Consider the following 115343-nt stretch of genomic DNA (forward strand, 5'->3'; position numbering starts at 1 on the left):
GTCTTTACCTGTTGTGGTGGGGACCATTTTTTTATGTAAAGGAGAGTTTTTGTTTTGGATGCGCAATTATTAATTGAGTATGGTTGGGTACTTCTTGTACTCGTTGGTTTAGAGGGGATTTTAGCAGCGGACAATGCTATGGTCTTGGCTATTATGGTGAAGCATTTACCTGAAGAAAAAAGAAAGAAAGCCCTATTCTACGGGTTGTTCGGGGCTTTTGTCCTTCGATTCGGTTCATTATTCGTCATCTCGTTCCTCGTAGATGTATGGCAAGTGCAAGCGCTCGGTGCCGCTTACTTGTTATTCATTTCGATCAAGCACTTATTCGATAAGTGGAGGGCGCGTGGTGAAGAGGAAGAAGAGGAAGAGGAAGAAGTAGTAGCGGCTAATGCTGAGCTAGGCAGAGGGAAAGGTTTCTGGGTAACTGTGTTAAAAGTCGAACTTGCGGACTTGGCTTTTGCAGTGGATTCGATTTTAGCAGCTGTTGCTCTCGCAGTAGCGCTACCAGAAACGCCGTTACCCGATGTCGGGAGTTTGGATGGTGGACAGTTTGCTGTCATCCTGACTGGAGGTATGATCGGAATCATCATTATGCGTTACGCTGCAACCGTATTTGTGAAATTGTTGAAGTCTCGCCCAGGACTTGAAATGGCAGCCTTTATCATCGTGGGATGGGTCGGGGTCAAGCTACTGGTATCCACACTCGCTCACCCGAGTATCCAAGTCATTGACGAACACTTTGCTCACTCAGCAATTTGGAAAGTCAGCTTCTACACGGTGCTTGTATTGATTGCCACACTAGGGTGGTTCTTGTCACCGAAAAAAGACATTAAAGAAGAAGATTTATAATTGTAAGTGGTTGGGTGGTCGTAATGATTATCCAACCACTTTAAGATTCACTACCATTCTTTTTGTAAGTATGGTAGTTTTTGTTTGGGAAAGACGGGGAAAATACAAGAAAGAGTAAATCAGAATAGGAGGAAATAATATGGGGAAAGCCGCTCAGCAACCTTCAGATCAGTTTCATTACATTAAAAATCGCATCCAAATGCTCAATCAAGTTGTTTCTACAATGGATCCAGAGGATGTCGATATGGATGATTTCAATCGCGTACTCGATATGATCGAACAGCTGCAAATGAAAATGGTACGCTTTAAAAAGGATTGGGAAGAAGAGTGAAGGTCAGGCGTCTGTCTTTCTTCATCGTCTGGCTTGCGTTTATTTTGTATGCCTTTGTTTTGGCGCCGAACGGTAATCAAGGTTATTTGAATCAATTGATTACGATGAATGACCCTGACCCGCTTTTGCTGACAGTGTTCAGCTTGTTGGGTGTATTCCCGACCGCTTTTGCCATTCTACTGTTGAATGAAGACGACAGTCGAGTTCCGGCCTGGCCCTTTGTACTTGGCTCATTTATGTTAGGTGCATTTGCCCTAATGCCTTATTTCTTCATTTCACGAGCTGAATCAACACGTACATTGCGTACGCCGATTTGGATTGGAAAGAGTCTGGACTCCATCTTGTTCAAGGCTTTGTTATTCACGGGAACGGTTGCCTTGATTGTATCTGGTCTGACACAAGGCAGCGCATCTTTGTATGGTCAGGCTTTTCGGCAATCACAGTTTGTCCATGTCATGACGATTGATTTCCTTGTTTTGACGGGAATCAGTATGTTCGTGATTTACTGGAGAGAACGTAAGCATGGGCGTTTCAATCAAATGTACTGGCTGGGCTGTGTACCTGTCGTTGGTTTTCTTGCTTATTTGCTTATAAAGGAGGGGAGTCATTGAACATTCAACGAATGAATCAAGAAGAAGCGGAGATTGTTGCGGATTGGACGTATCCTGAACCTTATCAGTTCTATGACATGAAAGCAGATGAAGAAGATTATGAAGAATTTATCTCTCCTGAGCAACGAAATCCGCATACATATAGCGTTTACGAAGGGGACGCCTTGATTGGGTTCTTTACTTTTACACCGGTGGAAGGGGAGGTCGATATCGGGCTTGGAATGCGCCCTGTTGATACAGGTCACGGCAAAGGGCAGGTATTTATCGAAAGAGGGCTGCAATTTGCTGAAGAGATGTATGCTCCTAAGGCGTTTACGTTATCGGTGGCCCAATTTAATACGCGGGCCATTTCTGTTTATGAAAAAATCGGGTTTGTGAAAGTCCGTGAGTTCATGCAACCGACCAACGGAGATGTCTATCCCTTTATACAGATGAAAAAGTCGTGATGAAGGACATCACGACTCTATTCTTTCGTAGTTCTGCAAATAGGTCAGGACTTCAAGCGTCAGCACACCCTGCCATTCTTGTTTGGCGACAGGCCAAACATCCTCATCACGATTCCAACTCCAAGGAGGAGTCACCTGTTTTTCATTTTCAAGTACATCCACAAAGTAATCCAAGTTTGCATCTATGTCTCCCTCTTTAACCCCTACCTCTAGTTCGCCAGGTGAAGGCTTGAATTTAAGAGGAAAAGGAACGTAATTGCTCCATTCTTCCTCATCTGTAACGACCACCTGTTGGACGGCTTTTTTCATTTGCGTTTGTAACGAATCGCTATAGTAAGATGGATGCATCGTGAAGAAACGCTGGTAGCAGTACAATTCATGTTCCGATTCAAAAGTCTCCAACGCCATGAAATGCTGGAGAGATTGGTCAACCAATCGATGGAAGTCTAATTGGTCGGTAAATGACGGGTATTTCAGCAGGTAGCCGATTAGCTCAGCGGATGGGTTTCCCCAATTATCATCAATCCATGACTTGCCGTTCTCATGAACAGACCACCAGAAAGCATGAGGGTATTCGTTCACTTCCTTTGGAACAGCGAACCAGCCTTGGCGCTCATGATCAAACGTTTGTTCAAGATAGGTGATGGCTCGCTGGATCATTTCTTCTACCTCTTTGTGTCTGTCCAAGGGTGCCAAATGCTGTAGAGCGACAGAAGTTGCAATTGCTGACGAATGAGGGAGGCGGATGTCAGATTCCAACCCATGTCCGAATCCACCGTCGTCGTTTTGATATTGTTTTAATGCATCAATAATGGCTTGATCATCCTTATTCAGATGGGCGACTTCTAAAGTGCGGGCTTCCTTCTCAATCGATTGCTTCACCACTTGATATGTACCTCTGGATAATTGTTTCAACAGTCATTCCTCCTCAAGTGTGTATTCGGCATCCAATAAGCGATATCCTTTCTGAAACAATATACTTCATTCCATCGGCATTCCTTAGTACAATAAAAAACGAACGTTATCATAAAGGAGTGAGAAAATGGCTCTTCATCATTTTCATTTAAAAGCGGATTGGCCAGGCGGTCGTGACAATGTCGGCTACATCGAATCAGATAAATTGAAAACGAAAATATCGATACCAAAAGAAATGAATGGACCCGATATAGGTACAAATCCAGACGAAATGCTGCTCGGAGCTGCAGCTACTTGTTATATCATCAGCTTAGCCGCTTTGATTGAACGTGCAGCCTTACCATTGAAAGAAATGGATATGCAATCAGAAGGAATCGTGGATGTCACGGATGGGGTATTCACCTATCAAACCATCATCCACAAACCTCGCGTCGTCCTAAAAGCCGATGCGACAGACAAGGATTTGAAGCAGCTCAATCGTTTAGTGGATAAAGCAGAAAAAAGCTGCATGATCTCAAAAGCGATTCAAGGCAACGTCGAACTCCAAATGCAAGCAGACACATCAATCGCTGCTGAATGAACGTAAAGAAAGCTCCTCATAGACTGAGGAGCTTTTTTAATACTATTGTTTTATTAAATAAACACGCGCTTCAAACGGTTTCAGCGTGAAGCTTTTCGCATCATCGTGCTGATCAACCGTCATATTCGTAAGGATCAATTGCTCACTTGATAGAGAGAAGTCCGAATCGAAGCGAGCTTTTTTGTCTGTTAGATTTGTAACAACTAAGGCTACATCACCATCCAACGTTCTCGTATACGCATAGACTTGTGGATCTTCTTCCAACAATAGATCATAGATTCCGTACGTGAAGATATCGTTCTCTTTCTTCAAGCGGATCATTTCTCTGTAAAAACTCAAAATGGAGTCTTCTTTATCCCATTGGTCCGCCACATTAATGTTTGTGTAGTTCGGATTGACCTTCATCCACGGGGTGCCGGAAGTGAACCCTGCTTGCGCTTCACCGCTCCATTGCATCGGAGTACGGCTATTATCACGGGAAGTGTTCCAAAGAATCTCCATAATATGGTCGTGATCTATGCCTTGGGCTTTTTTGTTGTTGTACAGGTTCTTGGCCGCGACATCGTCATAGTCTTCAATGGAAGGGAAGGCGACGTTGGTCATGCCGATTTCCTGACCTTGATAAATGAACGGCGTTCCTTGCATGAAGAAGTACATGGCTCCGATTGCCTTTGCACTCTCCTTCCAATACTCTTCGTCATCCCCCCAAGTGGAAACAACACGTGCCTTGTCATGGTTTTCTACGAATAAGGCATTCCAACCATCGCCTTCGAGAGCTTTCTGCCAGCGAGTCAACGCTTGTTTCAATCCAACGATATCAAGCTGCTGGTCACCATCGTTATCCCATAGATCCAAATGTTCAAATTGGAAGACCATGTCCATCTTTCCGTTGTCGCCAACCCAAAGGTCTGCTTCATCAGCGCTTACGCCGTTCGCTTCCCCAACGGTCATAACATCATAATTGCTGTACGTACGGTCTTTGAATTCTTGCAAAAATTCGTGGATGCCCTCTTGGTTCATGTGCATATCAAAGGAGGAGACATACTCTTCATTGTCCGGGTTCGGCATATCAGGGAATCCTGGACGCTTTTTAATATGACTGATGGCATCAATACGGAAACCGTCTATACCTTTTTCGAGCCACCAGTTGACCGTATCATAAAGTTCATCGCGTACTTCAGGGTTCTCCCAGTTTAAGTCCGGCTGCTTGGTAGAGAAGACGTGCAAGTAGTATTGATCTGTTTTTTCGTCATATTGCCACGCAGATCCTTCAAAAATACTTTCCCAGTTGTTCGGCTCTTTCCCGTCCTTGCCATCACGCCAAATATACCAGTCACGTTTCGGATTGTCTTTCGACTGACGAGATTCAATGAACCATGGATGCTCATCACTCGTATGGTTCAGGACAAGGTCGATGATCAATTTCATATCGCGCTTGTGTACTTCCTCCAAGAGTTGATCGAAGTCTTCCATTGTTCCGAACTCTTCCAAAATATCTTGGTAGTCGGAGATATCATAGCCATTATCATCTTTCGGAGATTTGTACATCGGACATATCCAAATAAAGTCGATTCCCAACTCCTTCAAATAATCCAAACGGTCAATCATGCCCTGTAAATCGCCGATTCCATCGCCATTCGAATCTTGAAAACTACGGGGATATACTTGGTACCCAACGGCCTCTTTCCACCAAACTCTCTCCATGTTCATTCCCACTTTCCCTGTTAGAGTAGCTGTTGCTTGTATAGTATCATAAATCATCAACATGCAATCGGTTGCACTTATTTTGAAAACTACTTCCCTCACTAATATATGAATAGTCAGGGTTATGTTTGCGTTAATTTAAAATTAATTGTGCAAGCGTTTTCTTCAATCGCTGATTTTATAGTAAACGATTTCTTCTCTTTTTACAATAGCTCTCTTAAGGTTGATGTTGTGATTTTGATTTTGAAAAATCATCATGGTCGTTCTATTAACACGTAGAGGGGAGGAGGCTTTCTGCGGTGCAAGCGGTGATCCTGCTCGAGAAATGATTCGGACAAATGAATTACGATATCGGACAACCGACCTGCACGATTCAGACAAGCAGCCTGCTATTTCGGACATTTGCTCTGTATTCGGACAGGACATGTAATTTATCGGACACCTGTTGAGTTTATTCGGACAAACGAGGCGCTTTTCCGGACATCCACTCTCCCCAAGCAGTACGCTTCCATATCGATCATAATATGTACCTACTCTTCCTTCCATAGAAGACCTAAGCGTCCCCAAATCAAGTCTTTCAGTTAAAGTATAGAAACAACTGAATCGAATGGATTGCGACAACGCTTAGAATCCTATATATTAGAAGTACAACAAAATATCGAATCCTTCGGGGTCGGGTGAAAATCCCAGCCGGCGGTAATGAACATGACGTTCCGAGCCCGCGACGGGGAAGCAGTGCCACGCACGTTTCCCCCTGATTTGGTGTAACTCCAAAGCCGACAGTTAAAGTCTGGATGGGAGAAGGATGTAGAACCGTAATTGGTACCACGATACGTGTGCCCAATTTTGCTGTACGCAAATATTTACGATACAAACCCCTGGAGACGTCTGTTTTCTTCAGGGTTTTTTTAATGTTCATTAAGTTTTGGAAGGAGGGATCAAGGGTGAATCGCGAGGAACGTTATATGTCATTAGCTATCCAAATGGCAAGAGAAACCGTTGGTCAAACCGCCCCGAACCCTTCCGTCGCAGCGGTTGTCGTAAAGGAGAATCAAGTGGTAGGAATCGGTGTCCACGTAAAGGCCGGAGAGCCTCATGCGGAGGTACACGCATTACGGATGGCTGGTGAGAAAGCAGAAGGAGCGGAAATATACGTTACGCTCGAGCCCTGCAGCCATTATGGTAGAACGCCACCGTGTGCCAAATCGATTGTCGAAGCGGGCATTTCACAAGTATATATCGCTTCGCATGACCCTAACCCGAAAGTCGCTGGTCAAGGCGTCGAATTGATGAAGAGTCATGGAGTGAAGGTCACAGAGGGGATTCTAAGGCAAGAAGCGGATGCGCTGAACGAATCGTTCTTCCATTTCATTCAGTCGAAGCGTCCCTATGTCCGATTGAAATCGGCTATGAGCTTAGATGGTAAAATCGCAACTTCTACAGGTGAGAGTCAGTGGATCACAGGTGAAGGAGCACGGCTCGATGGGCATGCTTACCGCCATCAATCAGATGCTATTCTGGTGGGCATCAATACGATCCTTGCTGATGATCCCACACTCACGACGCGTATCGAAGGTGGTGGGCGTCAGCCTGTTCGAATGGTGCTTGATTCTCATCTCCGAACACCGACTTCTTCAAAGCTGATTCAAAATCAAGAAGCCCCGACTTGGATTTTTGTTAATAACGAAGTAGAACAGGAACGAATCCGTGACTTTGACCCCTATACACATGTACGCATCGTTCAGCAAGCGGATCCACAAATCAACGTAGAGCAAGTTTTGGCATATGCGGGTGAACAGAAAATCACTTCCTTATTAGTCGAAGGCGGTGGAACAGTTGCCGACGCATTTGTTCGTACAGGGAATGTAGACGAAACGGTCACCTACATCGCACCGAAATTGATAGGTGGCAAGGATGCACTTACTCCTGTGAGTGGTAAGGGTATCGATCACCTTCAAGATGCCGAGTTGTTTGAAGTGAGCTCCACTGAAATGGTGGGTGGGGATGTCAAAATCGTTTCTAAGAAAAAGAGGGGATATTGAATGTTTACAGGAATTGTTGAGGAGATTGGATCGCTAAAGGCGGTCAAACAGAAGACAGAAGCATTAGAAATTCAGATTTCAGCAGAGAAAGTGCTGGAGGACGTGCAACTTGGGGATAGTATTTCGATCAATGGGGTTTGTTTGACGGTGACCGATTACACGAAGCAAACGGTCCATTTTGATATTATGCCAGAAACCTATAGAGCGACGACACTCAATGAACTTAAGCAAGGAAGTCCAGTCAACTTGGAACGGGCGATGGCTGCAGGTGGACGTTTCGGAGGGCACCTTGTATCCGGTCATATCGATGGTACAGGGAAAATCGTCTCGAAGAACCCAGAGTCGAATGCGGTGTATTACGAAATCGAACTGCCCGATGAGTTGGTTCACTATTTCGTCTATAAAGGCTCGATTGCCGTTGATGGAACTTCGCTTACCGTATACGGTGTCGATGATAATAAAGTGACGATCTCTTTGATTCCTCATACGATGGAACACACCGTACTTGGAGGGAAAGGTCCGGGAGATCATGTGAATATAGAATGCGATATGATTGGAAAATACGTCGCACATTTTTTAAAAGATCAACAATCTGAAAAGCCGAAGTCAGAGATGTCGATGAAGTTCCTTTCTGACAATGGCTTTGCATAAATAGAGGTGAAGAGCATGTTTGATTCGATTGAAAAAGCGGTTGAGCGCTTGAAGCAAGGGAAGGTCGTCATTGTTTGTGACGATGAAGATCGTGAGAATGAAGGGGATTTCATCGGTGTCGCTGAATATGCGGATGCTGACATGATCAACTTTATGATCAAGTACGGTCGAGGGTTGGTTTGTGCTCCGATTACCGGAGAGCTAGCGAATGACATGGATTTGAATCCGATGGTCGATCAAAATTCAGACCCTAACCAAACGGCCTTTACGGTCAGTGTCGACCACAAGGACACAACGACTGGAATATCAGCAGAAGAACGGGCGCTGACCATTAAGGAAATGCTGAATCCGAATACGACAGCAGCCGATTTCCAAAGACCTGGTCATATCTTCCCGTTAATTTCAAAACCAGGTGGCGTCTTACGCCGAGCGGGACACACCGAAGCGGCCGTTGATTTAGCAAGGTTAGCCGGTGCAAGACCTGCAGGCGTCATTTGTGAGATCATCAATGATGATGGAACGATGGCTCGTGTACCAGATTTGAGAAAAATGGCAGATGAATTTGATATTCCGATGATTACCATTGCGGATCTCATTCAATATCGCCATAACAACGAAAATCATGTACAGAAAGAAGTAGAAGTGAATTTACCGACGCCATTCGGTGACTTCAAAGCCGTTGCCTATAGCAATGATATCGATGGAAAAGACCATATCGCACTCGTGAAAGGGGATATTGACCCGAATGAGCCAACGCTTGTGCGCGTGCACTCGGAGTGTCTGACAGGCGATGTGTTCGGTTCATACCGTTGCGACTGTGGGCCTCAACTGCATAATGCTTTGAGACAGATTTCAGAGAATGGAAGCGGAGTGCTTCTCTACATGCGACAAGAAGGGCGTGGCATTGGGCTTGTGAATAAACTTCGTGCATACAAATTGCAGGAAGAAGGCTATGATACCGTCGAAGCCAATGAAAAGCTCGGGTTCGGACCAGATTTGCGTGATTATGGTGTAGGGGCACAAATTTTGAAGGATCTAGGTATAACGAAATTGAAGCTTCTCACTAATAATCCTAAGAAAATTTCCGGACTAGGTGGATATCAGCTTGAAGTCGTTGAACGCGTGCCGATTGAAATGGCATCACGTAAAGAAAACGAAAACTATTTAAAAACGAAACAATCCAAAATGGGGCACTTATTTCACTTTTAGAAAGGTTGATGAATGATGGTCAAAGTATGGGAAGGTAATTTAGTAGGCACAGGTTTGAAGGTCGGAATCGTTGTCGGACGCTTCAATGATTTCATTACAGGACGACTGTACGACGGGGCTATTGATGCCTTGAAGCGCCACGGCGTGAATATGGATGAAGTTGAAGTAGCGTATGTACCAGGAGCATTCGAAATTCCGCTTGTTGCGAACCAAATGGCGAAAACAGGCAAGTTCGATGCCGTAATCACTCTAGGGGCCGTGATCCGCGGTTCGACACCACACTTCGATTACGTGTGCAGCGAAGTCGCTAAAGGTGTTTCTCAAGCTTCACAACAAAGTGGCAAACCGGTTATTTTCGGTGTCATCACAACGGATACGATCGAGCAAGCGATTGAACGTGCAGGCACGAAAGCAGGAAATAAAGGTTGGGAAGCGGCAACAGGAGCAATTGAAATGGCTACCCTAATGAAAAACTTCGAATAAAACAGTAGGCCGGCTCACATGAGTCGGCTTTTGTATTTTGCCTGCGAAAGCCACTTTCGGTTCTTCCGAAATGAGAGTAACAGGTGGCGTGGAAACGACTCCCTTTCCTCAAGAGGCGGTGAGCTTCCTCGGATCGCTTTCGCGTCCTGCGGGATCTCACCCAAGCCTCAGGATCCTGCAGGAGTGTCGCCGTTTCCACGCCACCTTGCGAGAGCAAGTGTGAACCTCTTGAAATCACCTCCAAAGAGGGCTGGTGCGGATAAACGCAAAATGTTTGGCGAGGTTCTGTTCCCGCTATTTATCGCAAAGTGGGGTGGAAAACGGGGAGACTCCCGCGGGAGAAGGACCTAGGCGAGACCCCACAGAGAGTGTTAACGAACGAGGAGGCTTGCTGGCTCCCCCGCAGGAAAGCGAGTCGTTTTCCATCCCACGGTATTCCTATATGATGGAACAGAACCTCTCCACAGACTTCTGCAGGCAGCTGGCCTTTGGTTTATCTATTGATGAATTAAGGAATGATGGAATAGAGGTGGTGATAAGCATGACAACACGGGTAGTCTGGTTCAGGCGGGATTTGCGCTTGAATGACCATACAGCACTCGCTCAAGCTATCAATGATTCGGACAACGATGATCAACTACTTTTGTTATTTCATATTCATCCGGATTTAAATAAGGAGTTTAACGCAACTCATGATTACTTTTTCCAGACGTTACAGTCCTTAGTGACGGATGCTCAAGAAAAGAATATCCCTATTCATTTTATCGAGGGCACTGTGACCGATGCTTTTACGGAACTCCTAAACCATAGAAATGTTGACGCGATTTATTTCAATAAAGATGAATCAGGCTTCGGGAAACAGCGTGACGATGAATTCATGGAAGAAGTGAAGGATAAGGACGTGGAAGTCTGTTCGTTCATCGATCACCACATGCATGGAGCTGAAGAAATTTCGAAGAAAACGGGCGGGTATTATAAAGTATTTACACCTTACTATAAACAATGGAAACAATATCAGAAACCGAACATACAAAAGGTCGACCATGAAAAATTAACAAAGCTCGCCATTGATGAAACATCCTCTTTCAAAGACGGGAATAAAGCATATGATTCCCTAATTGACAAGACGGCGCGCGACTTTGACGCCGTAGGGGAAAAAGCGGCTTGGGATCGATTCGAAACGTTTGTCGAGGATGCCATCTATGATTATGAGGACGAACGAGATTTTCCGGCAGTGGATGGGACAAGCCAAATGTCCAGATTTTTACGGACGGGTGCCATTTCCATTCGATCGATGTACCACTATATTGACGATCAAGTAGATTATAGAAAAAATACCGAAGGCGTAGAAACGTATATATCTGAGCTTGCCTGGAGAGATTTCTATAATATGATTTACCACTTTTACCCTGAAGCGAAGAACAAGGAAATGGTGGAGAAGTATAGAGGACTTCCTTGGAACAACGATGACGAGCTGTTTGAAGCTTGGAAAAAGGGACAAACGGGCTTCCCTATTATTGATGCAGCGATGCGGCAGTTGAATGAGACGGGTTGGATGCACAACCGTCTTCGTATGGCCGTCGCTTCTTTTCTAACCAAGGATCTCTTGATGGATTGGCGAAAAGGAGAGCGCTACTTTGCCGAACAATTAATCGATTATGATCCGGCATCGAACATCGGAGGTTGGCAATGGGCAGCCTCGACAGGAACAGATCCAGTGCCTTATTTCCGTGTTTTCAATCCGACAAGGCAGTCGGAGCGTTTTGATCCACATGGGCGATTTATTAAAGAATGGGTTCCGGAGCTTGAGAACGTACCGAAAAAATCGATTCATGACCCAAGTCAACTATCGGAAGAAGACCAGAAGGAAGCAAAGTGTGTAATCGGGGAAGACTATCCAAAGCCTATCGTCGATCATAAAACGATGCGTGAGCGAGCCATAGAGATGTTCAAAGACCAGAAGGATGGATCTAGCTAGGCATAAACGACCGAATATGAAATAATTATTTTATACATCATACATGTTGGAGGTATTCATCTTGACACATTACCAGTCACAATTAGAAAAATATGCAGAACTTGCTTTAGTGAAGGGCGTAAACGTCCAAGAAGGACAGGGCCTGATTATTAACGCACCGATCGAAGCGGCAGATCTCGTCCGCACGATTTCCGCGAAAGCTTACGGGAAAGGGGCGAAAAACGTCCATGTCGAGTGGGGCGACGAAGTATTGACCTTTTTGAAGATGAAAAACGCACCGATGAGCGTTCTTGAAAACTTCCCGAAATGGAAAGCAGAAGGACTGGAAGAGATGGTGGCGGACGGGTATTCGTTGTTATCTATCTACGGGCCGAACCCGGATTTACTGAAAGATGTCGATTCTGAACGCGTAGCGAAAGCGAATAAAGCGAGTGCGGAAGCTTTAACATCTTATAGAGATTACATTATGAACGACAAAACGACGTGGTCGATTGTAGCGTATCCACAGCAGGCTTGGGCCGAGAAGGTCTTTCCGGATGCTTCTCCGAAAGAAGCGCAGGACAAGCTTTGGGAACAAATTTTCCAAATCACACGCGTTGACCAAGAGGATCCGATTCAAGCTTGGGATGAACACAATGAGCATCTGCGTCAAGCGCGTGAGTATTTAAATCAAAAACAATATAAGAAGCTTCATTATAAGGCACCTGGAACAGACTTATCGATCGAACTCGTACACGATCATATTTGGCACGGTGGATCGACAACATCAGAGGGTGGCGTCGAGTTCAACCCGAATATGCCGACAGAAGAAGTGTTCACAATGCCACACAAATACGGCGTCCAGGGAACCGTATCGAGTACGAAGCCGCTTAATTATGGGGGTAACTTGATCGAGAACTTCACCCTGACGTTTGAAAATGGAAAAGTGGTGGATTATTCAGCCGAGTCGGGAGAAGAGACACTGAAGCATTTGCTTGAAAGCGATGATGGAGCGAAACGTTTAGGCGAAGTCGCGCTTGTACCGAACGAATCGCCGATTTCACAGTCCGGCCATATCTTCTTCAACACCCTTTACGACGAGAACGCTTCTTGTCACTTGGCTTTAGGAAAAGCTTATCCGACCAATGTTGCAGGTGGATCATCGCTTGATAAAGACCAAATGGATGCACAAGGTGTGAACGACAGCCTTGTCCATGAAGACTTCATGATGGGTTCAGCCGAGATTGATATCGATGGAGAAACGAAAGATGGGAGCTTCGAACCGATTTTCCGCAAAGGCTCCTGGGCAATCGATTTTGCAAAAAGCACTTCGGACCAAGAGGATAACGAATAAAAAACATGTAGAAAAGTGCACGGGCTACCTAGCTCGTGCACTTTTCATGCTTTTGAAGAAGTCAGTGGAACGGTTCTGTTAGATCGTACAAGAGTACCGTGGGATGGAAAACGAGGGGGAGTCGTTTCCGCGCCACCGGCCCCTTCTCACCTTTGAAGAACCGAAACTAGCTTTAGCAGGCTCTTTTCTTATTACGTGAAAACTTACTTATTTTACATGTGCATTACAGATCATTTAAATTCGTATAAAACAGGACTCAAAAGGTGTGGTTTGTGGTAAATATAGGAGTGAGCAGCACACATACCATACGTTAAAGGGTGAGACAATCGATGAAACGTGATGCTTTTTTTGACAATGCGAAATTATTACTTATCTTCTTCGTTGTATTCGGTCATATGATCCAGCCCTTCACGGATGGATCAAGACCAATGTACACGGTATATATGTGGATTTATACATTCCATATGCCTGCCTTCATTTTCTTAGCTGGCTTCTTTGCTAAGGGAGCAGGGAGCAAAGATTATATCATCCAGCTGGCCAAAAAATTAATTCTGCCTTATTTGATTTTCCAATTGTTTTATACGGGATATTTCTTTTTCATCGGTCGAGACGGTTGGTTGAATGGACCCTTTACGCCTCACTGGTCATTATGGTTCCTGTTCAGCTTATTCTGTTGGCATGTATTGTTGGTTTGGTTCAAGAAAATGCCTCCCATTATCAGCTTGGCCATCGCAATCGAAATTGGAGTATTGGTCGGCTATGTCAGTGATATCGGTCATACGTTCAGTTTGTCTCGAACCTTTGTATTCTTTCCGTTCTTCTTAGCCGGTTATTGGTTAACAAAAGAACGTGTAAGGCAATTGCGAACGAGAAGAGTTCGGGAATTCGGGCTTGTCTTCATGGCCGTCATTGCCGGATTGATCGCGGCTTTTCCAGAATTCAGCTCAGGATGGTTCCTTGGATCGAAATCATATGAAGTATTAGGAAGCCCTGAATTCGGTGGGCTATTCCGTCTAGCTGTGTATATGCTGGCCGGATTGATGACCATCAGCGTTCTTTCCTGGGTCCCAGGAAGAGAATTCAAAATGACGTATTTAGGTGGTCAAACCCTATACGTGTATTTACTGCACGGATTCTTCATTCAGTTTTTCCGACAAGCAGGCTGGTTCAAAATTGACAATGTACTCGACTTCATAGGTTTAGCGATTGTATCATCTGCGATCGTGTATCTACTGTCATCTAGTATGATTCGTACGATTACGCAGCCGTTTATTGAAGGGCGTACTCAATTGTTCAAGCAATGGTGGACCCGAGCCTTCCAAAAAAATACACCGACTTCATAAAAGAGATGGTGTTTCCTGTTTCATGGGGACACCATCTTTTTTTGTTCGGTTTGAAAGAGGTGTAGTTGCTCATAATAAGAAATAGAACTTAACAGAAGGGCTTGATTGGATGACGAAAAAGATACTGATGGTCGTAACGAATGCCGACCAGTTGGATAAGGAACATCAAACGGGTCTATGGTTATCTGAATTTGTAGAGCCGGCAACCGAATTGAAAGAGGCAGGCTTTGAAGTGGTTGCGGCCAGTATGGAAGGTGGGAAGATTCCGATAGATCCCAACAGCTATAGCAATGAGTTGCCGCGTGTATGGGATGGTGTCATGGAGCCTATCCATGATACAGAGAAATTATCAGATTTGAATCCGAGCGATTTTGTGGGCATTTTCTTTTGTGGGGGTCACGGATCGATGGTGGATTTCCCGAACAATGAAACCATTCAACAAATTCTAAGACACTTCATATCTGAGAGGAAAATCATTGCCTCGGTATGTCATGGTCCAGCTGCTTTTGTAGGGGTCACGGACCACAATGAAAAAGCATTTGTGAAGGGGAGAACGATGACAGGTTTCACAAACGAGGAGGAGAAGCAAACAGGCTTGGAGCCTCTTATGCCTTTTTTATTGGAGGATCAGTTGAAGGAAGAAGGAGCAGACTTCATCGTCCATGATGCTTTTACGGATCATGTCGAAGTGGACGAAAACCTTGTAACGGGTCAAAATCACCATTCTAGTTTACGTACAGCACAAGCGATGATCAAGCAGTTGAAGGACCACTAAGTCGAATCTGACTTGGTGGTTTTTTCGATCCTCTAAGAGTAATGAAGGTGCCTGGATTCCGATACGTAATTGGAGGAAGGGGAATTGGAGAACGAGTCGCTTACTTGAATTCAGAATCAGGCAGGAATATTTGATATTTCCTCGAATGATTATTCAATGTATAGAAGTTGGGTGTATCGAATAGTGAACAGGGGTGTTCTGATGATTGAAATTACTTCAACAAGCTTATCTTCACGAGTTCGTGAGCTTTTTTCGTATGTTACAAGTACAAGAAAAACAGCGTCCCTATATCAAACATATGTAGCGGAAAAGGATTATCGGTTGTACGGAATGATCAGTGGTGGGGATGTCATAGGAATCGTGGGGGTACATAAATACGAGCAAGCAAGATATGAAATCAAGCATATTGCTCTTCTTCCTAGTGAAAGGGGGAAAGGTTACGGGAGAAAAATGATTAAAGCTGTGATGATGGAGAATCCAGCGGCTGGGATAGTAGCCGAGACAGATCGTGAGGCGATTCAGTTTTACGAAAAGTGTGGGTTTGAGGTTACGAGTTTAGGAGAGAAGTATCCAGGTGTAGAGCGATTTAAATGTGAATATCACTCAGGCGTTTAATGTAAAGGGAAGTCTGTAATGATAGAAATCCCCAGCATAGAGAATAGGCTCTATGCTGGGGATCTTAAGTTATTTCAAATTAGAACAATAGGTGAGCGACAAGTGTAATGATTGGCAATGTAATAAGGGTTCGCAGTAAGAAAATGATGAACAAGTCTTTCATGTTCACGGGAACTTTAGAACCAAGCAACAATCCACCGACCTCAGACATGTAAATCAGTTGTGTCACGGACAAGGAAGCAATAATGAAACGAGTCATTTCACTTGGAATAGCTTCTCCGATAATTGCCGGTAAGAACATATCCGCAAAACCAACCAAGATCGTTTCTGACGCTTCTTTTGCATAAGGAACTTGCATCAATTCGAGCAACGGAATGAATGGCATTCCGATCCATGAGAAGAACGGGGTGAATTCCGCGATAACTAATGCAATCGTTCCGAGTGCCATAACGATCGGGGCAACCCCCATCCACATATCTAGAATGTTCTGAGCTCCTTGTTTGAAGAAGTCTTTCAACCCTGAAGCCTTGCTTCCGCGTTTAACAGCTTTAGCATAACCATACGTAAATATATTGTGTTGGGAAGGCACTTCTTCTGAAATATCATCAGCCTTTCCACTGACGTACGTATTCTCTTTTCGAGAAAGCGGTGGAATACGAGGCATAATCAAGGCGGCTACGAACCCTGCAAGCGCAACCGTTAAATAGAAAGGAACAAACATGTCACCTAGTCCTACATATTCAATAACAACAATACTGAATGTAATAGACACGACAGAGAACGTTGTACCGATGACAGCAGCTTCCCGTTTCGTGTAATATCCTTCTTCATACTGCTTACTTGTGAGTAAAACACCAATCGTACCGTCTCCTAACCAAGAGGCAAGGGAATCGACGGATGATCGTCCTGGTAAACGGAACAAGGGGCGCATGACTTTCGTTAATACCACGCCAAATAATTCTAGTAATCCGTAATTTAATAAGAGCGGTAAGAATAGTCCTGCGAAAAGGAAAACGGCAAATAACGTACTGAGCAAACCTCCGGCACCCAACAATAATCCGCCTGTGACATCGGATATGATCGGTTCCGGGCCGACTTGGAAGTAGACCATCAAAGCGAAAATCATACCTAATACACGTGTAACGACCCATACGATGGGTACATTAAATAACGATTTGAAGAAAGGCGTACGGTCTAATTTATCAGGGCCTATCGCTTTGACGAATAGCGTACCGATGGCCGTTATTGTGATAATGATCGTCATGATCAAGGGAAGGGTTTGTTCCCATCCACTTTCAATCCAACCTGCCATAATGGCAATGGGAATCGTGATGGCCCCGTCATCCGTAACCGGGAACATGAATAGAAAGACTCCGATCAGCGATGGAATAATAAAACGTAAATGCGATGATGTACTAAAATCTTTTGCTTTCATCCAAACATCTCTCCTCAACAATCATTTTCTCTATATAAGTAAGGGAATAAATATGCAACGTTTTTTATTTTAATACGTTTCGACAAAAAAGCCAATAGGAAATTTGAATAATACTTTTACCATGTTTATTCGACTCGAAAATAAGGAACTCCTGCTTATACTTGAACTTATCTTGAAAGGGGGATGCTTGGTGAGAAATTTCCCAGTCCCAAGAGTAGTGGTCAGCCAGTGTTTAGAGTTTGGAGAAGTTCGTTACAATGGTGCTGTAATCCCTGATAAAACTGTGCAGAGGCTCAAACCCTTCGTTGAATTTATCCCGGTTTGTCCAGAGGTGGGCATAGGTCTTGGTGTACCGAGAGACGCAATCCGAATTGTAAACGATGGAGAAGAGCGCTTGGTCCAACCAAAGACAGGTAAGGATCTGACAGAAGATATGCAAAAGTATACAGCATCTTTTCTGTCCAGTTTGCCTGGCGTCGATGGGTTCCTATTGAAGAGCCGATCGCCGACTTGTGGCATGCAGGACGTGAAGGTGTATCAACATGAAGAGCACTCTCAGGTCATCGGTAAAACCACCGGAATGTTTTCTAAGGAAATCCTGAATCACTATGGAGGACTCGCCATAGAAGAAGAAGGGCGCATGAAGAACTTTACGCTCCGCAACCATTTCTTAACGAAACTCTTTACATTAGCTTCCTTTAGGGAAGTGAAAGAGAACCCGGAAGTGAAGCATGTGCAATCTTTTCATGAACATAATAAATACTTATTCATGGCTCATCACCCCGGAAGAGCGAAGCAAATGGGCCGCATCCTCGCCAATCATGATCGGCTTTCATTAGAGGAAGTGGCACATGCATATGAAGCGCAACTTCATGCATTGCTCGAACACCCTCCTGAGCCACAGTCTCATATCAATGTGTGCCAACATATTGCCGGATACTTCAAAAAGACTTTGAGTCAAAAAGAAAAGGCTGGCTTTCAGTCTTTACTCGAACAGTATAAAGAAGAAAAGATTCCTTTGAGCGCAGTCATGAGTGTTTTGCAGTCTTGGATCAATCGGTTTGAAGAGAACTACCTTGCTTGCCAAACCTATTTTGAACCGTTTCCGATTGATCTAGTTGAGATTTCGGATTCTGGAAAGGGAAGGGCTTACTCGTAAAGGGAGGATCACCCTATATATCTTTTGAGAATCCGGTCAACGCTCCCCCCGTAGATTTCTCCGAACATGTTCAAATGAACAAGTAAATAAAAGAGCTGGTACAAAGGTTTTTGATTTTCGTATTCTGCCGGTAAAGGGAGCACGTCTTCATAAGCCTTATAAAAAGCAGGGGAGAATCCCCCGAACAGTTCTGTGAATGCCATCTCGAAAGCGTGGTCGCCGTAAAGAACGGAAGGATCGATTAAATAGGGCTTTCCGTCCGCACCATTCATCCAGTTTCCGCCCCACAAATCACCGTGCAAAAGGGATGCGCTTGGGTGATGTGGAATCCATTCATCTAATCGTTCAAGTAACGCAGTCAGGGAATGATATCTGTCCCCAGTGATGGTTCCGGTGGATTGTCCATAGTCCAGTTGTCCCTTTAGCCGGAAGTCTCGATAGTATGTAAGCCATGAATCACTCCACGTATTTGGCTGATCCAGTTCTCCTACAAACGTGGGCGAATGAAACCCATACGCGTCTTTCGTATGTCGATGCATATGCGCTAACTGATGACCTAATGGTTCGGAGACATCTTTATGTCCGGTCTTGATCCAGTCCATGATGATGACCGCTTCCTGACCAGTTTCGGGCTCATCGTAATAATGGACACGAGGTACCGAAATCGTGTTTGTTTCTTGAATTTGGCGTAATCCTTCCGCTTCTGCTTTAAAGAAATGAGGTGGAACGTCCTGATTGCCTTTGATGAAGTATTCGCTGTTTTCGGTCTGTACATAGAAGGAGCGGTTGATGTCGCCGCCTCCAACCGTCTTCCATTGCTTGATTTTAGAGTGATCTCCAACCGATTGCAGTCCTTTTTGAACGGTTTCTTTCATTGTTATTCCTCCAATCATCCCGATGGAAGTCTATACCCTTTTTTAATAGAGTGAATCTAAGAAAATGGCTTCATCTTTGAGAATGATTTATAAAAAACCCAGGGAAGCGGTCCCTGGGTTTTGAGTGTATTAATGAATCGTTGTAGAGATTGTCGGGATGGTCGTCATCGATTTTTCATAGGCATAGATGGTATTGATTTCCCTGAATCCGATTTGTCGATATAGCTTTTCAGCTTGTGCGTTCTGGTTACGGACAGAAATGGTGACGACATCTAGATCCAAGGCATGAAACGCATAATGCAAGGCATATTCAATTAACGTCGAGCCGATCCCTTCTCCTTGATCATAATGGTCTACGTTAACGAAACAGATCTCTCCTTCGTGTCCTTCGATAATGGTTTCGAAATACAAGTAGCCTGTGATGTTCCCGTCCTTTTGAAATCCCCACAAATAGTTTTCAGGTTCTTTTGATAAACGAAGCATTTCTTCCGTTGTGTAGTAGGCAGCGGTAGGGTGAAGCTGATCCACTTGGTCGTGGTCATCTTCAAGGACATTGACGATCGAGCTGTGATCGGAGGTTGTCGGATCGAAAGTGTGGCGGTGCAGAGCCAGTGTTTTTTCAACGTTGTACAACTGAAAGTCATGACGCTCTGTGAAGCTGATCAACTCCTCATTCGAATCGAAGCAAGCGACTTTAGCCATGTCAAAATGCATGTGAATCGTGATAGAAGCCTTGTCCCATAGTTGTTCAATAACTTCCCGTTCATTTTCAAGAGCAAAAGGACCAAGCAGGCGGCACAGCTTTTGATCGAAGAAAGGAAGTAACCCTAAGAATCCGATGATGTTTTCTCCTTCCCATGCTACATAGGCAAGAGGATCTCGGAATTGGGTCAATGTCCAAATTTGTTCGAAAATCTCGTTAGGATCTGAAGCGAGCCAAGCTACGTAATGACTGTCTTGTTCGTTCATATGGTAAAGCCACTCGGCTACGTTATGTAATTCTTTCACTTCAAGTTCACGGATATGCATGAAAACCACCCTTTCGTTTTATCCCGCCGTAATAGAGTTTCTCTTTATACAAATCATTGCATAAAGGGAATGGAAAGCGCAAGCCTGCCTTCTTTGGAAAGAAAGAAGCCAACCAGAGTGAGCTCTGATTGGCTTAGAAAAGTGGTTATTTGTCTTTTTTCTTGTCTTTACCATTCTCTTTGTACTTCACTTCATATTCAAAAGAAACAGGATTCAAGCTTTCTTGAGGAGCTGCGAAATACGTCGTCATATACGTTTTTCCATTACGGAAAGCTTGTTTCAAATCGAGTGCTTCTTCGTCCGTAATATTGAAAGGATCCACTTCGATGACTTGGTATTTGCCATTGTTCTTCTCTTTGATGAATGTCACGCCATAATCGACATACTCGCCAAGAAGTTCCGCTTTGGACATGAATGGATCTTTCGTTGTTCCGTCAAAATCAAGTCCGATTTCTGGAACTTCAATGTTATCGATGAACCAGCCTTCGTCGTTATAGCCCCAGTCTGTTAAATAGCGGAAGGAAATGTGCACTTCTTGTCCGGCATATTCAGAAAGGTCGAAGGATTCGGATTGATAGTCTTCAAAGTGTCCTGTGAAACCTGGAACATTTTCTTTGATCTTCGGATATCCTTGTTCTACAACATCAGAACGTGTATTTTCATTCGATAGGGACGTCCACGTTTGACCATCGTCTGTGGATACTTGAACGACGCCATAATCCCACGCTTCTTCAATGTCAACATAGTGGTCAAAGTTCAGTGTAGCTTGGTCCACATCTGTAAGGTCTGCCTTGAAGATTAAGTTGTTATCCAACTCATCTCCTTCACCAGCCCAAAGGACGTCATTATTGGCGCCTAGTGGGTCTTGCGTGGATTCCCAAGTGTTCGCTTCAAAATCAGTTCCGTTAAAGTTCAGCGTATCTACCTTATCTTCACTAGTGAAGTTGAATTCTTTGAAGTCGGTACCCCATGCAGGAACTCCTTCTTTTTCATAGTCTTTCGCTTTTTCAAAGTTTACGGTAAATCCGCGTTCCCCGTCTTCGGTCGGAAGCTCACGAAGGTCGATGTTTTCGAAACCGTATTTTCCGCCTTTCCATTGGTCATCATCGACGACAAGAGCGGTAGAGAAATCTTGATATACGTCGTTGAACGTCACATCAAGTCCAAATTCTTTGTAAGCTTGTTCAAAGCTTTCGATACTATTCAACTCATCTTTTGCCACGTAACGGATGAATTCTTGTCCGAAGCGCTCGTAATTGTAAAGAGTGAATAGTTGTACTAATCCGTAGTCTGCAATGGTTTCAGGTCCCGTTTTTGCATCAACATGCTCATCCCAGTTTGTCAGAGAGTTTTCAGGATGATCAAGAAGGAAGTTGATAGAGCCTGTACCTAACCCATATCCTCCTAGGTATTCAGAGAAGGTGGACATTCCCTCGTTGAGCCATGATGTTTCGTCACCGTCGTTATCGGCATGAATCAAGTGTTGGAGCTCATGAATAGTTGTCCCGAAGAACGTGCTTTCTAGACGATTTCCCCAATCACTGGAATCGATCGTTACAATGTTGCGGTCCGTGTAATTTTCGATGGTCTGCCAGAAGAATCCGGCTACGAAGAATGGATATTCTGGGTCAGCATAGTTATCATCTTTGATGTTATTGACAAGAATCGTTACTTTGTCTCCATCTCCACTGTAGTAGCCCTCAGGTACAATGCCTAGGTCTTCAAGCTGTGCGTTCGATCCATCCAGTGAATCGGGCGTACCGAAAAATTCTGTTGCTTTCGGATAGATATTTTCGTCGAATTCCTTCGCCATTTTATCGACTTGCTCCTGATTGACGACGTGAGCATCACGTGGGTCTCCTTCGCCAAAGGATAGGTCATTCGCTACCCAAACTTCAACATTCTCGCCCACACTACGAAGTGTGAATTGTTGGAAGCTTAAATCTCGGTCCAAGAAACTTTTCGTCCCACCATCGTACGTGAAGTTTCCATCTGAAGATTCTGAGCTTGCTTCATCTTCGTTGAAGTTGGTGTTCTTAGCATTCTCTTTTATTTTCTGCAAGGCTTCTTTTTGGAAGCTTTCACTTTCTGATTGTTTCTGAAGTTTCTCATCGATATCGATGCGGTCACCATATCGTTCTACGTTCCAATTCTCGTAGGTAGAGCTTGATTCAGCGTGTGGTGTTGCAGCTGGGGCTAATAGGGACAGGGTAAGGGCCCCGGCTGATAATAAGGCCGTTAGTCGGTGTTTATTCAAATTATATTCCTCCTGATGAAATTTTTGTAAAAACTCTATGTCCTATTATGCCGAATAATTAGAAAATTTTGAATGGTAAATTCGATTGAATTATCTAATCTTTTCGTGCCGCGAAAGAACTAGGTAGGAGGACTATCATACTATTTAAAGAATTAAGGTTGAATTATAAGAGAAAGGGTAAAGTGAAAGAATAGTTATGAAGCAGAAAAACAGGAAGAAGGGGGGCTTTGATTATGAAAGAGCGACTAAAATACATATCCTTTTATCGAATCACGGTGATTGTCTGGATGTCGATCCGGTTCCTTGTTCAAATCTTCTGGTTTCAGAAGACGCACCGAGTTTGGGATCAGGAGACCCAGCGGAAGTGGGAGGCTATGCTTGAAAAACAAGCTGGTGAATACAGGAGGAAAGCGATTAAGCTTGGCGGTTTACTCATTAAGTTCGGTCAGTTCCTAAGTTCGCGTGGAGATTTGCTTCCACCATCGTTCATCAAAGAGTTAGAGGGACTGGTAGACCGGGTAAAACCTGTCCCATTCGAGAAATCAAAGGAAACAATGGAAGAAGACTGGCAAGGTCCTATAGAAGATTTCGTGGCCTCCATCGATGAAAAGCCCGTCGCTTCCGCCTCTATCGGGGAAGTGTATAAAGCAACATTGAAAAACGGGACAACTGCGGCGATTAAAGTACAAAGGTATCGCGTGAAAGAGATCTTTGGGATGGATTTCAAGGCGTTAAGAATTGTGTTCTGGTTGCTGGATCGCTTTACAAAATACGGGAGGAAGGCGGATTTGCCAGCCCTGTACCGTGAAGTGGTTCGCGTCATCAGCAATGAATTGGATTTTACAATGGAAATGAAGAATGGAAACCACTTTAAAAAGAGGTTCGAAGAATTTCCGAATGTGTATGTCCCTGAATACAATACCGACCTATCAACAAAACGCGTCCTCGTCATGGAATGGATTGAGGGAGCTAAAATAACAGATCTTGCTTTTATCAGAAAGCATCAAATCAAAAGGGAAGTCATTGCGAAGACCCTATTCGATCTCTGTGTCGAACAATTCTTATACACAGGGATGTTTCACTCCGACCCGCATCCGGGAAATTTAATGCTAAAGCCGGATGGCACCATTGTCGTCATTGATTTTGGTATGGTCGGCGAGATCAAAAAAGAAGACGCCAATTCAATACGAACGATGATCCAAGGCTTTATATTAGATGATTATGATCTGGTGATTCAAGCCCTTCAGGAAATGGAGTTTCTATTACCGGATGCCAATACTGAACAAGTGAAAAAAATCTTGAAACAGACGACAGACATGTATTTAGAGGGGAACTTCGACAAGCTTGATGCGAATACAATGAACGAGACACTCGAAGAAATTCAGCAGTTCATCAATGATCAGCCCATTCAACTGCCGGCCGATTATGCCTTTTTAGGGCGGGCCACAAGTATCATTGTCGGAGTGTTAAGTACGGTCTATCCACAGATCGATTTAATCGATTGGGGAAAACCGGTCATTAAAGAATGGATTTCTGGAGGAAAAGACAACTCGAGTTTTTCTATATATAAAGAAGTGGCAAAGGAATCGGCCCGACCCCTGTTATCACTGCCACGAGCTTTAGTGGAGTACTTGGAGGACGGGGATAAAGAGAGAGAGTGGAAAAGCGATAAGCAAAGGCATCACTTGTTTCACCAGTTTTATTTATTTTACGCATTCGTATCTTTACTCTTTATGGCTTCAGGGTCAGCAGCCCTTTACTGGACCTTAGTGGTCCCTGTTCTCCCGGCCGTGTGGATAGGCAGTGGACTATTGACGGCAGGGACGATTGGATTGGTAATCAGCTTCATTAAACATTGGAACATGATTCGGAAAATCCACTATAACAGGAGGAATGAATGATGAATGATTTATTGAAGAAAGGTTTTTATTTAGGACTTGGTGCAGCCGTTAGCGGGAAAGAAAAGTTCGAAAAAATGGTGAACGAAATGGTGAAGCGAGGCGAAATGAGTCCCTCACAAGCTAAATCCGTGATGAATGAATGGATTAGCAAAGGGGAGAGTTATGATAAGGAGTGGGGAAGTCAGGCGAAAGCTAAAATGCAAGATCGCATGAAGGACTTGGGCTTTGTTTCGAGAGAAGAATACGAGGTTCTGGAATCGCGTGTGAAACGTCTTGAAAATTATCATAACGGAGAGTAAAAGAAGACCCGCCTTTTATCTGAAGGCGGGTCTTTTCAGAGTGCCGCGAAACCCATTTTCGGTTCTTCTGATATGAGCAGAGGCCGGTGGCGTGGAAACGACTCCCTTTCCGCAGGCGGCGGTGAGCTTCCTCGCTCGCTTCGCGATCTGCGGGATCTCACCCAAGCCTCAGGATCCTGCAGGAGTGTCGCCGTTTCCACGCCACCTTGCGAGAGGAAGTGTGAACCTCTATAAATCACCTATAAGAAGGGTTGCTACGGATAAACGCAAAATGTTTGGCAAGGTTCTGTTTCTACTACTTGTAGCATAGTGGGGTGGAAAGCGAGTGGTTTTCCATCCCACGGGATTCATATCTGATCTAAAAAGAACCGTTCCACTAACTTCTTCAACAGTCTGAGAAGCCCCGCCTTGTAAGGCGGGGCTTCTGTCTACCTTGATGGTACATTTCTCGGAGATGTTATTTTTGTAACTTAAATTGTTTCACTAAATTGTTCAGCTGATCCGACATACCAGAAAGGTCATTGGCATGGTGAGAGACTTGTTCCATTGAACTATTTGTTTGCTGAATGGACGCAGTGGTTTGTTCTACCCCTGCCGCCGATTGTTGTGAGCTTGATGCCACACTCTCAATAGATCGGTTCATCGTAAGCGTACTCTCGGTGATGTCCTCTAGGTTATTCGAAATAGCATCTATTCCTTCAACCATCGTTCGGATGGAGGATTGAATTTCTTCGAATGTCCTGCCGGTCCTCTGGATCTGTCCCGTTCCTTTTTCGACTTTTTCATATCCTTCTTCGAGGGATTGGGAAACGTCTTTAGAGTCGCTTTGGATGTTCTCGACCATATGGGTGATTTCTCCGACAGAACGTGATACTTCTTCAGCTAATTTGCGGACTTCATCGGCCACAACGGCGAATCCTTTTCCGTGCTCGCCAGCTCTGGCAGCTTCAATCGCTGCGTTCAAAGCCAGAAGGTTCGTTTGTTCCGCTATATCTTGGATAACTTGAATCAACTTGGAGATCTCTCCGGATTGACGGTCCAATTGGTGGACTTTCTGAACGGCTTCTTCCATCACTTGATGAATATCGCTCATCTGCTCAACGGACAAATCCATTAATTGTTTTCCTTCATCACTCTGCGCCAACACTTGTTGTGATTGCTGGGCGACGGTTGATCCTGTTTGGTTAGAGGCTTCAATCTTTTGACCGAGCTGTTCCATCATTTCAGAAAGAGTGGACGCATCACCAGCTTGTTGTTCGGACCCAGAAGATAGTTCTTCCATCGTTGCGGCAACTTGTTGGGAAGCTTCCTGCACTTCGTGAGACGACTGCTGCAATTCACGGCTTTGGTCATTTACTTGATTAGATAAGCCGCCAATTTGTTCAATCAGTTGTTGAAGGTTCGTTTTCATTTGGTTCATAGAACGGCTGAGAGAACCGATTTCATCTTTGCTTTGGTCTTCCTTTATTTCGTGATACAATTCGCCATCTGAGATTTGATCAGCTAATGTCACAAGGGCATTCATTCTTGATTTTACTTGTCTATTGACGAACCACATGATGGCAATACCCACGACAAGCGCAATAGCTGCGGAGATGACCAACGTATAAATGGTGAATTGAATTTCAGATTTAGCTTCTGATGTTGAGTTGCTCATCGCTTGCTCTACCTCTGATTGGACAGCAGATAACTCATCTACGAGATCAGAACGCAATCTTTGTGTCGTATTACGAAGTTCTTCGATTTTACTCGTGTTACTCACATTCCCGACCATCTGTTCTAAGAAAATAGTGTTGATCTCCTCGTCAATTTGGCTGATCTTGTTCATTGACTCTTCTAATGTACCACCGCTGAATTGTTCCACATATGTTGCTTGAAGCTCGTTGAAGCGTTCACGTCTCTCTTCGAATTCATCCACGTAGAGCCCTCTTGGTTCACTTATGTAGTCGGCGATGCGAATATCTTTTGTCCTGGCTAGAGACGCCATTTCAGCTACTTCAATAGCTATGGTTCCCCGGTCATCAACGGTTTGTAAATTGTCGCGTGCCATACTCATTTGTACGTACACGACAACAATGGCAATAGCGAACAATAATAAAGTCGCGCCGAAAGCGGTTGCATATTTTGCGCCTATGCTCATGTTCCTCAACAAATTCATACCTTTTCTCCCCTTTACCTTAAAAATGATGTATGTAAGACTCGGACGCTATCTGTTAAGTATTATATCGGATAGAACGTTTCATTTGTTAGGAAATAGGCTATAAACCATTAATAGATTCGCCACTATTTTACAATAGTAAACAAAACTTACATAAGTGTCGAAAAAAAGTGTGAAGGTGGAGTCTTATGAAAAAAATGCTTTCCATTCTTCTGTTGCTCTTTCTTACAGCCTGTGATTTGAGGGTGTTGAATCCTGCGAGTGACTACGCTCGCACTCTCACAGACTTGATTTATTTAAGCTTCGGATTAATGATGCTTGTTTTCATCGTCGTTATGGTTCTGTTCGTTCAATTTATAAGGAAATTCAAGGAAACGCCAGACCGTTCTGACTTCATTCCCGGTGATGAAAAAGAAAATAAATGGTTGGAAATTACATGGACCGTACTGCCATTCATCATTTTAGCCGTTTTAGCTGTCCCCACCGTCAAAGCTACATACGAATTAACGTCAACGATTGGTCAAGGAACTAGTCAGGCAAATGAAGAGGCGATGGTTGTCGAAGTCGTCGGGCAACAGTATAACTGGGTCTTTACGTATGAAAATGGAAAAGAATCAGCTGATGAGTTAGTCGTGCCTGTTGATCGAGAAGTTCATTTTCGACTCACATCCAAAGACGTGATTCATTCTTTTTGGGTCCCTAAATTAGCAGGGAAAATTGATGTGATCCCTGGGAAAACAACGCGCCTTCAATTCACCCCAAGAAAAATTGGAACATTTCAAGGCAAATGTGCTGAATTTTGTGGAGCGGAGCACACATTGATGCGATTCGAAACACAAGTGGTGAGTGAGGGGGAGTTTCAACAGTGGTTGAATGACATTGAGGAAGAAGGGGGTTAAATCATGAATGTACCTTTTATAGGCGAAGTTCCGTCAGATATAGTCGTATCATGGATTTTCGTTTCTTTAATCGGAGTTCTGCTATTATGGTGGCTGACCAAAAAAGAGCAGTGGCCGACGATTTGGGAATATGCGAGAACCACGGATAACCGAAAAATAGGGACGATGTATATCCTATTTGCATTTCTATTCTTTATTCGTGGTGGAATGGACGCCATGTTCATACGTAGTCAATTAGCTGTCCCGGAGAGTGAGTTCTGGGTCTTTCAATCACAAAAATATAATGAAGTATTCACGACACATGGTACGGTGATGATCTTTTTTGTCGCCATGCCGTTGTTGATCGGACTCATGAATATTGCTGTACCTCTCCAGCTCGGCGCGAACGATTTGGCGTTCCCTTATTTGAATGCCATCAGTTTTTGGTTGTTTGTTTCAGGAGCGGTCATCTTTAATATGGCCTTTTTCTTCAATGCTGCACCTAATGCAGGATGGACAGCGTATGCGCCTTTATCAAGCGATACGTTTACGACGGGCCCCAATAATAATTACTACATATTCGGATTACAAATATCAGGAATGGGGACGATTTTGACAGCGATCAACATGATTGTGACTATCATTCGCCTCCGGGCACCTGGCATGAAACTGACGCGTATGCCGTTATTTCCCTGGGCGACTCTTGTCACATCGTTTTTGATTATCATTGCTTTTCCTGTATTGACTGTAGCGTTACTGCTACTGACGTTCGATCGTCTTTACGGCACATCCTTTTTCTTAGGAGAACTCGGTTCGCCTATCTACTACCAGCACTTATTCTGGATCTTCGGGCACCCGGAAGTCTATATTCTCATTTTACCTGCGTTCGGAATATTTTCTGATATTATTTCGACGTTTTCCAGGAAACGAATCTACGGATACCGTTCCATGGTCATCGCCATCGCACTGATCGGCCTGCTTGGCTTCATGGTATGGGCGCACCACATGTTTACGGTTGGACTTGGTGCACTCGCAAACTCGGTCTTTGCGATTACAACCATGCTCATTGCCGTACCGACAGGAATCAAGGTTTTCAACTGGTTATTTACCATGAGAAAAGGGGTCGTGCGCATTAAGACACCGATGTTATTTTCGCTTGGCTTTATCCCCACGTTCGTACTCGGTGGTGTGACGGGCGTCATGTTGGCTGTTGCAGCTGCCGATTACCAATACCATGACTCCTACTTCGTTGTAGCTCATTTCCACTACACCATGATCGGGGGGACGATATTAGGAGCCTTTGCGGGGATCTATTACTATTATCCGAAGATGACAGGGAAGGTGCTGGACGAAACATTGGGGCGCTGGCATTTCTGGTTATTCATCATCGGGTTCCATCTGACCTTCATGCCTCAGCATTTTGCAGGGCTTAACGGCATGCCTCGCCGTGTCTACACGTACTCTTGGGATGATGGGTTGTTCTTATTGAACTTTGTCAGTACCATCGGGGCGTTCGTGATGGGAGCAAGCATGTTATTTGTCGTGTGGAACTTATACAAAACGCACCGTTATGGTGAAAAAGTAGGGAAGGATCCTTGGGACGGCCGTACATTAGAATGGTCGGTTGACTCACCGGCACCTGAGCACCCGTTTGACCCAGTACCTCAAGTGAACAGCAGGGACGCGTTTTGGTATGCCAAAATCTCTGAAGAATCACTGCCGGCTGCCGAAAACCCAAGACCTTCACCGATTCCCGTTCAAACGATTCAGCCTGTCGTGCTTGCCGGCATCTTAGGTGTCATGAGTATCGGTTTCATTTATCAATGGGTATGGATGCAAGTGATCGGTGGAGTAGGGGTTCTAAGTTTCTTCATTCTCAGGTCGCTCACTGACGAACGCAAAAAAGCGTACAGGAAGGAGGAGGAATCATGAAACAGACGTCTGAAATATTGTTTCAAGATAAACGTTTAGGGTTCTTCCTTTACCTCGTCGTTGAGGCTTTAATGTTCGCGACGCTTTTCGCAACATATATCCTGTTTACACCAGCTTCCGTCGGGGCGGATCCATCAGAGGTATATGAGTTACGTACGGTCGTGTTGACATCTGTTTTCTTATTATCAAGTAGTGGAACGCTAATGATAGCAGAGAAGGGGCTCAAGACCTGGGATCGTAAGAAGATTTGGATCGGTCTTGGAACGACATTTCTACTCGGATCAATCTTTATGGGACTTGAGATACATGAGTTCTATAAATACGTACACGAAGGTTACACGATTACGATGAACAACTTTCTGTCTTCGTTCTATGTACTAGTTGGATTACACGCCTCTCACGTCGCTTTTGGTTTAGGGTGGATGATACTGTTGATGGGACAGTTCAAACAAAAGCTCCCACGCAGTTTGTTCATCGAAAAACATAAAATTTTCAACTACTATTGGCACTTCGTGGACGTCATCTGGGTCCTCATCATTCTCATCGTCTACGTACCTTACCTATTCTAATGACGTAGGTAAGGGGTGAGGAAGAGTCTAACTCGAGATCAAAGAGGTTCGTTGACGTATGTTGAGAGGGATGGCTTTGAAACAACTCGCTTTCCTGCGGGGGAGCCGGCAAGCCTCCTCGGTCGTAGAACTCCCTGTGGGGTCTTGCCTGAGTCCTTCTCCCGCGGGAGTCTCGCTGTTTCAAAGCCACCCCATTCGACATGGGGGGGTAACGAACCTTTACATAGGTCAGTACGTCTTAGCTAGTTAAAGAACAAATGACAATGGTCGCGCATGAGCGTTTTGATTACGCTAATCTCATATTTAAAGTTTCCGTTATCCTCTTCAGAGCAAGAAGGGCGGGAAATTGCGAGACTCCTGAGGGGTGTACATGATCGGTGTGATCCCGCAAGGCGGAGCCTGAGTAAGCTCAGCACATGCCATCGAAAAGCGAGTGATTTCCCGGCCCTTCGAACTTGAAATGTTGTAACGGAAACCGTATCAGTAGAAGTTACAATTCCTCTTTTATGGTGTGAATCGTTTTTCAATAAAACGGTAGATGATGACCATGATCGAAAATAGTGTGAGGGAAAGAATTCCTAGATTGATATAATACCAGACTCCATCCCCTAAATAATCCAGAGGCGTAGCGGCATCCGGTGGACCATCAAGAAACATGTAGTTCGATCCAAGTATAGAATTGATAGTCCCCACAATCACTCCGTATAGAATAAGCCATACATATGCTTTGATCATGGTCACCCAGGTCACTCGAACAGACGTCGTCACGATAAGAAATAAACTGGTCCAAATAATCGCCATGTGATGGATGAAGAATTTCCAAAAGCGGAAGTGTTGGTAATCGTACAATAAATCCGGCGTGACGAGTGCAATAAGTGCCGGGATGATACCGATGAAATAATTGAGTTTGATCAGTTTTGAATGATAAGTAGCTAGTGTAATCATTCCCAAAATTGATGCGATTCCACATAGATGAAGCGGTACGTAATAAGTCATGCTCCATACATCGTTTTTGATGGCCCAATATTGATAGCTTGCCTCAGAGATGAATAATAGGATAAACAATCCGACACGAATGAATAATACGACTCGTGGGCGAGCGGTGATCCAAGTAGCCGAAGCCAATAGGAAGACGGCACCGGTGAGAAAGATGATAAGAGCCAGGATATGACTGGTCGTGAAGAGTTCGAACGGATAAGAACTATATGTACTGAACCATTTTTCCAATGTCGTCACTTCCTAGTGAATCAGGATGAATTGTGCTATGATTCTACCATAATTATTATGTCAGAAAGAGGGGTTGTATGAAAAAAGTCAATTGTTTTCAGTGCAAGCATTTTCATACGACGTGGAACCCGAATTTCCCTAGAGCTTGCAAAGCTTATGGGTTTAAAACGAAAGAGATGCCATCTGCCCTTGTATTGAAAACGACCGGTACGGAATGTATGCAATTTGAGTCCAAGCATCCAGAAAGGTCTCAAAAGCCAAAAACAAAGACATCTAGATTTGATTTTTGGATGTAAATAATATGAAATTTCAGAATATATATTTACACACTCTCATTCTGTGGTATGCTGATGAATATTTATAAATTGGAGTGAGAGGAGTTGATTGTTTATGGCGAGAGAGAAATGGGGTACTAAACTCGGATTTATGCTGGCTGCAATGGGTTCAGCAGTAGGTCTGGGGAACATTTGGAGATTTTCCTTTGTAGCAGGAAACAATGGTGGAGGAGCTTTTTTGCTATTATATTTACTGTTTGTCCTTCTCATTGGTGTTCCTTTATTGCTGACAGAGGTTAGTATAGGAAGAAAATCAGAGAGTGATGTTGTCGGTGCCTTCAAGAAGCTTGCGCCGCGTACGCCTTGGTATTTGACCGGGTTCTTCGGAATTGCAAGTGCGTTCTTAATATTAAGTTTTTACGCCGTTGTGGCAGGTTGGGCGATCTTTTACTTATGGAACTATATCAATGGATCATTCTTCGCCGCACCTGAAGCGGGTTATGAAGGGGCATTTGGTCAATTTATCAGCCACTCATGGCATCCGATTGCATGGACGGCCTTCTTTATGATTTTAACGATCATCATCGTTTTAAGTGGAGTAAAAAAAGGGATCGAACTCGCAAACAGGATTTTCATGCCCTTGCTTGCGGTTCTTCTGATTGTTCTGGCCTTCTTCAGCCTTTCGTTAGACGGAGCGGCAGAAGGTATGAAGTTCTTATTTACGCCGGATTGGTCAGCGTTAAGTAATCCGTCGATCTATATTGCTGCACTTGGGCAAGCATTCTTCTCCTTGAGTCTAGGTATGGGAGCTATGTTGACGTACGGAAGTTATTTGAAGAAAGAAAACAAGTTGCCAAGCGCGACGCTTGGTATTGGTTTGATGGATACGTTCTTTGCGATTATTTCGGGGATTGTCATCTTCCCGGCTGTCTTCGCGTTTGGAATTGATCCGAGTTCAGGACCACCGCTTGTGTTCATCACATTGCCGAGCATTTTTGAACAAATGCCGTTTGGTGGAATTGTCGGCCTGATTTTCTTCTTCGCGTTGGTGTTAGCGTCTCTATCATCATCCGTATCCATCCTGGAAGTTCCGACGGCCTACTTCATGCGCGTGTTCAACTGGACTCGTTTCGCTACAAGTATCTTGATGGGATCGATCATGTTTGTGATGGGTATTGCGGTATCTCTAGGTTTCGGAATTTGGTCAGGTGTTACACCAATCGGTGATAAGGGCATCTTAGATTCTATGGACTATATCGCTTCGAACATCTTATTGCCGTTAGGTGGTCTATCGATGGCCTTGCTGGTCGGATGGTTCTTGAAAAAATCCGAAGCTCTCGAAGCTACAGATTTGACGAACTCCCCAATCGGATCTTTCTGGCACTTTATCGTGAAGTTCATAGCACCAATATTGATCATCATTATATTCTTGAATTCAACTGGAATCTTCCAGTTCTGATCAAACAAGCGCCCAGAGCCTAACCGCTCCTGGGCGTTTTTATATGGCTCAACAAATATAGTCCAACCCCCATAACTTCCTCAACCTTTAAAAGACGAAACAGTCCCCTATTGTGATGGATTTCGCAAAATCACGAGCCGAATAAGACAGAACCTGTCAGGACGTGTTAAACTACCACAGAATACAATTTTTAAAAAGCAAAAAGGAGTTTGACTACGATGGCGATTTCGAATCAAACCGTCTTAAAGAAAATGTCGAATGAAATACAAGAAGCGATGCTTCAGCATGGAAACGAAGAGAAAGTGAAAGAGCACGTCCGCTCCGTTCGTTTGCTGGCCGATCTATTGCTCGATCAAGATAACCAACAACGCTCAGTCATTGAGCCGACGAGTCAAGAAGTACAAGCCATGATGGGCGGGGGACAGACGAACTCAACCAAGGCAAAGCCTTCTACAGGTGAACCAACGCCTGATGAAATTCGAGCCATGATGGGCGGAGAGAACCCGAAATCATCACAGAACGAGCGAACAAAAGATGAGGACGATGCCAACGGTGCATCGATTTTTGATTTCTAGGAGAGGAAGGGAATACGATGAAACTGTTATTAATATTAGCCGTATTCAACGGTTTTTTAGCTGTTGCTCTTGGAGCGTTCGGAGCACACGGATTAGAAGGGAAAGTATCAGAGAAGGGGTTAGAGCAATGGGGGAAAGCGGTCGATTACCAAATGTTCCACACGATGGCTCTCTTTGTGACCGCCTTATTAATGAGCAAAATCCAGACCGGATTGATGACGGGAGCCGGGTGGTTTTTCTTCATAGGGATCATCCTGTTCTCTGGTAGTCTTTATATCTACGCACCTACAGGAATCAAGATGTTTGCGATGATTACACCGCTTGGTGGATTATCCTTTTTAATCGGCTGGATCCTGCTTGGGTATGCGGTCATCAAATACGTTTAAAAATACAAAATCGTTGTGAACAAAAAAATGATGATCGCGCGCAGCAGTTGGATGATGGCAAATCCTTTCTGCTGCCTTTTTATTTCGATCAGGGCATCAAAGAGGAAACTCACTGATAATACATAGAACATGAGCAGGATGATCCATTGATGCTCGAGTTGGAACATGGCGACAATGGATAGGACAACAGCCAGCAACAGTGTGCCGAGCTGTGCTTTTTGATAGTTTTCGTAAGGATGTCTCATTCGTTCACCCTTTTCTGTTCATAGTGAAAAACTCGCTAGCAAGTAGCGAGTTTTTCCGCCTTAGCTTGCCGTCCAAGTTAAGGGAAGTCGTGAAAGGTAAGTGATCACACGGTAATTAAATGCCCGGTCGGTCTAGCGGGCAATCTTAGGGGACACCCCCCAGATTGAAGTTACTCTATATTATCTAGGTGAGTAATTGGCGGCTCCAGGCGATGTGCCGTTAAACGGATAGTTATATTCGATCTCCTCATCAAACGTAATATAATCTAAATAAATCATTAATAATAAGTACCTTTTGCCCGTTTGAGGATCACTTAAAATGATATGGTCGCGCCCAGCCGCTTCCACAATTCCTTTAAACACTTTCGCATTCCACTGGTCATTGTTTTCGAACGTCATATAGACCGTGGCAGGTTTACCTGCATTCAGGCGCAGGATGTTCTCGATATACGATTCTTCACTAGGCAGCATGTTCGGCGGATTCACCCCACCCTTGAACTGTCCAGAAGGCATTTGTGGAATTTGCTGCCCAGCGCCAGCTACTTGCCCTTGATTCGACATCGGGGCGTTTGGATAGTAATACATGTATGGATTGTTCGGGTAATAAGGGGACCCTCCCTGATTGTACATAGGCTGGCCTTGGCCTCCCATAGGTGGTTGCTTATGTGCCAATTCAATCACTCCTTTAAATTAATACACACTTGGACAATCTGCTCGAGTAGGTGAATAGAAACAATGGGACTTGTATCTTCCGGTATTCCACTGACCAAACCATTGCGCCGGGCACTCTCCTTCAGGCATGAAGAACCAAAGGGAATTGGAGGCGGGATGATACCGTTTGCCATTAATCGTTTTACGGGCTAGTCTTTGGTCCTTCTCTCTTGCCCGCTGGTAGAAGTAGCCTTTCTGGGTAGCTTCGAATCCCCCGGGGCTTTGGTACACCATATCCCGAATCGAATTGATATCCGTGAAATCGATACAGTTCCCACGAACACGGTTGACCCCCGTATTCCCGACCATCAACATACCAAGTTTTCCATCACCCTCGGCTTCTGCTCTCATAAGTCTGGCAAGCAGCTTAACATCCGCTTCGTTGTAAGCAATAACAGCCATGCTGTCACCTCGCTTTTTATACAGGCATGAATGGTTGTTCTTTATCACTATATGTACATGGGTGTTCAAGTTATGAATAAAAAATAGGAGGAGGGTGTGCCAATTCTATTCCAAATCATGTAAGATGAAAGTAAAAAAAGGAGCATCGATATGAACATCCTTTACATAGAAGACGATCAGGAAATCGGACAATGGGTAGAGAAGAAGCTTCGAGAGGAGGGGTATCATACACACTGGCTGACATCAGGTTACCAGTTGCCTGTCGATCTACAAACATATGGTGTAGTGGTTCTAGACGTCATGCTTCCAGGATTGGACGGTTTCTCTGTAGGCAGGCGAATCAAACGCCAGAACCCGAACCTTCCTGTCATTATGCTGTCTGCTCGTACCTCGATCGAAGATAAATTAGAAGGACTCGAGTTTGCCGATGATTATATGACAAAACCATTTCATCCAGAGGAATTGTTAAAGCGAATTGAAGTGCAAGTCAGGAAATATGAGAAAGCACCTGAGAAGACGATCTCTATCGGGCATTTGTCTGTTCGACTCGATCAACAGGTGGTCGTCGATCAGTCATCCAACCGTGAAATCATGTTAACGGGCAAGCAATTCTCCATCTTCCACTTTTTTATCAGGCATTTAAATCAAATTCTTACAAAAGAACAATTGTATGAAGGCGTGTGGGGGGAGCCTTATAGAGAAGGGGATAAATCCCTAATGGTGCATATTCGTCACCTGCGTGAAAAAATCGAACGGAATCCATCTACACCTGAAATCATCGAAACGATACGCGGGATTGGCTATAGGGTGAGAGCATGAAGGTGAAATGGAGATCTTCTCTGCAGGCGAAGTATCTTGTGCTCATTATTGTGGCTCTGTTTGTTTTTCCGTTTACCATACCTGTTATTTCAGGATTGGTATATGTACCTGCCGTCATGATCGAACAGCCGGACGATCCTTATGGCAATCACGAGTCATTCGAAGAGCATTGGCATGAGCAAGCAGATGGATTGTCGATGGAAACCGATCGTGGAGTGATCGATGAACTCGAGAAGCTTCACGAAGACATGCCGGAAGCGGGACTGTTTTGGGTTGGAGAGAACGGAGGCGTGAAAGGGCGCTGGAATGTGCTTACTGACATACCTGAACAATGGAGTCAATCCTTTACCGTCCAATTTATGAAGGAACACTACGATAGCAATCCCTTCACGGTTGTCGCTTCTGTCGGTGAAGAGGGTGCGAGAGGCTGGATCGTTGCTCAAATCGACCGCGAGCACCTGGGCCCGCCGATTACGAAATTAAGTCGAAGTTATGATTTTGTCATCATTATTGTGATCGGAGTCCTCGTCATCGGATTCGGTGTCTTGTCTTGGCTTTTTTTCAAGAAAGTTCATGGGCGTCTTAAGCAATTGAAAGTCGCCATGGATCAACGAGGGGATGCGGGCTTACCATCGCCCGTGGAGCGTACATCGAATGATGAAATCGGCGAGCTTGAAGTCAGTTTCAATCAAATGGTTAAAGAACTTGTCGAGAGCCGCAAACGTGAACAACAAGAAGAAGCGATCCGACGAGAGTGGATGGCCAGCCTCTCGCATGACTTGCGTACGCCCTTGACGACGATTCGAGCATCGCTCGCTGAAGTGACCGATGAAGTAAGCAGCCGCAAGGGGCAGCAAGCGATCCAATCGATGAATGATAAAATCGATTCGTTAAGCTATCTGATTGATAATCTCTTGTCTCTTTCGTTACTGACCAGTCAGAAGTACCCATATCATGAACAGGACGTCGACATGAATCGGTTTGTGAGGCAAGTATCGGCCCACTGGTATGCAACATTTGAACAAACTGAAATTGAAGTGGATATCGATATCGGCTCAACTCCCGTCCAATGGCAAGTCGATCCGAAGTGGATGGAGCGGATCATGGATAACCTTTTTCAAAATGTATGGAGGCATGCGGCGATTGGCAAATACGTAGGTGTTTCTGTCCAACCCTCCATGCTGAAAATTGCAGATCGAGGAAAAGGAATGGCTCACACATCCAATGCAGAGGGGGCAGGAGTAGGGCTATCCATTGTCGATATTATGATACGTGAGATGGGGATGGAGTGGGAGATGGATTCTTCTGGTGATGGAACGGAAGTGATCATTCATTACAATAAAGAACCGAACAGACAGGAGCGGCTGGCTTAATCAGTCGCTCTTTTTTGTATTGTATCTGAAAATGTCTAGAATTGAGTGTGCTGTTGATATGATATCGGACAAATCAGATGCGATTTCGGACGTCCTTACCCTACATATCGGACAAGAAGTTCTGTTTATCGGACACCCGCCCACTCTATTCGGACAAGAGATACGTTTTTTCGGACATCATCCCACCCAGCTGCAAATATGGAAAAATTTAAACAAAACTTAAACCAATGCCAACCTTGTTTTTAAATCAGGCGATCTAAGATGATAATGGAGGTGTTGGAATGAGTGAAATCATTGTGCAAACAAACAATCTATCAAAAACATTTAAGAAATACAAAGCGGTAGACGGTGTAGATCTTCGTATTTCTAAAGGGGATATTTATGGGTTTCTCGGGCCGAATGGAGCGGGGAAGACAACGACAATCCGCATGCTGCTCGGACTTATGAAGCCGTCAGAAGGAGATATTCAACTATTTGGTCAAACGTTTGATCAAAACAAGCTGGAGTGTTTAAGACGGATGGGGTCCCTCGTCGAATCGCCTTCGTACTATGAACATCTGAGTGGTCGAGACAATTTAGAGGCCTTACGCATCTTATTACAGGTGCCAAAGTCCCGGATTGATGAAGTACTCGAGATCGTTCGTTTAACAAAGGACGCGGGAAGACCTGTTAAACAATACTCGCTCGGCATGAAGCAACGTCTCGGCATTGCTGCATCCCTACTAGGAAATCCCGAGCTTCTCGTATTGGATGAACCAACAAACGGACTCGACCCTTCTGGTATTCAGGAAATGAGAGAATTGATCAAGTCGATGCCGAGCAAATACGGGATCACGGTCATGATTTCCAGTCATTTATTAAGTGAAATGGATCAAATGGCAACTCGAGTCGGAATCATTTCGAAAGGAAAGTTGATTTATCAAGACTCGATTGAAAAGTTAAGAAATAAAGCGATGCCACAAATTGCGATCAGGGTCAGTCATGTCGCCAAAGCAAAGGGTTATTTGCAAAGTAACGGCTGGAAAGTATCAAGTGATGCGGACCACCTTTTTCTTGAAGGTACAAGTGATCGGGAAGTAGCGGAGGTCGTCGCGTTTCTGGCACAAAAGCAGATTGGCGTGTACCGCATCGAGGAGAATCGTCACACCTTAGAGGACATCTTCTTAGATTTGACGAAAGGCGGCGAGTTGGATGCTTCGAGCACTGCAAGCTGAATCAATGAAAGTGAAGCCTTGGTTTTGGTTTCTTGTATTTCTTGGTCCTTTTGGCGTCATCTCCTTACAGCTGGTCAATTATGGGGTTCGTTATGATTGGATCATGCGGACATATCCGGATGTATGGGGGAGACTCCTGTCGTTTGTGAACATTTTCGTCGCGCCAGGTTTGCTGTTAGGGATGGCGATTCTAGCTTCCCAACTAGCGAGTCTCGAACACAAACAAGGATCATGGACGCAAATTCTCGCATTGCCTGTCAAAAGAAGAGACGTGTTTGTCACCAAGTTTCTCGTTGTGGCCTTTATGATTTTGATTTCCTCGGTCCTTTTATTTTTCGGTACGATCCTTTTAGGTGTGGGTCTAGGCTTCGGTTGGAACTTTCCACTTATCCGGATTGCCGAGAACAGCTTCTATCCTATGATTGCAGGCCTTCCAGTTCTCGCATTGCAAGTGTGGTTGTCCATCGTTCAAAAAAACCAAGCCGTTCCATTGACGGTCGGGATCTTTGGGGCCGTCTTTTCGATGTATAGTCATAATGCGCCGGACTGGGTGATTTGGAAATGGCCATTACTTTTTCCTGAGCACGATTCTCTTCCTTATGTCGGGCTTGGGTTGATAGTAGGAATCGTTATTCTTTCTTTAGGCGTTCTCGATTTCAAGAGGAGGGATATTGTATGAAACCTTTACTAAAATCTGAATGGATCAAAATAAGAAACACGAAAATCTGGTGGCTTCTCACCTTCAGTCCCCTATTGGTCGGGATTACAGGAATGACGATGCCGATGCCAGAAGAAGGACCACAGTGGGTATTCCTCCTCTCCACTGGAGTCTCGATTCATGCTTTACTCTTTCTCCCGTTGATGGTGGCCGTGTTTTCTGCCTATATTTGTCGGTATGAACATCAGCACAATGCATGGAAGCAACTGTTCACGATGCCTGTGTCGAGACGTCACGTGTTTATGGCTAAATATGTGATTGTCGCTTTGGTAATAGCAGTCAATCAATGCTTATTCTTCCTCACCTACTTTGGTGTCGGGTTCACGAGGGGATTGGAAGGCGCAATTCCATGGGACTATCTTTTCAGGAGTCTTGCTGGGGGATGGGTGGCGACACTTCCTTTAGCAGCGCTGACTTTGTGGGTGGCGCTTGTCTGGTCAAGTTTTGCAGCAGCCATTACCGTTAATGTCATCCTGACTATGCCGAACATGTTCGTCGTGAATTCTGAAACATTCGGGCCTCTTTATCCATGGGCGCAGCCATTTTTGATGATGCTTCCTCAATCAGAAGGGATCATGGGAGGTTTCTTCGTATCTGTTGAGTCGATGATGGTTGCGGTGATTGGTGGTTTTCTCGTCTTCTTTATCGGAGGGTTGACCAGTATCCATAGAAAAGTAGTGTGAAACCTTCTTGTGCTTCTATTCGTATGAGAAAAGGAAGCTAAAGGGAGGCGCATGAATGTGAAGAAAAGAAGGAGAGAGAAAAAAGGCAGCGGTATAAGCGATGGGATTTTTGAGGTTCTATTTTGGGTACCTGAGTTGATTCTTCTACCCCTCCGTGCTGCCTTGTGGTTGCTGAGAGGAGTCGGGAGAGTCATCAGTCATATGTGGGACGGAATCTAACGGACTTCATCGGATAGATGAGGTCTTTTTTTATTTGTAGAAATGGAAAAAGGGTCTGAGTGAACAGACCCCTTTTCGGTGAGTTATATAGCCTTCGTCGTTTCCTCGGCATGAGCTGGTTTTTCTTTTGATAGCAACCAACCGCCGATTCCGATCGAAAGAAGGACGGTCCAGAAGACAGCCTTCCACTCCGCACTTTTTGCGAAGCCTTCTGCTAATACAGCAAGCTCTGGATGGGCCAGCGTATAGACAGCGAGCTTGATTCCTACCCAAGCGACAACCAAGTAGGCTGCCGTTTCGAGCCCAGGTCTACGGTCGAGCAAAGTGACAAAGTATCCAGCGGCGAATCGCATGATGACGAGGCCGATGATTCCTCCGGCAAGAACGACAGCGAAGTGTCCTCCGTTGAGTCCACCGATTTCAGGCAAGTTCGCAAGTGGCAAAGTGATAGCTAACGCAACAGCGGCTAAGATGGAGTCGACGGCAAACGCGATATCGGCAAGCTCAACCTTAATGACAGTCACCCAGAATCCGGAACCTTTTTTCTCTTCAGCCGATTTGATCAACTTCGGCTTTAATACATGTTTTTTCAAAAGGTGGTAGGCCGCGATTCCGATGAGATAGATCGCTCCAATCGCCTGTACCTGCCAAATGTGGACAAGGTAGGATATCAGGAATAGAGATCCAAAACGGAAGGCGAACGCACCTGCCAAGCCATAGAATAAAGCTTTCTTCCTTTGATTTTCTGGTAAGTGTTTCACCATTGTCGCGATGACCAACGCATTATCCGCGGCTAGAATGCCCTCAAGCCCGATAAGAATCAATAATACCCAGCCGTACTCCATTAATAATGTAATGTCCAATTCATGTTCTCCTTTAAGATATGTTATGTGATGACGATAAGGTCATCGTGATCTAAAGTTTGGATGTCGTCTTCAAAAACAATTTTCGTCTGCAGCCGATACGTACAGTTTTCGTCTGTCGGCTTAAGAGATTCCGGAACCAGGTAACGGAACGGGAATTCTTTTTGGTCGCCTGATTCAATGACATCAGACATCAACACCGTCGTGACCGGCTGGATGACTTGCGCCTTGCCGCCTGAGACTTGAACTAAATCACACTCCAGCCGTTTGATTTTTTGAGTGAACCAGCCGCCATATAAATGAAAAGATCCAGAAAGATGACCTCCAGTCTCTATCTTGTTGGCATGTAATACAAGGTCAACCTTTGGTGAACCGACTTTTAAGTAACTGAACATTTTAGCAATCAATGCTCTTTACCCCCTAATGAAATGATTGGAGAACTTTAGGGGTTCTCCCCTAAAATACATATAAAAAACCTTTACCATAAGTCTGGTAAAGGTTGGAATGATGATATTTATCCCTTTACCAAAAATGGCAAAGGTCTCGCAAACAACGTTAAGTTGCCAGTTAAGCCGGTGATGTATGCATCACGTATTGTCGACATAACTGTAAGCTACTCCCCTTTGGAGTGTTATAAGCTCATGTAGAGCACAGTTTTTACTCGATAACTGTAATTTTATATTAGATTATTTTTACAATTTAGTCAATATATTTATTTTGATTATTCATGCGGTAGCCAAATCCTTTTTTTAGACACCATTCTCACTTAATGAAAGGAAATGAAGAAGGAACGCTTTCCTTTTTATTGAAATAGTAAAGAGGAGATTAAATAACAACAGGACATGAAGGAGGATGGTCGATTTGAAACCATTGGAAGGAAAAGTAGCCGTTGTTGCAGGGTCCACCCGTGGAGCAGGTAGAGGCATTGCCGTAAGCTTGGGGGAGGCTGGTGCTACTGTCTATTGCACGGGGCGCAGTACAAGAAAGAACAGATCTCCGATTGATCGTCCCGAAACGATTGAGGACACAGCTGAAATGGTCAATGAACGTGGTGGGGTCGGAATCCCTGTTCGATTGGATCATTCCGTTGAAAGTGAAGTGGAAATGTTCTTTGAACGTGTTCAGGACGAGCAAAGCGGTCAACTGGACATTTTAGTTAATGATATTTGGGGGTCCGAATCCATGATTCAATGGGAAAAGACCTTTTGGGAAGATGATGTACAGAACACCTTTCGAATTTTGGAAAACGCAATACATACACACGTAATCACAAGTCGATATGGTGTGCCATTAATGGTGGAGAAGGGGCAAGGGTTGATAGTAGAAATCACGGACGGCCAAACCTACCAAGTACGTGGTCCTTTATCATACAGTCTGGCGAAAACTGGGGTCATTCATATGGCAGAAGTGATGGCAGAACAATTGAACAGTAGAGAACTATCGGGGATTACCTCGCTAGCGGTAACACCAGGATTTCTCCGTTCTGAAGAGATGTTAGAGATTTTTGGTGTCACAGAAGAAAACTGGAGGGATGGGGCTCAAGTAGATGAAAATTTCATCGCTTCAGAATCACCCTTTTACATTGGAAGAGCCGTCGCTGCCCTTGCAGCTGATCCAGGTGTTCATCGCTACAATGGCAAAGCGCTGTCTTCTTGGGACCTGATGCATGTATATAACTTTACAGATATTAACGGCACCCAACCAGATTGGGGAGAGCATTATAAGAAGTTATTCGGTCCTGATGCAGAAAGGTGAAATCCGGGTTTGAAACGGTGAGAGCTAAATCAACTTGAATTCAGGGGAATAGGGGTGTTTATGAAAAAAGTCATGCTTATCGGTTCAGGTGGTTCAGGCAAATCAACTCTGGCAAGAAACCTAGGAAAAAAGCTGAACATAAACGTGTATCATCTTGATGCTTTATTTTGGAAGCCTGGTTGGGTAGGAGTTCCAAAGGATGAGAAAAGGGAAGTGCAACATGATTTAGTGGAAAAAGAAGGATGGATCATCGATGGCAACTATGGCGGGACCATGGATATAAGGTTACGTGCTGCAGATACCATCATCTTTCTCGATATGCCAAGAACCATTTGTATGTACCGTGCATTCAAAAGAATGGTGAAGTTTCGAAATAGAGCAAGACCAGATATGGCAGAGGGTTGCGAGGAACGATTCGACTTTGAATTTTTCAAATGGATTTGGTCGTATCCTAAAACGAAGAGGCCGGAAATAATAAATCGACTCGAACAATTGTCTGATAATCAGCGTGTCGTCATCCTGAAATCGTCTAAAGAGGTTCAGCAGTTCATTGAGAGTGTCTACAAACAGTGAACGTAGAAACGCCCTCTGCAACATTGCAGAGGGCGTTACGTTTAACATTTAAATGTGGAAGAATTGTTCAACCGCTTCCGGCTTCAAGATATTCCCGACATAGAACGAGCCGAAGTCACCATAGCGGGACGTGACTTCATCGAAACGCATCTCATAGACAAGCTTTTTGAACTGAAGCATGTCATGCGCAAATAGCGTGACGCCCCATTCCCAATCATCGAAACCGATCGATCCTGTAATGATCTGACGGATTTTTCCGGCATACTGACGACCGGTCATACCGTGAGCGTACATCAACTTCGCACGGTCTTCCTTCTCAAGGACATACCAGTTGTCGTTGCCCTGACGACGCTTGTCCATCGGGTAGAAGCAAATATGATTCCACTTCGGTAACGTCGGCTTCAGGCGAGCTTGGATTTCCGGATCGTTTTCATCCGTGTTCCCCATATAGTTGGAAAGCTCCACAACAGATACGTAAGAGTAAGCAGGGGTCGTGAATTCAGCAAGCTTCGTTTTATTGAAAGTCGTTTCGATTTCATTCAATTCTTCCATCGTCGGACGAAGAATCATCATCATGAAGTCAGCTTTTTGACCAACGATTGTATATAAAGCATGGCTTCCTTCTTTGCTCTTCTCTGTATCTTCCCATTTTCCAATCAATTGTTGAAATTCGTTGATGGCTTGCTCGCGGTCTTCGTTACTCGCATATTTCCAGGCTGTCCAATCGATTGAACGGAAATCATGCAAGCAGTACCAACCATCCATCGTAATAACTGCTTCTGGCATGGTGTGATCGCTCCTTTTATTTAAATGGTTAAGTGTAGTAAAAACTCCATTCTCAATATAACACAGTTCGCTGTTCTTCTTCATCGTTCAGCTTTCATTTGAATGCCGAATGGGGGATAGGGTGAATGAGAACGGTGAAATAAGGGTAAAGTGAAATTGGAATCGCTTCCTTTGGGAAATTCGATACGAACCACTTTCAATTAAACACAAAAGGTCTTATCATATATAACAGAAATGAAAAAATGGAGGGTTAAACATGAGTAACCTATTTGATACTTTGAAAGCTAAAATTGACGGAAAAGGCAAGAAAGTCGTGTTTCCTGAAGGTTTAGATGAGCGTATCCTTACAGCAGTCAGTCAACTAGGTGCAGATGGTCTACTCACACCTGTACTAGTCGGAAATAAAGAAAAAGTAGAACAGAAAGCATCAGAATTAAAAGTGGATGTCTCTGGTGCAGAAATTCTGGATCCAGCAAATTACGAAGCTTATGACGAAATGGTGGCAAGCTTTGTGGAACGCCGTAAAGGTAAAGCGACGGAAGAAAAAGCCCGTGAGATGCTACAAGATGAGAACTACTTCGGTACGATGCTTGTTTATATGGGCAAAGCAGACGGATTAGTTAGTGGTGCGGCTCATTCAACGGCAGATACCGTGCGTCCAGCATTGCAAATCATCAAAACAAAACCTGGCATCAAGAAGACGTCTGGTGTGTTCGTGATGGTTCGTGATGAAGAGAAATATGTATTCGCAGACTGTGCGATCAATATCAATCCAGACAGCCAAGACTTAGCGGAAATTGCGCTAGCTAGTGCAGAGACGGCTGAACTGTTCGATATCGATCCGAAAGTCGCGATGTTGAGCTTCTCTACACGAGGCTCTGCTAAGTCTCCAGAAACAGAAAAAGTGACAGAAGCACTTGGACTAGCTAAAGAGCAGAATTCGGACCTCGTCATTGACGGAGAGTTCCAATTCGATGCGGCATTCGTGCCATCTGTTGCAGAGAAAAAAGCGCCCGATTCCCCGCTGAAAGGACAAGCGAACACATTTATCTTCCCAAGCCTTGAAGCGGGTAACATCGGTTACAAAATCGCTCAGCGTTTAGGGAACTTCGATGCAGTAGGTCCTGTCCTTCAAGGGTTGAACCAGCCAGTAAACGACTTGTCTCGTGGCTGTAACTCTGATGATGTCTACAAACTTGCCATCATCACAGCAGCACAATCCGTTCAATAATAGTCAACGAATACCACGGCTGAAACAGTCGTGGTATTTTATTTGTATTCAGGCGGTTTCCTTTGGAAAGTGTAGCGTTTAATGGGCCGGGAAATCACTCGCTGTTGCCACACGATGTGGCGGTTTTAGTTCGAACATCCCCTTAGGTGAGCTTCCTCAGGCTTCGCCTTGCGGGATCTCACCGATCATGTACATCCCACAGGAGTCTCGCAATTTCCCGGCCCATCTTGATTCTGTAAGGAGAACGGAAACCCTGAGCGAGCTGATTCATGTAAAGGTGTGCCCAGGGTGGTTGTCGTGATCGATAGCGTTGTTCTCGAACCTAGGAATGGAGCATTCACTATGCCATGGATACGTCATTCTCAATGTCGGAGGGGTGGTTTTAAAACAGCGAGACTCCCGTGGGAGAAGAGCTCAGGCGAGACACCTCAGGTCGTGTAAACGACGGAGGAGGCTTGCCGGTCCCACCACAGGAAAGCGAGTTGTTTCAAAACCATCCCTATCTATTCTAAGGTGACGATTCCTTAACACTTTGACCAATTGAACAACTGTTACAAAAAAAGCGCTGGACCTCTAGGTGAGGTTTTCCAGCGCTTTTGCATTCCGCTTGATCATTTGTTCAAATCGCTTCTCGAAATTCACGATTTCTTCCCCTTCAAGAGGGTCCGTTACAATATGGCCTGATAAATCATAGAGCTTCCGTAAGATTCGATCGCGCACATCGGAAACCGTCATCGATGTTCCGAGCAGTTCATTGAGAGAAGCCATCACGCTTGGATGGATATCCGGATACGTGAACCTCGTCTCTTCACCTTTTTTTCCTATTTCATAGAAGGTCTTCAATAACGCCGCTCGTTCAGAACCGCTCCCTGTAACGTCTAAATAAATCTGAACCGCTGATCCATTTTTCACACGTCGTTGAGAGATACCAGCGAACTTTTTGCCATCGATACTTAAATCATATGTACCTGGACAATAGGAGCGCGTGATTTCATAAGCTTCGATATCCGTGGTTACATCTTCAAAAAGCAATTCAATAAAGGAAACCATGGCATCGTAGCCTTCGTGTATGTTCACGCCTTCTGGGTTAGGGAAAATAAGAGAGAGATTAAGTACCCCTTCATCCAGCACAACCGCGAGACCTCCTGAGTTCCTTACAATGACCTTATACCCTTGGGATTTCAAATATCCGACTCCTTCCTGAATATAAGGCAGCCGGGCATCTGGAATGCCAAGTACAATGGTGTCATGGTGAACCCATAATCGGGCGGTCGTCGGACTAGAGCCTTCACCAACCGAAATCGCAAGCGAGTCGTCTGTCGCGAACGACTGGAGGGCATTAAAGGTTGGTCCAAGATTGCTTTGGTCTATGAAGCGATAAGACGTCGTGGTTAATAATCTATGTGTTTCTTGCATGTTGTTCGCTCCTTCGCATCTTCAATGATGATATGGTATCAGTATATCAAAGAATCGTCCATGAATTGCGGAGATGCACACATGTCGAAAAAAGTATGATATAGTAAAAAAAGGAAAAATGAGGTGTTTAACTATGAATTGGATCAGATTCATGAAAAAAGAAGTTCTGTACCCTATTTATTTAATGATCGGTATTTTTCTCATCAGTATATCTCCGCTATTCATGACCTCCGTCGGATTACATTGGCCCGGCCTTGAGAACATCACTACTGTTTTTACGGGGTTACTCCAACCAGATTCACTCACTTATGTAAATCCTAAATCGGGCGTAGAACGCGAGTTGTTCCCGATCATCTTCAAAGCATTCGGCAGTTCTTTTTTTGTTTTGAGTATTGCGCTCGTATTGGCATTTCTAGCCGCGCTCGTACTCAGTATTGTGTTACGTATGCTGACGGATCGTTTGTATAAAGGGGTAATATCGATCGCTTCCCTTTTTCAAAGTGTGCCGGACGTTGTGTATGTACTTGGCTCACAAATCATCCTCGTATGGATCTATGTAGAGCTTGATCTTAAGTTTGCTAAATTTACTGGCGCAGGGGAGCAGGAAGCGATTCTCGTCCCGGGCATTGTGCTGTCGATTTTACCTGGTATCTTTTTTTTAAAATCCATGCTGTCGATGCTTGAAGAAGAAGGGTACAGACCCTATGTGGAGTTGGCCAAAGGAAAAGGGCTGCATCCTCTATGGATCACCATTGTACATATGCTCCGTAATTTGTTTGTAAGGCTTGCCTTCCAGCTGAAGTTCATCATCAGTTTGATGCTCAGCAACCTTTTGATTGTTGAATACTTGTTCAATAATTTCGGGATGACGACGTTTTTACTGTCTTACTCACAACCGGCTGTGTTCTTTGTGACAGCCATCATGTTCTTCATTCCTGTGTACATCTTTTTAAAGGGTGTAGAAGTGGCCTTGTATTATGCGACGAAACAGGAGGTGTCGTTGTAAATGAAATTTCTCTTCAAACAACCTACTTTTCTATTAGGCGTTTTATTTATCGGCATAATGCTTTTAAGCAGTTTCATTCATGCCTTGTTTTTTGACAGTGTCATACCGAAGACACCGTATGTCTATAGTAGTGAAAACGTGCTGGACAGAGCGGCTCCCTTCGCTCCACTGGATCACACGATTCTAGGAACGGATATGGCTGGAAACCACTTGTTGTTCTATATCATCCAAGGAGCTAAGTACACCATCCTTGGAACCTTTGTCATTGCGTTTATGAGTTTTGCTTTAGCTTTGATTATCGGAACACCGATGGGTTTCTATCAACAAAAACCATGGTTTAAAGGCGTCGAACAAACCATTTCGGTTCTTTATTTCATTCCGGCATCGTTGATTGCGTATAACTTCTTAGAACCTTTGTTGATTGAGCCATTCGAAGGCTTTCCGACAACGCTAGCCTACCGGATCTTTGTGGAGGTTCTCGTAATCGGTCTACTGCTAGTTCCACCTGCAGCCATTTTAATTGCGAATGAAGTAAGTGAACTTTTGAAAAGAGAGTATATCCAATCGAGTCGCGTACTAGGCGGACGAAAGTGGCACTTGTTCAGGAGACATTTGCTGCCTCATCTAAGAGGGAGGTTCATTCAACTCATCTCGATTCAATCGATTCAAGCCTTGTTGATTCTGACACACTTAGGTGTGTTTGAAATGTTCTTCGGTGGGACGGATAGAAGCTTTGGACTAGGGGCTGAACCGCCGACCCCGTTCACCTATGACTGGGCTTCGATTGTCGGCATGTATTACGACACCATCATGACCAACCTGCCCTGGCTGCTCATAGCCCCTATGACCTTTCTAGTCTTGTTCGTCATGTCCATCATCGGGATCTCATACGGCATCCAAAAGCACCTTCAGTCGACAGATCGAACACAAACCATCCCATTTCAGCCTCAGAGTAAAGAAAGCTTTAGCAAGGAAAAGTCATTCGAATTCATCGAAAAACGCGCCGAATAAATAGTAAAGCACTTTTAGTTTTGTACTCAGAGAAGCTTCGATTTGAAAGGCTTTCAGATTCCTTTTTCCTTAATAAGATGGAAGAGGTTCGGGAATAAAAAAATGGACTACTCAATTTCGACAGATTTTGATAAAATGATGAACCTGTGACGCCTTTTCCAACAAGGGTGACAACATGACTTTAAGTTTACTCAAAAATCAAGATGTTTTTTTGTCGGAATAAAAGGTATATAATAGAAAAAATGTCGTTTAGAAAGGACCAACAGATGGCTTATCGTGATGAGAAGTTAAGTGAAGAAAAGGTATTTAAAGACCCTGTTCACCGGTACATCCACGTTCGTGATCGTGTGATCTGGGACCTGGTGGGAACAGCTGAATTTCAAAGACTCAGGCGCGTCAAACAGTTAGGGACGTCATATTTAACGTTCCATGGCGCAGAGCACAGCCGTTTCAATCACTCTCTCGGTGTTTATGAGATTGTGAGACGGATCATTGAGAACTTTAAAGATCGACCGAATTGGGACGGTGATGAGCGTCTGCTTTGCTTGAGCGCTGCGCTCTTACACGATCTTGGTCATGGTCCTTTTTCACACTCGTTCGAAAAAGTGTTCAAGCTCGATCACGAAGAATTCACCCAAGCGATTTTATTAGGTGATACAGAAGTGAACGAGGTTTTGCGCCGTGTTGATGAAGGCTTTCCTAAAAAAGTCGCGGATGTCATCAACAAGACGTATCAAAATAAACTGGTCGTCAGCTTGATTTCGAGTCAGATTGATGCAGACCGTATGGATTATCTTCAGCGTGATGCGTATTTCACGGGCGTCAGTTACGGTCATTTTGACATGGAGCGGATACTGCGTGTCATGCGGCCGATGGAAGATCAGGTTGTGATTAAAGAGAGTGGTATGCACGCGGTCGAAGACTACATCATGAGCCGTTATCAAATGTATTGGCAGGTGTACTTCCACCCTGTCACGAGAAGTGCAGAAGTGATTTTGACGAAGATCCTTCACCGTGCCAAAGAGCTGTATGAATCGAATTATGAATTCAAGCTGAAGCCGACTCACTTCCTGTCGTTCTTCACAGGCGCACCGACACTTTCGGAGTACTTGGCTTTAGACGAAATGGTGACCATGTATTATTTCCAAACATGGATGGAAGAAGAAGATCCGGTATTGAGTGATTTATGTAACCGGTTTGTGAATCGTCGTTTATTCAAATACATCGAGTTCAATCCGAATTCTCAAATGAAGGAATGGATGGAACTTTATAAGTTGTTCAATAAAGCAGGGTTGAATCCTGATTATTATTTAGTCGTCGATTCTAGTTCGGATCTCCCTTATGATTTCTACCGACCAGGTGAAGAAGAGGAGCGGCTGCCGATTCACTTGCTGCAACCGAACCAGGAGTTGAGGGAGCTGTCCCGGCTTTCGGATATCGTCGAGTCGATTTCTGGTAAAAAGCGGACGGATCACAAGTTGTACATTCCTCTTGATCGTCTTCAAGAGATGTCTAGTCGTAGTAAAACGAAGAAACGGATTATGGAAATTTTGTATGGATAGGAGTGAGCTTCCATGTTAGAGAATCATGCAAAGCTGATGCAGTTTTTCTCAAGCACGGACGAGATTGTCGGTCGTAAGAAGCTACAGAAAATGATTTACATACTGAAGAAGTGTGAAATCCCATTTGAAGAGCGCTACCAATTCCACTTTTACGGCCCATACTCAGAAGAGTTGACGTTACGAGTTGAAGAGATGTGCAACCTTGGATTCATCAGTGAAACGAAAGAAGAGAAGAAGAGCTATTATCAGTACCGCTACAAGCTGACGGATAATGGCCAAGAGTTTCTCGAACACTATGAAAACAACATGCCTCCACTGAATGAGCACATTAAAGTGATGAACGAGAAGAGTTCCCGCTTCCTAGAGCTTGTCTCGACGATGCTTTTCTTTGAAGAATTGCCAAGAGAAGAAGTGAAAGAAAAAGTGCACACGGTGAAGAGTACACAAAATTATAGCGATGAAGATATCGAAAATGGATGGGAATTTATTGAAAAAATCCGTAACATTCATTAAGATAGGAGAAGGATATACTGGTAAAAACAGTATATCTTTTTTTGTCGAGTGATGTCTGATAATTTTGAAAAAAGAGTAGGGGTTAAAACTATGAAAATTATCAAGTTTCTATTGTACTATGTGCTGGGGCTACTCGGAATTACCGTGATTAGTGCAATGCCTGGACTGTTTACAGGAGGATCGTTTTTCAACGTCTCCGCTTTCCTTTCATCCTGGCAAGGGGTAATGGCTGCTCTTGTGCAGCCATCGGAGTGGGTGTACTTGTTCAAAGGGGATCCGCAGCCTTTGATCCCGTATCTATGGGAGCCTTATACGTATTCCATGACCATATTCTTTGCTGGAATTTTGCTTGGCTTCGGTCTTGCCTTTTTATTTGCTTTCGGAACGATGTTTTTACCTAAATGGGCTAAGCAGCTCTTGGGGCAAGTTCTGAATACCCTTGAATCCGTACCAGACCTGCTGCTCGCGTTTTCGATGCAGTTATTGGTGGTTTGGTTATACAAACAGTCGAATGTGATTTTTTTGGATTTTGCTACGGTAGGACAGGATAAGATCTACATATTGCCGATTATTACGATTGCGGTATTGCCGCTGGCCATGATGTATAAAATCATGTTGATGCTGATGGATGAAGAGATGACGAAGTCGTATGTTCAGATGGCGAAAAGCAAAGGGATGGAAAAGAGTGTCATCCTTAATGTCCATGTGGTTCGCAATCTCGTGAAAAGTGTCTTTTATAACTCCAAGTTGATGATTTGGAGTACCCTTTCAAGTCTATTGATTGTGGAGTATATCTTTAATATGAACGGCATTACGTGGGCGTTTCTGATGGATCCACGTCCGCTTGTGACGTCCTTCGTTCTATTTATGTTATTCACACCGTTCTTCCTGATCTATCAGGGGACAGAGACTTTCTTATTCTCTGACCCGAAAGCATCGGATCAGCTGAATACGAAAATGAATCAATTCATGGGGAGCGGGATGAGCTCACGGAAGAGGAATGGGTTGAAGTACGCGGTAGTAGAAATTCTTGCCCATTTCAAAAACCTGAAGTTCCTCATCGGTTTCTTAGTGATTACGTCGATGCTGGTCATCAGTTTCGTCTACACGGCGACAGCCGATCCGTTGATCGAGAAGTTTACGTTAGTGTATGAAGACGACAAGTTGGTCAGCGCTCCTCCACACTCTCCGGAGTTTGTGTTCCTTGGGTCCGACCCGGTGGGCTTCAGTATCTTGGATCAGCTGCTGGTCGGCGCCAAATATACGATTTTGTTCGCGCTCGCCGTTGCTTTCTTACGGATGTTTGTCGGTTTTATACTCGCCATCCCATTCGCGTTTTTCTTCCCCCCGAAACTACAACGATTTGTAGAAAAAGGGGTGGACGGCATGTACTTCCTGCCGCTTACGATTGTCGCCTATATTTTACTGCAGCCGGTTTTAAAAATGCCGATGAGCGGATTTGAAACGACCGTAACGGAACGGATTTTGTATCAGGGGATCATCCTTGTTCTGCTCGTCTTGCCGCTTGTCATGACACTCTTCGGGAATGAAATGAAGTTGTTGATGCAAGAAGAGTATGTCGTGAGCAGTAAGGTGCTTGGAGGAAGTTCGGTTCACCTGCTGTGGAAGCATCTACTTCCTCACTTAAGTACGCGCATGGGCATTGTATTCGGTCAACAATTCATACAAACGCTATTGATCTTGATTCACTTAGGGGTTTTCAAGCTGTTCTTTGGTGGGACGATTATTAAACCTTTGGATCCACCAAGATCTGTAACCAATGAATGGTCTGGCATTATCGGTTCTTCTAAGGATGCTCTCATGACAGGGAACTGGTGGTACATCATCCCGGCTCTTCTTTGTTTCATGGTGCTCATCCTATCGATGCAGCTGATCATCTCTGGTATAAAAGAGGTCCAGCAAATCAGAGTAGGTGTTCCAGTCGAGCGCTCAACTTGGTGGCGCAAGCTGTTACCGAACCGCACTACCCAAAGATACAAGCCTGATGTGGCACCAGAACCGAACGATTTCGTCTTTACTCAAGGATACCCTGAAGAGAGAAGGAAGCAAGGTTGACTTTTGAATGAAAAAGGACGCAAAAAGCCCGGGATTGACCATTCAACCCCGGGCTTTATGTTGCCTATGTATGTTTTTATATGTAAGGCAATAAACGTACTCCCTTTATAACAGAAAAGATCTGCCTTTATCCATATTCGCCACCCCCAAACAAATTCCTTCTTTCTTTCGACAACTTTTTCAAAGGAGCTTGTTTCCGTTGCAACGTTCCGAGTTTGAAGGTCCGTGAAATCACTCGCTTGGAGTGGCCCAACAGGACGTTGGGTCGTTCGACGTTGCCACATGATGTGGCGGTCTTAGTTCGAACATCCTCTTTCGGTGAGCTTCCTCAGGCTGCGCCTTGCGGGATCTCACCGATCATGTACATCCCACAGGAGTCTCGCAATTTCCCGGACCTTCTTGCGGTTATTAGGAGAACGGAAACATCTAATGGGCTGGTTAGTTTCACAAGATAAAGAAGAATGTGCGGAGATCCAATCTGCTAGGACATAGTTCTGTAAGCAAGGTTTATCAATTGTGTTGAATGTTCAGGTTCGTTCCTCTCCATTTCGTAAGGGGTGGTTTGGAAACAGCGAGACTCCCGCGGGAGAAGGACTCAGGTGAGACCCCACAGGTCGTGTAAACGACCGAGGAGGCTTGCCGGTTCCCCCGCAGGAAAGCGAGTTGTTTCCAAACCACCCCTTCGCCTCTTTCGGTGACGAACCCTTTCTAACTACAATACGTCTGGGAAAAGGCGTTCTCCTAAAAAGTGACTTTGTTATATGTTAGAATAGGACAAAACCATGAGTCCACAAGGAGGATTCCGTTCAGATGAAAGAGTTCGATCAATTCAACAACAACGAAGGCAAAGATAAAAAGAAAAACCAATTCACCATCCTGAAAGATGATTCAACCGATGGTCATGGAGGATATGGTGTCGGGTCCATCAGTCTCGAGAATATGACCCCCGTCATCGTCGATCCGAACGAAGGCGAGGCTTTTATCGATATGGGAGCCCTTCATGCTCGTAGTAAAGTCGAAAAGCGCATCAAGTTCCTACCGAATAGAGAAGAGGTTCCGAACGGGCTTCTTTACTGGATCGCCTGGATCACGGTCGATCATCGTGAAGGGAGCGGCGCTGGGTATTATGGTGTCGCTGCAAGTGAAATCCGCGTCGATCGTTCGATCAAACGAGGCTATAAGCTGATGCCTGAACACGTGAACCACATGGACAAATCCCTGAAAGGTCGCCATGCCGTCGATCATATGGATGATGAATCGAAGCGTATATTAGGGGAGTACTTGCGTGATTTCAAACCGGAACTTTGGAAAAATACGAACCAAGAATTAAAAGATTCTCTAGGTGTAGAATAAAAAATGATGAAAGGACTCGTAGGCAGGAACACGCGCTTACGGGTCTTTTTTGATGTATAGTGTCGATAAGATTCCAAAAAATCCCCGTTTACTAAACCTTCTTTTATGGTAAGATAAGAACAAATGTTCGTATCATAAGGAGGAGCAACAAAATGAATCAGCACAATCGTGACCGTGGATCGATCAAGTGGACATCGCTTATGCTGCCAGAGCATGTCGAAATGATTCGCAACTTATGGAAAGAGGATGAGCGAGTAGAGAAAGGGATTCTGGATGAACAAAAAGCCGTGGAAATTGACTTTTTATTACAGCGGGCGTTGAACGATGATTTGACGATCCGCGTAAAAGTGCACAATGGCTTTGACTACGAAGAGTTGTTGATGAAGATGGAGCGAATGAACAAAATGGAACGGAAAGTGTACGGCGTTGACTGGAAGACGAAGGACCCCATCAAAATCGCCCTCGACGACATCGCAGACTTATCCATTTTATAAAGTGTAACTTCAAACAACCGGCTTTTTCTACATTCCAACAGATGGTGACTCGGCCCAATAAGACCTGAATATCGAATGTAGAGGATGCCTCAATAGGGAGGCTGCACAAAATGTGACAGCCGTGTTCACAAAATGTTCATGAAAAATTGTCCAAATCAAGTGAGCGAATCTTGACGGAAACTGACGAGGGTAATATATTTAGTAACACATGGGTTATACATGTGTTACTAGGACAGAGAAAACGACCGGCGCTCACCGGTCGTTTTCTCTGTCCTTTTTTATGAATGCCGTTTCGTCGCCTGTGTATTGTGGATGATGGTCGGGGGAATGGATCGCTTTCCGTGGGCAGGCGCTGAGCCTCCTCAAGCTACGCTTTGCGGGGTCTCACCTGTCCAGCTGATCCCACAGGAGTCTCACCATTCCCCCGACCACCTAACGTATGAAAGTGGGACGAAACTAACTATATATACAAGGATAGTAGCTTGCCAGCGCCTTCGTTTGATTGAGGTCTTTCTAGGAACCTCATCGAAAAAATCGAACGACAGATAGTCTAACGATTCCTAGCCTTATATTGGATGGAAAATGCTACTATATAAAACTTGTTGTGAATATAAAAACCCCAGGTTAAGGATACGTACGTTTCCGTTCCTCTCAATATGGAAAAGGTGAGCCGGGAAACTGCGAGACTCCCGTGGGAAGAAGAGACTAGGTGAGACCCCGGAAGGCGGCTTTGCCGACTGAGGAGGCTCACCATCTCCCCACAGGAAAGCGAGTAGCTTCCCGGCTCACCTCACTCTGATCAAAGCGAAAAGGAAACATTACCCATTAAAATATCCAGTCCACGACATCTTTGAACCACGGATCATCCTTGAACTCATCATCAAGATCATCCAAGTCGCGATCCTCATCGCTTCCACACACCTCTTCCGGTATGTTGTCCTTATCCATATACATCAACCGCTCCTGAGGACAGTTCGGGCCAGTTTTATATCCAGTTTCAGGGTCGATGTAAACCCCTCTGACGCCTGGTGTCGGGATGAAAGCAGCCGTCGGTAAAGGTTCGTGGATCGTCTCCATCGTCTCTGCCCAAATCGTTTTCGCATACCGCTTCTCATTGAAATCCTGCAGAGGGATCGTCCCGTCATCATGACCGATCCATACAGCGGAAACGAACTGTGGGCTGAAACCGATCATCCAGCTATCGTTGGGGGTCGTTCCGGATTTACCTCCATACATACGCGTCAACTTCCCTTGAATCGAAGAACCGGTGACAGCAGCGTAATCCGCATTCAAAGCGGAGTCGAACATGCCTGTCATCATATGCGTCACGGTAAAAGCATGATCAGCATCGATTGGATCATCTTCATTGTATGCAGGCTCATATTCGTAAAGAACATTGTCGTGTCGGTCAGTAATTTTCTCAATCGTATGGCCTTGTAGGGATTCCGATCCTTTGATCATTTTCCCGTACCCTTCAATCATGTCGTACACCGAAATGTTGACGGCACCGAGTGCAAGTGATGGAATCGGGCGAGCGGAACTCGTAATCCCGAACGTCTTAAGCGTCTTTACAAGCTTGTCCCGGCCAATATCCATGTGAGTGGAGACAGCGTACATGTTGTCAGAAACCGCAAGGGCCTGAGCCATCGTAATTGGTCGTTCTGCATACTTATTGTTGTAGTTTTTGGGATTGTACACCTCTTCATTTTCACTATACACAAAATCTGTAGGTGTACTTTCAATCATCGTAACGGGAGAATATCCTTCCTCGAGTGCTGCATAGTAAAGGAATGGTTTGATTGTCGATCCTACGTGTCTTTTCGCCTGCGTTACGCGGTTGTACGAGCTTTCGGCATAATCACGCCCGCCGACGAGCGCAGTGATCGCTCCTGTTTCACTGTTCATGATGGCTGCGGCCACTTGCGCATCTTCTTCAGCAGGCATCGTGGAATCGATTTTATCTTCTAACACGGTTTGCTGATCTTCCAGAAGCGTCGTGTAAATATGATATCCGCCGGTTTGAACAGCCTCACGATCGACGCCTAAGATGGATGCTGCTTCGGCTAACACCTGATCTTGGAAATAAGGAGCGACTTCTTTATCGGGTTTCTCTGATGGACCAGAATACGTCAGGCTTGCCGTGACGGCTTCGCTTTTTTCGGTGTCGGAAATGAATCCGTTCTTCTCCATTTCAGCCAAAATCAGCTGCTGCCTTGATTCTGCTTGTTGTTCGTTCGCCAGAGGTGAGTAGTAGCTAGGCCCTTTCGGCACACCCGCAAGCATCGATGATTCGGTCAGCGTCAATTCCTCTGCCGGTTTATTGAAAAAATAACGGCTTGCCGCTTCGATCCCGTAGGCACCGTGGCCATAATAAATTGTGTTCAAGTAGCCTTCTAGAATTTCATCTTTATCATAAAAAATTTCGAGCCTGAGGGCATACAAGGCCTCTTGTATTTTCCTCTTCCACGTTTTGTCATGAGATAAGTAGAGGTTGCGGGCGTATTGTTGCGTGATGGTGCTCGCGCCTTCTACCATTTCCATGTGTTTCAAATCGGTCAAAGCAGCGGAGGCGATTCGTTTAAGGTCGAAACCGAAGTGGTCGTAAAACCGCCGGTCCTCGATTGCGATCGTCGCTTGTTTAATGGATTCAGGCATATCATCAATGTCGATCCAGTAACGTTCTTCCGCTCCATGATCCTCTCCGATAATTGACTCGTTCTGACTATAATAGACCGTATTTTGTTCCGTCATGAGCGATGGAGGTCCTTGTGTAATGGCATAACCCAATACACCAATAATGCCTATGATACCGAGGACAGTACCGACAAAGGCGAGCTTCATCCCCCTTTTGAACCAACGGAAAGACAATCGAATGGAAAATAGCATTCTTTTATACTCCTAACTGTTAAGAATGTATAAAGACTGCTATTATTATGTGAGAATATGGTATAAAATAAACCTTCAAATAGAAAAGCGCAGGTATAATAGCCGGCTTACGATAGAAAGAGGCGAATCATAATGGCTACATGGTTTACAGAAAAGCAGACGGAAAACTTCGGGATTACGGCGAAAGTGAACCGTTCTCTGCATAAAGAACAAACCGACTTTCAGGAGTTGGAAATGTTAGAAACAGAAGAGTGGGGAAATATGCTCGTCCTTGATGACATGGTGATGACGACAGAGAGAGATGAATTCGTTTATCACGAAATGGTCGCTCACATTCCTCTGTTCACCCACCCGAATCCGAAGCACGTGCTCGTTGTAGGTGGCGGTGATGGTGGTGTCATCCGTGAAGTGTTGAAGCATGAGAGCGTGGAAAAAGCGACACTCGTCGAAATCGATGGCAAAGTGATTGAGTACTCGAAGCAATATTTACCGACAATCGCAGGTGCTCTTGATGATGAGCGCGTCGAGGTCAAGGTAGATGATGGCTTCATGCACATCGCGAAAAGCGAGAGCGTGTATGACGTGATTATGGTCGATTCTACCGAGCCTGTAGGGCCAGCGGTGAATCTATTCTCGAAAGGCTTCTACGAAGGAATCGCAAAAGCCTTAAAAGAAGACGGCATCTTTGTCGCCCAAACGGACAACCCGTGGTTCAAAGCGGACTTGATCAAGCAGGTGTATGGTGATGTGAAAGAGACATTCCCGATTACGAAGGTGTACACAGCGAACATTCCGACGTACCCAAGCGGTTTGTGGACGTTCACCATGGGAAGTAAAATCTACGATCCTTTGCAAGTGGCAGACGAACGATTCACGAATATCGAGACGAAGTACTATACGAAAGAGCTTCACAATGCGAGCTTCGCTTTACCGAAATTCGTTAAAGATTTGACTAGGAGTGAGTGAGATGTTGTTTGATGAAAGCTACTCTGGAAAAGTATTCATCATGAGTCGTGCAACAGAACAGGAAGCAGAGGCCGTCATTTACGGGATGCCGATGGACTGGACAGTCAGCTTCCGCCCTGGTTCACGCTTTGGCCCGAGCCGTATCCGGGAAGCGTCGATCGGCTTAGAAGAGTACAGCCCTTACTTGGATCGACACTTGGAGGAGATCGATTACCACGATGCCGGTGATATGATGCTGCCATTCGGGAATGCACAGCGAAGCATCGATCTCATTGAAGGATATGTCGATCAATTATTAGAAAAAAACAAGTTTCCGCTTGGTCTAGGTGGGGAACACCTCGTAACGTGGCCTGTGCTCAAAGCGATGTATCGCAAATATCCGGATATGGCCGTCATACACATCGATGCCCACGCGGATCTTCGTGAAGAGTACGAAGGCGAGCCGTTATCTCACTCCACCCCAATCCGGAAAGCGTGCGAGTTGATCGGTCCAGAGAATGTGTATTCATTCGGCATTCGCTCTGGCATGCGCGAGGAGTTTGAGTATGCTAAAGAAAGCGGCATGCATATGTCCAAGTTCGAAGTGCTGACGCCGCTTAAAGAAGTTCTTCCCGAGCTAGCGGGACGCCCGGTGTATGTGACAATTGACATCGATGTTCTCGATCCAGCTTTTGCCCCTGGAACGGGAACGGCGGAAGCGGGCGGCATTACGTCCAAGGAACTCTTAGGTTCGATCCACGCGATTGCGGGCAGTGAGGTCGACGTGGTCGGTGCAGACTTAGTCGAAGTTGCGCCGGCTTACGATTCGACAGAGAAAACGCCGATTGCAGCGAGCAAGTTTGTGCGCGAAATGCTTTTAGGATTCTTAAAGTAAATGATATGATAGAGACACGAAACCACTATGACTTCATGGTGGTTTTTCTATTGGTTCGGAAGGAGTCTAGTGATGGACAAAAAGACAATTGGAATTATTGCAATTTATACCGTGATCATGGCGAGTCTTTTATTCGTGACGTTCGGGTTGAACTGGAACCCGTCTGGCTATGATTATACGATAGATGGAACGACCCTCACGATTGAAAAAGGGGCAGAAGCGGACACGGTGAATATCGAAAACAATCAAGCCGATGCTGTCCTCTTTTATTATGAATTATCAAAAGAACGTCAACAATGGACAGTAGATGTTACCGTAATCGGCTTGCTGCTGCCATTCATCCTGCTATTATTCGTACCCGAACGGCAACCGTTCAAAAAAGCCCTGCCCCACAATTGGTACAGGCTGATCATCATCAGTATCGCCCTGTTATACACAGCCTACAGCGTTACACAACACATCGAATATATAGGCCAGATCCAAGAATACGTCGATCAGCTGCTATAGGTTTAGAAAGGAAATGTTATCACGACTTGTAGTAGGAAAAACTGCTTCAGTCGTTTTTTCCGAGTTAACAAATAGTTTCGTCTTTCTGTATTTTGAAGGGGTGTCGGGGAAATGATGAGACTCCTGTGGGATCAGCTGGACAGGTGAGACCCCGCAAAGCGTAGCTTGAGGAGGCTCAGCGCCTGCCACGGAAAGCGAGTCATTTCCCCGACAACCCTACTCTGCACTTTGAAGACGAAACGATCACGCGTAACTAAAAACGAGTGCTTGCGTTTTTTCTCGCTAGTTCTTATAATATACAAGTTATAGTGTACGCGAATCAGTCAACAGAAAGGGCGGATTGAGACATGCCAACTAACGCAAAGGACGTTCAAGTGAAGCTCGTAACCGAAATCAGAGATGACGACCAATCACAGACGATGGAAGTGAGCGAGCCCGGTCAGTTCTTCAAGCGCGGAGATACGCAAGTACTGACGTTCACAGAACATCCCGAAGAAGGCGATGCGATCAAGACGATGATTACGGTCAAACCGAATCACGTCAGCATTAAGCGGAGCGGTGGCGTCGAAATGCGCCAAATGTTTCAAGAAGGTCTAGAGACCGAAAACTTATACCACCATACCTATGGTGATTTTCATATGAGGACGTATACCGAGGAGATGGAGTTTCGTTCATTAGAAGAGGCTCCCCAAGGTCGATTGTATCTGAGTTATCAAATGACATTAAACCATGAAGTGACGCAGGCGCACCGCTTGACGTTGACGTTTGAGGAGGAGAGCGAATCATGAACATTGTTGAACAGATGGAACAGACGTTGAAGGATGAAGTCGTTCGTGCGGTGCTTGCCGCGGAGCTTGCAACAGAAGATGAAATGCCGGATGTCGTTTTGGAACAGCCGAAAGATAAAGCTCACGGCGATTACGCTACCAATATGGCGATGCAGCTGGCGCGTATTGCAAAGAAAAACCCGCGTCAAATCGCAACAGAGCTTGTAGAACAGTTCGATAAGTCCAAAGCATCGATCGAAAAGATAGAGATCGCTGGCCCTGGATTCATCAACTTTTACATGAACAACCAATATCTAACCGAGCTTGTTCCGACGATTCTTGAAGCGGGCGACAAGTATGGACGCACGAATGCCGGAGAAGGTCATAAGATCCAAGTCGAGTTCGTATCGGCGAACCCGACAGGAACGCTACACCTAGGACATGCGCGTGGTGCGGCTGTCGGTGACTCTTTATGTAACGTCCTTGATGCGGCTGGTTATGAAGTATCCCGTGAATACTACATCAACGATGCCGGTAACCAGATGGCGAACTTGGCGAAGTCCGTAGAAGCGCGTTATATGCAAGCGCTAGGAAAAGAGTGGGACATGCCTGAAGATGCCTATCATGGTGCGGATATCATCGGACTTGGTGACAGGCTCGTCGAGGAAGATGGCGACAAATGGGCGGAGGCTTCCTCTGAAGAACGCCTTCAGCACTTCCGTCAATACGGCTTGCGCTTCCTACTCGACCGAATCAAAACCGATTTGGAAGAATTCCGTGTTCCATTTGATGAGTGGTTCTCAGAGACGTCCTTGTATGAAGGGGACAAAATTCAAAATGCGCTCAACGTCCTGAACGAGAAGAACTATGTATATGAAAAAGACGATGCCACATGGTTCGAAACGACGAAATTCAGCGATGACAAAGACCGCGTCCTCATCAAAAACGATGGTACGTACACGTATTTGACACCAGACATCGCGTATCATAAAAATAAACTCGATCGCGGTTTCGATACGCTGATCAATATTTGGGGAGCCGACCACCATGGCTATATTCCTCGTATGAAAGCGGCGATCCAGGCGCTTGGCTACGCGGAAGATACGCTTGAGGTGGAAATCATCCAAATGGTCAACTTGTTCCAAGACGGTGAAAAAGTGAAAATGAGTAAACGTACAGGTAAAGCCGTCACGCTTCGTGAGCTGATGGAAGAGGTCGGAATCGATGCCATGCGTTACTTCTTCTCCATGCGTTCAAGCGACTCTCACCTTGATTTTGACATGGACCTTGCCCGTTCAGAATCAAACGAGAACCCTGTATTCTACGTCCAATATGCTCATGCTCGTATTTGTACGATGTTGAAACAAGCAGAAGAAAAAGGCTTCACAGCTGATGAATTCGATGCCACGTATTTGACAGCTGAGAAGGAAGAGGACCTGTTGAAGCGCCTTGGTGAATTCCCGCAACTTGTGGCGGATGCCGCTGAGAAGCGTACACCGCACCGTGTGACACAGTATGCCTTCGACCTTGCTTCTAACCTGCACAGTTTCTACAATGCAGAAAAAGTACTGGATGAAGACAATAAAGAGCGGACAGCAGCACGCCTTGCTCTTATGAAAGCCGTTCGCACAACACTGCAAAATGCACTCAAACTAATTGGGGTATCCGCTCCAGAAAGTATGTAAGTTCACAAAAAAGACGTCTTTGTCGATGTGACAAAGTCGTCTTTTTGTTTGTTGAGAAAGTATGCGGTTTCATGGGCTGGGGGATCTCAACCTTTTTCGTGCTCACTACGATGTAAAACGGTGGAGAGAGGCTTCCTTACAACGGTTTTAACCCATCCTATCGATGAAAAAGGTCATTAAGGAGAGGCTCAGAGCACTTTTTGACACGCCTTCTTCGCTAAAGTGTCTTAATAAGACTCCTCATGACGTTTTTAAAAAGTCTAACATAAGAAAAACGTCTTTAACTCATCGAGCTACAACAATAACCTCTTCGCTAAGCTGTTATGAAAAGAGTAGGTTGAAGATCATCAAAGCGAGTATAATAGAGGTATGACAGAATCACTCGTGCAAAAACTAATCAAGGAAGGAGTGAGACAAATGAAAGAAATCATATTTGCCTTATTAACAGGCCTCGTCGTAGGCGTCGTTTTTGCTTTACTCAAACTCCCGATTCCAGCACCACCCGCCGCAGCAGGCGTCGTCGGAATCGTCGGCATCTACCTCGGTTTTAAACTGGTCGCATGGATCAGCCCGATGCTGAACATGATAAAGTGAAACTTCAATCCGAGGTGAAGTATCTATGGACTTCCCGCATTGAGATGAGTAGCAGAAACAGAATCTGTTACCATATGCTTTCGTACGTCCGATCTGAGGGCGCACCTTTCATTGGGTGTAGTCTCTAGAGGTTTAGTTTCTTGTGGTAAGGTGGTGGAGAAACAGCGACACTCCTGCAGGGTGTGAGGTCAGTGTGAGATCCCGCAGGTCGCGAAGCGATCGAGGAAGCTCACCGCCGCCTGCGGAAAGGGAGTTGTTGCTCCTCCACCGGATGCATTCACCCTGGTAAACCGGAAGTGGCTTACCCTTACTTCTAAAATAATTGAATCAACACTCACAGAAAAGGTCGCAGAATAATGGCGATCTTTTCGTTTATCCGCGTACCGATCGAACGATTCTTCAACCAATCATCATCAAAAGGAACAGCATCTTTAAAATCTTCGAAATACATCTTGCGTAAGTCTCCGATAAACACCTGCTCATAGATGAACGTGTTCACTTCTTTATTCAAAAACAAACTTCTACGGTCGAAATTGGCCGTCCCTAAATCGGCGAGCTGACCATCAATAATAATCACTTTGGCATGATAAAAACCGGCATCAAAGAAACCGATTTTTGCACCCCGTCGATATAAATAGTCTAAATAAGGTATGCCGGCTTCTTTTACAAACGGATGATCAGACTTCATCGGAATCATGATGTGAAGATCGACTCCGCGTTCAAGCGCCTTTTCCAGCGACGAAAGCAGGCGGTTGGTAGGGATGAAATAAGGGGTCCCGATCAGCAACTCCTGTTCAGCCCTCTGGATCATCTCATCGATTTCGTCTTCTAAGCCGACTCCATCTGTAGCGACGACCCGTACTTTTTCATTCCCAGATCCTTGATTGTCAAGAGGGGTAAGCGTCTCACCTGTCGATAAATACCAATCATCGAATAGAACCTCTTGTAACTCTTTGACGACAGGACCTGTCAAACGTAGATGATAATCCCGCCAATCGCCGAACTTCGAAGTCTCTCCAATATAGTTCTTCCCGATATTGAAGCCTCCTACAAAAGCGATTTTCCCATCAATCACAGCGATTTTACGGTGATTTCTCCTATGAAGCCTATAGAAAAAATAAGGGAAACCAGGTTTCTCTGCAAAGTGGAATTCGACGCCCGCATCAGCTAATTCTTGGCGTATCTGTTTATTGATCCGGTAACCACCAAGACGATCCGCAAGTAAACGGACAGGGACTCCCTCTGAAGCTTTATTCTTCAACACTTGTAAGAAATTTTGGCTGATATAATCGTTATCGATTAAATAAAAGAAAATATCGACTTGAACGGAAGCCTGATGAATGTCCTGGAACAGCTTCTCATACATCGGCGAACCATTTTTGAACAGCGAGTAGTCTCCTGTTGTTTGTTCGAAAGAAAGTTTTCGTGCGATTTTTTGATGGTGCTTCCTTCCCATTTTGAAGTCCACCACGAACAATAAAATGAATAAAAATATAGCCATGATGATGATTAAAGCGATCACTTGCTTCACCTCCCGAGTCTTATGCTATAGAGTAGCTTTCCCTAATGCTCTTCCATTCAAAAGGGAAAAGCAGAAAATGTATTGACTGAATGCTCATTCATATTTATCATAGAAGTATAAGATTCAGAAAATTAGCATGTTTCTGATCCGACTATTGAACAATCGCAGCCGCGATTACACCAAAGAGGGGGAGAACAAATGAATCCATTGTTAATTGCAAACTGGATTCTGTTCCTTGGCGTAACGATTTATGGGTTCTACTTATTCGTTCGCGTCGTTCGTACACGTATCGCTTACATCAAGATGGGACGGAAATTCGAGTTTGATGGAGAAATTAAGAACCGTTTACGTAAAGTTGGGGTCAACGTATTCGGTCAGAAGAAATTATTGAAGGACAAAAAGTCAGGCATCATTCACGTCATGATGTTTTATGGATTTATCCTTGTCCAATTCGGAGCGATCGATTTCGTTTGGAAAGGACTAGCTCCTGATTCGCACCTACCACTAGGACCTTTCTATGTAGGGTTCGTCTTTTTCCAAGAAATTGTGACGTTGACGATTTTAGTCGCCGTTATTTGGGCGTTCTACCGTCGTTATATTGAAAAACTTGTCCGCTTGAAGCGAGGGTTCAAAGCAGGTCTCGTGTTGATTTTCATCGGAACATTGATGGTTACCGTACTAGTCGGTAACGGAATGAGCTTGATTTGGTTCGACCACCAAGGCGCTTGGACAGAACCTGTTGCGAGCATCATTGCAAGCGCTTTCGCTTGGTTGCCGCCAGCCGCCGCTGCTACGATCTTCTATGTCATGTGGTGGATTCACTTACTTATCTTATTGACATTCTTAGTGTACGTACCTCAATCGAAGCACGCACACTTGATTGCTGCACCTGTTAACGTCTTCCTTAATCGTGAAGACCCGCCAGGTAAACTACAGCCGATCAATTTCGATATTGATGAAGAAGCGGATGAAGAGGACGTAAGCTTCGGAGTCGGGAAGATTGAAGACTTCAATCAACTTCAAATGATCGATTTATATGCCTGTGTGGAATGTGGACGATGCACGAACGTTTGTCCAGCTTCAGGGTCAGGTAAAATGCTTTCTCCGATGGACTTGATCATCAAATTGCGTGATCACTTAACAGAGAAAGGAGCGGCCGTGACAGGCCAAACGCCATGGGTTCCTTCCTACGCTTTCTCAGGTACAGAAGGCAATACGTTAGCTCAAATGGCTCGCGGGCAAGGGACAGATGAAGCTGCGGCGTCCATCGAAGCGGTTCATAATAAGAGTTTGATTGGCGATGTCATCACTGAAGAAGAGCTATGGGCTTGTACGACGTGCCGTAACTGTGAAGATGCATGTCCGGTAATGAACGAACATGTGGATAAAATCATCGATCTGCGTCGTTACCTTGTCTTGACAGAAGGCAAGATGGATGCAGATGGTCAGCGTGCCATGATGAACATCGAACGCCAAGGTAACCCTTGGGGACTTTCTAAGAAAGAACGTGAAGACTGGCGCACGATTGAGGAAGATGTTCATATTCCAACCGTTAAAGAATTGAAAAAATCAGGTGAAGAATTTGAATACTTATTCTGGGTCAGCTCCATGGGATCCTACGATAACCGTAGTCAGAAAATCGCTCTTGCCTTTGCTAAATTGATGAATGCAGCGGGAATCAAGTTCGCCATTCTCGGTAACAAAGAGCAGAACTCTGGAGATACAGCTCGCCGGATGGGGAATGAATTCTTATTCCAAGAGCTTGCTGAGAAGAACATGAAAGAATTTACGAAAAATGATGTGAAGAAGATCATTACGATAGACCCTCACGCCTATAACATTTTCAAGAATGAGTATCCGGACTTCGGACTAGAAGCAGAAGTCTTCCACCATACGGAAATGCTTGCCGAATGGCTGAAGGATGGTCGCTTGAAACCTGAAGGTGTAGTGAATGAGAAGATCACCTATCACGACAGCTGTTACCTTGGTCGTTACAACGAAGTGTACCAGCCACCTCGTGAAGTGCTTGAGATGATTCCAGGTGTCGAAGTCGTCGAGATGAAACGAAACCGTTCGAACGGCATGTGCTGTGGAGCGGGTGGCGGAATGATGTGGATGGAAGAGAAATCCGGTAACCGCGTCAACGTCGCTCGTACAGAACAAGCACTCGAAGTCGAGCCGACGATGATCTCCAGTGGTTGTCCATTCTGTTTGACGATGCTGTCTGATGGAACGAAAGCGAAAGAAGTGGAAGAAGAAGTGAGCACGATGGATATTGCCGAAATTCTAGCGAAGTCCATGTTCGATCAAACAGAAGAGAAAACAGCATAATTAGGTACAATACGATTTAATTGTCGAAAAAGCGAAAATAGTATAAAAATTATGGAAAGTGTACGCGATCTTAGGTACACTTTCCTTATGGGAAGAAATTGAGCGAGCGTTCAATCGCCAATTTTGTAAGCGTTACCAATTAAGGGAGGAAATCAAATATGCGTAAAACAGTGATTGTTTCGGGAGCCCGTACACCGTTCGGAAAATTCGGGGGAGGTCTAGCACCTCTGACCGCTGCTCAACTTGGCGGAATCGCCATCAAGGCAGCTTTAGAGCGTAGCAACTTCAAACCAGAAGATGTAGGGGAAGTCATTATGGGGACGGTTCTGCAAGGTGGGCAAGGTCAATTACCTTCCCGTCAGGCCTCAAGAGAAGCAGGCATTCCGTGGGACGTCAAAACAGAGACGGTGAACAAAGTGTGTGCTTCAGGAATGAGAAGTGTCACGATGGCTGATCAGTTCATCCGCCTTGGAGATGAAGATGTGATTGTGGCTGGTGGAATGGAAAGCATGAGCAATGCTCCATATTTCATGCCGAAAGCACGCTGGGGTTTACGCATGGGCGATGCCTCTGTCAAAGATATGATGGTGCATGACGGGTTGACGTGTTCCTTTGAACAGGTACATATGGGGAACTATGGAAACCGCACGGCAGAAGAATTCGAATTGACACGAGAAGCACAAGATGAATGGTCCTATAGAAGTCACCAACGAGCGGTGAAAGCAACGGAAGACGGCGTGCTGGCTGAAGAAATCGTACCTGTCGAAGTGCCACAACGAAAAGGCGATCCGGTCGTCGTCGGTCAAGACGAAGCGCCAAGAAAGAGTACGACCATCGAAGCGCTGTCCAAACTTCGCCCCGTCTTCGATCCACAAGGGACGATTACAGCGGGTAACGCACCTGGGGTCAATGATGGTGCAGCCGCAATGTTATTAATGTCTGATGAAAAAGCGGAACAAATCGGTGCAACGCCGCTGGCGACGATTATCGCCCACGACGAAATTGCCGTCGAAGCTCAAGATTTTCCGCAAACGCCGGGGTTGGTCATCAATAAGATTCTTGAAAAAGCCGGGAAGTCCATCGACGAAATCGATTTGTTTGAAGTGAACGAAGCGTTCGCAGCCGTTTCCTTAGCAAGCGGAAAAATTGCTGGTCTCGATCCTGAGAAAGTAAACGTCAATGGAGGAGCCGTTGCTCTCGGTCACCCGATCGGCGCAAGTGGTGCACGTATCCTGTTGACGCTTGCCTATGAATTGAAGCGCCGCGGGGGAGGAGTCGGAATCGCAGCGATCTGTTCTGGCGGCGGTCAAGGTGATGCCGTCATGATCGAAGTACCGAAACAATAGAGAAGGGAGAGGCACACATGACAATACAAAACGTAATGGTGATCGGTGCGGGTCAAATGGGAGCGGGAATCGCTCAAGTATTTGCTCAAGCCGGACTACAAGTGAAACTGAACGATATGAAACAGGAAGCATTAGATAAAGGGCTGTCAGGCATCGAAAAACGCCTCGCCCGTGCTGTAGAAAAAGGGAAAATGACGGATGGTGAGCAAAAGGAAGCTTTTGCCCGACTGTCTGGCACGACAAAGCTCGAAGACGCATCAGACTGTGATCTCGTCATTGAAGCGGTCGTTGAGAGTATGGACGTGAAAGAGAGTGTCTTCAAACGCTTGGATGAGATCACGCCGAAGCATGCCATTCTAGCGACGAACACCTCTTCTTTACCGATTACAGAGATTGCTGCTGTAACGAACCGTCCAGATCAAGTGATTGGCATGCACTTCATGAACCCGGTTCCTGTCATGAAGCTAGTCGAAATCATTCGAGCGATTCAGACGAGTGATGAAACGTATCAGGCAATTGAAGATATGACCAAACGTCTGAACAAATCACCCGTCGAGGTCGAGGACTTTCCTGGATTCGTTTCGAACCGCATTTTGATGCCGATGATCAACGAAGCGATTTATACCGTTTATGAAGGTGTCGCTTCACCAGAGGATGTGGATACGGTGATGAAGCTTGGCATGAACCACCCGATGGGGCCACTGACGTTAGCTGACTTCATTGGCCTTGATACGTGCTTGTACATTATGGAGGTTCTTCACGAAGGATTCGGTGACAGTAAATACCGCCCTTGTCCACTACTGCGTAAATACGTCAAAGCGGGCTGGCTCGGTAAGAAGTCCGGACGTGGATTCTACAGCTACGAATAACAGGTGAAGGGGAGAGCAACGATGCATTTACAACTCACTGAAGAACAAGAAATGATGAAAAAGATGGTCCGTGACTTTGCGGAAAAAGAAGTTGCTCCAGCGGTTGAGCGGATGGAAGCGGAAGATCGCTTTCCTGAAGAGTTGATCCCGAAAATGGGAGAGCTCGGGTTGATGGGAGTTCCGATTCCAGAGAAGTACGGCGGTGCTGAAATGGACTACACCTCCTACATCATTGCCATTCACGAACTTTCCAAGGTCAGTGCAACAGTCGGTGTCATTCTTTCTGTCCACACGTCTGTCGGGACGAATCCGATTTTATATTTCGGAACAGAAGAACAGAAACAAAAATATATCCCTAAACTTGCTTCTGGTGAATACCTTGGTGCTTTTGCCTTGACGGAACCGAGTGCCGGGTCGGATGCCGGAAGCTTGAAAACACGAGCGAAGCGTGATGGCGATCATTATGTATTGAATGGAGAAAAAGTATTCATTACAAATGGCGGTAATGCGGATACATTTATCGTGTTTGCCCGTACAAATCCAGATGAATCAACGGGGAAAGGGCTAAGCGCATTCATTATAGAACGCGATACGCCAGGCTTTTCGGTCGGAAAAGCGGAGAAAAAAATGGGCATGCACGGATCGAGCACGGTGTCCTTGAATTTCGACCAGTGTAAAGTGCCTGTTTCTCAGCGTCTCGGCGAAGAAGGCGAAGGCTATAAAATCGCCCTTGCGAACTTGAATACCGGGCGTATCGGCATTGCCGCTCAATCACTAGGGATTGCGGAAGCTGCTTTAGAACATGCCGTCGCTTATGCAAAAGAGCGCGAACAGTTCGGAAAGCCGATTGCGAACCTGCAAGGCATTTCCTTTAAACTCGCGGACATGGCAACGGCTTTCGAGTCCTCGAAGCTCTTGACGTATAACGCCGCTTCCTTGCACGGTGCAGGAAAACCGTGTGTGAAAGAAGCCTCGATGGCCAAACTATTCGCTTCGAAAACCGCCGTGAATAACGCGATCGAAGCGGTCCAAGTGCACGGCGGATATGGATATACCGAAGATTACGCCGTCGAACGATTTTTCCGAGATGCGAAAGTATGTGAAATCTACGAAGGCACAAGCGAAATCCAACGCGTCGTAATCGGCAACCAATTGATAAGAAACTAGAGGAGGATCACTATGAATTTCACATTAACAGAAGAGCAGCAAATGCTAAGGAAAATGGTCCGCGACTTTGCAAAAAATGAAGTCGAGCCGACAGCGGCAGAGCGTGATGAAGAGGAACGGTTCGACCGCGAGATTTTTGACAAAATGGCGGAGCTCGGTCTGACAGGTATTCCGTGGCCAGAAGAATATAGCGGCATCGGTTCGGACTTCGTAAGTTACGTCATTGCCGTCGAAGAACTTTCGCGCGTGTGTGCATCGACAGGCGTGACGCTGTCCGCTCACATTTCACTGGCTAGCTGGCCGATTTATAAATTCGGTAACGAAGAACAGAAGAAAACATTCTTAGCCCAACTCGCATCAGGTGAGAAACTAGGAGCCTACGCATTATCTGAGCCTGGCGCAGGTAGTGACGTATCGTCCATGAAAACGCAAGCCAAGCTCGATGGCGACCATTATGTGCTGAACGGCAACAAAGTATGGATCACAAACGGTGGAGTGGGCGATCTTTACGTCGTTTTTGCCAAAACAGATCCGGACGCCGGAAACCGTGGCATCAGTGCCTTCATCGTAGAAAAAGGAACACCAGGATTCACATTCGGTAAAAAAGAGAAGAAGCTCGGAATCCGCTCGTCACCAACGACGGAGCTCGTTTTCGAAGATTGTAAAATTCCGAAAGAGAACCTGCTCGGTGAAGAAGGAGAAGGGTTCAAGATTGCGATGATGACCCTTGATGGTGGACGTAACGGAATTGCTGCCCAAGCGGTCGGCATCGCACAAGGTGCACTTGATGAGTCCGTAGCCTACTCGAAAGAACGCGAACAGTTCGGTAAGCCGATTGCCAAGCTGCAAGGTATCTCATTCAAACTGGCTGACATGGCAACAGAAATAGAAGCTAGCAGACTATTGACCTATCAAGCGGCATACTTAGAATCCGAAGGCCTTCCATACTCCAAAGCCTCCGCCATGGCGAAACTATTTGCCGGCGACGCCGCAATGCGCATCACAACAGAAGCCGTCCAAGTTCACGGAGGCTACGGGTACACGAAAGACTACCCAGTCGAACGCTACATGCGTGATGCGAAAATTACGCAAATCTACGAAGGCACCCAAGAAATCCAACGCCTCGTCATCGGCCGCATGGTAACCAAAGACTAAGTTTCTATAAAAATAGGGGGAGGAACGAGAGGGCAGGGAAAATAGCTCGCTTTCCGCGGGGAGTGCTGAGATCTCGTGAAACTTCTCCGGTGCTTTTAAATGCTGGTTTACTAGCCGCAAATAAGTTTCGTCCCTGTACTTTAAAAAAGGTGGTTGGGGAAATGGGGAGACTCCTGTGGGATTTAGCGGGACAGGTGAGACCCCACAGGGAGGAACGACCGAGGAGGCTCACCGCCCGCCCCGCGGAAAGCGACTCATTTCCCCAACCACCTTCCTCTACCTAGTGAAGACGAAACGGTCCACTCGCAAAAGAATACGACATATAGAAAGCTGCAGGTGAAAGAAGATGCATCCACTCGCCGAACGAATCCAAAACCAAGACATGCGCGCCCTCGCCCGCGCCATCACACTGATCGAGAACGACGATGACGATAAATTGGAATTGATGAGCGACATTTTTTCTATCCAAAAACAAGCCCATTATATCGGCATCACCGGCTCACCAGGAGCAGGGAAAAGCTCTCTCATCAATCGCTTGCTCACGTATATCCGGCGTCTGGATCTGACGGTTGCCGTCATCGCCGTCGATCCGACCAGTCCCTTCAGCGGCGGATCGCTGCTTGGGGACCGGACGCGCATGAATCAACACTTCATGGACCCCGGAATTTTCATACGGAGCATGGCGACGAGAGGAAGTCTTGGTGGATTGGCTCGTTCGACGAAAGACGCGATTCGTGTCTGTGATGCATACGGGTATGATGTCGTACTCGTCGAGACAGTCGGTGTCGGGCAATCCGAGCTCGACATCATGAAAGCCGTCGATACGACAGGTCTCGTCCTTACACCGAATAGCGGCGACGTTCTGCAGATTTTCAAAGCCGGGATCATGGAGATTGCCGATTTGTTCATTATCAACAAAGCGGACCTGCCCGGTGTCGGAAAACTGAAAGCGACGTTAGAAGAATACATGATGATTGTTCAACCCAAAGGATGGCAACCCCCGATCATCCCTACTATTTCGACGGAAAATCAAGGAATGCAGGAACTTTGGGAGAAAATGAGCGATCACCAAACCTACTTATATGAAACGAACCAAGGTCGTGCACGACGTGAGCAACAATTGAAGCTTGAAGTGTACGACTTGATCCGTGAAGAGATTTGGCGCGAAGTCAGAACAGAGATCGAGCAGGATCAACGAAAGCAAGAAGCCTTTCACAATCCGGACGCTGACCCCTACCAGTTGGCCCGCTCGTGGTTTCAAAATTGGATGAGAAAAGGGGAATGACGATGGCCAAAAAAGAAGTCCCTTCTTCCATAAAAGATGAAGCACTTGTACTGAAGAGAAGAAATCAGATGATTAAAGGTGCGGTCACGCTTTTTATTGAAAAAGGATTCCATAAAACGACCACTCGTGAGATTGCGAAAGCGTCAGGGTTCAGTATCGGCACACTTTACGAATATATTCGAACGAAAGAGGATGTCCTGTTTCTTGTCTGTGACTCGATTTACAGGCGAGTGAAAGCGCGTATGGAGGCATCGATTGATCCACGTGAAACATCGGTTCAAAGCCTTGTGCATGCGATCCGTTCCTATTTCCAGCTGATGGATGACATGCAGGATGAAGTCCTCGTCATGTATCAAGAGGTCAAGTCGCTCCCGCGAGATGCGCAGGATTATGTATTGCAGAAGGAGCGGGACATGGTCTCGATGCTCGAAGAAGTGATTCGCAACAGCCTGCCACATCAGAAATCCGATTCGGAAGTTACGCTGCTCGCAAACAATATTTTCGTCCAAGGACAAATGTGGGGCTTCAGACGCTGGATATTGCAGCGGTCTTTTACCATCGAAACGTACACCGACTTACAAATTCAATTGCTGCTTGAAGGCTTAGGAGAGTTTCAAGAAGAACGATAATTTAAAGGAGGAGCTTGATTATGGAACAACCGACGGTCTATAAGCCTAAAAACCCCGTCCGTTTTGTCACGTCATCCAGCCTGTTTGATGGTCACGATGCTTCCATCAATATCATGAGACGGATTTTGCAGTCGACAGGTGCCGAAGTGATCCACCTCGGTCACAACCGTTCTGTAGAAGAAGTCGTCAACGCTGCCATTCAGGAAGACGTACAAGGGATCGCGATTTCATCTTATCAGGGCGGACATGTGGAATACTTCAAATACATGGTCGACTTGTTGAAAGAAAAAGGTGCCGATCACATCCGCGTATACGGAGGCGGGGGAGGTGTCATCATCCCTCGTGAAATCAAAGAACTTCATGAATACGGCGTCGCGCGGGTCTTCTCACCTGAAGATGGCCGGACATACGGACTTCAAGGCATGATCAACCAAATGATCGAAGAATGTGATTTTCTTCCGCCGCTTCAAGTGGAAGAAGGCGTAAAACAACTGACGAACGGCGACCACCAAGCCATCGCGCGTTTTATTACGTATGTAGAAAATACACCGAAACAAGAGCGTGAAGCGGTTGCGGCTTTTGAAACGGCTGTTGAGAAGGTTCAGGAAAAAACGATTCCTGTGCTCGGGATAACTGGAACAGGTGGAGCAGGGAAAAGCTCGCTCACCGATGAATTGATTCGCCGGTTCGTCAATGAAATCCCGGACAAGAAAATCGCGATTTTGTCTGTCGATCCGACGAAACGGAAGACGGGTGGCGCGTTACTTGGGGACCGTATTCGCATGAACGCCATCTTCAATCCTCGCGTGTACATGCGCTCGCTAGCTACGAGGGATGCACGTTCCGAACTGTCCACCGCGGTGGAAGAAGCGATCCAAGTAGTCAAGGCGGCCGGTGTCGATTTCATCATTATTGAAACGAGTGGAATCGGGCAAGGGGATGCCGCGATCACGGATATCACCGATTTATCGATGTATGTGATGACCGCTGAATTCGGAGCTCCTTCTCAGCTTGAGAAAATTGACATGATCGACTTCGCTGACTTCATCGTGATCAACAAGTTTGAACAAAAGGGATCAGAAGACGCGTTCAATCAGGTGAAGAAACAATACCAGCGCAGTCATATGCTCTTCCATGAAGACGATGCCAAATTCCCTGTCTTCGGTACCATCGCCAGTCAGTTCAATGATCCTGGCACGAATACGTTATTCGCATCGGTTGTCGATGAGTTGAATGAACGATTCGCTTGGAACAATGAAACATCGTTCGAGCGCGTTGATAAAGTCGAAAAACAGAACGTCATCATCCCGAACGACCGCAAACAATACTTGCGTGACATCTCTTTGGCGGTCCGGGATTACCATCAAGAAACAGAGGACGAAGCGGAAAAAGCCCGTAAGCTGTATCAGTTGAAAGGGACGCTGTCCGCGCTTGAAGATGAGGAAGCGAAAGCGAGTATCGAACGACTCATCGAAGATTACGAAAGGTCGATCGATCGGGATGCCAAAGAAAAGCTCGACGATTGGAACGGCTTGCACGAACGCTATAGTGGCGACACGTATAGCTTCAAAGTCCGGGATAAGGAAATTACGATGGATCTGAATACAGAGAGCCTGGCAGGGATCAAAGTTCCGAAAGTCGCTTTGCCGAGGTATTCTGATTGGGGCGACCGTTTGACGTGGTTATTGAAGGAGAACGTCCCAGGGGCCTTCCCATTCACGGCAGGCGTATTCCCGTTCAAACGTAAAGGGGAAGATCCGAAACGCCAATTTGCCGGTGAAGGAACGCCTGAGCGCACGAACCGTCGTTTCCATTACTTATCAGAAGGGGACGATGCCAAGCGCTTGAGTACGGCTTTTGACTCCGTGACGCTATATGGTGAAGACCCGGATGAGCGCCCGGATATTTACGGTAAAGTCGGAGAAAGCGGCGTGAATATCTGTACTTTGGAAGATATGAAAAAGCTGTATGACGGCTTCGATCTCGTCGACCCGACAACGTCAGTATCGATGACCATCAATGGACCGGCGCCTATTATCCTTGCGATGTTCTTCAATACGGCCATCGACCAGCAGCTCGCCCGCTTCCAAGAGGAGAATGGACGGGAGCCGAATGCAGAAGAAGCGGCGAAGATCAAAGAGGAAACGATTCATGTTGTGCGTGGTACAGTGCAGGCCGATATCCTGAAAGAGGACCAAGGTCAGAACACTTGTATTTTCTCAACAGAATTCGCACTCCGTATGATGGGAGATATCCAGCAGTACTTCATCGACCATGAAGTGCGCAACTATTATTCGGTTTCCATTTCCGGCTATCACATTGCCGAAGCGGGAGCGAACCCGATTACGCAGCTCGCCTTCACGCTTGCAAACGGATTTACGTACGTCGAGTATTACTTGAGCAGAGGTATGGATATCAACAAATTCGCACCGAACCTGTCATTCTTTTTCTCAAACGGTCTCGATCCGGAATACACCGTTCTTGGCCGCGTAGCGAGACGGATTTGGGCGATTGTCATGAAAAATAAGTATGGCGCCAACGAGCGAAGTCAGAAGCTGAAGTACCATATTCAGACGTCCGGCCGTTCCCTGCACGCACAGGAAATCGACTTCAACGATATCCGCACGACGCTGCAGGCCTTGATCGCCATTCAAGATAACTGTAACTCGCTGCACACGAACTCATACGATGAAGCGATTACGACGCCGACTGAAGAATCCGTCCGCCGCGCGATGGCGATTCAGATGATCATCAGCAAAGAATTCGGACTGACGAAAAACGAGAACTCCTTGCAAGGTTCGTATATTATCCGCGAGCTGACAGACCTTGTCGAAGAAGCGGTGTTACAAGAGTTCGAACGCATCAACGATCGTGGTGGCGTGCTCGGTGCGATGGAACGCCAATACCAGCGAGGAAAAATCCAGGAAGAATCACTTTATTATGAAGGCAAAAAACATTCAGGGGAGCTACCGATCGTCGGTGTGAATACTTACTTGAATCCTAATCCACCTTCAGAAGAGGAAATCGATTCGATGGAGCTTGCCCGTGCATCGAAAGAAGAGAAGATGCACCAAATCAATGAGCTTCGCCGCTTCCAAGGTACTCATGAAGACAAGACGACTCAAGCGTTGGATCGTTTGAAACAGGTCGCTGCCAGCGGGGGCAATATTTTTGCGGAATTGATGGAAACCGTAAAAGTGGCAAGTCTCGGTCAAATCACCAACGCCTTGTACCAAGTAGGCGGGCAGTATCGTAGAAATATGTAAGAATAGTGCAGGATTGTAGAATACTCGATTTCGATATGTTTATGTGAGTGACGGGGGGGATGGGGAACGAGTCGCTTTCCGTGGGGCGGGCGCTGAGCCTCCTCGAGCTAAAGCTCTGCTGGGTCTCAGCTGTCCCGCTTAATCCCACAGGGAGCGCCCACGACCGAGGAGGCTCGTCGGTTCCCCCACAGGAAAGCGAGTTATTTCCCAACACACCCTCCACTTACTTTCGAAGAGGACCCAAACATCTTTTGGAGGAGTTTGTCTGGCTAATGAGGCCGTATTTGAAAGAGACAAAAAATCAGCAACGAACACGAACGAATTCAAATGAATAGAGAAAGCGCCTTGCTTCATAGAGAAGCAAGGCGCTTTGAGCTTTCTTAGTGACCGCCGACTTGGTCGTCATCATGAGCTTGATTGATTTCGGTTACATACGGCTTTTTCATACCGTACCATTCATACGTGACATTGTAGGTTTTGTCGGTCTCAAGAAGCATCCATGTGCTCGTATCTTTCACGTGAAGCTTTTTGTCATTCACCATCACGAAATAACCATCATCATTGTGCGTTTTCTCCGTGATTGTTGCCTCTTTAAGGTGTGTGGATTGAATGAGACCATAGTTGGTAACGAGCCAGATCCCGACGATGATGACGGCGATCGTGGTGGCAATCCAGTTAAACGGGTGGGTTTTCATTTCCGCGTCTCTCCTTCGTGTTTACTTACGTACATTCAGTTTATATAAAAAGGGGCGGAACACCAAACAATTCATATCTCTATCCTTACTTTGGCAATAACGTATACATTCTATTCTTTTAGGGTATTGATTTTGGTATATGAATCGATTTGATTTTTGATAGAGCAAATCATATAATGGATGGTATGATTAAATGTGATTCGTATGTCTATGACGTCATATTTTCTATCTTGCGTATACAAAGGAGTGCTGGATCGTGAGCTTAAAACAACTAAGCAAAGAGCAAATTGAAGAGATTTCAATGATTGAACTTGCAACGATCATTTTGGAAGATGAAAGAGAAGCGATTGATTTCAATGAAATCTTCAAGCGTATTGCTTCTGTAAAAGGTTTTACTGCCAAGCAGAAGGAAGAATACATCTCACAGTTCTATACAGATATGAACATTGACGGTCGTTTCATGACGATCGGAACAAACCGTTGGGGTCTCCGCAGCTGGTACCCTGTCGAGCAACTGGAAGAGGAAATCGCGAACCTTCCACAAAAACGTAAAAAGAAGAAAAAAAAGAAGAAACCATCCAAGCTGCTTGAAGATGAGCTGGGTGTATCAGACTACGATGCAACAGACGACGATGATTTGGAAGATGACGTCGATCTGACTGACGAAGATCTTGATTTGGATGACGATGATGATTTCGAAGGTGACTACGAAGATGACGATTTGGACGAAGAGGAAGAAGAAATGGTCGAAGATGATATCAGCTTCATCGGAGACGATGACGAGGACGACGACAAGTAAAATCGTGGTTGACTTTCAAAAGCCAAATCAGTACAATCTTATTTGGGCTCTTTAATTTCTGAACGAAATCCGAACGCTCCCCTGACCAGGGGAGCGTTTTTTGTTTTTTGTATCGGAATGACGGACGTAAAACAGGAGAAAAGGATGGAAAAATTCATCATTCCCTGTCGAATGGACAGGTTATAGATAGACCCCGACCAAGAACGTTAACCAATGTTTTTACTATAAAGAAAAGTAGAGAAAGAGGGATTACTGTGACAACAAAGTATATTTTTGTAACAGGTGGCGTCGTTTCATCTTTGGGTAAAGGAATAACGGCCGCTTCCTTAGGTCGACTATTGAAAAACCGCGGATTGAAAGTGACGATTCAAAAGTTCGATCCGTACATCAACGTGGACCCGGGTACGATGAGCCCGTATCAACACGGAGAAGTATTCGTAACTGAAGACGGAGCGGAAACAGACCTTGACCTTGGTCACTACGAGCGTTTCATTGATATCAACTTGAACAAATTCAGCAACGTGACGACGGGTAAAGTCTACTCCAACGTCATTAAAAAAGAACGCCGTGGCGATTATTTAGGCGGAACGGTTCAAGTCATTCCTCACATTACGAATGAAATCAAAGAGCGCGTTTTCCGTGCCGGCCACGAAACGAATGCGGATGTCGTCATTACAGAAATCGGTGGAACGGTCGGGGATATTGAATCTCTTCCATTCCTAGAAGCGATTCGCCAAATCAAGAGCGATATCGGTCGCGAACACGTCATGTACTTGCACTGCACGCTCGTTCCTTATTTGAAAGCGGCAGGCGAAATGAAAACGAAGCCGACACAGCACAGCGTAAAAGAATTGCGTTCATTAGGTATTCAACCGGATGCGATTGTTCTTCGAACGGAAAGCCCGGTTTCTGAAGATATGAAAGAGAAAATTGCTTTGTTCGGTGACATTAAAAAGGAATCCGTTATTGAAGCACGTGATGCAGAGACATTGTACAATGTTCCGATCACCTTGCAGGCTCAAAACCTTGACCAGATTACATGTGACCACTTCGGTCTAGACTGTCCACCAGCGGATATGACCGAGTGGAACAAGTTAATCGATCAAGTGAAGAACTTGGAAGAGAAAAGAACGATTGCCTTAGTCGGTAAATATGTCGAGCTTCCAGATGCTTATATTTCCGTCGTCGAAGCTTTGAAGCACGCCGGATACGACTACAACGCAGACATCGATGTAAAATGGGTGAACTCGGAAGAGCTTGAGTCCACAAACGTTCAAGAATACTTGAAGGACGTAGACGGAATCCTTGTACCTGGAGGTTTTGGAGATCGTGGAATCGAAGGGAAAATCGAAGCGATCCGTTATGCACGTGAAAACAAAGTGCCATTCCTCGGCATCTGCTTAGGTATGCAGCTCGCAACCGTCGAATTCGCTCGTAACGTCTTAGGGCTGGAAGGTGCTCATTCTGCAGAAATCAACCCTGCGACACCACACCCGATCATCGACCTTTTACCAGAACAAAAAGAAGTATCAGACCTTGGCGGAACGCTTCGTCTCGGCATCTATCCTTCTCGTTTGAAAGCTGGCACAAAAGCGATGGAAGCGTATGGAGAAGAAGTGGTTTATGAACGTCACCGTCACCGCTTCGAATTCAACAACCATTACCGCGAACAAATGGAAGCGGCAGGCTTCACGTTCTCTGGTACAAGCCCAGACGGACGCCTGGTCGAGATCGTCGAAGTCGAAAATCATCCATGGTTCGTTGCGAGTCAGTTCCACCCGGAATTCAAGTCTCGCCCAACGCGTTCACAAGAGTTGTTCCACGGTTTCATCGGTGCGACTATGAACGAAAAATAATAATTTATGTGAAAAGGCTAAGACTTTGTGTCTTAGTCTTTTTTTGTGTTTGGATAAGGGGGTGGGTGCTCGCAAAAAGGTTTGGGCGCTTATCGGACATCTGCCCGTCCGATTCGGACAAAGGCTGCATTAATCCGGACACCTTCACCTCGATTTCGGACAAGAATCATGGTGAATCGGACATTTGGCCATAATTCGGACAAGCGCTCTGTGATTTCGTACACCTGCGCACGTAATTCAGACAATTGCCCCGCACCCTCCATCCACCTAGCCTGAATTCGGACACCTTCGACTATATTTCAGACAATTTCCCCAAAATTTCGGACACCTCGACCCACTCAACCCCGACCCAGCCATCAAAATAAGCAGTAAATCCCAAAAATCCCAAAACAGAACATACATACGGCAGGAGATAAGAAGTTTTCATCGAAAGTAATTCATAGAGTGTATTTGACATAGAGGAATTCAATCACAAATAGAGACTAGCTCAATTTTTACTAGGAAGGAGGAAAGATATGGCGAATCAAATACTTATTGTCGACGACCAGAGTGGAATCCGCCTACTGTTAGAAGAAATTTTGAAAAGTGATGGATATCAAACTCTATCGGCAAAAACCGGGAAACAAGCCTGCGACTTAGCAGAGACGAACGAGATCGACCTCATGATCATGGATTACAATCTTCCTGTCATGCACGGAAGAGAAGTTTTAGAAAAAATGAGGGAAAGAGGGTGTAAACACCCTGTCATCGTGATTACAGGTGAGGCGAAAGAAACGGTGGAGAAAGACATCGACCATCCTTTCGTCCGTGCCGTGATCACTAAGCCCTTCGACATCCATAAATTGAAAGAATTGGTTGCTGGAGAGCTTATGAAGAGCCTGTGAGAACCTTTTTTTAAATGAAAGCGCTATATACTTGTGCTGTTGTTGCACCAAGGGAAGGGTATTGGTATTCTAATACTGTAGCTAAACTTACATGGTGTACTTTTCTGTGAAAAGCACTTGTAACAAATAGACGTTATTCATTTAAAGGAGGATCTTTCATGCCGTTAGTATCTATGAAAGAAATGCTAGAAACTGCTAAAGAGAACCGTTACGGTGTCGGGCAGTTCAACTTAAATAATCTTGAGTACGCTCAAGCGATTCTTCAGGCTGCTGAAGAAGAGAAGTCTCCAGTCATCCTTGGTGTATCCGAAGGTGCTGCACGTTACATGGGTGGATTTAACGTAGTCGTAGACATGGTTAAAGCCCTAATGACTTCTTATGGTACAACTGTACCTGTAGCGATTCACTTGGACCACGGTTCAAGCTTCGAAAAATGTGCGGAAGCAATCCACGCTGGATTCACTTCTGTTATGATCGACGCTTCTCACGATCCACTAGAAGAGAACATTGCCGTTACGAGAAAAGTTGTTGAATTGGCTCACATCCACGGAGTTTCTGTTGAAGCAGAACTTGGCCGTGTAGGTGGACAAGAAGACGACATCATCGTAGACGATGCAGAAGCTGCATACGCGATCCCTTCTGAGTGTAAGCAACTTGTTGACGAAACAAACGTTGACGTATTTGCACCAGCTCTAGGTTCTGTACACGGTCCTTACAAAGGTGAACCGAACCTTGGATTCGACCGTATGGAAGAGATCATGGGTCTTGTAGACAAGCCGCTTGTTCTTCACGGTGGTACAGGAATCCCTACAGCTGATATCAAGAAAGCCATTTCTTTCGGTACAGCGAAAATCAACGTAAACACGGAAAACCAGATCGCTCAAGGTAAAGCGGTACGTGAAGTTCTTGCTGAACAGCCTGAACAATACGATCCTCGTAAATATCTTGGACCTGGTCGTGAAGCAATCAAACAAACCGTTATCGGCAAAATGCGCGAATTCGGTTCTTCTCAACAAGCATAAAGTGTTTCAAGGAAGCCGTTACCCAGTAGCGGTTTCCTTTTGAATGTTTATGAAAACGCCATCATTTGATTTTTTTCATGGAAAACCTACATTATTAGACAGAGGTGTTAACGATGAAATTTTTTATTGATACGGCCAATATTGAAGATATTCGTGAAGCGAACGCGTTAGGGGTATTATCTGGCGTTACGACGAACCCGAGTCTTGTTGCGAAAGAAGGCGTTTCTTTCCACGATCGTCTGAAAGAAATCACAGCTGAAGTCGACGGTTCGGTCAGTGCTGAAGTGGTGGCAGAAGACGCTGAGGGCATGATTGAAGAAGGAAAAGAGTTAGCGGCCATCGCTCCTCATATTACGGTGAAAGTCCCGATGACCTTAGAAGGGATGAAAGCCGTGAAGGCGTTCAGCGATTTGAATATCAAAACGAACGTCACGCTGATCTTCTCCGCGAACCAGGCCTTGCTTGCAGCGCGTGCTGGAGCGACCTATGTTTCCCCGTTCCTTGGACGCTTGGATGATATCGGCCATAACGGAGTCGAGTTGATCGCCCAAATCGCAGAAATCTTCGATCGACATGCAATCGATACAGAAATCATCGCAGCATCGATCCGCCATCCGATCCATGTTACAGAAGCAGCCATCAATGGCGCTCACATCGCAACCGTACCGTTTAAGATCTTTCAGCAAATCGTCAAACACCCTTTGACGGACCAAGGGATTGAAAAATTCCTCGATGACTGGAATAATCAAAAATAAGTAGAGTGTAATGGAAAAAATTGCACATACTAGGCGTATCATCTTTACCTAAAAGCGAGGAGTATTTCATGCATAAATTATTAGTGGAAGGTGGAACTCGCTTACGCGGACAAGTTCGTGTAAGTGGTGCCAAGAACAGTGCCGTTGCTTTGTTGCCAGCAGCTATTTTAGCTGAGTCCCCCGTCACGATCGAAGGTCTTCCGGACATTTCTGATGTCGGTATCTTGTCCGATTTGCTCGAAGAAATCGGAGGTCAGGTCAAGAAAGATGGCAGAACGATCCACATCGATCCTTCGAATATGGTGTCGATGCCATTGCCGAACGGAAAAGTGAAAAAGCTTCGAGCCTCCTATTATTTCATGGGAGCGATGCTTGGTCGTTTCAATAAGGCGGTCATCGGGTTACCTGGAGGTTGTCATTTAGGTCCTCGTCCGATCGATCAGCACATCAAAGGCTTTGAAGCCCTGGGTGCGGAAGTGACGAATGAACAAGGGGCTATTTATTTACGTGCTAAAGAACTACGTGGCGCCCGCATTTATTTGGATGTCGTCAGTGTTGGGGCGACGATCAATATTATGCTCGCAGCCGTCCGTGCCAAAGGGAAAACCGTGATTGAAAACGCGGCGAAAGAACCGGAAATCATTGATGTTGCTACCTTACTGACAAGTATGGGAGCCAAAATCAAGGGAGCCGGAACCGACGTCATCCGAATTGAAGGTGTCGATCAGTTGAACGGGTGTCTACATACGATTATTCCAGATCGTATTGAGGCTGGCACATACACCATCATGGCGGCAGCCCAGGGGGATGAAATGATCATTGATAATGTCATTCCTCAACACTTAGAATCGCTTTTGGCGAAACTGCGTGAGATGGGTGTCACGATTGAAGAGAACGATGAGCAGTTGTATGTCAGACCGGGCAAAAATTTGAAGAGTGTCGATATCAAAACACTCGTCTATCCTGGTTTTCCGACAGACTTGCAGCAGCCATTCACTTCGCTGCTTACTCAAGCAGAAGGAACAGGTGTCGTATCCGATACGATTTATCAAGCTCGCTTCAAGCATGTCGATGAGCTCCGTCGCATGAATGCTTCGATTAAAGTCGAAGGCGGTTCAGCGATCGTCTCTGGTCAATCCAACCTGCAAGGCGCTAAAGTGAAAGCCACTGACTTGCGCGCGGGAGCGGCCCTTGTCATTGCAGGTCTGATGGCAGATGGGGTGACCGAAATTACAGGTGTCGATCATATAGAACGCGGGTATGAGAATATTACCAACAAATTGATCGAACTTGGCGCTAAAGTCTGGTATGAGGAAATGTCCGAAGAAGAAGTGGAACAGTTCCAAAACAGCTGACGTCTTCTAGTCTTATGGAAAAACGAATGATGTCATGAAACCGTAATGTTTTGTCTATGATAGGGAGGAAAGCCGGGTAACTCCGGCTTTCTTCTATATGATTCTCCGCCCCCAATTGTCTGCAAATGGCTTTTTATTAAATTATGATTGAAACCCGGTGGGGACAGGAGTACAATAAAGGTTGTTTGATAGACATAGAAGAAAGTATTCCTTAAATCCTCGTAAGCTTCAAACATATAACTTCTATTACTTCTCCCATTTCTTCTATTGCACACGAGAAGTCATTAAACACTTTCACAATAACAAGCTTACAACGAAATATGGCCTGATTCAGGCTGAACAGAAATTTTATAAAAGTGGTGATTTTGTGGCAGATTTAACGATCTCCAATCTTGAGACAATGACTTTGAAGGGTCTCTATGAAAAAGCGAAACAATTCAAAGTCTCTTATTATGCAAAACTAACAAAACGAGAATTGATTTTTGCCATTCTGAAAGCGCAAGCGGAAAAGGACGGCTTTTTATTCATGGATGGAATTCTAGAAATCATTCCGTCTGAAGGATTCGGATTCTTACGTCCGATCAACTATTCTCCGAGTGCGGAAGACATTTACATTTCTGCATCCCAAATCCGCCGGTTCGATCTGAGAAATGGCGACAAGGTTTCCGGTAAAGTCCGCCCGCCGAAGGAAAACGAACGTTACTACGGCTTGCTGCACGTGGACGCCGTCAATGGTGAAGATCCGGATTCGGCAAAAGAGCGCGTGCACTTCCCGGCATTGACGCCGTTGTATCCAGACCGTCAGATGAAGCTTGAAACAGAACCGAAAAAGCTATCTACACGAATTATGGACGTCATGTCTCCGGTCGGGTATGGTCAGCGTGGTCTGATCGTAGCACCTCCAAAAGCGGGTAAAACGATGCTGCTTAAGCAAATCGCAAACAGCATTTCAACGAATCACCCGGATTCGAAGCTCATTATCTTACTTGTTGATGAGCGTCCGGAAGAAGTGACGGACATCGAACGCTCGGTAGCCCCGGATGTGGATGTCGTCAGCTCGACGTTTGACGAAGTACCGGAAAATCATATCAAAGTGTCTGAACTTGTTTTAGAACGCGCGATGCGTCTAGTCGAACACAAGCGCGATGTCATCGTATTGATGGATAGCATCACTCGTTTGGCAAGAGCGTACAACCTCGTCATCCCACCGAGCGGTCGTACATTATCCGGAGGAATCGACCCAGCCGCTTTCCACCGCCCGAAACGATTCTTCGGTGCTGCACGTAACATTGAAGAAGGCGGAAGCTTGACCATTCTTGCAACAGCCCTTGTCGATACAGGGTCACGCATGGATGACGTCATTTATGAGGAATTCAAAGGGACTGGAAATATGGAGCTGCATCTGGATCGCAATTTGGCCGAGCGCCGGATCTTCCCAGCTATCGATGTTTTACGTTCTGGTACGAGAAAAGAAGAGTTACTCATGCCGAAACCTTATCTCGACAAAGTGTGGGCCATCCGTAAAACGATGTCCGATGCCCCAGACTTCGCTGATCGCTTCCTGCGTCGTATAAGAGGCTCCAAAAATAATGAAGAGTTTTTCGATATGATGGATAAAGATATGCAGAACAAGAAGCCGCAGAAGGCACCAGCTCGTCGCTCATAAAATATGAAGGGAGAAAGATTATTTCATCCAGTTATGTTGCAATGGATAACTCGGACTGTTATAATCTTTCTATGTGAGTTTCAGTAAAAGGTGTTTATTTTAAACCTTCGACGGCTCTTACAATAACTCTGTTTCTAAAGGATTCAGGGCAAAAAGGAGTGGAAGAACATGAAATCAGGAATTCATCCAGAATACCGTAACGTTGTATTTCTTGACACTAGTTCTAATTTCAAGTTTCTAACAGGTTCTACTAAGTACTCTGAGGAAACGATCGAATGGGAAGATGGAAACACGTATCCATTGATCCGCGTAGAAATTAGTTCTGAGTCACACCCGTTCTACACTGGTAAGCAGAAAGCTGACAAAGCTGGCGGCCGTGTTGATCGATTCAAGAAAAAATATAACCTTTCATAATAATCAGAGACCATCTTTTGATGGAAACTGTTTCATTTTGAACAAAAACAGGCAAATTGTCTTTATGGTTTGCCTGTTTTTTTGTCAAAAAATAGGGAATAATAACAGTGACACATATAAAACCACATGATTGAAGCTATGATGTGGCATCCCCTGCGACTTTGTAGTTTTGGTAAATGTGGACAGCAATAGAGAAATGGTGAATAGAAGGAGGGCTGTCCTTGGTGATCCATGAGCGATTGATCATTCGTTCCGAAATCATCGGGAGGGCTCTTTTTTGCTGATAGCGGTTAGCGAGAAGGGAGCGACAGTGGACGTGTATGTAATGAAGCAGAGCGGTTGGGTAGAAGTCATTTGTGGAAGTATGTTCAGCGGAAAGTCGGAGGAATTGATTCGTAGGGTTCGTCGTGCTACATTCGGGAATTTGACGGTCCGTGTGTACAAGCCGGCCATCGATAATCGTTATAAAGATGATGCGATTGTCTCTCATAACGGAACATCCGTGTGGGCGCGCCCGGTGAAAGCATCGCTGGATATTCTTCAAGAAGTCGATGATGAAGTCGATATTGTCGGAATTGATGAAGTGCAGTTTTTTGATGAACACATCGTTGAAGTCGTAGAATGTTTAGCTGATCGCGGCATTCGTGTAGTCGTCGCCGGGTTAGATACAGATTTCCGTGGTGAGCCGTTCGGCAAAATGCCTGCGTTGATGGCTCTGAGTGAGAACGTAACGAAGCTGAATGCGATTTGTCCGGTGTGTGGCTCACCTGCCAGCCGAACACAGCGTCTCATCAATGATGAGCCTGCTTCTTACGACGACCCGATCATCCTAGTCGGGGCATCCGAATCTTACGAGCCGAGATGTCGTCACCATCACAAAGTTCCAAACAAGCCCAGGCAACAGCAAGTGAAAGCAGCCTACGCTGAAAAACAATAACAACAAACGGTAGCTCTCATCAGGGCTACCGTTTTTTATGAAAATGAAAAATGATTTCAAGGCTTATTTGAGGGGGAGGAGAGATGGGGAACGAGTCGCTTTCCGTGGGCGGGCGCTGAGCCTCCTCAGGCTTCGTCTTGTGGGGTCTCAGCTGTCCCTTTTAATCCCACAGGAGTCTCCCCGTTCCCCAATGCGCTCGATCATCTATTCAATGTGCTACCTAAAGTTTATGCTAAAGGTATAAAAGGAAAGCTGATTCTTAGACACTTGTCTCATGCACCCTTTGTGAATGAGTGAATCTCAGGAACAAATAAGAAAGGTGGAAACAGCGATGTCTCACCCTTGCTCACAAACCCTTAAAAAGAGAACCGACTTACTTAAAGAGTGCTCCGATGCCTATCTCTATGCCGTTGAAGTCGTTACGAAAAACAGCGTAATGGCAGAGGATCTGTGCCAATCATGCGCCGAAGTCTGCTACAATTGTGCAGACGAATGCTCGTCTTTGGACGACGACTTGCTCGGTGAAGACTTATATAACATGTGCATGAAATACGCACGTCTTTGCGAAGAAATCATGGCGTACCATAGTACACAGCAACCAAAACAACTGAAAGAAACCATCTAAACCATTTACTTATCCACAATCCACTAAATCCTCAATCCCGTCTGATTACAGGCGGGATCGCTTTGTTTTGTCGACATACATAAACACCTTTCTCTCGGAAACACTAACGAAAAAGAGAAGAGGTGAATACGATGAAACAACGAAGCACCATCACCATCACGGTTCTCCTCGTTATGCTACTATCTGGTTGTGGATTACAGATGGAGAAATATCAAGGAGAAACGAGTCGTGATGACATAGAAAACATGGGAATGAACGATAAGGTGACCAATGAAACTCAGAATCCCCGTTTAATGAGTGAGCCAGGCGATACGTGGGGATTGAAACAAGACCGAAAGCTCATCAAAGAGGCCGTCAACCAAATTCCGGGCGCAGAAACGAAGCGGGTCATTTTGGAAGCGAATCGTGTATGGGTATCTGTAAAAGTGGATGGAGCCGATGATTTATCAAAAGAAGAGATGGATGATTGGAAAGAGGAAGTGAAACAGGTGGTATTCAGGGCCGTTCCGCGTTACGATGTAAGTGTCAAGGTGAGTTAACCATACCAGGTGCCGGTCTTATACAGACAGGTACCTGGTATCCTCTTTTTTCCTGGACATTGCCGCTTTTGCCTCGACATTCAAGCCTGCGGTTGTATCCATGCCTGCTCTATAATATAATTAGAATGTTATGGAGAAAGAGGTGCATACCATTGATCGAACGGTTACAAACATTAGAAGATCGATATGAGAAACTGAATGAATTATTGAGTGATCCTGAGGTCATTTCTGATACAAATAAACTTCGAGAATATTCAAAAGAACAATCTGGCCTTCAAGAGACTGTGGCTGCTTACCGCGAGTACAAAGAAGTCACAGAACAGCTCAGTGATGCCAAGGCCATGCTTGAGGATAAACTTGATGATGATATGGCAGAAATGGTGAAGGAAGAGATCAACGAGCTTTCGGAGCAGAAACATGAATTAGAAGAACGCCTGAAAATTCTGATGCTGCCGAAAGATCCGAACGATGATAAGAACGTCATCATGGAAGTCCGCGGTGCAGCGGGTGGCGATGAAGCCGCTCTATTCGCAGGAGACCTTTACCGTATGTACGCCCGTTATGCAGAGATGCAAGGGTGGAAGACTGAAGTCATTGAAGCGAATACCAATGACGTCGGCGGTTATAAAGAAATCATCTTTATGGTGAGCGGTGAACGTGCCTACTCCAAGCTCAAGTTTGAGAATGGGGCTCACCGTGTGCAGCGTGTGCCAGAAACAGAATCTGGCGGTCGTATCCATACATCAACAGCGACGGTTGTCGTTATGCCTGAAGCGGAAGAAGTAGAGGTCGAAGTACACGACAATGACATTCGTGTCGATACCTTCGCTTCCAGTGGACCGGGTGGTCAAAGTGTAAACACGACGATGTCTGCCGTCCGTTTGACTCACGAACCGACTGGAATCGTTGTTTCCTGTCAGGATGAGAAATCTCAAATCAAGAACAAAGAAAAAGCGATGAAAGTCCTTCGTGCCCGTATTTATGATAAGTTCCAGCGCGAAGCGCAAGCTGAACTTGATGAAAGCCGTAAATCCGCGGTGGGTACAGGTGACCGTTCCGAGCGTATCCGTACGTACAATTTCCCGCAAACACGTGTCACGGATCACCGTATCGGGTTGACGATTCAGAAGCTGGACCAAATTCTTCAAGGGAACATGAACGAAATAGTCGATGCCCTTCTCATCGAAGAGCAAACGAAGAAATTGGAGCAAATCGGTGGATAATACGTTTACGACTGTGGAGGAAGCCCGTCAGAGGGCTTCCGTTTTTTTGCGGGAAAACAATCGTGAACCACGTGTCGCCGACCTTTTGTTAGAACATTACTTGAACCTTTCATTTGCTCAACTTTTGGCGAGAGCACGTGATCCATTCCCTGAAGAAGTGCGCGCAGAGTTTGTGACAAGCGTCCAAGAGCACGCTACTACAGGCCGCCCCGTTCAGCACATCATCGGCTATGCCCCTTTTTATGGACGTGATTTCAAAGTCAGTGGAGATGTCCTCATCCCGAGGCCGGAAACAGAAGAGCTTGTCGTAGGCGTTGTCGATTGGATGAAAAAACAGAAATTGGAGCATCCGTCCGTTGTGGACCTCGGAACAGGTAGTGGGGTCATTGCCATTACAACCGCTCTCGAGTATCCACAATCGCAGGTGACGGCAACAGATTTATCGGCAGACGCACTGGCTATGGCTCGGCACAATGCTGAAATCCATGAAGTCGACGTTCACTTTGCCCAAGGTGATTTTCTAGAACCGGTAGCAGGCCGACCGTTCGACGTCCTCATTTCGAATCCCCCTTATATCGATTGGGACGAAAAGGAGGCGATGGATGATACAGTCACAGACTTTGATCCTGAGCTTGCCCTGTTTGCTCAAAATCATGGATTGGCTGCCTATCAAACGATCATCAAACAAGTGAAACAAGAAGAACATCCCCCCGGTCTCATCGCGTTTGAAATCGGACACGAACAAGGCGAGCAAGTAAAAAGGCTGTTGGATAGCGAACTTCCCCTGTATATAGTTGAAATTAGAAAAGATTTGAACGGAAAAGACCGGATGGTTTTTGCAACTTTAAGAGATTAATAGGTTTATCATTGTTATTTCCTGCCCATACTAGCGACTAGAAGCAGATGGGGAGGAAATACCGATGAAAAACAGCGTGCTCTTATTATTATCTATTATCATTATTCTTACGGTTTTACCTTGGGGTAAGCAAACAGAGGCGGAACGTGAATATCAAGTCATTCCTGATGAAGCCATCCGATTAAGGATTTTAGCGGATAGCAATGCTGAGAAAGATCAAGAGATCAAACGTCTTGTCCGTGATCGTGTAAATGAAGAGATTACCGTATGGGTCGAGGACCTCACGTCTATTGAAGCGGCTCGACAATTGATTCAACAGCGGATTCCAAACATTCAGAAAATTGTTGGTGATACATTGGCTGAGCAAGGGATAGAAGATGATTATTCAGCGGATTATGACTCGAACGTTTCGTTTCCTACGAAGTTGTATGGATCCTATATCTACCCAGCAGGCGATTATGAAGCGATTTTGATTACCATCGGGGAAGGAAAAGGCGATAACTGGTGGTGCGTACTATTTCCGCCTCTTTGCTTCCTGGACTTTTCGAATGGAACGAGTGTAGCGGAAGAGCCTGTTGAAGAAGAGCAGGAAGAAGAGGAAGACGTGCAATTTTTCGTTCTTACATTATGGGAAAAGCTCTTTTCCTAGCATATTGTCCACATCCGATCTCATAGATTAACAGAGAAGGGATGTGGATATTGTATGTATATCGAAAAAGTCGAAGAAGAGCTCTATCATTTGAAAAGAGAGTCTGATGTAATCGGAAACTTTCGCTTGCTGAAATCTGGAGACGGAGCTAGGAAAATTGAAAAGCTTCACGTGTCTGAACAAGTATCTGCAGGCCAAGTGCTCGCCATTTTCGAACTGATCCAAGCCTACGCGAAAGAAGAGAACATTACGAACTTGTATGTGGAAAGCCACTCAGATTCCCTCGACTTTCTTCTACAACATCAACAGTTTGTACTCGAAGATGTCGAAAACCGTTTGTGGAAATATCAAGTTGTCCACGTTTGAATGTGCATAAGTGGTTAATTTATGCACAAATTGTTCATTGTCTGTGGATTAAGTGTGAATAGTGTTAGTAGAGTTAGGAAAATTACTAACGGATTCTTTGGATATGTGGGTATGTCTGTGGATAACTTGAGGACATCTTGTGAATAACGTCGAAATTTGCCAAAACATGTAGATTGGATATAATGGGACTAATTACATTTCGTCGAATGGTGTATGAACAATGATCATGAGTAGGAAAAGGAGTATCAATGATGAGTATGCAAACAAGAATGTGGAAACCGGCTGAACCAGACAATCCAAATGATCCTCATGTCAGGGAGGCGGCGAATCTATTAAACCATCAAGAAGTCGTCGCTTTTCCGACAGAAACGGTGTATGGACTCGGAGCAGATGCAACCGACGAGGTCGCCGTCCAACGAATTTTCGAAGCCAAAGGACGCCCGGCGGATAATCCGTTGATTGTCCACGTGGCCACGAAGGAACAAGTGGACAGGCTGGTCTCTCATATCCCTGATGTTGCTCATCTTTTAATGGATACTTTCTGGCCGGGCCCTCTCACCTTGATCCTCGAAAGTAACGGGGAAGCAGCTAAAAATGTAACAGCTGGATTGACTACGATCGGTATTCGAATGCCGGATCACCCCCTGGCGCTTTCCTTATTGAAAGCGACGGAGAAACCGCTCGCCGCTCCGAGTGCGAATCGCTCCGGTCGTCCGAGCCCGACACAGGCGTTACACGTGAAGCAAGACTTGGACGGACGAGTGGCTGGCATTTTAGACGGGGGAACGACAGGCGTCGGACTCGAATCGACGGTGCTCGATTGTACATCTAACGTCCCGGTCATTCTAAGGCCCGGTGGGATTACAAAAGAGCAATTGGAAACTGTACTTCCTCATGTAGCGGTCGACCCTGCACTTGCTGATGAGAATAACAAACCGAAGTCACCAGGGATGAAATACACGCATTATGCTCCCGAAGCCCCGCTGTACCTCATAGAAGGAACGGATGAATTTTTCCTTGAACAGGTGGAACGTTTGAAGGAAGAGGGACATCGCATTGGTGTCATCGCGAGCAGAGAACTGGCCGAACAACTCTCCCATGAGCGCATCATCACTTGTGGTTCCCGCTTGAACATGGCAGAGGTCGCGGGTCAGCTATACCATGCATTAAGAGAATTCAAAAAGTCGGAAGTGGATATCATTGTAACCGAAGTCTTTGATGAATCGGGAGTCGGGGCTGCTGTTATGAACCGGTTACAGAAAGCAGCGGTCAACGTCATCCAACCGTCCTAGCATACAAGCCTTCTTGCCTGCATATCTTGATAGAGGTATTGCAGGGAGGGGGCTTCTTTCATTGGAGCAGGTAACATCTTTAGTTTTATTATCGATTGCTTTGGGGTTGGATGCGTTCTCCGTGTCGCTCGGCATGGGGATGCAGTCGGTTCGGTTGAAGCATGCGTTCATCGCCGGAATCGTTGTGGGCATCGCCCATATCGTGATGCCGGGCCTCGGGATGCTACTCGGTCAATGGATGTCATCCGGCGTGAGTCAGTGGGCGACGGTCGCCGGGGGAGCCATGTTATTCGGACTCGGAAGTTACACCGTATTCGCTTCATTGACGGAAAAGCATTCAGCGGCCTATACATTAGCGGGAGCCGGTTTATGGTTATTTGCGTTAAGCGTAAGCATTGATAGTTTCCCAGTTGGATTCAGCTTAGGTCTTCGTGATGCGGAAGTATGGGTTTCCGTCCTTTCATTCGGGTTATTCAGTATGGCGTTGACATGGGCTGGTTTTGTCCTTGGCAGGAGAGCGGGAGCACTTCTTGGCACATACAGTGAACTACTCGGAGGCAGCATCTTGTGCGCCCTTGGTTTGAACGCCATATTTTAAAGGACAACTCCATTCAGTTGAGACTGTACGTATGATATGATGAAAAAAACGGACTATTGTAAGGAGTAGGAATGTCATGAATATACTATTTGTTTGTACAGGGAACACGTGTCGCAGTCCAATGGCTGAGGCAATCATGAAAGCGAAATGGCCGAAAGAAAGTGTAAAATCAGCAGGTGTCTTTGCAGGAAGAGGAGAACCGATGGCAAGCAATTCCGAAGTGGTACTACGGGAGAAGAACCTGACATTGGATCATGAAACGTCTCAGATTACAGAAGAAATGCTTGAGTGGGCTGATCTTGTGCTGACGATGACCGATCGTCATAAACAGACGCTGACTCTTCAATATCCGAACTACGAAAGCAAATACTATACATTGAAAGAATACGTTCTAGTCGATGATCTGAAGTGGCAGGAATTGAAAGAATCTTACTCAACGTTTGAGGAGAAACGGTCACATATATTGCGCGAAGGCATGGACAAGTTGAGTAGCCGTCAAATGGAAGAGAAGCTGAACCGAGAGTTAGAAGAAGATATGCGCAAGATCGAAGAAATGGAACGTAGTTTTCCAGATATCAATATCAGTGACCCTTTTGGCGGAAATGTGAACATTTACCGTGAAACACGTGATGAATTGGAAAAACACATTGAACTTCTAGTAAGAAAGTTAGAAAATAAAGATAACTAACTAGTTCTTCAGGAGGGGTTCCATTGTCCAAGCAGTACAAGTTCAGCCTTCGTTTAAAGTTAGTCTTGTTCATTACAGGGCTAGCGATCGTTACATATTCCTTCACCGCTCTATTCATCTATGGTTTGCATGATGCGGTCCAATCATTCTGGGCCATTTCGGAACAGACCTTTACCATCATCACTCTACTTCTCGGGATCTTCTGGTCAGGGGTCCTGGGCTTTTTCATGTCCGGATTTATCACCCGCCCTTTGAATCGATTGGAAAAAGTAGCTTCACTTGCGGCGGATGGAAACTTGACGGAACGTGTATCTGTTCCGAAATCAGATGATGAAATCCGCTCATTGTCGCTCGCCTTCAATTCGATGATCGATCATTTGAGCCATGTAATTGAAAACATCGACCGCCATTTTGAAGGCACCAACCAATCTGTCATCCATTTAAAGACGGCGGCCGATCAAGCGACAGAACAGGCGCGTATGATCAGTCTCACCACACAAGAGATTTCGAAAGGAGCGGAAATGTCCGCTTCATCCGTTCAACAAAATGCGGAATCTGTTGAGGAAGCGACCGCTCTTGCCGATCAAGTGCAGCAAAAAGCGCAGCAGTCTAGAATGAAATCGAACCAAATGATGAGCGTTTTGATGGATTCAGAGAAATCTGTCCACGAACTGATCCAAGGAATCCAACAAGTCGCGAATGAACAAGAACAATCGTTGAAAGATGTCGCGCGTTTAAACCAGAATGCTCAAGAAGTCGAACATATCATCAGCTTAGTAGGTGATATTTCAGAACAAACGAACCTTCTCGCATTGAATGCTTCCATAGAAGCAGCAAGAGCAGGCGAGCATGGAAAAGGCTTTGCAGTCGTCGCCGATGAAGTCAGGAAGCTTGCCGATCAAAGTGCATCGTCCGTTCAGAAGATTTCAGGCTTGATCGGGACCATCCAATCCGATGTCGCGCTAGTCGTGACTCAAATGAATCAGCAAATGGAGCGCTCGACGAAAGAAGCGGAAAAAGGACAAGAGACGACCCAAGCCATTCAACTTATGAACAACTCCGTAAATGATGTAGATCTAGCCATACAAGATATATCTGAAATCGTGGAGAAGCAACTCACATCTATCCAGAAATCAGCTAAGCAATCACAGGATGTCGCCGCTGTAGCGGAAGAGACGTCAGCAGGAGCGGAAGAAGTCAGTGCGTCCATTCAGGAACAAACGAGCGTGATCGAGAATATGGACGAACTCGCGAATGCCTTGGAAAGACAGGCACAAGGTCTAAAAGATCAAATTCACCGCTTCCGATTGACAGAGAACAAGTAACCTGTCACGATATAAGTGATTATAGACGATTGGGTGTGAAAAACGGATGAAAGTCATACTTGCTTCAGACCACGGAGGCGTGAATTTACGCCAAGAAGTGGCCGACATGTTAGCACAATTGAACATTGATTTTGAAGACATCGGTTGTGATTGTGAAGGTTCTGTCGATTATCCGGATTATGCGTTTCCAGCAGCGGAACGTGTAGCGGACGGGGAATTTGATAAAGGTATCTTCATTTGTGGGACGGGCATCGGTATGTCCATTTCTGCGAACAAAGTCAAAGGGATTCGTGCCGCACTCGTTCACGATTTATTTACGGCAAAAGCGACACGTCAGCACAATGATTCGAATGTATTATGCATGGGAGAACGCGTGATTGGCCCGGGATTGGCAAGAGAAATAGCCGAAACATGGGTGACGACAGAGTATGAAGGCGGTCGTCACGCAACACGTGTAGGCAAGATTGCCGAATACGAAAATAAATAATACAATGGGATATAGATAGCGGAAGCGTCCGAGCGCTGAGGCTGAATTGAAAAGGGGGAGCGGTATGCTTCTCCTTTTTGTAAATGCAGAGGAGGAATGAACCGTGACAGATGTGGCAGCTATTCAATCCGATGTGAAAAATGTCGTAACTCAGCTCATAGCGAGTGAGTCTGTGAAACCAGGTCTTTTTGTCATCGGTTGTTCGACGAGTGAAATCGCCGGGGAACGGATCGGGACATCCGGAAACGTGGCGATTGCTGAGGCCGTCTACACAGGATTACGCGATTTAGCCGAGCAAACGGGAGTGCACTTGGCTTTTCAATGTTGTGAACATTTGAATCGCGCACTGGTCATCGAGCGTGCCGTTGCCGAAGCCAAAGGATACACAGAAGTATCTGCGATTCCCGTACCGAAAGCGGGGGGGTCGATGGCATCGTTCGCCTATAAACAGATGGATGATCCTGTATTAGTCGAAATGATCCAGGCAGAGGGTGGCATGGATATCGGAGATACACTGATCGGGATGCATTTGAAACGCGTAGCTGTTCCGCTTCGCATTCAACAGAAGACGATTGGTGAAGCGCACGTCACGGCTGCAAAAACGAGGCCTCCACTCATCGGTGGGGCTAGAGCTGTCTATGAAGTCGATCAAGTCGAAGGTTCTTGTGATTAGGAATGGAAAGGGGAACGGTTAAATGATGAATGTGAAATCAACAGACCAAGAAGTATTTGCAGCAATCAACGCTGAACAAAAACGCCAACAGGACAACATTGAGTTAATTGCTTCCGAAAACTTTGTATCCGAAGCGGTCATGGAAGCGATGGGCTCTGTCCTTACCAATAAATACGCGGAGGGTTACCCGGGCCGTCGTTATTACGGAGGTTGCGAGCACGTCGATGTCGTAGAAAACTTGGCGCGTGACCGTGCAAAAGAATTATTCGGAGCTGATCATGCGAACGTTCAGCCTCACTCTGGTGCTCAAGCGAACATGGCCGTTTACTTCACGGTACTCGAGCACGGAGATACGGTTCTTGGAATGAACTTGAACCATGGTGGTCACTTGACGCACGGTAGCCCGGTGAACTTCAGTGGTCAACTTTATAACTTTGAAGAATATGGTGTCACAGAAGATGAAGAAGTCATCGATTATGATGCTGTTCTTGCCAAAGCGAAAGAAGTGCAGCCGAAGTTGATCGTCGCAGGTGCCAGCGCCTACCCTCGTGAAATTGATTTTGCAAGATTCCGTGAAATCGCAGATGAAGTCGGGGCCTACTTGATGGTCGATATGGCTCATATCGCAGGCCTTGTCGCAACGGGTCTTCACCCGAACCCTGTTCCTCATGCTCATTTTGTTACGACGACGACACACAAGACCCTGCGTGGTCCACGTGGCGGAATGATCCTTTGTCAGGAAGAATTCGCGAAGAAAATCGACAAGTCCGTTTTCCCTGGCATGCAAGGTGGCCCATTGATGCACGTCATCGCAGCAAAAGCCGTCGCTTTCAAAGAAGCCCTGCAGCCGGAATTCAAACAGTACTGCAGACAAATCATCGCAAACGCCAAGCGCCTTGGCGAATCATTGTCTGCAAATGGTGTGAAACTCGTTTCAGGCGGAACGGACAACCACCTATTGCTGTTGAACCTACTTGATAAAGGACTGACAGGTAAAGTCGTAGAAAAAGCGCTCGACGAAATCGGAATTACAACAAACAAAAATGGTATTCCATTCGACCCAGAAAGCCCGTTCGTGACAAGCGGAATCCGTATCGGTACCGCTGCCGTGACTAGCCGTGGCTTCAAAGAGGAAGAAATGGACGAGATTGCAGAGTTGATCGCCTTCACCCTTGAGCATCATGAAGATGAAGCGAAAATGAAAGAAGCCGAGAAGCGTGTTCACGCCCTGACTTCCCGCTTCCCACTCTACCAATCGCTCGTTCATTCTTCCTAAACCCAAGTAGCCACTAGCCCAAGCTAGTGGCTACTTTTCTGTTTGGATAGAGAAGGGAGTGAAGGGGAAATAGTTTACGCTGAGCCTCCTCGAGCTATCGCTCTGCGGGGTCTCAGCCTGTTCCTTTTTCCCGCAGGAGTCTACCTATTTCCCCTTCACTCCCAGCCACAATTCATAAAAAATCCACCACCAATCTGCGTTGGAAACACTTTCTAGGAAAAGGATATGACTAGCAGGTCTGTTTCGTCCAACTATTTTCGGAAAGGTGGTTGGGGTAATGGTGCGACTCCTGTGGGATCTGTGGGACAGGTGAGACCCCGCAAGGCGATAGCCTGAGGAGGCTTAGCGCACGCCCCACGGAAAGCGCGCCATTTCACCGGGCCACCTTATCTCATACTCTGAAGACGAAACATTCCTCTCCCCCCCTAGAAAATTGGTCAAACGTTTGATTAATATCAGACGAAAGTGGGAAAATAGAACGAACTTGCCACCTGGGTTGCAGTCTGCCTGTATTTTAAGTACAATTTAAAGGATGTAAACTACGAGAAGGAGTGATCGGCAATGGGAAAGGTATACGTACTGGATCATCCATTAATTCAACACAAACTGACTTACATACGTAAAAAGGAAACCGGAACGAAAGACTTCCGTGAGCTCGTTGACGAAGTAGCGGCCTTGATGGCGTTTGAAATCACGCGCGATCTGCCACTAGAAGAGGTAGCGATTGACACACCTGTCGTTTCAGAAGCGAAAGCCAAAGTCCTGACAGGGAAGAAAATAGGTCTTGTCCCTATCCTTCGTGCCGGTCTAGGCATGGTGGACGGCATCATTCAATTGATTCCAGCAGCAAAAATCGGACACGTCGGCCTTTACCGCGATCCGGAAACGCTGCAACCGGTCGAATACTATGTCAAGCTTCCTAGTGATATTGAAGAACGTGAACTGATTGTCATCGATCCGATGCTGGCTACAGGTGGATCTGCCAATGAAGCGATTCATTCCCTTAAGAAACGTGGAGCACGCCAAATCCGTTTGATGTGCTTAGTGGCAGCTCCTGAAGGTGTCGAAGCTGTGCAAAAAGAACACCCGGATGTCGACATCTATTTAGCCGCTCTCGATGAGAAACTGAACGAAAAAGGCTACATCGTACCAGGTCTCGGCGACGCTGGTGACCGTTTGTATGGAACGAAATAAGCGACGAAGCATGGGGAGGCCGACAACGTATGTCTGACCGCATAAAAGTAATGACGATTTTCGGAACAAGACCAGAAGCGATCAAGATGGCGCCACTTGTTCTTGAACTGAAAAAACGATCCGAACAATTCGAACCGATTGTGACCGTCACGGCACAGCACCGCGAAATGCTCGACCAAGTGTTGAACATCTTTGATATCAAGCCTGATTACGACTTGGACATCATGAAGTCCCGTCAAACGTTGGCGCAGGTAACGACGCGTGCGCTTGAAGGACTCGATGAAGTGATGAAGGAAACGAAGCCGGATGTCGTTCTCGTTCATGGCGATACGACGACAACGTTTGCTGCTTCTCTAGCGGCTTACTACAACCAAATTCCCGTCGGACACGTCGAAGCTGGCCTTCGCACGTGGGACAAGTATTCTCCGTTCCCGGAAGAAATGAACCGTCAGCTGACGGGGGTTATGGCGGACCTGCATTTTGCTCCGACAAACAAGTCGCGTGATAACTTACTGAGTGAAAATAAGTCGGAAGATCACATTTTCGTTACAGGGAATACCGCGATAGACGCGTTGCAGACAACCGTCAATAGCGACTACGCTTCCGAAATTCTTGATGAAGTCGGCGACAAACGTCTCGTCCTCATGACGGCACACCGCCGTGAGAATCTCGGGAATAACATGAAGCAAATGTTCCGCGCGATTAAACGCCTCGTCGAGGAACATGACGATGTCCAAGTCGTGTACCCTGTTCACTTGAACCCTGTCGTCAAAGAGACAGCGGACGAAATTCTCGGAAATGACGAGCGCATCAAGCTGATCGATCCGCTCGACGTCATCGATTTCCACAATTTCGCTTCTCGCGCTCATTTGATTTTGACCGATTCAGGTGGCGTCCAGGAAGAAGCGCCATCCCTTGGTGTGCCTGTCCTCGTCCTTCGTGACACGACAGAGCGCCCGGAAGGCATTGATGCCGGAACGCTTAAGCTTGCTGGAACCGATGAAGACCATATCTTCCATCTAGCCAACGAGTTGCTTTCTGATGATGAGAAGCATAAGGCGATGTCAAAAGCATCGAACCCTTATGGCGACGGACAAGCATCCGCACGCATTGCGGAAGCGATCCGTTACTTCTTCAAGCATCGTGAAGACAAGCCGAAACCATTTGAGATTGAATAATAGGAAGAGACCGGGATCCCCGGTCTCTTTTTTTGAATTCCAACTCTTAAAGACGTTTTTCGGTGCACGAATCAATGGAAAGTTACATTAAAATCATTTAAAAGCACTTTTGTATTTCATATATTTCTAAAAGTGTCTTTAACATTCCTCTTAAGACCTTTTTCAAGACATGTTGACGTCACAACGGTCCTTAAGCAACATTCCGCGCAGCCGCATGCAATCCTACCTCTTACAAAAATTCACCTTACAACTCAATCAACGTATAGTCCGGCCATCTCGCCACAAACTAAAGGAAAAAAGGAGCCTGTTCATGCGTCGCTTATGTTTGTTATTCGCCACCATTTTGTTCGCCGCAGGTTTCTCATCACCTGATGTAAAAGAAGAAATGACGATCATCATTGAGGTAGAGGGCTCACCGAGTGAGTTTGCCGCAGATGTGGAATCGAGATTGCCGAGGCTTGAGATCGTCGCGCAGTACGATACGATTTTCAATGGAGTGGCGGTAAGAGGGAAGGTAGAGGAGCTGGAGAAGCTATCCCGTATGGATGCGATCACGAATCAGTATCCGGTGCAGACGTACACGACATTAAAACAAGAGGCACCTACTTTTTCGACCGATATCATTCGTGAACCGCTCGCCGGATCTTTTACAGGAAAAGGAGTCAAGGTGGGCGTCATCGATACGGGGATCGATTATGCTCATCCGGATTTGCAGCTCAACTATCGAGGCGGGTTCGATACGGTGGATTTTGACAACGACCCAATGGAAACGCGGGCCGACGGAGCGACGCTGCATGGGACGCATGTGGCGGGCGTAATCGGTGCGAACGGACAGATGCGTGGGGTGGCGCCGGATGCGGAGATTTATGCGTACCGTGCGCTTGGACCTGGTGGCATGGGGTCTTCGGTGCAGGTCATCGCGGCGCTTGAGGAAGCGGTGAAAGAGGGAATGGATGTCATCAACTTGTCGCTCGGTAACGATGTGAACGGTCCGGACTGGCCGACGACGCATGCGGTCAACCGGGCGATCGAGCTCGGGACGACCGTCATTGTGGCGGCTGGGAATTCGGGTCCTGATGCGTGGACGGTCGGGTCGCCGGCGACATCTTCTGAAGCGATCACGGTCGGAGCGGTAGCGTTGCCGTCTGAGGTGGCGGTGCTCTCTGTCGCTCGGAGGGAAATCCCGGTGCAAACGTTGGTCGGATCGAAGAATTGGGACTTGAAAAGAAAGTACCCCCTTCATTTTGCCGGTACGGGAGAACAAGGAATCGGCGACGTGCGCGGGAAAATCGTCGTCTTCGAACGAGGTGTCATCCCGTTTACTGAAAAAGCGATGAAGGCCTATCAAGCCGGGGCGGAAGCGGTTCTCATTTATAATAATGAAAAAGGACGTTTTCAAGGCTCATTGGATGGATTGTCGATTCCCATTCCTGTTGCGGCTGTATCGAAAGAGGAAGGGCAGTGGCTCATCGAACAGAAGGATCAGTGGGCCGCGACGGAATGGGAGTCGCTCGGGGAACAGATGGCACCCTTCAGTTCAAGAGGGCCAACCACGACAAATTGGGCGATCAAACCGGACGTCGTCGCACCGGGGGTCAACATTATGAGCACGGTGCCAGGCGGATATGCGCCTTTGCAAGGGACGAGCATGGCGGCGCCGCACGTGGCAGGACTGGCAGCACTCGTTATAGAGGCACATCCGGACTGGTCTCCTGCAAAAGTGAAGCAAGCGATCATGAGCTCAGCCGATTTGCTTGATGGCTATCTCCCGACGGAACAAGGTACTGGATTCATCGATGCGACAGGAGCGATTGAACCGGATGTCCTGATCGACCCTGGTGCTCTTGAGTTTGGTCGGATCGAAGATGAATTCTTCAGAGAAACCAAAGTGATCACCATCACGAACCCTACGGATGACCCCGTCGAAATTCGAGCGAAGCAACCGAACATAAAGCCGGGCGAATCGTGGTCTGTGCCTTCAACCGTAACAATCGGTCCAGGCGAGAGTCGTGAAGTGAGTGTGGAGCTTCGGTTATCGAAGGCTTTCGTAGAAGATGGGGTACACCAAGGATATGTCACGCTGGAGAGTTTTTCAGAGACGTATGAAATCCCTTATTTATATATGAAGGAATCGGCGGACTTTGCGAAGGTGACGGGACTGGAATTATCGCCGAATTTAGATGGTGAGCTTACCTATCGTTTTTACCTCTCAGAAGGTGCGGATAACGTCACGATTGATTTATACCGCGCCGGAACGATGATGGCAGCAGGACAGTTGTTGGAATTGAAAGATGTCGAAGCAGGCATGGTCGAAGGAACGATCAAAGGCGATCGAGATCTTGGAGGTGCGTACGTAGCTGTCGTCACCGTTGAACGGGACGACCAAGAATATAGCGAAACTTTTCCGGTGTTGCTGAATAACTGATTAGGGTAGGTGTTGGTTCTGCAATTTCATGTTAAGGTAGCGCGGGGTGGAGCTTTACACACCATCATAAAAGTAGTGTAAACAGAACGTTGCATATCAAGATTCCCACACTTCTTACGTATACGCAGGTTCAGCTAACACATCATAAGGTGGTGGATAAACGGCGACACTCCTGCAGGATCTGAGGCTTGGGTGAGATCCCGCAGAGCGCGGAGCGTTCGAGGAAGCTCACCGCCGCCTGCGGAAAGGGAGTCGTTTCTCCACCACCTGCCCTCCCACATTGAAGAACCGAAAGTAGCACTCTAAAAAAGCAGGTTGGATTGGTACTCCAACCTGCTTTTTCATGTAAACTCATACTTTGACATAATTGTGACAAAAATGTGATCGATTCTTGTCAGACATTTGTACTTTTAATCACAAACGCATTGACATGAATTGACCCCTATTGTATTCTTACATAGTGTGGAATGATAAGGTTTTCATAAGAAGTTGAAACTCATAAAAAATATGAGTTGCGACTTCCTTAAGAAAGGGTTTGATCATAAGTGAGATCGAAGCCGCCTTTTCAAGCAATGGCGCTTACCAGTGCAATCGTTTCCCAACTCGCAGGCGGACCACTCGTCGGAGTTTATCTAGGGAAATGGCTGGACAGTCAGCTCTCCACATCACCCACATTTCTAATCATTGGAATCTTCCTCGGATTAGGAGCAGGTACATACGGAACAATTCATTTAGTACGCACGTACACGGGAGACGATTGAATGGAAGTTTATCAGCATGTGATAGCCCGTCAACGAAAATGGATGTTCTACCTTCTGGCATTACTAGTACTAGGTTGGGCCGTCACACCGTGGCAACCCATATTCCTCGGACTTCTACTAGGAAGTATCCTGAGCTTTTACAACCTCTGGCTTATGCAAAGAAAAATCCGCAAGCTTGGTGAAGCTACAGCAGAGAATCGGTCTGTGAGAGGAATCGGTACATTTACGCGTTTGGCATCTGGCGCACTCGCCGTCGTCATCGCCCTTCAGTATGAAGAATATTTCCATTTGATTTCAGTAGTATTGGGCTTAATGACAGCCTACATTGTCATTTTTATAGATTACCTTTTCAATAAATCAAGAGTTTAGCATGATGGAAGGTAGGTGAACAGATTGAATCACGAATCACCAATAGTGAACGATGTTTTCGGTATCTCATGGTTGGATTTCAACTTATCTAACGTATTGATGATGTTTGTCGCATCATTACTTGTATTTATCATTGGTGTAGCCGCGACGAGAAACATGCAGCGCTATCCAAAAGGATACCAAAACTTCATCGAATGGTTGATCGACTTTATCAAAGGCATCATCGGTTCGAATATGGATTGGCGGACAGGTAAGCTATTCTTGCCTTTAGGATTGACATTATTCGCCTATGTATTCGTCTCCAACATGCTCGGGGTCATCACCAATGGGGTTGTGGGTCACACGCTTTGGTGGAAATCACCAACAGCAGATCCAGGCATTACCTTGACACTCGCCACGATGGTTGTTGTGCTTACACACTACTATGGGGTGAAGTTGAAAGGTGGAAAAGAATACAGTAAAGGATTTGTACGTCCTCTACCATTCTTACTACCGTTCAAATTGATCGAGGAATTCTCGAATACGCTGACGCTAGGTCTGCGTTTATACGGGAACATTTATGCAGGTGAGATATTACTAGGCTTGCTTGTAGGTATGGCAACAACGAACTTCTTAGGATTCTTAGGAGCATCAATTCCGATGCTTGCATGGATGGGCTTCAGTACATTTATCGGTTTCATCCAAGCATTCATTTTCGTTATGTTAACGATGGTTTATATGTCTCACAAAGTGAGCGACGACCATTAAAATAAAAGCATAAACACTATTTTTAAAATATTAGAGGAGGATTTTTATTATGGGTCTTTTAGCAGCTGCAATTGCAGTAGGTTTAGCGGCACTAGGTGCTGGTATTGGTAACGGTCTTATCGTCAGTCGTACAGTTGAAGGGATTGCGCGTCAGCCAGAATTGCGTTCTGCACTTCAAACAACAATGTTCATTGGTGTTGCACTAGTAGAGGCAGTTCCAATCATCGGTGTTGTAATTGCATTCATCGTATTAGGTCAGTAAGTAGGACGAGCACTATACGCTTTTGGCGAAGTTCACATTAAACGATCTTCGCCTTTGCTTTATACCTTAAGAAACTGAATACCCTTTTGGGAGAGAAAGAAAACTTCGACGACAGCTTACTTTAAGCTGTAGCCGGGTTTTTCTCTTGTCTAGCTCCTGTACATAAGTGCAGGATTCCGCCTAGAATACTAGGCTGCTTCATTTGTCTTTTATGAAAAACCTGATACGAGATGGTGTAGGAAGGAGTGAAAACTGTGCAAGTATTCACAAATAGTCTTGTCCTCGGAGCCGAGGGAGGATTTCTAGTCGGTGATATGCTCACTCAGCTATTTTTCTTCATCGTATTATTAGTTCTTCTACGTATGTTCGCTTGGGGACCATTGATGAACATGATGAAAGAGCGTGAAGATTATGTAGCGAATGAGATCAACACGGCTGAGAAAAGTCGTGAAGAAGCTCAGCGCATGCAGCGTGAAGCTTCTGAAGAGTTGAAGAAGACACGCCAAGATGCACAGAGTATCATTGAAGATGCACGTAAAACAGCAGGACAGCAGGAACGCGATATCCTTGAATCCGCTCGTAACGAAGCAGAACGCATCAAAGAATCTGCTCGCGAAGAGATCGGTCAAGAAAGAGATAAAGCGATTCAAGCCCTTAAAGATCAAGTGGCGACAATGTCCGTTATGATTGCATCCAAAGTGATTGAAAAAGAATTGTCTGAACAGGATCAAGAGAAATTGATCAATGAATATATCGACGAGGCAGGAGAAGAGCGATGAGTGAAACGATCATTGCGAAACGTTACGCAGACGCTCTTTTTCAACTCGGACAAGAAAGATCGAATCTACACCAGTTAGAATCAGAACTGATTACGGTCCGTGAAGTTTACGCAAGTAATCCGAAACTGGTTCACGTCTTGCAGCATCCACGTGTGACACTAGATCAGAAGAAACAGTTAGTGGCTGAGTCATTCAAACCGTTTTCGAAAGAAGTACAACATACATTGCAACTTCTTGTTGATCGCCACCGTGAAGAAATCATTCCAGAAATGATCGCTCATTTTATTAAGCGAATGAATGATGCAAAAGGTACGGCTGATGCAGAAGTGTATTCTGTCCGCGAGCTATCTGATAAAGAGAAGCAGCGCATTTCAGAAACTTTTGCACCAAAAGTCGGTAAACGTTCGTTGAACCTGACAAACATTGTCGATCCCGAGATCATAGGCGGTATCCGCTTACGAATCGGCAATCGCATTTTCGATGGTTCCGTCAGCGGAAAACTTCGTCGCATGCAGCGCGAATTGACTTCCGCGAACAAATGATGATAGGGGTGAAATGGCATGAGCATCAAAGCTGAGGAAATCAGTGCGCTGATCAAGCAGCAAATTGAAAACTATGAAACAGATATAGAAGTCAATGATGTGGGTACAGTTATCGAGGTTGGTGACGGTATCGCACGTGCTCATGGTCTTGATAATGTCATGGCCGGAGAGCTCGTTGAATTCTCTACAGGTGTCATGGGTTTGGCACAGAACTTAGAAGAAAGTAACGTTGGTCTTGTCATTCTAGGACCATATACAGATATTAAAGAAGGCGACGAAGTTCGTCGTACAGGCCGCATCATGCAGGTTCCAGTCGGAGAAGAGATGCTGGGCCGTGTCGTGAACCCACTTGGACAACCAGTGGATGGCCGCGGGGCTATTGAAACGACAAGAACTCGTCCGATCGAATCACCAGCTCCTGGTGTTATGGATCGTAAATCCGTTGATGAGCCACTTCAAACAGGTATCAAAGCGATCGACGCTCTTGTACCGATTGGACGTGGACAGCGTGAGCTGATCATCGGTGACCGTCAAACAGGTAAAACATCTGTTGCGATTGACGCGATTTTGAACCAACACGACCAAGATATGGTTTGTATCTACGTTGCCATCGGTCAAAAAGAATCGACTGTTCGTGGAACGGTTGAAACGTTGCGTCGTCACGGAGCGCTTGATTACACGATTGTTGTAACCGCGAGTGCTTCTCAACCAGCACCACTTCTTTACCTAGCTCCTTATGCTGGTGTAACGCTAGGTGAGGACTTCATGTACAACGGCAAGCACGTTCTTGTTGTGTACGATGACCTGTCTAAGCAAGCAGCCGCTTACCGTGAGCTTTCCTTGCTACTACGTCGTCCGCCAGGCCGTGAAGCCTTCCCAGGGGACGTATTCTACTTGCACTCCCGCTTACTAGAGCGTGCGGCTAAATTGAGTGATGCGAAAGGTGGAGGATCCCTGACGGCTCTTCCATTCGTAGAAACACAAGCAGGCGACATCTCTGCTTATATCCCTACGAACGTTATCTCAATCACAGATGGTCAGATCTTCTTGCAGTCCGACCTCTTCTTCTCAGGTGTGCGTCCAGCGATCAACGCCGGTCTATCCGTATCCCGTGTTGGTGGTTCCGCACAGATCAAAGCGATGAAGAAAGTTGCCGGTACGCTGCGTCTTGACCTAGCATCATACCGTGAGCTAGAAGCCTTTGCACAGTTCGGATCTGACTTGGATAAATCAACACAAGCGAAGCTTAACCGTGGTGCCCGTACAGTAGAAGTACTGAAGCAAGGCCTGCACGAGCCGCTAGCCGTTGAAAAACAAGTCATGATCATCTATGCATTGACTAAAGGATTCTTAGATGAAATCCCAGTTGGAGATATCACTCGTTTCGAGTCTGAATTCCACAACTGGTTAGACAATAACCGTAAAGACCTTCTTGCTACAATCCGCAAAACAGGAAAACTAGCAGAAGACGACGATATGAAAGAAGCTGTCCAAGCATTCAAGAAAACATTTGTAGCTAGCGAGTAAGCTATGCGATATGAAGTGAGGAGGCGACGGAAAGGTGCGTACGAACCGAGTACGTCCGCCTTCCACCACTTCTTGAACAAACGTTTGATTGATTCCGACTGAACCAGCTAGAAAGGGTGGTGAAACAGCGTGGCATCCCTTAGAGATATTAAAGGCCGGATTACTTCCACTAAGAAGACAAAGCAAATTACGAAAGCCATGGAAATGGTATCGGCATCTAAATTGAATCGTGCCGAACAGAATGCGAAGAATTTTGTTCCGTATAGCGAGAAAATTCAAGAAGTCGTATCGAGTATCGCCCAAGGTGGCGGCGATGCGAGTCACCCGATGCTTGAATCCCGTGACGTAAAACGTACCGGATACCTTGTCATCACGTCAGATCGTGGACTAGCAGGAGCCTACAACAGTAGTATCCTACGTAAAGTGTATCAACAGATTCATCAGCACCATACGGCTGCGAATGAATACACGTTGATTACGATCGGTCGTGTCGGACGCGACTTTTTCCGTAAACGTAATATGCCTGTCGATATGGATATAACCGGAATATCTGACCAACCAGATTTCGCTGATATTAAGGATATCGCTTCTGATGCAGTGCAACTGTTCTCAGATGGAGAAATCGATCAACTGTACATTTATTACAACCACTACGTCAGTGCCATCACTCAGGAAGTGACGGAGAAGAAGGTCTTACCTTTGACAGACTTTAGTGAAGAGAAAAAAGCAGCGTCAAGTTCTTATGAATACGAGCCGGACCAAGAAAGCATTTTAGAAGTCTTGCTTCCACAGTATGCAGAGAGCTTAATTTACGGAGCTTTACTTGATAGTAAAGCAAGTGAGCACGCAGCACGTATGACTGCGATGAAGAGTGCGACAGATAACGCTGATGACTTGATCGGTGATCTGACTCTTTCTTACAACCGTGCACGTCAAGCTGCTATTACCCAAGAGATTACCGAAATTGTCGGCGGTGCAGCTGCCCTCGAATAGGGATTCTCGGATTTTTTGAACAGTAAGTTAGGAGGGAAATCGATGAGTAATGGACGCGTGACCCAAATCATGGGACCGGTTGTCGACGTAACGTTCGATGATGGCCAGCTCCCTGATCTTAATAATGCCCTACACGTAAGTTACGAAGCGAAAACTGAACACGAAAAAAGCGTCGACCTAACATTAGAAGTTGCCCTTCACTTGGGTGACAACACCGTTCGTACGGTAGCCATGTCTTCCACTGATGGTGTAATGCGTGGTACTTCTGTTACAGACACAGGGAAGCCGATCTCTGTACCTGTAGGTGAAGTGACACTAGGACGTGTATTTAATGTCGAAGGTGACAATATTGACCTTGATGAGCCTCTAGGTGCGGATGTCCGTCGTGACCCGATCCACCGTGAAGCTCCAAAGTTTGAAAACCTGGCGACAGAGACGGAGATTCTTGAAACAGGAATCAAAGTCGTCGACTTGCTAGCCCCTTATGTAAAAGGTGGTAAAATCGGTTTGTTCGGTGGTGCCGGAGTAGGTAAAACCGTACTGATCCAGGAATTGATCAACAACATCGCACAAGAGCACGGTGGTATTTCCGTATTCGCAGGTGTTGGTGAGCGTACTCGTGAAGGTAACGACCTTTACTACGAAATGACAGATTCCGGAGTTATCAAGAAAACAGCGATGGTCTTCGGTCAGATGAACGAGCCGCCTGGTGCACGTATGCGTGTTGCCTTGTCTGGTTTGACAATGGCCGAGTACTTCCGTGACGAAGAAGGACAGGACGTATTGTTCTTCATCGATAACATCTTCCGTTTCACGCAAGGTGGTCTTGAGGTATCTGCCCTTCTTGGACGTATGCCATCAGCCGTTGGTTACCAGCCGACACTTGCTACAGAGATGGGTCAGCTTCAGGAACGTATCACATCTACAGACAAAGGTTCCGTAACATCGATCCAGGCGATCTATGTACCTGCCGATGACTACACGGACCCGGCTCCAGCGACAACGTTCGCTCACTTAGATGCAACGACGAACCTTGAGCGTAAACTATCTGAGCAAGGTATCTACCCAGCCGTGGATCCACTTGCCTCTACTTCCCGTGCACTTGATCCAGACATCGTCGGAGACGAGCACTACGAAGTAGCCCGTGAAGTTCAACGTACGCTTCAGCGTTACAAAGAACTTCAGGATATCATTGCCATCCTAGGTATGGATGAACTTTCTGATGAAGATAAGTTGACTGTATCCCGTGCACGTCGCGTACAGTTCTTCCTTTCTCAGAACTTCCACGTAGCCGAGCAGTTCACTGGTCAGAAGGGTTCTTATGTACCTGTTGCTGAAACAGTGAAAGGCTTCCGTGAAATCCTTGACGGCAAATACGATGACATTCCTGAAGATGCGTTCCGTCTAGTTGGACGTATTGAGGAAGTCGTTGAAAAATCAGAGCAAATGCAATAAACCAACCATAGCTTACACTCGTGATAAGGGGCGTTCTCTTTAGAGTCCGCCTCGCTACTCACGAAAAGCCCAAGGAGGAATTACTATGAGCACACTAACGGTGAGTGTTGTCACTCCTGATGGCCCGGTATTGGAAGATGCATTTGAAATGGTTAGTTGTAAAGCGGAGAGCGGGGAACTAGGTGTTTTGCCTGGTCACATCCCTATGGTTGCTCCGTTGACAATTAGCGCGGTTCGTCTTAAAGGCGAAGGTAAATCAGATCGTATCGCTGTCAGCGGTGGATTTCTAGAAGTCCGTCCTGATAAAGTGACGATCCTTGCTCAATCTGCTGAAAAGCCAACCGATATCGACATCGACCGTGCCCGTATGGCTAAAGAGCGTGCCGAGCGCCGTCTTCAAGATAAACAATCCGACATAGATTTCAAACGGGCTGAAATGGCCCTCAAACGAGCCATTAATCGTTTGGACGTTTTCGAGAACAACTTCTAAACTGCTTTCATCTTTGAGAGCAGTTTTTTGTTCTTTCTAATACGCATTCGACCGCAATCGCTGTAAGATTGCGTCAAAAGGAAATTATTTTGTCACTATTGCCCGGGAAATGAACGAGTACACGATCCTTTTGTCAGTTTCTGTTTCGTTCATGTCCTATTATGTTAAGAAGAAAAAAAGAGAGGTGTCAGGCCATGGAACAATACTTTGCTGAAGAAGCCCTCCTAAGTATGACTTCCCATTTGATCTTTATCGTCATTACATGGCGAGTGGTACAGTCTATTAACTTTGACGCATTTTTTAGGAAACATCGCGTTTTTGAGGCTAGAGTATTCATCATTTTTGTTACTATTGCACTAGGTACAACGGTCAGTCGCTTCTTTCTCGACTTTATTTCATGGTCCAATAACCTTATTTATTTGTTTTAGGAGAAGAGGGCTTGTCTAAAGTTGTTAGGAATTGTATCGTATGAATGGTGTCTTCTCAGGTCAAACTGTAAGTAAGTTGATGCTTGGGGAGGCATAAAAAATGAAAACCATCATTTCTTTGATTGTCGCATGTGTCGTTGTAAGTTCAGGTGCTTATCCACAGGGAACGGCTGAAGATACTCAACTGGAGGATTTCGCAGCCTTTGCTGAGGATGAGCAGCTACAGGTTAATGAGTGGACGTTAACGATGAAAGAGCCTTTGAAGCAGACGGATTTGGACATGGTAAAAAAAGAAGTCTCACAGTTGTTCGAAGAATCGTTTACAACGGATGACACGATCCATGCTACGAAGATGACGTGGGAACAGTCGAATAAAGAACAGACACTTGTCGAATCTTTCTCGTTGATTACACCAATAGATGGAAAAATTAGTGCTGAAATGGTTTATTCCATCAGAGGACAGGGAACTGCCTCTCTAGACCAAACGATGAAGAAACGCATGGAAATTGTAAAAAGTCGACTTTTCTCAAAAAATGTCACCATTTTCTCTTGTCTTAAAGCTCACTCTAGTGATATCATTGATGATGTTTTAGTGTATCAAAATTTCAAAAAAGTATTCAACATTGTAACTATAGACGAAGTCACGGAAAACGGATGGACTAGCAGATCCGGACATAGTAGCCAATGGGATCAAGCCCTACCCTTACTTAATGAAGAGATGAACGTCCAGTTCGCTTCAAGAACTTTGGGCGGGAAGACAAACATTACGATTGGCACACCCATTATTACTGCTGAATATTAATAATAATGAATATGGACGCGGAGGAGAATGAACCTTGGAAAAAATCATCGTCCGTGGTGGGAGGCAGCTGAATGGTACCGTGAAAGCCGAAGGTGCCAAGAATGCCGTACTGCCTGTCATCGCAGCAAGTATTATTGCAAGTGAAGGAAAAAGCGTTTTGCATGAAGTTCCTGCTTTAGCAGATGTAACTACGATCAATCAAGTGATTAAACATATGAACGCTGATGTACATGTCGAAGGAAATACAGTCACTGTCGATGCTTCTCGTCAACTAGAGACTGAAGCTCCAATCGAATACGTTCGAAAAATGCGTGCTTCTGTTCTTGTATTGGGACCGCTTTTGGCCCGCTATGGCCATGCTAAGGTTGCCCTGCCAGGCGGATGTGCTATTGGATCCCGCCCGATTGACCAACACCTGAAAGGCTTTGAAGCCATGGGTGCTGAAGTAACAGTCGGTAACGGATACATCGAAGCAGAAGTGAAAGGTCGCCTGAAGGGTGCGAAAGTGTACTTCGACGTTCCTAGTGTAGGTGCGACGGAGAACGTCATGATGGCTGCCGCTTTAGCTGAAGGAAAAACCATTCTTGAGAACTGTGCCAAAGAACCAGAAATCGTCGACTTAGCGAACTATTTGAACAAAATGGGCGCGCGCGTTGTCGGTGCAGGTACAGAAACGATCCGTATCGAAGGAGTGGAAAAGCTGACAGGTTGTGAGCATACGATTATCCCTGACCGTGTCGAAGTAGGTACGTTCATGGTTGCGGCTGCAATCACAGGAGGTAACGTGCTTATCGAAGGCGCGATGCCAGAACACCTTCGTTCTGTCATTTCCAAAATGGAAGAAATGGGCGTAGCAATCCAGGAAGAAGAAAACGGCATTCGTGTCATCGGCCCTGAATACTTGAAGGCCACTGACATAAAGACGATGCCTCACCCAGGATTCCCGACAGATATGCAATCTCAAATGATGGCTCTTATGCTTAATGCAACAGGAACGAGCGTGATCACTGAAACGGTATTTGAAAACCGCTTCATGCACGTGGAAGAGTTCCGCCGCATGAATGCTCACCTCAAAATCGAAGGACGCAGCGTAATCGTTGAAGGACCTTCTTTCTTACAGGGAGCTGAAGTAGCCGCAACAGACCTTCGTGCAGGTGCTGCACTTGTATTGGCTGGTCTTGTCGCAGAAGGGTACACACGCGTAACTGAGCTTAAGCATATCGATCGTGGCTATGTAGCATTCACAGAGAAACTTCAACAACTTGGTGCTGACATTGAACGTGTCAACGAAGTAGATAACTTTGAAGAAGAACTCGAGCCTAGCGAATCATTATCGACCTTATAATATATTCAATCACAAACTTGTCTATTTCAGGTAATTCCTGAAATAGGCAAGTTTTTTTTGTTTTTTTGATTTTGGCTTTGTGGCTGAGGTGTGGATGGTGGGGCGACCGGTGATTTCGGACAAAGTGGGTGATATATCAGACAAGTGGAGTTCGAATTCGGACAAGCGGCAGGCTAAATCGGACATTTCGCATTAATTCGGACAATGGCACGTCCAATTCGGACACCCACTCACATAATTCGGACAAATGCCAGACAACACCAGGCATCCAGCCTCATTCGGACAAAGAGAGTGATATATCAGACAACTGGATGGGCAAATCGGACAAGTAGAGCGCGAATTCGGACAAGCGGCAGGGTAAATCGGACATTTCGCACCAAATCGGACAATTGCATGCACAATTCGGACACCCACTCACATAAATCGGACAAGCTCCAGGCTACATCAGACACCCTTTTCTATATATTGAACAGGACCCTAACCTTTTTGAGAGGAACTTTGTTGGACAGGTTCTATCATCTCCCTTTTCTGGATATATATTTACTAGAGGGGGCAGCTACATCTCCTCGATTCTATGACCAGGAGGATGCTGATGAAGAGAGAAAAATGGATAGGAATGCTCGCTGTAGGTGGTCTGTTTATGGCCATACTCATCATACCAACGTTAATTGTCGTACCTTTTACAGGGTCCAACGAAATGGATCAAGTTCAGGAAGCACCTCAAGAACAACAATTGAGTGAATTATCCTCCGATATCTCTCCCTTTTCTGTTCGAGTTTTGAGAAGTGGAGGAAGTGTTGAAGAGGTTCCTTTAGAAACATATGTGGCTCGCGTTGTCGCATCCGAAATGCCAGCAAGCTTCGAGCTTGAAGCATTGAAAGCACAGTCACTTGCAGCACGAACATACATCACGCGTCATTTAGTCAGCGGTGAAGCGATCTCAGAAGTGGCCGATGTGACTGACACGGTGACGCACCAAGTGTATAAAAGTGATCAAGAATTGAGACAGCTTTGGCAAGATACGTACGCCAGTAATATGAATAAGATCAATGAAGCCGTCAAAGCGACAGCTGGCGAAATCATTACGTATCAGCGTGAGCCTATTACGGCCGCCTTTTTCTCAACAAGTAATGGATACACGGAAAATGCCGAGGATTATTGGGAGAATGAAATCCCTTATTTGAAAAGTGTTGAAAGTCCTTGGGATCAGCAATCACCTAAGTTTACCGACCAACGCATCATTACGCTTGAACAGCTTAAGGCAAACTTAGGTGTATCGAGCATCGCGAATACGACCATGACGAAAACAGAGGGCAATCGCGTCGACAAAGTGCAGTTTGGTGATCAAACGTATTCAGGTAGAGAAATCAGGGAAGCCTTCGATTTGCCTTCCAGTGATTTTACGATTAAGCAAAAGGGCGATCATATCATTTTTACAACAAAAGGCTATGGTCACGGGGTAGGGATGAGCCAATATGGAGCGAATGGCATGGCTCAAACCGGAAAAACATATAAAGACATCGTCCTCCACTATTATAAAGGGACGGAGATATCGCCGCTCAGCACGCAAACCGCCTCTCTTGCGCTCGGGGATAGCAATAGCGTCAACTAAAACCGCCTCGTGCGGTTTTTCTTTTTTAAATTAAAAAATTTTCCACCTCATGTATATATTCCCTCAGAAGTGTTCAGAATGATTTTTGAGGTGATGAACATGAGAGAGGAAGAAAAGAAAAGCGTGACTAAATTAAAGTTTAAACGCTTGATGCGCAAGAAGTGGTTGTATCCAGCTTTGTATTTGTCCGTTGCAGCTTTAGTGTTAGTCGGAGTGTTTTGGTATCAGCAAGGAGCAAGTGATTTAGACCAAGTTGCAGATGAGCCGGAATCACAGGTTCAAGATGAAGTGATCACGCACGAT

113 protein-coding genes and 1 riboswitch (1 of these 114 cut by a window edge) are annotated in these 115343 nt (G+C 45.7%); of the genes, 94 read left to right on the forward strand and 19 right to left on the reverse strand.

Features of this window, described 5'->3' with window-relative positions:
• Nucleotides 1–54 precede the first annotated feature (54 nt).
• The 4 genes from H0266_RS09740 (at nt 55) to H0266_RS09755 (ending at nt 2237) form a co-directional block, all read left to right on the forward strand.
• Nucleotides 55–849, forward strand: a complete 795-nt coding sequence (locus H0266_RS09740; protein ID WP_181472207.1) for a TerC family protein — start codon at nt 55–57, stop codon at nt 847–849.
• 139 nt (nt 850–988) lie between these two features.
• Nucleotides 989–1180 carry an SE1561 family protein gene (locus H0266_RS09745; RefSeq protein WP_181472208.1) on the forward strand — a complete coding sequence of 64 codons (192 nt, stop codon included), beginning with the start codon at nt 989–991 and terminating at the stop codon, nt 1178–1180.
• Nucleotides 1177–1791, forward strand: a complete 615-nt coding sequence (locus H0266_RS09750; RefSeq protein ID WP_181472209.1) for a hypothetical protein — start codon at nt 1177–1179, stop codon at nt 1789–1791. Before H0266_RS09745 ends, H0266_RS09750 begins: the two co-directional genes overlap by 4 nt.
• An 11-nt stretch (nt 1792–1802) precedes the next feature.
• Nucleotides 1803–2237 carry a GNAT family N-acetyltransferase gene (locus tag H0266_RS09755; RefSeq protein WP_181472825.1) on the forward strand — a complete coding sequence of 145 codons (435 nt, stop codon included), beginning with the start codon at nt 1803–1805 and terminating at the stop codon, nt 2235–2237.
• Between the two features lie 9 nt (nt 2238–2246).
• On the opposite strand, the gene H0266_RS09760 is transcribed toward H0266_RS09755, so the two are convergent.
• Complete coding sequence (locus tag H0266_RS09760; protein ID WP_181472210.1) at nt 2247–3152, reverse strand: hypothetical protein; 906 nt, start codon at nt 3150–3152, stop codon at nt 2247–2249.
• A gap of 127 nt (nt 3153–3279) precedes the next feature.
• On the opposite strand from H0266_RS09760, the gene H0266_RS09765 reads away from it, so the two are divergent.
• Nucleotides 3280–3732, forward strand: coding sequence for an OsmC family protein (locus H0266_RS09765; RefSeq protein WP_181472211.1), 453 nt, complete (start codon nt 3280–3282; stop codon nt 3730–3732).
• A gap of 42 nt (nt 3733–3774) precedes the next feature.
• Here the strand turns inward: H0266_RS09765 and H0266_RS09770 are convergent, their stop codons facing one another.
• The gene (locus H0266_RS09770) at nt 3775–5436 is read right to left on the reverse strand and encodes a glycoside hydrolase family 13 protein (protein ID WP_181472826.1); all 1662 of its coding nucleotides are present in this window, start codon (nt 5434–5436) and stop codon (nt 3775–3777) included.
• A gap of 256 nt (nt 5437–5692) precedes the next feature.
• Between H0266_RS09770 and H0266_RS09775 the strand changes: the two genes are divergently transcribed.
• The 10 genes from H0266_RS09775 to H0266_RS09820 all read left to right on the forward strand — a co-directional run bounded on the left by H0266_RS09775 (nt 5693) and on the right by H0266_RS09820 (nt 15865).
• Nucleotides 5693–5866 carry a hypothetical protein gene (locus H0266_RS09775; protein WP_181472212.1) on the forward strand — a complete coding sequence of 58 codons (174 nt, stop codon included), beginning with the start codon at nt 5693–5695 and terminating at the stop codon, nt 5864–5866.
• Between the two features lie 229 nt (nt 5867–6095).
• Nucleotides 6096–6246: riboswitch (FMN riboswitch) on the forward strand.
• A gap of 134 nt (nt 6247–6380) precedes the next feature.
• The gene (gene ribD, locus H0266_RS09780) at nt 6381–7478 is read left to right on the forward strand and encodes a bifunctional diaminohydroxyphosphoribosylaminopyrimidine deaminase/5-amino-6-(5-phosphoribosylamino)uracil reductase RibD (protein ID WP_343063252.1); all 1098 of its coding nucleotides are present in this window, start codon (nt 6381–6383) and stop codon (nt 7476–7478) included.
• Nucleotides 7479–8129 carry a riboflavin synthase gene (ribE, locus tag H0266_RS09785; RefSeq protein WP_181472214.1) on the forward strand — a complete coding sequence of 217 codons (651 nt, stop codon included), beginning with the start codon at nt 7479–7481 and terminating at the stop codon, nt 8127–8129.
• 15 nt (nt 8130–8144) lie between these two features.
• Nucleotides 8145–9338, forward strand: a complete 1194-nt coding sequence (locus H0266_RS09790) for a bifunctional 3,4-dihydroxy-2-butanone-4-phosphate synthase/GTP cyclohydrolase II (RefSeq protein WP_181472215.1) — start codon at nt 8145–8147, stop codon at nt 9336–9338.
• Between the two features lie 15 nt (nt 9339–9353).
• Nucleotides 9354–9821, forward strand: a complete 468-nt coding sequence (ribH, locus tag H0266_RS09795) for a 6,7-dimethyl-8-ribityllumazine synthase (RefSeq protein ID WP_181472216.1) — start codon at nt 9354–9356, stop codon at nt 9819–9821.
• Nucleotides 9822–10362: 541 nt separating this feature from the next.
• Nucleotides 10363–11799 carry a cryptochrome/photolyase family protein gene (locus tag H0266_RS09800; protein WP_181472217.1) on the forward strand — a complete coding sequence of 479 codons (1437 nt, stop codon included), beginning with the start codon at nt 10363–10365 and terminating at the stop codon, nt 11797–11799.
• Between the two features lie 61 nt (nt 11800–11860).
• Nucleotides 11861–13132: an aminopeptidase gene (locus H0266_RS09805; RefSeq protein WP_181472218.1), complete on the forward strand. Its 1272-nt coding sequence runs from the start codon at nt 11861–11863 to the stop codon at nt 13130–13132.
• A gap of 329 nt (nt 13133–13461) precedes the next feature.
• A complete protein-coding gene (locus tag H0266_RS09810) occupies nt 13462–14475 on the forward strand; it encodes an acyltransferase family protein (RefSeq protein WP_181472219.1) in 1014 nt (337 codons plus the stop codon).
• Nucleotides 14476–14584: 109 nt separating this feature from the next.
• On the forward strand, nt 14585–15250 hold the full coding sequence (locus H0266_RS09815) for a type 1 glutamine amidotransferase domain-containing protein (protein ID WP_181472220.1): 666 nt from the start codon (nt 14585–14587) through the stop codon (nt 15248–15250).
• A 201-nt stretch (nt 15251–15451) separates the two neighbouring features.
• Nucleotides 15452–15865 (forward strand): GNAT family N-acetyltransferase, encoded by a 414-nt coding sequence (locus H0266_RS09820; protein ID WP_181472221.1) that lies wholly within the window; start codon nt 15452–15454, stop codon nt 15863–15865.
• 79 nt (nt 15866–15944) lie between these two features.
• On the opposite strand, the gene H0266_RS09825 is transcribed toward H0266_RS09820, so the two are convergent.
• The gene (locus H0266_RS09825) at nt 15945–17300 is read right to left on the reverse strand and encodes a YjiH family protein (protein WP_181472222.1); all 1356 of its coding nucleotides are present in this window, start codon (nt 17298–17300) and stop codon (nt 15945–15947) included.
• A gap of 190 nt (nt 17301–17490) precedes the next feature.
• Between H0266_RS09825 and H0266_RS09830 the strand changes: the two genes are divergently transcribed.
• Nucleotides 17491–18459 carry a DUF1722 domain-containing protein gene (locus H0266_RS09830; RefSeq protein ID WP_181472223.1) on the forward strand — a complete coding sequence of 323 codons (969 nt, stop codon included), beginning with the start codon at nt 17491–17493 and terminating at the stop codon, nt 18457–18459.
• Nucleotides 18460–18467: 8 nt separating this feature from the next.
• Here H0266_RS09830 and H0266_RS09835 read toward each other — a convergent pair whose 3' ends face one another.
• The 3 genes from H0266_RS09835 to H0266_RS09845 all read right to left on the reverse strand — a co-directional run bounded on the left by H0266_RS09835 (nt 18468) and on the right by H0266_RS09845 (nt 22620).
• Nucleotides 18468–19334, reverse strand: a complete 867-nt coding sequence (locus H0266_RS09835; protein WP_181472224.1) for a fructosamine kinase family protein — start codon at nt 19332–19334, stop codon at nt 18468–18470.
• A gap of 129 nt (nt 19335–19463) precedes the next feature.
• Nucleotides 19464–20363 carry a GNAT family N-acetyltransferase gene (locus tag H0266_RS09840; protein WP_181472225.1) on the reverse strand — a complete coding sequence of 300 codons (900 nt, stop codon included), beginning with the start codon at nt 20361–20363 and terminating at the stop codon, nt 19464–19466.
• A gap of 145 nt (nt 20364–20508) precedes the next feature.
• Nucleotides 20509–22620 (reverse strand): M6 family metallopeptidase, encoded by a 2112-nt coding sequence (locus H0266_RS09845; RefSeq protein ID WP_181472226.1) that lies wholly within the window; start codon nt 22618–22620, stop codon nt 20509–20511.
• Between the two features lie 233 nt (nt 22621–22853).
• On the opposite strand from H0266_RS09845, the gene H0266_RS09850 reads away from it, so the two are divergent.
• The gene (locus H0266_RS09850; protein ID WP_181472227.1) at nt 22854–24521 is read left to right on the forward strand and encodes an ABC1 kinase family protein; all 1668 of its coding nucleotides are present in this window, start codon (nt 22854–22856) and stop codon (nt 24519–24521) included.
• Nucleotides 24521–24820, forward strand: coding sequence for a phasin family protein (locus H0266_RS09855; RefSeq protein ID WP_181472228.1), 300 nt, complete (start codon nt 24521–24523; stop codon nt 24818–24820). The genes H0266_RS09850 and H0266_RS09855 overlap by 1 nt, the downstream gene beginning before the upstream one ends.
• Nucleotides 24821–25277: 457 nt before the next feature.
• Here H0266_RS09855 and H0266_RS09860 read toward each other — a convergent pair whose 3' ends face one another.
• Nucleotides 25278–26960: a methyl-accepting chemotaxis protein gene (locus H0266_RS09860; RefSeq protein ID WP_181472229.1), complete on the reverse strand. Its 1683-nt coding sequence runs from the start codon at nt 26958–26960 to the stop codon at nt 25278–25280.
• Nucleotides 26961–27166: 206 nt separating this feature from the next.
• Between H0266_RS09860 and coxB the strand changes: the two genes are divergently transcribed.
• The 3 genes from coxB to H0266_RS09875 are packed head-to-tail and all read left to right on the forward strand — an operon-like array spanning nt 27167 to nt 30357.
• Nucleotides 27167–27877 carry a cytochrome c oxidase subunit II gene (coxB, locus tag H0266_RS09865; RefSeq protein WP_181472230.1) on the forward strand — a complete coding sequence of 237 codons (711 nt, stop codon included), beginning with the start codon at nt 27167–27169 and terminating at the stop codon, nt 27875–27877.
• 3 nt (nt 27878–27880) lie between these two features.
• The gene (gene ctaD, locus H0266_RS09870) at nt 27881–29788 is read left to right on the forward strand and encodes a cytochrome c oxidase subunit I (protein WP_181472231.1); all 1908 of its coding nucleotides are present in this window, start codon (nt 27881–27883) and stop codon (nt 29786–29788) included.
• The gene (locus H0266_RS09875; protein ID WP_181472232.1) at nt 29785–30357 is read left to right on the forward strand and encodes a cytochrome c oxidase subunit 3; all 573 of its coding nucleotides are present in this window, start codon (nt 29785–29787) and stop codon (nt 30355–30357) included. The genes ctaD and H0266_RS09875 overlap by 4 nt, the downstream gene beginning before the upstream one ends.
• Nucleotides 30358–30861: 504 nt before the next feature.
• On the opposite strand, the gene H0266_RS09880 is transcribed toward H0266_RS09875, so the two are convergent.
• Nucleotides 30862–31584, reverse strand: a complete 723-nt coding sequence (locus tag H0266_RS09880) for a YwaF family protein (protein WP_181472233.1) — start codon at nt 31582–31584, stop codon at nt 30862–30864.
• 390 nt (nt 31585–31974) lie between these two features.
• Between H0266_RS09880 and H0266_RS09885 the strand changes: the two genes are divergently transcribed.
• From H0266_RS09885 to H0266_RS09895, 3 genes are all read left to right on the forward strand, one after another.
• Nucleotides 31975–33318 (forward strand): sodium-dependent transporter, encoded by a 1344-nt coding sequence (locus H0266_RS09885; protein WP_181472234.1) that lies wholly within the window; start codon nt 31975–31977, stop codon nt 33316–33318.
• A gap of 218 nt (nt 33319–33536) precedes the next feature.
• Nucleotides 33537–33893 (forward strand): YwdI family protein, encoded by a 357-nt coding sequence (locus H0266_RS09890; RefSeq protein WP_181472235.1) that lies wholly within the window; start codon nt 33537–33539, stop codon nt 33891–33893.
• A 17-nt stretch (nt 33894–33910) separates the two neighbouring features.
• Entirely contained in the window at nt 33911–34279 is a 369-nt protein-coding gene (locus H0266_RS09895) for a DUF423 domain-containing protein (RefSeq protein ID WP_181472236.1), read from the forward strand.
• On the opposite strand, the gene H0266_RS09900 is transcribed toward H0266_RS09895, so the two are convergent.
• The 3 genes from H0266_RS09900 to H0266_RS09910 form a co-directional block, all read right to left on the reverse strand.
• On the reverse strand, nt 34276–34524 hold the full coding sequence (locus tag H0266_RS09900; RefSeq protein WP_181472237.1) for a hypothetical protein: 249 nt from the start codon (nt 34522–34524) through the stop codon (nt 34276–34278). The two genes, H0266_RS09895 and H0266_RS09900, sit on opposite strands and share 4 nt — an antisense overlap.
• Before the next feature lie 180 nt (nt 34525–34704).
• Nucleotides 34705–35175: a spore coat protein GerQ gene (gene gerQ / locus H0266_RS09905; RefSeq protein ID WP_425484304.1), complete on the reverse strand. Its 471-nt coding sequence runs from the start codon at nt 35173–35175 to the stop codon at nt 34705–34707.
• 39 nt (nt 35176–35214) lie between these two features.
• Entirely contained in the window at nt 35215–35637 is a 423-nt protein-coding gene (locus H0266_RS09910) for a cell wall hydrolase (RefSeq protein WP_181472238.1), read from the reverse strand.
• Nucleotides 35638–35787: 150 nt separating this feature from the next.
• Between H0266_RS09910 and H0266_RS09915 the strand changes: the two genes are divergently transcribed.
• The 6 genes from H0266_RS09915 (at nt 35788) to H0266_RS09940 (ending at nt 40663) form a co-directional block, all read left to right on the forward strand.
• A complete protein-coding gene (locus H0266_RS09915; protein WP_181472239.1) occupies nt 35788–36456 on the forward strand; it encodes a response regulator transcription factor in 669 nt (222 codons plus the stop codon).
• Nucleotides 36453–37829 carry a HAMP domain-containing sensor histidine kinase gene (locus tag H0266_RS09920; RefSeq protein WP_181472240.1) on the forward strand — a complete coding sequence of 459 codons (1377 nt, stop codon included), beginning with the start codon at nt 36453–36455 and terminating at the stop codon, nt 37827–37829. The genes H0266_RS09915 and H0266_RS09920 overlap by 4 nt, the downstream gene beginning before the upstream one ends.
• Before the next feature lie 281 nt (nt 37830–38110).
• The gene (locus H0266_RS09925) at nt 38111–39043 is read left to right on the forward strand and encodes an ABC transporter ATP-binding protein (RefSeq protein WP_181472241.1); all 933 of its coding nucleotides are present in this window, start codon (nt 38111–38113) and stop codon (nt 39041–39043) included.
• Entirely contained in the window at nt 39021–39722 is a 702-nt protein-coding gene (locus H0266_RS09930) for an ABC transporter permease (protein WP_181472242.1), read from the forward strand. The genes H0266_RS09925 and H0266_RS09930 overlap by 23 nt, the downstream gene beginning before the upstream one ends.
• Complete coding sequence (locus H0266_RS09935) at nt 39719–40444, forward strand: ABC transporter permease (protein WP_181472243.1); 726 nt, start codon at nt 39719–39721, stop codon at nt 40442–40444. Before H0266_RS09930 ends, H0266_RS09935 begins: the two co-directional genes overlap by 4 nt.
• A gap of 57 nt (nt 40445–40501) precedes the next feature.
• Nucleotides 40502–40663 carry a hypothetical protein gene (locus H0266_RS09940; protein WP_181472244.1) on the forward strand — a complete coding sequence of 54 codons (162 nt, stop codon included), beginning with the start codon at nt 40502–40504 and terminating at the stop codon, nt 40661–40663.
• Between the two features lie 83 nt (nt 40664–40746).
• Here the strand turns inward: H0266_RS09940 and H0266_RS09945 are convergent, their stop codons facing one another.
• Both H0266_RS09945 and H0266_RS09950 read right to left on the reverse strand, forming a co-directional pair.
• Nucleotides 40747–41526, reverse strand: coding sequence for a TerC family protein (locus H0266_RS09945; RefSeq protein WP_181472245.1), 780 nt, complete (start codon nt 41524–41526; stop codon nt 40747–40749).
• Nucleotides 41527–41549: 23 nt separating this feature from the next.
• The gene (locus H0266_RS09950) at nt 41550–41933 is read right to left on the reverse strand and encodes a sporulation protein (RefSeq protein ID WP_246363859.1); all 384 of its coding nucleotides are present in this window, start codon (nt 41931–41933) and stop codon (nt 41550–41552) included.
• A gap of 454 nt (nt 41934–42387) precedes the next feature.
• On the opposite strand from H0266_RS09950, the gene H0266_RS09955 reads away from it, so the two are divergent.
• On the forward strand, nt 42388–43281 hold the full coding sequence (locus H0266_RS09955) for an SDR family oxidoreductase (protein WP_181472246.1): 894 nt from the start codon (nt 42388–42390) through the stop codon (nt 43279–43281).
• Between the two features lie 60 nt (nt 43282–43341).
• Nucleotides 43342–43854 carry a DNA topology modulation protein gene (locus H0266_RS09960; RefSeq protein WP_181472829.1) on the forward strand — a complete coding sequence of 171 codons (513 nt, stop codon included), beginning with the start codon at nt 43342–43344 and terminating at the stop codon, nt 43852–43854.
• Between the two features lie 48 nt (nt 43855–43902).
• Here the strand turns inward: H0266_RS09960 and hemQ are convergent, their stop codons facing one another.
• Nucleotides 43903–44640, reverse strand: a complete 738-nt coding sequence (gene hemQ / locus H0266_RS09965) for a hydrogen peroxide-dependent heme synthase (protein ID WP_181472247.1) — start codon at nt 44638–44640, stop codon at nt 43903–43905.
• 256 nt (nt 44641–44896) lie between these two features.
• Here hemQ and pta point away from each other — a divergent pair, with 256 nt between their 5' ends.
• Nucleotides 44897–45871: a phosphate acetyltransferase gene (gene pta / locus H0266_RS09970; protein WP_181472248.1), complete on the forward strand. Its 975-nt coding sequence runs from the start codon at nt 44897–44899 to the stop codon at nt 45869–45871.
• 573 nt (nt 45872–46444) lie between these two features.
• On the opposite strand, the gene lipL is transcribed toward pta, so the two are convergent.
• On the reverse strand, nt 46445–47287 hold the full coding sequence (gene lipL, locus H0266_RS09975) for an octanoyl-[GcvH]:protein N-octanoyltransferase (RefSeq protein WP_181472249.1): 843 nt from the start codon (nt 47285–47287) through the stop codon (nt 46445–46447).
• Nucleotides 47288–47420: 133 nt separating this feature from the next.
• Between lipL and H0266_RS09980 the strand changes: the two genes are divergently transcribed.
• From H0266_RS09980 to H0266_RS10010, 7 genes are all read left to right on the forward strand, one after another.
• Entirely contained in the window at nt 47421–48293 is an 873-nt protein-coding gene (locus H0266_RS09980) for an ABC transporter permease subunit (protein ID WP_181472250.1), read from the forward strand.
• Nucleotides 48294–49304, forward strand: a complete 1011-nt coding sequence (locus H0266_RS09985; protein ID WP_181472251.1) for an ABC transporter permease — start codon at nt 48294–48296, stop codon at nt 49302–49304. It abuts the gene before it with no gap.
• Between the two features lie 266 nt (nt 49305–49570).
• Nucleotides 49571–50866, forward strand: coding sequence for an HD domain-containing protein (locus tag H0266_RS09990; RefSeq protein WP_181472252.1), 1296 nt, complete (start codon nt 49571–49573; stop codon nt 50864–50866).
• Nucleotides 50867–50878: 12 nt separating this feature from the next.
• Nucleotides 50879–51379 carry a YwgA family protein gene (locus H0266_RS09995; RefSeq protein ID WP_181472253.1) on the forward strand — a complete coding sequence of 167 codons (501 nt, stop codon included), beginning with the start codon at nt 50879–50881 and terminating at the stop codon, nt 51377–51379.
• 90 nt (nt 51380–51469) lie between these two features.
• The gene (locus H0266_RS10000) at nt 51470–53455 is read left to right on the forward strand and encodes an ABC transporter permease subunit (protein ID WP_181472254.1); all 1986 of its coding nucleotides are present in this window, start codon (nt 51470–51472) and stop codon (nt 53453–53455) included.
• Nucleotides 53456–54265: 810 nt separating this feature from the next.
• Nucleotides 54266–54808, forward strand: a complete 543-nt coding sequence (locus H0266_RS10005) for a YwhD family protein (RefSeq protein WP_181472255.1) — start codon at nt 54266–54268, stop codon at nt 54806–54808.
• Between the two features lie 152 nt (nt 54809–54960).
• On the forward strand, nt 54961–55302 hold the full coding sequence (locus H0266_RS10010; protein ID WP_181472256.1) for a YolD-like family protein: 342 nt from the start codon (nt 54961–54963) through the stop codon (nt 55300–55302).
• A gap of 825 nt (nt 55303–56127) precedes the next feature.
• Here H0266_RS10010 and H0266_RS10015 read toward each other — a convergent pair.
• A complete protein-coding gene (locus H0266_RS10015) occupies nt 56128–58188 on the reverse strand; it encodes a transglycosylase domain-containing protein (RefSeq protein ID WP_181472257.1) in 2061 nt (686 codons plus the stop codon).
• 132 nt (nt 58189–58320) lie between these two features.
• On the opposite strand from H0266_RS10015, the gene speE reads away from it, so the two are divergent.
• The 6 genes from speE (at nt 58321) to H0266_RS10045 (ending at nt 63581) form a co-directional block, all read left to right on the forward strand.
• A complete protein-coding gene (gene speE, locus H0266_RS10020; RefSeq protein WP_181472258.1) occupies nt 58321–59154 on the forward strand; it encodes a spermidine synthase in 834 nt (277 codons plus the stop codon).
• A 1-nt stretch (nt 59155) separates the two neighbouring features.
• The gene (speB, locus tag H0266_RS10025; protein ID WP_181472259.1) at nt 59156–60028 is read left to right on the forward strand and encodes an agmatinase; all 873 of its coding nucleotides are present in this window, start codon (nt 59156–59158) and stop codon (nt 60026–60028) included.
• Between the two features lie 72 nt (nt 60029–60100).
• Complete coding sequence (locus H0266_RS10030; protein ID WP_181472260.1) at nt 60101–60535, forward strand: hypothetical protein; 435 nt, start codon at nt 60101–60103, stop codon at nt 60533–60535.
• A 347-nt stretch (nt 60536–60882) separates the two neighbouring features.
• On the forward strand, nt 60883–61323 hold the full coding sequence (locus tag H0266_RS10035; protein WP_181472261.1) for a YwiB family protein: 441 nt from the start codon (nt 60883–60885) through the stop codon (nt 61321–61323).
• Nucleotides 61320–62987: an arginine--tRNA ligase gene (gene argS / locus H0266_RS10040; RefSeq protein WP_181472262.1), complete on the forward strand. Its 1668-nt coding sequence runs from the start codon at nt 61320–61322 to the stop codon at nt 62985–62987. The genes H0266_RS10035 and argS overlap by 4 nt, the downstream gene beginning before the upstream one ends.
• A 417-nt stretch (nt 62988–63404) precedes the next feature.
• Entirely contained in the window at nt 63405–63581 is a 177-nt protein-coding gene (locus tag H0266_RS10045; RefSeq protein WP_181472263.1) for a XapX domain-containing protein, read from the forward strand.
• 334 nt (nt 63582–63915) lie between these two features.
• Here the strand turns inward: H0266_RS10045 and cls are convergent, their stop codons facing one another.
• Nucleotides 63916–65103, reverse strand: a complete 1188-nt coding sequence (gene cls, locus H0266_RS10050) for a cardiolipin synthase (protein WP_181472264.1) — start codon at nt 65101–65103, stop codon at nt 63916–63918.
• Nucleotides 65104–65301: 198 nt separating this feature from the next.
• On the opposite strand from cls, the gene H0266_RS10055 reads away from it, so the two are divergent.
• The 8 genes from H0266_RS10055 (at nt 65302) to icmF (ending at nt 77151) form a co-directional block, all read left to right on the forward strand.
• Nucleotides 65302–67434 carry a heterodisulfide reductase-related iron-sulfur binding cluster gene (locus tag H0266_RS10055; protein WP_181472265.1) on the forward strand — a complete coding sequence of 711 codons (2133 nt, stop codon included), beginning with the start codon at nt 65302–65304 and terminating at the stop codon, nt 67432–67434.
• A gap of 158 nt (nt 67435–67592) precedes the next feature.
• Nucleotides 67593–68780 (forward strand): acetyl-CoA C-acetyltransferase, encoded by a 1188-nt coding sequence (locus H0266_RS10060; protein WP_181472266.1) that lies wholly within the window; start codon nt 67593–67595, stop codon nt 68778–68780.
• Nucleotides 68781–68797: 17 nt separating this feature from the next.
• Nucleotides 68798–69649 (forward strand): 3-hydroxybutyryl-CoA dehydrogenase, encoded by an 852-nt coding sequence (locus H0266_RS10065; RefSeq protein WP_181472267.1) that lies wholly within the window; start codon nt 68798–68800, stop codon nt 69647–69649.
• 21 nt (nt 69650–69670) lie between these two features.
• Entirely contained in the window at nt 69671–70816 is a 1146-nt protein-coding gene (locus H0266_RS10070) for an acyl-CoA dehydrogenase (protein ID WP_181472268.1), read from the forward strand.
• A gap of 12 nt (nt 70817–70828) precedes the next feature.
• Nucleotides 70829–71971 carry an acyl-CoA dehydrogenase gene (locus H0266_RS10075; protein WP_181472269.1) on the forward strand — a complete coding sequence of 381 codons (1143 nt, stop codon included), beginning with the start codon at nt 70829–70831 and terminating at the stop codon, nt 71969–71971.
• Between the two features lie 346 nt (nt 71972–72317).
• On the forward strand, nt 72318–73256 hold the full coding sequence (meaB, locus tag H0266_RS10080; RefSeq protein WP_181472270.1) for a methylmalonyl Co-A mutase-associated GTPase MeaB: 939 nt from the start codon (nt 72318–72320) through the stop codon (nt 73254–73256).
• Nucleotides 73257–73258: 2 nt separating this feature from the next.
• On the forward strand, nt 73259–73885 hold the full coding sequence (locus H0266_RS10085; RefSeq protein WP_181472271.1) for a TetR/AcrR family transcriptional regulator: 627 nt from the start codon (nt 73259–73261) through the stop codon (nt 73883–73885).
• Between the two features lie 20 nt (nt 73886–73905).
• Nucleotides 73906–77151: a fused isobutyryl-CoA mutase/GTPase IcmF gene (gene icmF, locus H0266_RS10090; RefSeq protein ID WP_181472272.1), complete on the forward strand. Its 3246-nt coding sequence runs from the start codon at nt 73906–73908 to the stop codon at nt 77149–77151.
• Nucleotides 77152–77531: 380 nt separating this feature from the next.
• Here icmF and H0266_RS10095 read toward each other — a convergent pair whose 3' ends face one another.
• Entirely contained in the window at nt 77532–77846 is a 315-nt protein-coding gene (locus tag H0266_RS10095; protein ID WP_181472273.1) for a hypothetical protein, read from the reverse strand.
• A gap of 256 nt (nt 77847–78102) precedes the next feature.
• On the opposite strand from H0266_RS10095, the gene rpoE reads away from it, so the two are divergent.
• Complete coding sequence (gene rpoE / locus H0266_RS10100) at nt 78103–78645, forward strand: DNA-directed RNA polymerase subunit delta (protein WP_181472274.1); 543 nt, start codon at nt 78103–78105, stop codon at nt 78643–78645.
• A gap of 254 nt (nt 78646–78899) precedes the next feature.
• Nucleotides 78900–80501 carry a CTP synthase gene (gene pyrG, locus H0266_RS10105; RefSeq protein WP_181472275.1) on the forward strand — a complete coding sequence of 534 codons (1602 nt, stop codon included), beginning with the start codon at nt 78900–78902 and terminating at the stop codon, nt 80499–80501.
• Between the two features lie 89 nt (nt 80502–80590).
• Here the strand turns inward: pyrG and H0266_RS10110 are convergent, their stop codons facing one another.
• Nucleotides 80591–80746 carry a hypothetical protein gene (locus H0266_RS10110; protein ID WP_181472276.1) on the reverse strand — a complete coding sequence of 52 codons (156 nt, stop codon included), beginning with the start codon at nt 80744–80746 and terminating at the stop codon, nt 80591–80593.
• 270 nt (nt 80747–81016) lie between these two features.
• Here H0266_RS10110 and H0266_RS10115 point away from each other — a divergent pair, with 270 nt between their 5' ends.
• From H0266_RS10115 to spoIIQ, 38 genes are all read left to right on the forward strand, one after another.
• A complete protein-coding gene (locus tag H0266_RS10115; RefSeq protein WP_181472277.1) occupies nt 81017–81385 on the forward strand; it encodes a response regulator in 369 nt (122 codons plus the stop codon).
• 158 nt (nt 81386–81543) lie between these two features.
• On the forward strand, nt 81544–82407 hold the full coding sequence (fba, locus tag H0266_RS10120; RefSeq protein WP_181472278.1) for a class II fructose-1,6-bisphosphate aldolase: 864 nt from the start codon (nt 81544–81546) through the stop codon (nt 82405–82407).
• A gap of 113 nt (nt 82408–82520) precedes the next feature.
• The gene (gene fsa, locus H0266_RS10125) at nt 82521–83162 is read left to right on the forward strand and encodes a fructose-6-phosphate aldolase (protein ID WP_181472279.1); all 642 of its coding nucleotides are present in this window, start codon (nt 82521–82523) and stop codon (nt 83160–83162) included.
• A 68-nt stretch (nt 83163–83230) separates the two neighbouring features.
• Nucleotides 83231–84517 carry a UDP-N-acetylglucosamine 1-carboxyvinyltransferase gene (locus H0266_RS10130; RefSeq protein WP_181472280.1) on the forward strand — a complete coding sequence of 429 codons (1287 nt, stop codon included), beginning with the start codon at nt 83231–83233 and terminating at the stop codon, nt 84515–84517.
• 367 nt (nt 84518–84884) lie between these two features.
• On the forward strand, nt 84885–86183 hold the full coding sequence (gene rho, locus H0266_RS10135; protein ID WP_181472830.1) for a transcription termination factor Rho: 1299 nt from the start codon (nt 84885–84887) through the stop codon (nt 86181–86183).
• 168 nt (nt 86184–86351) lie between these two features.
• Nucleotides 86352–86597, forward strand: coding sequence for a type B 50S ribosomal protein L31 (locus tag H0266_RS10140; RefSeq protein ID WP_181472281.1), 246 nt, complete (start codon nt 86352–86354; stop codon nt 86595–86597).
• 316 nt (nt 86598–86913) lie between these two features.
• Nucleotides 86914–87534, forward strand: coding sequence for a thymidine kinase (locus tag H0266_RS10145; RefSeq protein WP_181472831.1), 621 nt, complete (start codon nt 86914–86916; stop codon nt 87532–87534).
• A 331-nt stretch (nt 87535–87865) separates the two neighbouring features.
• The gene (locus H0266_RS10150; protein WP_181472282.1) at nt 87866–88159 is read left to right on the forward strand and encodes a four-helix bundle copper-binding protein; all 294 of its coding nucleotides are present in this window, start codon (nt 87866–87868) and stop codon (nt 88157–88159) included.
• A gap of 131 nt (nt 88160–88290) precedes the next feature.
• Nucleotides 88291–88698 carry a hypothetical protein gene (locus H0266_RS10155; RefSeq protein WP_181472283.1) on the forward strand — a complete coding sequence of 136 codons (408 nt, stop codon included), beginning with the start codon at nt 88291–88293 and terminating at the stop codon, nt 88696–88698.
• A 152-nt stretch (nt 88699–88850) separates the two neighbouring features.
• Complete coding sequence (gene prfA / locus H0266_RS10160) at nt 88851–89921, forward strand: peptide chain release factor 1 (RefSeq protein WP_181472284.1); 1071 nt, start codon at nt 88851–88853, stop codon at nt 89919–89921.
• Nucleotides 89914–90777 (forward strand): peptide chain release factor N(5)-glutamine methyltransferase, encoded by an 864-nt coding sequence (gene prmC, locus H0266_RS10165; RefSeq protein ID WP_343063257.1) that lies wholly within the window; start codon nt 89914–89916, stop codon nt 90775–90777. Before prfA ends, prmC begins: the two co-directional genes overlap by 8 nt.
• 64 nt (nt 90778–90841) lie before the next feature.
• Entirely contained in the window at nt 90842–91426 is a 585-nt protein-coding gene (gene spoIIR, locus H0266_RS10170; protein WP_181472286.1) for a stage II sporulation protein R, read from the forward strand.
• A 54-nt stretch (nt 91427–91480) separates the two neighbouring features.
• Entirely contained in the window at nt 91481–91792 is a 312-nt protein-coding gene (locus H0266_RS10175; protein WP_181472287.1) for a hypothetical protein, read from the forward strand.
• Between the two features lie 257 nt (nt 91793–92049).
• Nucleotides 92050–93084 carry an L-threonylcarbamoyladenylate synthase gene (locus H0266_RS10180; protein ID WP_425484305.1) on the forward strand — a complete coding sequence of 345 codons (1035 nt, stop codon included), beginning with the start codon at nt 92050–92052 and terminating at the stop codon, nt 93082–93084.
• 61 nt (nt 93085–93145) lie between these two features.
• Nucleotides 93146–93682 (forward strand): manganese efflux pump MntP, encoded by a 537-nt coding sequence (locus tag H0266_RS10185; protein ID WP_181472289.1) that lies wholly within the window; start codon nt 93146–93148, stop codon nt 93680–93682.
• Between the two features lie 76 nt (nt 93683–93758).
• Nucleotides 93759–94370 (forward strand): low molecular weight protein arginine phosphatase, encoded by a 612-nt coding sequence (locus tag H0266_RS10190; RefSeq protein ID WP_181472290.1) that lies wholly within the window; start codon nt 93759–93761, stop codon nt 94368–94370.
• Nucleotides 94371–94393: 23 nt separating this feature from the next.
• Nucleotides 94394–95695, forward strand: coding sequence for a methyl-accepting chemotaxis protein (locus H0266_RS10195; protein ID WP_181472291.1), 1302 nt, complete (start codon nt 94394–94396; stop codon nt 95693–95695).
• 46 nt (nt 95696–95741) lie between these two features.
• Entirely contained in the window at nt 95742–96182 is a 441-nt protein-coding gene (rpiB, locus tag H0266_RS10200; RefSeq protein ID WP_181472292.1) for a ribose 5-phosphate isomerase B, read from the forward strand.
• A gap of 133 nt (nt 96183–96315) precedes the next feature.
• Nucleotides 96316–96855 carry a TIGR01440 family protein gene (locus H0266_RS10205; protein WP_343063281.1) on the forward strand — a complete coding sequence of 180 codons (540 nt, stop codon included), beginning with the start codon at nt 96316–96318 and terminating at the stop codon, nt 96853–96855.
• Nucleotides 96856–96877: 22 nt separating this feature from the next.
• Complete coding sequence (locus H0266_RS10210; RefSeq protein WP_181472294.1) at nt 96878–98131, forward strand: serine hydroxymethyltransferase; 1254 nt, start codon at nt 96878–96880, stop codon at nt 98129–98131.
• Nucleotides 98132–98692: 561 nt separating this feature from the next.
• Nucleotides 98693–99325: a uracil phosphoribosyltransferase gene (gene upp, locus H0266_RS10215; protein ID WP_181472295.1), complete on the forward strand. Its 633-nt coding sequence runs from the start codon at nt 98693–98695 to the stop codon at nt 99323–99325.
• A gap of 29 nt (nt 99326–99354) precedes the next feature.
• Nucleotides 99355–100503 (forward strand): non-hydrolyzing UDP-N-acetylglucosamine 2-epimerase, encoded by a 1149-nt coding sequence (wecB, locus tag H0266_RS10220; protein WP_181472296.1) that lies wholly within the window; start codon nt 99355–99357, stop codon nt 100501–100503.
• 310 nt (nt 100504–100813) lie between these two features.
• A complete protein-coding gene (locus H0266_RS10225) occupies nt 100814–102928 on the forward strand; it encodes a S8 family serine peptidase (RefSeq protein ID WP_281374285.1) in 2115 nt (704 codons plus the stop codon).
• A 572-nt stretch (nt 102929–103500) separates the two neighbouring features.
• Nucleotides 103501–103689 (forward strand): AtpZ/AtpI family protein, encoded by a 189-nt coding sequence (locus H0266_RS10230; protein WP_181472833.1) that lies wholly within the window; start codon nt 103501–103503, stop codon nt 103687–103689.
• Entirely contained in the window at nt 103690–104058 is a 369-nt protein-coding gene (locus tag H0266_RS10235; protein WP_181472297.1) for an ATP synthase subunit I, read from the forward strand.
• A 24-nt stretch (nt 104059–104082) separates the two neighbouring features.
• Nucleotides 104083–104805: a F0F1 ATP synthase subunit A gene (atpB, locus tag H0266_RS10240; RefSeq protein WP_181472834.1), complete on the forward strand. Its 723-nt coding sequence runs from the start codon at nt 104083–104085 to the stop codon at nt 104803–104805.
• 49 nt (nt 104806–104854) lie between these two features.
• Nucleotides 104855–105067 (forward strand): F0F1 ATP synthase subunit C, encoded by a 213-nt coding sequence (gene atpE, locus H0266_RS10245; protein ID WP_181472298.1) that lies wholly within the window; start codon nt 104855–104857, stop codon nt 105065–105067.
• 254 nt (nt 105068–105321) lie between these two features.
• Complete coding sequence (gene atpF, locus H0266_RS10250) at nt 105322–105846, forward strand: F0F1 ATP synthase subunit B (RefSeq protein WP_181472299.1); 525 nt, start codon at nt 105322–105324, stop codon at nt 105844–105846.
• Nucleotides 105843–106388, forward strand: a complete 546-nt coding sequence (locus H0266_RS10255; RefSeq protein ID WP_181472300.1) for a F0F1 ATP synthase subunit delta — start codon at nt 105843–105845, stop codon at nt 106386–106388. The genes atpF and H0266_RS10255 overlap by 4 nt, the downstream gene beginning before the upstream one ends.
• A gap of 18 nt (nt 106389–106406) precedes the next feature.
• On the forward strand, nt 106407–107915 hold the full coding sequence (atpA, locus tag H0266_RS10260) for a F0F1 ATP synthase subunit alpha (protein ID WP_181472301.1): 1509 nt from the start codon (nt 106407–106409) through the stop codon (nt 107913–107915).
• Nucleotides 107916–108044: 129 nt separating this feature from the next.
• Nucleotides 108045–108908 carry a F0F1 ATP synthase subunit gamma gene (locus H0266_RS10265; RefSeq protein ID WP_181472302.1) on the forward strand — a complete coding sequence of 288 codons (864 nt, stop codon included), beginning with the start codon at nt 108045–108047 and terminating at the stop codon, nt 108906–108908.
• Nucleotides 108909–108950: 42 nt separating this feature from the next.
• Nucleotides 108951–110363, forward strand: coding sequence for a F0F1 ATP synthase subunit beta (atpD, locus tag H0266_RS10270; RefSeq protein ID WP_181472303.1), 1413 nt, complete (start codon nt 108951–108953; stop codon nt 110361–110363).
• An 85-nt stretch (nt 110364–110448) separates the two neighbouring features.
• The gene (locus H0266_RS10275; protein ID WP_181472304.1) at nt 110449–110853 is read left to right on the forward strand and encodes a F0F1 ATP synthase subunit epsilon; all 405 of its coding nucleotides are present in this window, start codon (nt 110449–110451) and stop codon (nt 110851–110853) included.
• A gap of 230 nt (nt 110854–111083) precedes the next feature.
• On the forward strand, nt 111084–111281 hold the full coding sequence (locus tag H0266_RS10280; protein ID WP_425484306.1) for a DUF1146 family protein: 198 nt from the start codon (nt 111084–111086) through the stop codon (nt 111279–111281).
• A 100-nt stretch (nt 111282–111381) separates the two neighbouring features.
• Nucleotides 111382–112083 carry a YwmB family TATA-box binding protein gene (locus H0266_RS10285; protein ID WP_181472306.1) on the forward strand — a complete coding sequence of 234 codons (702 nt, stop codon included), beginning with the start codon at nt 111382–111384 and terminating at the stop codon, nt 112081–112083.
• 34 nt (nt 112084–112117) lie between these two features.
• On the forward strand, nt 112118–113428 hold the full coding sequence (gene murA / locus H0266_RS10290; protein WP_181472307.1) for a UDP-N-acetylglucosamine 1-carboxyvinyltransferase: 1311 nt from the start codon (nt 112118–112120) through the stop codon (nt 113426–113428).
• A gap of 592 nt (nt 113429–114020) precedes the next feature.
• Nucleotides 114021–115040, forward strand: coding sequence for a stage II sporulation protein D (gene spoIID, locus H0266_RS10295; protein WP_181472308.1), 1020 nt, complete (start codon nt 114021–114023; stop codon nt 115038–115040).
• A 99-nt stretch (nt 115041–115139) separates the two neighbouring features.
• A protein-coding gene (gene spoIIQ / locus H0266_RS10300) for a stage II sporulation protein SpoIIQ (RefSeq protein WP_181472309.1) crosses the window boundary here: on the forward strand, nt 115140–115343 show its 5' end (the start). 699 nt of this gene lie beyond the right edge of the window; 204 of the gene's 903 nt are visible here — the first part of the coding sequence; it begins with the start codon at nt 115140–115142; its stop codon lies beyond the right edge, outside the window.

It is taken from the genome of Halobacillus locisalis, from assembly GCF_013694105.1.
In the GTDB taxonomy this organism is placed as follows: domain Bacteria; phylum Bacillota; class Bacilli; order Bacillales; family Halobacillaceae; genus Halobacillus; species Halobacillus locisalis.

Excerpts from the sequence above, each read along its gene's own strand:
- H0266_RS09755 (WP_181472825.1), top strand. The coding sequence starts at position 1,803 with ATGAATCAAGAAGAAGCGGAGATTGTTGCGGATTGGACGTATCCTGAA.
- H0266_RS09790 (WP_181472215.1), top strand. The coding sequence starts at position 8,145 with ATGTTTGATTCGATTGAAAAAGCGGTTGAGCGCTTGAAGCAAGGGAAG.
- H0266_RS09850 (WP_181472227.1), top strand. The coding sequence starts at position 22,854 with ATGAAAGAGCGACTAAAATACATATCCTTTTATCGAATCACGGTGATT.
- H0266_RS10230 (WP_181472833.1), top strand. The coding sequence starts at position 103,501 with ATGGCGCTTACCAGTGCAATCGTTTCCCAACTCGCAGGCGGACCACTC.
- spoIID (WP_181472308.1), top strand. The coding sequence starts at position 114,021 with ATGAAGAGAGAAAAATGGATAGGAATGCTCGCTGTAGGTGGTCTGTTT.
- H0266_RS10190 (WP_181472290.1), top strand. The coding sequence starts at position 93,759 with ATGAATATACTATTTGTTTGTACAGGGAACACGTGTCGCAGTCCAATG.
- atpA (WP_181472301.1), top strand. The coding sequence starts at position 106,407 with ATGAGCATCAAAGCTGAGGAAATCAGTGCGCTGATCAAGCAGCAAATT.
- H0266_RS10085 (WP_181472271.1), top strand. The coding sequence starts at position 73,259 with ATGGCCAAAAAAGAAGTCCCTTCTTCCATAAAAGATGAAGCACTTGTA.
- H0266_RS09800 (WP_181472217.1), top strand. The coding sequence starts at position 10,363 with ATGACAACACGGGTAGTCTGGTTCAGGCGGGATTTGCGCTTGAATGAC.
- H0266_RS10140 (WP_181472281.1), top strand. The coding sequence starts at position 86,352 with ATGAAATCAGGAATTCATCCAGAATACCGTAACGTTGTATTTCTTGAC.
- atpE (WP_181472298.1), top strand. The coding sequence starts at position 104,855 with ATGGGTCTTTTAGCAGCTGCAATTGCAGTAGGTTTAGCGGCACTAGGT.
- fba (WP_181472278.1), top strand. The coding sequence starts at position 81,544 with ATGCCGTTAGTATCTATGAAAGAAATGCTAGAAACTGCTAAAGAGAAC.
- H0266_RS10255 (WP_181472300.1), top strand. The coding sequence starts at position 105,843 with ATGAGTGAAACGATCATTGCGAAACGTTACGCAGACGCTCTTTTTCAA.
- spoIIR (WP_181472286.1), top strand. The coding sequence starts at position 90,842 with ATGAAAAACAGCGTGCTCTTATTATTATCTATTATCATTATTCTTACG.
- H0266_RS09810 (WP_181472219.1), top strand. The coding sequence starts at position 13,462 with ATGAAACGTGATGCTTTTTTTGACAATGCGAAATTATTACTTATCTTC.
- H0266_RS09825 (WP_181472222.1), bottom strand. The coding sequence starts at position 17,300 with ATGAAAGCAAAAGATTTTAGTACATCATCGCATTTACGTTTTATTATT.
- H0266_RS10225 (WP_281374285.1), top strand. The coding sequence starts at position 100,814 with ATGCGTCGCTTATGTTTGTTATTCGCCACCATTTTGTTCGCCGCAGGT.
- H0266_RS09875 (WP_181472232.1), top strand. The coding sequence starts at position 29,785 with ATGAAACAGACGTCTGAAATATTGTTTCAAGATAAACGTTTAGGGTTC.
- H0266_RS09895 (WP_181472236.1), top strand. The coding sequence starts at position 33,911 with ATGAAACTGTTATTAATATTAGCCGTATTCAACGGTTTTTTAGCTGTT.
- H0266_RS09745 (WP_181472208.1), top strand. The coding sequence starts at position 989 with ATGGGGAAAGCCGCTCAGCAACCTTCAGATCAGTTTCATTACATTAAA.
- H0266_RS10210 (WP_181472294.1), top strand. The coding sequence starts at position 96,878 with ATGATGAATGTGAAATCAACAGACCAAGAAGTATTTGCAGCAATCAAC.
- icmF (WP_181472272.1), top strand. The coding sequence starts at position 73,906 with ATGGAACAACCGACGGTCTATAAGCCTAAAAACCCCGTCCGTTTTGTC.
- H0266_RS09765 (WP_181472211.1), top strand. The coding sequence starts at position 3,280 with ATGGCTCTTCATCATTTTCATTTAAAAGCGGATTGGCCAGGCGGTCGT.
- H0266_RS09935 (WP_181472243.1), top strand. The coding sequence starts at position 39,719 with ATGAAACCTTTACTAAAATCTGAATGGATCAAAATAAGAAACACGAAA.
- coxB (WP_181472230.1), top strand. The coding sequence starts at position 27,167 with ATGAAAAAAATGCTTTCCATTCTTCTGTTGCTCTTTCTTACAGCCTGT.
- wecB (WP_181472296.1), top strand. The coding sequence starts at position 99,355 with ATGTCTGACCGCATAAAAGTAATGACGATTTTCGGAACAAGACCAGAA.
- H0266_RS09985 (WP_181472251.1), top strand. The coding sequence starts at position 48,294 with ATGAAATTTCTCTTCAAACAACCTACTTTTCTATTAGGCGTTTTATTT.
- H0266_RS09930 (WP_181472242.1), top strand. The coding sequence starts at position 39,021 with ATGCTTCGAGCACTGCAAGCTGAATCAATGAAAGTGAAGCCTTGGTTT.
- H0266_RS10000 (WP_181472254.1), top strand. The coding sequence starts at position 51,470 with ATGAAAATTATCAAGTTTCTATTGTACTATGTGCTGGGGCTACTCGGA.
- H0266_RS10275 (WP_181472304.1), top strand. The coding sequence starts at position 110,449 with ATGAGCACACTAACGGTGAGTGTTGTCACTCCTGATGGCCCGGTATTG.
- H0266_RS10015 (WP_181472257.1), bottom strand. The coding sequence starts at position 58,188 with ATGCTATTTTCCATTCGATTGTCTTTCCGTTGGTTCAAAAGGGGGATG.
- H0266_RS10035 (WP_181472261.1), top strand. The coding sequence starts at position 60,883 with ATGCCAACTAACGCAAAGGACGTTCAAGTGAAGCTCGTAACCGAAATC.
- H0266_RS09770 (WP_181472826.1), bottom strand. The coding sequence starts at position 5,436 with ATGGAGAGAGTTTGGTGGAAAGAGGCCGTTGGGTACCAAGTATATCCC.
- H0266_RS09835 (WP_181472224.1), bottom strand. The coding sequence starts at position 19,334 with ATGAAAGAAACCGTTCAAAAAGGACTGCAATCGGTTGGAGATCACTCT.
- H0266_RS09995 (WP_181472253.1), top strand. The coding sequence starts at position 50,879 with ATGTTAGAGAATCATGCAAAGCTGATGCAGTTTTTCTCAAGCACGGAC.
- H0266_RS10045 (WP_181472263.1), top strand. The coding sequence starts at position 63,405 with ATGAAAGAAATCATATTTGCCTTATTAACAGGCCTCGTCGTAGGCGTC.
- H0266_RS09815 (WP_181472220.1), top strand. The coding sequence starts at position 14,585 with ATGACGAAAAAGATACTGATGGTCGTAACGAATGCCGACCAGTTGGAT.
- H0266_RS09885 (WP_181472234.1), top strand. The coding sequence starts at position 31,975 with ATGGCGAGAGAGAAATGGGGTACTAAACTCGGATTTATGCTGGCTGCA.
- H0266_RS09860 (WP_181472229.1), bottom strand. The coding sequence starts at position 26,960 with ATGAGCATAGGCGCAAAATATGCAACCGCTTTCGGCGCGACTTTATTA.
- gerQ (WP_425484304.1), bottom strand. The coding sequence starts at position 35,175 with ATGGGAGGCCAAGGCCAGCCTATGTACAATCAGGGAGGGTCCCCTTAT.
- H0266_RS09925 (WP_181472241.1), top strand. The coding sequence starts at position 38,111 with ATGAGTGAAATCATTGTGCAAACAAACAATCTATCAAAAACATTTAAG.
- H0266_RS09920 (WP_181472240.1), top strand. The coding sequence starts at position 36,453 with ATGAAGGTGAAATGGAGATCTTCTCTGCAGGCGAAGTATCTTGTGCTC.
- H0266_RS10005 (WP_181472255.1), top strand. The coding sequence starts at position 54,266 with ATGAAAGAGTTCGATCAATTCAACAACAACGAAGGCAAAGATAAAAAG.
- meaB (WP_181472270.1), top strand. The coding sequence starts at position 72,318 with ATGCATCCACTCGCCGAACGAATCCAAAACCAAGACATGCGCGCCCTC.
- upp (WP_181472295.1), top strand. The coding sequence starts at position 98,693 with ATGGGAAAGGTATACGTACTGGATCATCCATTAATTCAACACAAACTG.
- H0266_RS10175 (WP_181472287.1), top strand. The coding sequence starts at position 91,481 with ATGTATATCGAAAAAGTCGAAGAAGAGCTCTATCATTTGAAAAGAGAG.
- H0266_RS10030 (WP_181472260.1), top strand. The coding sequence starts at position 60,101 with ATGGACAAAAAGACAATTGGAATTATTGCAATTTATACCGTGATCATG.
- ribE (WP_181472214.1), top strand. The coding sequence starts at position 7,479 with ATGTTTACAGGAATTGTTGAGGAGATTGGATCGCTAAAGGCGGTCAAA.
- speB (WP_181472259.1), top strand. The coding sequence starts at position 59,156 with ATGTTGTTTGATGAAAGCTACTCTGGAAAAGTATTCATCATGAGTCGT.
- H0266_RS09890 (WP_181472235.1), top strand. The coding sequence starts at position 33,537 with ATGGCGATTTCGAATCAAACCGTCTTAAAGAAAATGTCGAATGAAATA.
- H0266_RS10060 (WP_181472266.1), top strand. The coding sequence starts at position 67,593 with ATGCGTAAAACAGTGATTGTTTCGGGAGCCCGTACACCGTTCGGAAAA.
- H0266_RS10095 (WP_181472273.1), bottom strand. The coding sequence starts at position 77,846 with ATGAAAACCCACCCGTTTAACTGGATTGCCACCACGATCGCCGTCATC.
- H0266_RS10065 (WP_181472267.1), top strand. The coding sequence starts at position 68,798 with ATGACAATACAAAACGTAATGGTGATCGGTGCGGGTCAAATGGGAGCG.
- H0266_RS09915 (WP_181472239.1), top strand. The coding sequence starts at position 35,788 with ATGAACATCCTTTACATAGAAGACGATCAGGAAATCGGACAATGGGTA.
- H0266_RS09910 (WP_181472238.1), bottom strand. The coding sequence starts at position 35,637 with ATGGCTGTTATTGCTTACAACGAAGCGGATGTTAAGCTGCTTGCCAGA.
- H0266_RS09980 (WP_181472250.1), top strand. The coding sequence starts at position 47,421 with ATGAATTGGATCAGATTCATGAAAAAAGAAGTTCTGTACCCTATTTAT.
- H0266_RS10235 (WP_181472297.1), top strand. The coding sequence starts at position 103,690 with ATGGAAGTTTATCAGCATGTGATAGCCCGTCAACGAAAATGGATGTTC.
- H0266_RS10280 (WP_425484306.1), top strand. The coding sequence starts at position 111,084 with ATGACTTCCCATTTGATCTTTATCGTCATTACATGGCGAGTGGTACAG.
- ribH (WP_181472216.1), top strand. The coding sequence starts at position 9,354 with ATGGTCAAAGTATGGGAAGGTAATTTAGTAGGCACAGGTTTGAAGGTC.
- atpD (WP_181472303.1), top strand. The coding sequence starts at position 108,951 with ATGAGTAATGGACGCGTGACCCAAATCATGGGACCGGTTGTCGACGTA.
- H0266_RS10155 (WP_181472283.1), top strand. The coding sequence starts at position 88,291 with ATGAAACAACGAAGCACCATCACCATCACGGTTCTCCTCGTTATGCTA.
- H0266_RS09855 (WP_181472228.1), top strand. The coding sequence starts at position 24,521 with ATGAATGATTTATTGAAGAAAGGTTTTTATTTAGGACTTGGTGCAGCC.
- lipL (WP_181472249.1), bottom strand. The coding sequence starts at position 47,287 with ATGCAAGAAACACATAGATTATTAACCACGACGTCTTATCGCTTCATA.
- H0266_RS10055 (WP_181472265.1), top strand. The coding sequence starts at position 65,302 with ATGAATCCATTGTTAATTGCAAACTGGATTCTGTTCCTTGGCGTAACG.
- speE (WP_181472258.1), top strand. The coding sequence starts at position 58,321 with ATGGCTACATGGTTTACAGAAAAGCAGACGGAAAACTTCGGGATTACG.
- ctaD (WP_181472231.1), top strand. The coding sequence starts at position 27,881 with ATGAATGTACCTTTTATAGGCGAAGTTCCGTCAGATATAGTCGTATCA.
- H0266_RS10115 (WP_181472277.1), top strand. The coding sequence starts at position 81,017 with ATGGCGAATCAAATACTTATTGTCGACGACCAGAGTGGAATCCGCCTA.
- hemQ (WP_181472247.1), bottom strand. The coding sequence starts at position 44,640 with ATGCCAGAAGCAGTTATTACGATGGATGGTTGGTACTGCTTGCATGAT.
- H0266_RS10130 (WP_181472280.1), top strand. The coding sequence starts at position 83,231 with ATGCATAAATTATTAGTGGAAGGTGGAACTCGCTTACGCGGACAAGTT.
- H0266_RS09960 (WP_181472829.1), top strand. The coding sequence starts at position 43,342 with ATGAAAAAAGTCATGCTTATCGGTTCAGGTGGTTCAGGCAAATCAACT.
- H0266_RS10010 (WP_181472256.1), top strand. The coding sequence starts at position 54,961 with ATGAATCAGCACAATCGTGACCGTGGATCGATCAAGTGGACATCGCTT.
- H0266_RS09840 (WP_181472225.1), bottom strand. The coding sequence starts at position 20,363 with ATGCATATCCGTGAACTTGAAGTGAAAGAATTACATAACGTAGCCGAG.
- pta (WP_181472248.1), top strand. The coding sequence starts at position 44,897 with ATGAGTAACCTATTTGATACTTTGAAAGCTAAAATTGACGGAAAAGGC.
- H0266_RS09775 (WP_181472212.1), top strand. The coding sequence starts at position 5,693 with ATGGTCGTTCTATTAACACGTAGAGGGGAGGAGGCTTTCTGCGGTGCA.
- rpiB (WP_181472292.1), top strand. The coding sequence starts at position 95,742 with ATGAAAGTCATACTTGCTTCAGACCACGGAGGCGTGAATTTACGCCAA.
- H0266_RS10075 (WP_181472269.1), top strand. The coding sequence starts at position 70,829 with ATGAATTTCACATTAACAGAAGAGCAGCAAATGCTAAGGAAAATGGTC.
- argS (WP_181472262.1), top strand. The coding sequence starts at position 61,320 with ATGAACATTGTTGAACAGATGGAACAGACGTTGAAGGATGAAGTCGTT.
- H0266_RS10180 (WP_425484305.1), top strand. The coding sequence starts at position 92,050 with ATGCAAACAAGAATGTGGAAACCGGCTGAACCAGACAATCCAAATGAT.
- H0266_RS09990 (WP_181472252.1), top strand. The coding sequence starts at position 49,571 with ATGGCTTATCGTGATGAGAAGTTAAGTGAAGAAAAGGTATTTAAAGAC.
- H0266_RS10285 (WP_181472306.1), top strand. The coding sequence starts at position 111,382 with ATGAAAACCATCATTTCTTTGATTGTCGCATGTGTCGTTGTAAGTTCA.
- fsa (WP_181472279.1), top strand. The coding sequence starts at position 82,521 with ATGAAATTTTTTATTGATACGGCCAATATTGAAGATATTCGTGAAGCG.
- H0266_RS09820 (WP_181472221.1), top strand. The coding sequence starts at position 15,452 with ATGATTGAAATTACTTCAACAAGCTTATCTTCACGAGTTCGTGAGCTT.
- H0266_RS10150 (WP_181472282.1), top strand. The coding sequence starts at position 87,866 with ATGTCTCACCCTTGCTCACAAACCCTTAAAAAGAGAACCGACTTACTT.
- H0266_RS09900 (WP_181472237.1), bottom strand. The coding sequence starts at position 34,524 with ATGAGACATCCTTACGAAAACTATCAAAAAGCACAGCTCGGCACACTG.
- H0266_RS10070 (WP_181472268.1), top strand. The coding sequence starts at position 69,671 with ATGCATTTACAACTCACTGAAGAACAAGAAATGATGAAAAAGATGGTC.